Consider the following 115343-nt stretch of genomic DNA (forward strand, 5'->3'; position numbering starts at 1 on the left):
TTGATCCATGAAGACGGCAAAGATCCTTCCGAGATTTCACGAAAAGATGAAATTTTTGTATCGGATTCAGGGTTGATTTCGATTGCAGGCGGCAAATTGACCGGCTACCGCAAAATGGGCGAAAGCATCGTCAACTTGGTAGCAGAGCAATTGCAGAAAGAAGAAGGCGCGAAGTATCCGAAGAGCTCGACTAAACGTTTGCCGATTTCAGGCGGTGAAGTAGGCGGTTCAAAAGGGTTTGAAACCTTTATGGCGGATCGTGTCAATCAAGCTGCAGGCATGGGGCTGACTCCTGATGCGATGCGGATGCTGGTAAACCGCTATGGCGCAAATGTCGATAACGTTCTGCGCTTCTACACGGCTGGATTGGACGAGGCGGCACATGCTGGACTTGATCCGCTGGTATACGCAATGCTGCGCTATTCGATGGAATATGAAGCTGCCTACAAGCCGATCGATTTCTTTATTCGCCGTACCGGTGCTTTGTACTTTAACATCCACTGGGTGCATGCGCATAAAGAAGCGGTCATCGCCTATATGGGCAAGACGCTTGCTTGGTCTGACAAACAAGTACGAGATTACACTGCTGAATTGGAAGGATTGCTTTACGAAGCCGTCCATCCGGTGGAAGTATCTTCTCAAAGCTTAAGCTAATGTTTATAAAATCCCATCTGCTCTCATTAAATTGAGAACAGATGGGATTTTTTTCATATAGGCTTGGAAAATAAATCTTTAGGGTTTATAATTAATAAAAATATCTTATTTTACATAATATTCAGACTATAAAGAGATGGGGAATAGTCATGAAAAAAATTATCTGTCTTTTTACAATTTTGCTTTTGATGTTCACGGCGTCCATGAGTAATGGCACTAAAGTTTTTGCAGAAGCAGATCCGCAGCGGGTGATTGTAAAGTTTAAAGAAGGTGCGCAAACAGGAATTGCAGCGGCGGATGTGGCAGCTAGTGATGAAAATGGAAAAGCGGAGATGGCTACATTTGATGTGCCGGAAGGTGAATCCATGGAGAACTATATGGAAGAACTGGAAGAACGGGACGACATTGAATTTGTCGAACCGGATTACCAGATTGAACTTGCCTATAAACGGAAGGACCCCGAATTGGCTACCCGGCAATACCATCATACACAAATTCAGACAGCTGCTGCATGGAAGCAGACCAAAGGCTCAAAAAAAGTGGTCGTAGCGGTGATTGATGACGGCATGGATGTGACGCATCCGGAACTGAAAAAACAATTTGTCGCTCCTTACGATGCACTCAGCAAGAAAAAAGGCACCATCACTGCTGGCAAGCACGGAACGCACGTAGCGGGTCTGATTGCCGCTTCAGCAGGCAACGGAATTTGGGGAGCAGGAGTAGCGCCGGCGACGAAGATTATGCCGATTGATGTTATTGATCAAGGCGGTTATGGCTACACCTCTACGTTGATTCACGGCATTGAACATGCCATCAAGGCGGATGTCGACATCATCAATATGAGTCTGGGCTCGTATTATTACAGTGAAGCTTTGGATCAGGTGATACAAAAAGCGCATAAACGGGGCATTGTCATTGTGGCTGCTGCAGGAAATGAAGGAACGCGCAACGCCCATTACCCTTCTTCTTTGGACAATGTCATCTCAGTCAGTGCCGTAACCCGTACAGACGTGAGTGCTTTGTTTTCCAATAAAGGGCCGACCGTTGATTTAACAGCGCCAGGAGTGGATGTCTATTCCACATTGCCTTCCAATCAATTCGGTCCATTAAGTGGAACTTCCATGGCCACGCCGATCGTTTCGGGTGTAGCAGCATTGATCAAAGCCAATCAGCCATCCCTCAGCAATAAGGAAATCGAAAAGCGGTTGTTTTCTTCTTCGGATGATTTAGGAAAGGCAGGCAGAGACGATGTTTATGGGCATGGACGCGTCAATGCCAAAAAAGCGTTAAAGAAATAAATCGAAGCTGCATGAGTCTTTCTTGAGGAAAGTCAACTGCAGTTTTTTCGGTCGAACTTTAAAATGATGCTTTGGAAATGGGAAAGTCTGTTCCAAAAAGAGTATACTAATAGAATATTCAGAAATATAGTTGGCGGTGAAAATATGAAGTTCAGTGCGCAGAAAAACTACTGGCAATTCATTGCATTAAGCGGTGCAATTGCTGCGCTCGTTTATATCGCCCACGTGATTATGGGTGGGGTATTATGGGTTGGCTATAGCCATGTAAAACAGACTATCAGCGAACTGACCGGAAACGGTGCGCCCGATGCAGAAATGCTGAGAATCTTTACACTGGGCTATGGCATTCTTGCGGTGCTTTTTTCAACTTCGCTCTATGTGCTTTTCCGCAAATACAAGGTGGACACAATCGCCCGATTTGGTGCCGTTCTGCTGCTGATCATGCATACGGCTTCATTGGTCGGCTATGGTTTATTTCCGTTGGAGCAAGGAGGGGAAGTACTGACCTTCGGGAATTTTATGCATTTGGCCATTACAGCCATCGTTGTAATTGCGACGGTGGGTGCATTGTTTGCCATCGGCTACGGCCTCTGGCTCACTAAGAATTTCAAGGGGATCGGGGTATTTACACTTGTCTGTGCCGTCGTAATTGTTTTAGCGGGAATTGCGACTCCGATTGTGTTGAACTATGATCTGCCCTATGCCGGGCTGGTTGAACGTGTGACCGTGTTCACTCTTCAGTTATGGACTTTTGTGCTGTCGCTTTACCTCTACCGGCTGCCGAAGATCATCGATATGGAAGTGAAGAGAATGGGGCTCGTGGAAGTTTACAAAGAACCATGAAAATGCCGGATCAGGAAATATCCTGTCCGGCATTTTGAGGCTTATTGAACTTTTTCCGCTGCTGGAGCCGAACGGTCTTTAAAGATGAATTTCTTGCTGAAGATGTAATTCGCGACCAACACAATGACATTGGCCAGGATTTTTGATACGGTGCCATTGATGCTCAACAACCCGACTAAAACCATCATGGTGCCCAGATCCATAAAAAACGACAAGACACGGAACCCGAAAAACGAACCCATTTCAGCAAAGCGGTCGCGCCAAGTGTTAGTGACGCTTTTGAAGACAAAACGCTTGTTGACGACGTAAGCGAAAACGACGGCGAACACCCAGGCGATCGTGGTTGAAATGCGGTAATCGAGGTAGAACATCTCTTCACAAATCCAATAGACGACGATATTGACGACAGTGGTCCAGCCACCCATGATGAGGTACATAAGGATGCTGCGCCAATCTTTGGTTAAAATTTTTTTCATGGAAATCTCCGTTCTTTCTACTGATGTGGTGAAGGTTCAACAACTCACGGAAGTTTTTATTAACTGAATCTTAGTTTGCGGATATGCAGGAAAACGGCTCCGAGAAAACTGATGATGGAAATGAATAAACCAGCCGTGAATCCTTCCGGTTTATATCTTAACGCAATTGCGTGCTCACCGGAAGGGGCAAGTATGCCGGTATAGGCTGAATGGACAGGGAACGTATCGACCGGTTGCCCATCGATGGAAGCTTTCCAGCCTGGTGAATAGGGAATGGATAAAAATAAAACCGCATCCAGCTCTGCCGAATAACGGCCATTGACGTAATTATTGCCGTAATCGATGTCCTGCAAGCTGCTGTTCTGATAATCCCGTATGATTTCTTCATAAGTTCCATAATCTGCAGCAGTCACCTGGATATCCTTGATTAAAAATTCGCCAGGTTGGATGGTCAATGCAATGGCTTCCGTTTCCGAGTCCATTCCAAAACGGAACAGCACTTGATTTTTGGCTTCCATATACGTGTATTGGTCAACTTCGTAATGGTTGTTGCGCATATTCTTTTGGAGAACATAACTGGCGCCAAGATTGCTGGCAGCCTTGATTGTCAATCCTTCATTTTCTGTATAAGGAAGGACATCCGCATAAACAGTCAGTTCGGAAAGCGTATGGTCTTGGACAGGAATGGTTAATTGAATGGGAGTATCAGACTCCACCCAGACACCATCGGCCCGGGTCTCCACCCGCGTCTCATCGTCAAAAACAGCATCTGCCAAAGAGCCGATAGTTTGAGAAGCGGTAGATTCGTCTGAGTCCAGTCCCGAGGCATTGAAAACGTCATCCGGCAGTACGGCATTTCTCAGCAGCCGTTCATCGAGCAGGGGATCCCTTGTGTCATCCACTGCAGAAATCGGCATAGCTGTTTCGTATAAAAAACCGATAGGCAAGGAGAACTGGTTTTCCTCGATGACGATATTTTCATTTTCGAAAATGGTTTCGTAGCCGTAAAGATTATAAGGTTCAGCAAAAGAAATCGTGTATTTATTAGTTAGCAGGGTATTCAGAAACGTGTTGGTTGGAAAGCCGTTGACCACATTCAATCTTCGCGTTCCTGCAGTTGCCAAATAGTCCATTTCGAACTTCTGCAGGTTCCACTTGACGAGAGATTGATAGGTAAGGTATGACCGGTACCCATAGCTCATGGAGGCGTTATAGCCGGATACGCCGGGATAATTGATGTTGATTCGATAAAGATCTTTATCTTCTTTAAGTTGTACAAGCCCCTCTTTGATTTCATCGTTATCAAAATGAGTTTTGTAATCGTCTTTGCTCATGAGCGACAACACGCCCCAAACCCCTTTATGTGTTTCTTCAAGTTCCTCACCTTCGGATTTCATGATAAGATCGTTCACCAAACTGTAGGGCAGCAACAAACTATAGAGCAGGATCGCTAGCGCTGCAAATGAAAAAACGGGTGCTTTTAGCCGTCTATTCGAAACGAATTGCCCCCCTATAAATAAGATTGCGAAAGCTAAGGGCATGAATTTGATGACGTTACCGTAATGGGTAAACGGATTTTTATCAAGCCAAAGGTAGATTAATAGTGAAAAAAAAATGAGCACGATGCTGTTTTTAGCTTGTTTAAAGTTCATTTCATTTAAAGCGACGGCTGAAAGCATGATGAAAAAAAGGTTGAAGACAAACAATGCCCTGAATTCGTCCGGTGTACTGAAACCGCCCAGCAGCGAATTGAGTTGCTGGACCATCAACATGAAAATGAGCAGAACCCCTGCAAATCCCAAAATCAGAAAACGTTTTTTGAAGCCGTTGATGAAAAAAAGAGGGAGTGCCAGAAGAACGACAAAATTGATGCCGCCTTGCCACAGTAGTTTTTGGATCACTTCATTGAAAGTCAATAAAGCATCTTCGATTGGCTGTCCTGCCCGGTAGAAGGCGTTGGACTGAAATAAGCTGTATACAGATGGCAACAGAATGACCATAGCGGTTCCGAGTGCCAGTAAATAGAGCGTAGCTAATCGAAAGTGGAAAAAAAGAAATGCCTTTACGGTCTTTTCGGAATGGCTGGCAACAAAATAACGGACCCCGCTGTAGAAAAAAAGGCCAAGCGTAATCATGAAGAGAAAATAGAAATTGCTGATGCTCGCCAAGAACAAAGCAACAAAGAGCACTGCCGGTTTGTTGGCGGATAAAAATCGCTCGAATCCCAAAAGAATGAACGGAAAGTAAACCGTCGCATTCAAGAAAAAATAATGGGTATAGAAGTGATCGAAGTTGAACAATGCAAAACTATTCGCAATCCCTCCTATCAAAGCGATGTTTTTATTGACGCCCAATTTCTTCAGTAAAAGATAGGTTCCTAAACTGATGAGGAAAATTTTGAAGATAGCCATAGGAATAAAGGATAAGGGGAACCAGGCTTTAGGAAGCAACAGGAGGGGCCAGATGAAAATATCGCCCAGCATGTAATAGCCGAAGTCATTCCAAAAGCTGCCGCCCGGACCGTAATTCCAGGACCAAAAAGGCATTTCTCCGCTTCTGGCAAGGTCGTGGAACAAGTTGAAGAAGTGGATATATTGATTGAAAGGGTCGCCGCCTAATGAAATATAGAGAAAGCCATTGACAGGAATCCGAAAAAAAATAAGGGTGCCCATGAACAGGACCAGGAGTGTTAAAATAATCACTTGATAGTCAATTTTTTTTGCCATTCTTAGAACACCTCGATTAAAAATATAGCGGGTACAAAGTGCCATCAGGCATTTCTTCCAATATACAGGAGTCTGATTAATTTATCGATAAAGTTTATTGAAAATTCAATATATTTATCCGGAAAGAGTGAATTTATGGTATTGGACAGGCTTAAGAAATAAACTTGAAATTATATAGGCCTCTCTTTACATATTCTGCTGCGATAATGGGTAAAGAAGTATATTGAACGGCAACTGTGTGGTTGCCAAGCTGAAACTGGAGGATGAGCAGATGAGAAAAATGAACCGGGGAATGATAACCTCATTAGGAGCAATCGGAGTGGCGCAGGCTTTAAAGATCGTCACGCATAAATCGGTGACAGGACAATGGGACTGGAAGCAGGCCTTTACAACAGGCGGCATGCCAAGTTCCCACTCAGCCGGTGTATCGGCACTGGCTTCGTACGTAGCTGCCAATAAAGGAGCGCGTCATACAGAAACGGCATTGGCCATCGTATTCGGCGTTATCGTCATGTACGATGCACAAGGCATCCGCCGCCATACCGGCGAGATTGCGCGTTTGGTCAATGACTTGGAAGACAGCTTCGTGAAATTTTCCGGAGAGTTCCCAAGCTTTGAGTTTGTGGAACGTGAAAAGGAATTGAAGGAATTGCTTGGCCATCAGCCAGTTGAAGTATTAGCAGGCGCTGCTTTTGGGACCGTCCTGGGACTGGTTTCCGCAGCGATTGAAAACCGTGAACGTGAAATCGAAGAACAAGAAGAACGTTCCAAAAAACGTCTGCCCCACAACGGACGCAGCCGCCGATTGACACGATCCCATTAAAAAATGCAGCCATTCCTTTGGGAAATGGCTGCATTTTTGTTTATTCGAGCAGAAAAATCGACAAGCGCACCTCAACTGGCTGGGAGCGCACCTCGCGGCGGGACAAGCGCACCTCAAACGGCCAAGAGCGCACCTCACAACCCGACAAGCGCACCTCAAAGCCCCGAGAGCGCACCTCAAACGCCCAACACCTTTCCTCGTCAACGAACGCCACAATTGTTAAGCACAGATTAAGAGTTTCTAAAGACTCTGGATAAAGGATTGCGATGCGTGGCATATGGTATAAGCTAAGTGTAGCGCCTAATCATTTTGAAGGAGGAAGATCATTTGAAAACTTCGTTTTTGAAAATGTCTGTTCCTGTATTCGCCCTTGGATTTGTTTTGACGACGCAAGTGGACACGCAAGCATACGTGGCAACAAACGCGCCAGCATCTGAAAAACAAAAACTGGCCTACGAACCGGGTGCAGGAGTTTTGGAAAGGTTAGGCCCCTACGAACAACAGCTAGCAGAATTGGAAGCAGACCTTCAGTCATTGATTGAAGAACTGGATGGCGAAGAAACCATCAGCTTCGAACAATATCAAGACTACCAGTCCACATTGGACGGGCTGATCCATCAATTAAACACGGTGTCTCATGAAATTGAGGAAATGTCTCCGGCTGTAAACGCTAACTTCAAAGAACTATTGCTGATTCAAGAGCAGATTCACGGAATTGATGTGCAGTAGCAGATGACTCAATAAACTAGAAAAAGCGCAATTGTCATGACGGCAATTGCGCTTTCTTTTCGATTCTAATTTCCTGAAAATAGTATTTTGCTAATTCAATTATACTGTTTGGAAAAACTTAAGTGTACTCTCTATTTAAGAATATTTTACATTTCGATGGTTTTAGTGGGTGTAAATCTGCTATCTATGATAATATTACCTTCTGAATAGATAGATTTATTACAAATACGAAGACTTTATTACATCTTGCAACCCTGAGTAGTTGTTTGACGTTATAAGGTTTATAATGGAAGAAATTAAGGGGATTTTTGCTAGTCCATCAGGAGGTACAATTCATGCAAAGAAGAAACAGAAAACAAAAAAAACGCAGCTTCATTTATGCAACCGTATTGATATTGACATTACTTGGCGTCGGAATCGGTTCAGCACAGTTCTTGGGGGATGAGCCAGAACAAGCAGAGCCGCCGAAACAAGAGCAACCTGAAAAAGAGACACAACAAGCGGCACCTGAGGTAAAAGAAGAACCTAAGGAAGAACCGAAAGAAGAAGCCAAAGAAGAACCGAAAATCGAACCCGGTACAGTGGAAAAGGTAGAAGAACCTGAAGAAACCGTGCCAGCAGAAGAACCGGTTGAAGGCAAAGTCACCAAGGTGGAAAATGTTGTTCCGCCTTCTGAGCAACCTGAAAAAGTAGAACCGAAGAAAAAAGAAAAGACAGCGATCATTAAAGAATCTCAGCAAAAAGTCTATACGGTTTTGACTGAAGGCGGACAAGGATCCGGATTCTTGTTTTCAAACACAGGTATGGTTGTCACGAATGCCCATGCTGTTGCAGGATTCACTGATGTAGTGGTCCGCAATATCAATGGACAGGATCACCCGGGTACGGTTGTCGGCATTTCTGGTGAATCCGATATCGCATTGATCCACGTGGAAGCATTCGAAGGCATTGCGCCATTGGAAGTGGAAATGGGAGCAACTGATGTGGGCACTGAAGTCATAGCACTTGGAAGCCCGGCAGGTTTAGAAAATACGGCTTCCATCGGTTATTTGACTGGAGTGGACCGTGATTTCTATCAGGAATTCACTTACGAAGATATCTATCAAATCGATGCTAAAATTGCGCCTGGCAGCAGCGGCGGCCCATTGGTCGATGCGACAACAGGAAAAGTGATCGGCATCAACTCGTTGGTGATTGAAGAAGGCGACTCGATCGGTTTCTCTATTCCGATGTATTCAATGTACGACCAATTATCGCAATGGGTAGCGTCGCCAATGGCTGTAGAAGATGTTGCGGCAATGTTTAAGGCGTATGACGACTTCAGCGGCTACGAAGACGAAGATTATGAATACGATGTTGACTTGGAAATGAAATTCGATGAAACCAACTTAAGCGAGTTCATCGGCGATTTCCGTTATTATTACGAAACGGCATTGAAAGAAGAAGATTTCTTCTACGTGCAGAACCTTCTTGTCTACCAAAGTGATATCTACAACGGCATTGCCGAATACATCACCGATATCTCTGGACAGGGAAGAGAGTTCAACTTTACGAAGCTGGACATCTCAGGCATTGAAATCTTTGAGGATCATGCCCTCGTGCATACAGAAGAAGCATTCGACTTTAAAGATACAGCTGGTGTCTGGTCTGTACAGGAACGCAGCAAAACCTACACCATCGTAATGGATGAGTATGGATTCTATTATGTATCGGATATTGTTAACAAAGAGTAAGAGGAATAGTAAAGCTAAAGTTGTTCGTTTGAATCCTGGGATTCGAATGAGCAACTTTTTTTATTTGAAATAAAGCAAAAAGTCTCATGTTTAGGTGGCGAATAGAAGTTTTTGAAGTATAATAGTAATGGAATCAATTAACTAAAAATTCTAATTTATAAAAAACTTTTAAAAGAGGGATGTATATGACGGTACTTGTCACAGGGGGAGCAGGATTTATCGGGAGCCATGCCACGGTAGAACTGCTTGAGAATGGCTATAAAGTGGTAGTGGTGGATAATCTGTCAAACAGCCAGAAAGCATCCATTGACCGCATAAAAGAAATGACCGGTAAAGATTTTGCATTCCATCAAGTGGATTTATTGGATTCACAGGCCTTGGACGATATTTTTTCCACGTATGACATTTCAGCAGTTATGCATTTTGCCGGATATAAAGCTGTCGGACAATCGGTTGAAATGCCTCTCAGCTATTACCACAATAATATTAGCGGTACATTAACGTTATGCGAAATGATGCTGAAGCATAACGTCCAGAAGTTGGTCTTCAGTTCGTCCGCCACTGTTTACGGTCTTCCGGAGCGTGTTCCGATTGAAGAGTCGTTTTCATTATCGGCAACCAACCCTTATGGACGGACGAAACTGATGATTGAAGAAATACTGCGCGATCTTGCTCTATCCAATCCTTCAATCCGTATTGCGATTCTTCGCTACTTCAATCCAATCGGAGCTCATCCAAGCGGAAAGTTGGGAGAAGATCCACGAGGGATTCCCAATAACCTGATTCCTTACATTACGCAGGTGGCAATCGGCAAGCAGCCGGAACTGAAGATATTCGGCGGAGATTATGAGACAAACGACGGGACCGGTGTCCGTGATTATATCCATGTCATGGATTTGGTGAAGGGGCACATTAAGGCGCTGGAGTATCTGGAAAAGTACGAAGGAGTAGAAACGTTCAACCTTGGTACTGGAACAGGCTACAGCGTATTGGAGATCGTCAATAGTTTTAATGATGTGACAGGAAAACAGATTCCTTACCAAATAACCGATAGAAGACCCGGAGACATTGGGGTCTGTTACGCCAATCCGGAAAAAGCCAAAAAGCTGTTGGGGTGGCAGGCAGAAAAAAGTTTGAAGGAGATGTGCAGGGATTCCTGGAACTGGCAGGTCCAAAATCCTGACGGCTTCACGCAATAGGCGATTATTTATACGCAAGCTGCAGAGGAGAAGAATTATGTTCGATATTTATAAAGAAATGTGGAGAAAAAGAGGAATGATCCAGTCTCTTTCCATTCAGGAAATCAAAAGAGAATACGCAGGCACACTATTGGGCTTCGTCTGGGGGCTTGTCAATCCGCTGATGCGCATTGCAGTTTTCTGGTTTGTTTTCAGTATTGGAGCGAGAGCCGGTGGTCCAGTGAATGGCGCTCCTTTTTTTGCTTGGCTGGCGATTGGAATGGTGGCTTGGTTTCTGCTGAACGATGGATTTCGGCTGACGCAGAAATCGTTTCGCAGCAAGAGATCAATCATCAAAAATACGCCTTTTCCCATCGCTATTCTTCCGGCCGTACAGATTCTATTTTCGTATTACATCCATTTGATCCTATTGGCAGTGATATTCGTGTTGATGGCTTTATCGCTTCAGACAGTTTCGCTCTATAACTTCCAGTTGATTTATTACGACTTTGCGGCTGTCATGCTGCTTTTGGGAATCGGTTCGGTGACTGCTCCATTGGTAGCTGTAAGCAAGGATTTCGGGCGTTTTCTCGACACCATCCTGGTTTTCCTTTTTTGGATGACGCCTATTTTTTGGTCAGCGGACAATTTGGGCATGTATGAGTGGATCATCAAAATCAACCCGTTCCACTACATTGTCCAAGGCTACAGAGATTCCTTTTTCTATGACATCGGGTTTTGGGAGCAGCCGTTGTATACATTATACTTTTGGATCCTGGTTCTCATCTTCTTCCTGCTCGGGAATTACTTGCATAAACGGATGAAGCCGATTTTCCTGGATACCTTGTAATTTTTATTCCCGAAAGGCGGATCGTGATGGATGTAGCAGTCAGCGTCAAAGAACTCACAAAAAAATACAGTCTCTATAAGGATCCGTGGGGTCCTATCAAAGAAGTGGTGACACGCAAAAAGCTGCACAAGGATTTTTATGCGCTTCTTGGCGTATCGCTCGATTTCCCCAAGGGAGAGTCGATTGGGATACTCGGCAAGAACGGCTCCGGCAAATCGACTTTGCTGAAAATCATTACGGGCATCACCGAACCGACTTCAGGCCAAGTGAATGTACATGGCTCCATCGTATTTTTGGATGTCAGTTCAGGAATCGATTCGGAATTGAGCGGCTACGATAACATTTTCATGAAAGGCACATTGCTGGGCTATACGAGGCAGGAAATGCTGGCGAAAATCGATGACATCATCGAGTTCTCAGAGCTTGGTGAATTTATCGGCCAGCCTGTCAAAAATTATTCTTCAGGAATGAAGGCCAAACTTGGCTTTGCCATTTCAGTAAATGTTGATCCGGATATTCTGATTGTCGATGAAGCATTGGCCGTGGGGGATTCAGCATTTCAAAGAAAATGCATGAATAAAATGAATGATTTCAAGCTTCAGGGGAAAACCATCATCTTTGTCAGCCATGATAATCGCGCGGTCGAATCATTTTGTTCAAAAGCAGCGTGGATTCACCAAGGAGAACTTATTACATACGGCGACTCCAAGTTTGTCGGTTCCATGTACGCAGAGTTCATGGGGGGCCTGAAGGCAATTGAAGCCATTCAAGCGGAAATACAGTATGAACATGCCATTGAACAATGTACCTACGGAACAACAAAAGATGGCTTCAGCATCCAATTGAAAGGCTACGTACGTAATCGGCAAGGAGTTGATGCCCAAGAGCATTTCCAGTTAATTGTTCGGGATGACCGGACAGGAGAAACGGCTGCAAAAAAACTGCAGCCTGCAGGCAAAGAATTCATGGTCAGCTTTACGGATCAAGAATTTCCATTGTTTTTTAAGCCGGGCAAATACAGTTTTTGGCTCCGTGAAGAACGGCCAGATGAAAAAGTGGTGGAGTTCTCCATTTGGGGAGGAAAGGCTGTTCTTAATGAACAGCCGACAACCGGTACTGGCCGATTCTCCTATGAGTTCGCTGTCCAACAAAATAGCCTGGAATTGGCCATCGAAAACCTTATGAAAGTTGAGCAGCAGGTCAACCGAATGTGGGTGGAAGGCGAAGTGCTCCATATTGAAGGTGTGGCTTTCGTAAGGGGCTATGAAACCAGGTCCGCAGATGCTGTCTCGATGGATTTTTATTTGACGGAACTGTCCAGCTTTGAGCGGTCTGCATTTTCCGTCAGCATCAGTGAAACGGAAGAAATTACAGAAAATCCATCTTACAATCCACAAGGGAAAGTCTATAATTATTCCCAATTCGAAATCGCCATCGACCTTGCAGACTTGAAGGCGGGCAAATATGAAAGCCACTTAAGCTATAGAATGGCGAATCATCCGCATCACGATCTGTTGAATCTGGTCTGGGCATCCAAAAGGCAGGAATATCCGGTTGGGCCAACTGCAGTTGAGTCCTATACAGTAGAAGTCCAAACCGCGAGCAAATACTTGCGGCTTGAAAAGAAACCGGCAAACGGTGTATCTGCCGAACGTTAATCTATTCACAAGGAGTAATCATATGGAACGTAGAAATATCGTTTTTTTAATCAATGAATTCAATGATCACGGCGGCGCTCAACGCGTGGCTTCTATTTTGACGAAGGAATTTATGGAAGATGGACATCATGTCTCCATCCTGAGTGTCAACCAACAGAAAAATGCGCCAAGCTATTTTTCGGATGAAGTTCCTGTCACCATAATCCATAAAGACAACTACCGGCCGCCGGCGGCAATCGAGCTTTCCTCGAACCTGAAGCAGCGGCGGTTCGTTAAACTATCGAAAGAATTGAAGCGGCGTTACCGGCTTCAAAAGCAAAGGAATGAAGTGAAGACGTTTTTTGAGGCTTTTGGTGAAGAAGAGGTATTCGTCATCGCCATTCAAGTATATGGTATGCAGTGGCTGCAGCCGGTGCTCTACAAACAAAACATCAAAGTAATTGGCCAAAGCCATGAAAGTGTGGCGGCAGCAAAAAGCTCACAACGCTACAAACGGATTTTGACGTATTACCGCCAAGTATCTAAATTCCTATTATTGACACAAAAAGATGCCGATCATTTTGAAGAAGCAGGTTTCACGAATACTGGAGTGATGTACAACCCCTCTCCGTTCCGCCAGTTCACCTCCCCTGAAATTTTGTATCAGCATAAAAAGATCGTTTCTTCAGGAAGGCTTGTCGCTGGCAAAGGATTTGATGTATTGATCGAATCGTTTGCCGGCGTAGCGGATGCAATTCCTGATTGGACGTTGCATATATACGGGGAAGGACCTGCCGAAGAATCCTTGAAAAACCTCATCCGTATATTTGAGCTGGAAGATCGGGTCTTTTTGGAAGGCCAGACCGAAGACATCGAAACTTCTTTAAGAGAAGCCAGTTTCTTCGTATTGTCGTCAAAAGCGGAAGGGCTGCCCATGTCGTTGATTGAAGCACAGTCCTGTGCTTTGCCATGCATCTCTACAGATTGCGCGCCTGGCATCCGTGAAATTTTAAACGAGTATGAAGACAGCTTGATTGCGCCAGTAGGAGATGTCCATGTACTGGGTCGTCATATCAAGCGCCTTGCCGACAATCCGGAACTGTTTTATGCCTACAGCCGGAGTGCTTATGAAAACAGCCGGAAGTTTGACAAGCAAGTCATCAAGCAGCAATGGTATGAACTTTTTGACGAGTTGGGAGGCCGGGGAAATGGTCAATGATCACCAAATGACAACACAGCCGAAGCTTTCTGTCGTCGTGATTGCTTTCAATAATGAACTGTATATCGAAGAAGCCTTGCAGTCCTTGCAGGAACAGAGCTATAAGGACTTTGAAGTGGTGGTGGTCAACGATTTTTCAAGCGACCGGACAGGGGAACTGATCGATCGTTTCGTAGAAGGCAAACCCAACTTTAAAGCCATCCACCTGCCCGAAAACAGCGGAGGCTGCAGCACACCAAGAAATACAGGCATTGCCAACTCAACAGGTGAGTACTTGATGTTTTTGGATGGGGACGACTGGTACACCGTAACAGCCTGTGAAAAAATGGTCGAAGCAATCGAACGGACCGATTCAGATTTCGTGGCTGGACAAGTAATCCGCACGAATAATTATGAAATCTGGTACCACAAGCAATTGTATTCAACGGAACGCATCAATTTGAATATCCGTGAATTCATGGGGATGTTGTTCGACAGCCTGTCTGTCAATAAAATCTATAAGCGTTCGTTTCTGGATGCCCATCACTTGAGGTTTCCGGAAGGCATCCACTATGAGGACATTGTCTTTACCGGCAAAGCCTATTTTCTTGCAGAGTCTTTCAGCATCATTCCCGAACCGGTCTATTATTGGCGAGTGGTGGAAAACAGCGACGTCAAATCCATCACCAACCGGCGCTTTGAATTTGAAAACTTCGAGAACCGTATAGTTGCGCATCGGTACTTCGATCAATTTCTAAGAGAAAGCGGTGCGATGCTTTACCAGAAAGAGAAAAACAATAAGTTTCTCCGCCACGATCTGAAGCTCTATACGAACGACTACCTTCTTTTCGATGAGGAGTATAAAGACAAATTCCATGCGCTGATTTATGATTACCTGCATGAAACGATGGATGAATATGCTTTTCTGAATTTAGCGGAAAAAGACCGGATTCTCTATTACCTATTGTATATCGGAGACCGTGCGGGATTTGATGATTACATTGCTTATATCAATGGCGTCGCAACAGCTGCCAACCGGATTTATGCAATCGGCAGCCAGTATTATTTTAAGGCGTCGAAAGGTGTGCGGAATCACGAAAAATTCCTGAAGCTGCAGCAACCGGAAATTGCCTATCGCATTTCTGATATTCAATTGGATGAAGAACGATTTTCATTTCACGCGATGGTAAATGTCAATTCGATCGACAGTGATGAAATCATATCCTTCTGGGTGCTTCGGAACCGGCAGACAGGCGCCACTTTAGTATCGGAAAAATCCGATGAGGGCACCATCACTTTCCATGTGAAAAATATGGCAGAAGGCAATTACTACCTTTCTTTAGTTGTTAACCACATGGGCAACCTTCATAGGGTGTTGGTGAAAAAATCGGAAATTGCTGATTTGCCGAACATCGAAGTCAGAAAAGGGGACCTGTCAAAAAGCATCTACATTAACCAAAAGAACTCCTTTTCAATCCGGGTTCAGCCGGTGAAAGGAGTGGACCAGGTCAAGTGGAAGCTTAAGCAGAGAAGAACAGCCCAATCCGCCAAGAAGTCGGGGAATACCGAATCGGCTTTCCAGAAATGGGCCAAGCGCTGGATTCCCCGCTTGCCGGTCCGTTCAAATTGGGTCTTATTTGAAAGCCATATGGGCAAGCAATACAGCGACAGCCCTAAATATCTTTATGAAGAGTTGCTGGAGTCGGGAAGAAAGTATAAATATATTTGGTCGTTTCAGGACCCGGAAGCAGTGGAGCTGCCGGGGCCAGCAGTAAAAGTGAAGAGAAACAGCCTGAAGCACCTTTATTACCTGAACCGTGCCAAATTCTGGGTGGATAATCAAGGGCTGGCGCATCTGGCAGATAAGAAAGAAGAGCAGGTCTATATCCAGACCTGGCACGGCACGCCGCTGAAACGGATGGGCTATGACCAAAAGAAATTGCCGTCCAATGAAGAATTGGCCCGATTGAAAAAACAGACCGATGCATGGGATTATCTGGTGTCACCTAACCGGTATACCAGTAAAGTGCTGAAAAGAGGCTTCAGGTATGGTGGAGAAATTTTGGAGACGGGCTATCCAAGGAACGATTTGCTGATCAGCCGGCCTCCAGAAATCAAAGAAAAAGCGCGCATGCAACTCGGCATTCCTTCTGGCAAAAAAGTTATTCTTTTTGCCCCTACGTTCAGGGATTGGGATCCGAATTCGTTCCAACGGGTGTTGGATGATGTCCAATACTTAAGCAAAGAAGTCGGCGACAATACAGTGCTGGTCCTAAGGTTACATTATCTGCTGTCGGATAAGATTTCCCAATTCGAATTGCCGCCGAATATTGTGGATGCATCCAATTACCAGGACATTCAAGAGTTGTACCTGCTTTCGGATATGCTGATTACCGATTACTCATCGGTCATGTTCGACTATGCGCTGCTCAAACGGCCAATTTTGTTGTACTGCTACGATCTGGATGAATACGTTACTCGGCGCGGCATGTATTTTGAGTTTGCCGAAAAAGCGCCTGGTCCGGTCTGTGAAACCATAGAAGAGCTGATTGAATATATCAATCAACCTGAGAAGCTTGCGGGGTATGAAGACAGTTTGGAGCGGTTTGTCGAAGAGTTTGGAAGCTTGGAAGACGGCAAAGCTTCCGCTAAAGTGATCGAAACAGTTTTCGGCCGAAAATAAAGGGGGAAAGTGTATGGCAATTCTTGTTTCTGTCGTTATTCCTGTCTATAACGCAATTCCGTATTTGGAAGCTTGTCTCGAATCAGTTGCCATGCAAACCTATAAGAATATAGAAGTTGTGGCCATCAACGATGGTTCAACGGATGCGAGTGAAGAGACGCTTCAGCGATATGCCCGAACCGATCAGCGCTTCAAGGTTTATTCGCAAGACAACCATGGATTGGGGTATACCCGCAACCGGGGTGTTTCCTTATGCCAGGGCAGCTACGTCTTCTTCCTGGATTCAGATGACATCCTTCCACCGAAAGCGCTCAGCTCTTTGGTGGAAGCGGCAGAAAAAAGCGATGCGGATTATGTGGTGGGCAAGGTGATCCGTTTTGACAAAGAGCGTCAGTATGCACCTCCCCGCCATGTGGAGTTTGGCTTATATAAGGAAAAGACTGTGACGACACTGCAGGAAAGTCCAGAGCTTTTGCAGGACAGCATTGCCTGCAATAAACTATGGAAAAAAGAATTGTTCACGGAGCATCAGTTGGCTTTCACTGAAGGCAAATACTATGAAGATTTATCGTTGACATTGAAATCGGCCGTACTAGCAAAAAAAATTCAGGTTCTGGATGAAGTGGTCTATCAATGGCGCGTCCGGGAAGAAGAATTTATGCCCTCGATCACTCAGCAGCAGATGAAGCTGGAGAATACAGCACACCGGCTGGAGGCCCTCGAAGAAAATCGGAAGTGGCTGATCCAGACAAACAGGCCGCAGCAAATCATCGATGAGCACGATCTGAAAAGCTTGCTGGATGTCATCCGGCTCCATGTTTTGAAGTATGCATTGATTGCAGAAGAGGAAAAGGTACGGTGGAAGGAGTTGGTGTACTCCTACTTGAAAGGCATCCCAGCCGGTATTTCCGACAAACTTCCGGATAAGGAAAAGCTGTTGTATCAATTGATGATGGCAGAAAAAGAAGAGGATTTGATGGGACTGTCGCAACTGCTGACGGATACAGAGAAGTCACCGGTTGTCAGGCAGGAACACAGCCGCTTTGTCTTTGAGGGAGCCGAAGAGGAATATGAAGTCACGAAATTCAATAAACCAAAGGTGATTGTGGAACACGTTGAAATGCGGAATGGTGATTGGCAGCTTTCCGGCAAGGTATGGATACCCAAGGCATCCCGTCCGCTTACAGGAAGCTTATATGCCAGAGACCGAAAAGGAGACAGCGATTTGACTGTAGCCAAATTCAAACTGGATCAGCCGAATGAAAGCAGCATGTATCCTTTTGAAGAACAAGCATTTACTGTAGATCTGGACGCCTCTCCACTGATTGAGGCTGGAAAAGACACCACCTATGATTTCTATTTCAAGTTAGACGATTTTCCTCGGTCCCCGAAGACCCGGGTCAGGCTCTATTCAGCAGCCGATCCAGGCGAAGCCCGAAAGGCAGGGCGGCAAAGAATATTCCTGTACCGGACCAATTACGGCAATTTAAGTTCCACCATATCAAAACCACAGCGCTTAAAGTCTTTGGTCAAAAAGATTCTGCCTTTGGGCAAAGGGTAAAAAGCACTTCCTGTTGAACTGTTCTCCGTTGTTGGTTAATGCCAACATTCGAAGAGACGTTCAGTTTAGGAAGTGCTTTTATTTGAGTGAACCGATTTTTTCTAGGGCTCTTATCGATCGTAATTTACATTGTAAGCTTCTCTAGTAACAGGTGGAGTTTTGCTGTTTACGGGAGTTGGTTCTAAATATTTTATTTTCCCGGTAAAATACCGGGTAAGACGGCTCTGGTAAAGCATAAAGGCAACGCCGATGCATGCCGAAATTGTAAGAAATGCCATCACGCTTACATAAGTGAAAAAGTTTTCGCCAAAGGTTAACGACAGTTTCACAAAATAGGGAAGAAAAATCATATGTGTTAAATAGATGAAGAACGAAAAATTGCTGATCATTACCAATGTTTGGTTATTAAAGTTGAATTTTCGGATCAACGCCACTAAAAGAAAGAAGACGCTGACTGAATACAAAAGCATATCGTACCGCTCACTCGAAATTCGTGTATAATCCATTTCGGTGTAATTGTACATGATTATTCCAAAACTGCTGATCGTCAGCAAGACAGGTACCCATAATTTTTGAGTTAAAAATGTGATAAGTTGTTCATAGTATTGGCCGATATAAAATGCGACAATAAAATAGAACAGCCACATAAAGATATGGGTTTTGTACCAAAGTGGATAATCAGTCAAGATGAAATTTTGATATGCATCAATGTGCACATAACAATATACGTGTGCAAAAGAGATGGCAAATGAAATGAGGATCGGTCCAATTGGATTGATGCGGGCCAAATATTTTCCGATCAGCCAATGAAGGATATAAAATTGGAAAATTACTATAACGAAGAACCCGTACCATTGGCCCAAAACAATTTTTTGGAATGCAACTTCCATGAATGAAAGCAAGTCTTTATCAGAGCTTCTGTAACTGACAATTAGTCCGACAAATATGTATGGCAACAAGATGTACTTTACCCGCTTCAAAAAGAATCCTTTTTTTAATCCATTCGGATAATTTTTGGATATCAAAGTTTCGGATAATAGAATGAATATGGGTGTTGAACAAAGCAACGCGAAACGTATCCAAAGAATATACTGGTCGTAGGCAGCTTGGTCGACTTCAATATTCCTTAAGTAGTTTGAAATGGAATGTGTTACAACAATGGCAAGACACATGATGGCTCTAATAATATTGATTTCATTTAAATTTTTCACTGTATTTCTCCAATAAAAAAACCTATGCTAAAAGCAATAAGTTAATTTCGTTTTTATAACAAGTATTTAATCTACTTGAATACATTATTATAGTATAGATAAGTTCTTTGTGACTGTCCACCCTATCCTAATTGACAGAAATTAGAAGGGTGATAATATTAGGTATTGCAATAATTAAATTGGCCGGGAGATAAATCATTATGATATTAAAAAAGTTTTCAACTAAGTTAAAGAAAATGTTGGTAAAAAGAGTCGAAATTGAAAAGTACTATTTTGAAAATAAGAACCTTCTTTTTAAATTCAAATTATCGAATTTTTTTGCATTAAAGAAGCAGGTTAAGGCAGAATTTCTGATAAATGAGGATGTTCATCCATTAGCTTATGAGTTGCAGCCTAATAACTACTTGATCGTTGCTATACCAGAGCACTTGCTTTCTTTGGTCACATCCAGTTCGCGTGTCCAATTGACGATCAATAATAAAAAGATCTGGATCACAGAGCACGAAATGTACAAAGCGGGCGACTTTCAAGAGTCTTTATTGATTGGTAATAGGTTTCTATCAACTAAAGTAAAAAGAAATGTTATTATCACTAACCGGTTTGCTGATTTTTATTTTATGGAAAATGCGGTGAGTGCTGAAGTCGAATCTGTACACTATGATCTTCTGACGATGTCTATGAACTTGCCAAATCTCTTAGAAGATGATTCGCGAACGGTTGAACTCTATGCTTTTAACAACTCTCAATTCCGGATGTTGACAGGCATGAGAAGTGATGAAAAGAATATCGTCGTCTTCAGTGGGTTTTCAGAAATGGCTGCCGGTTTATGGCGTATGTTTGTGCAGATTGACAACAAGCTGTACCCGATAAACTTATTGAAATCGTTCGATAAGAAATTCAGTTCGTACCATCATGAACTTCAGATTCTCAATCGGAAATCTGCATTTTATTTAGAAATGATTCCGCATTCTGTCGAGATTGAGTCTCTTTCAATTGTGGAAAAGCAAAATTACGATTACCTGATCTCATTTTCTCTTCCTGGTGTACCCACTAACTTAGATTACTCTTTGCAAGTGGATGATCCGAAGAGTGGCTTGGTTAGATCTTATCCCCTGAATAGTCGAGAGGGAAGTCTTGAAACCAGACTTCCGATGAAAGAGTTATTAGAGACTCTTTTTGCAAAACGATTCTTTCTTGTAGAACATAGTGAAGAACCGAAAGTTTATAGATTTATACTGGACAAAGAACTTCTGCAAAATACCACTACACATTTTAAAGTCATATCAAATTCACAGTTTGTAAAATTAATGTTCTATCGCCGTAAAGATTTATCCTTGGGATTGGCAATGAAACAAGCTAAATTGAAGAAGGCGATTCGAGAGGTAAAGGATTTTCAATTAGAAGGAGTTATCGGCTCAATTGAAGAGTTTATCGGCTCTAAAGCTTATTTGATGTTTGAAGACCGTTTGTCCCAAGACTCGCTTCAAGTTCCTATTACCGGCGAATTCACAGTTGATTTGAATGATTTGGATTTAATAGGAATCAAGAGTAAAGACAAAACAGTTCTTGACCTCTTCGTCGTTATTGAAAACAGTACGGGCGAAATCATTCGAAAAGAAAAAATCCGCTATAGCAAAGCAAATTATAAAAAAGACAATTATTACAGCCACAAAATTCAGTATGACGAGGAAAACAATGAACATCATTTTATGATTACAACTACTCCTTTTAATAATGTAAAGGTGGAGTCGTTTGCCATCAGACATCACATTAAAGTTCCCGAAGATGTTGCAACGAAAGATGATAACGTCTGGTTGATGGGTGAGCGGACGAACACGGCACAGGATAATGGAATCGTCTTTTTTAAATGGCTGCAGAAAAACACAGCAATCGAAGCCTATTATGTGATCGAAGAAGACAGTTCAGACTATGAACCTATCAAACATATGCCGAACGTTTTGATTTTTGGATCGGAAAAGCATTTTGAAGTCGCATTTAAAGCTAAAGTTTTATTGGGTACCCATGACTTGGAAAATATACTTCCTTATAAGCCAGCCAAAGGGTTTTTTGGATACGAAGAAACGATTAAAATTTTCCTTCAACATGGGGTATTAGGCCGCAAGAATGTAGAGTACCATAAAAAGAATTACGATATGCCATTTGATTTGTTTATTGTCAGTTCAGATCCTGAAAAGAAAGTCATCGTAATGGATGAAATGGGTTACGACGATCATGAAGTCGCTGCCACAGGACTGGCCCGATTTGACAATTTGGTTCAAGTGAATCCGCCAAAGGATATCTTATTAATGCCAACTTGGCGTGATTGGATCAATACAGACGAACAATTCTTGAAAAGTGAATATTTCCTTGCCTATTCCAATTTGATACAAAATGAAAAGTTACTTCAATTGCTTGAAGAATATAATGTCAACATCAACTTTTATCCGCATTATCGAGCTCAGGATTATTTCCAAAGTGAAATTGAAAATATGCATGAACGCATTAAATTTATACCGCTCGGATCGCAGACAGTGCAGCAGTTACTGATTGATCATGCACTTCTGATTACCGATTACAGTAGTGTGAGCTTTGATTTTACGCTGCTCAATAAACCGGTTGTTTATTACCATTTCGATGTAGAACGCTTTTTCCGTAAAGGTATTTTACGTCCTGTCGAAGAAACCTTTATCGGTGGAATCGGTACCTATGAGGAAGAGCTGGTGACAATTATTGAGGATAGAATCAAGAGCCATTTTGCTAATTTCGAATACGAAATAACTGGCATTATTAAACACCAGGATCAGCACAACAGCAAACGTATTTATGAGGAAGTTCAACAGCTGATAGAAAACAAAAAGGCCGCGAAAGTATAATGGATGGAGTGAACACCATTCAATCTATAGTGTCAAAACCATACAAAAAGAGCAGTGAAGTAAATCTCACTGCTCTTTTTAATATCATCTATTCACTGGAAACCAAATCAGCAACCAGGATATAGCGTTCCGGTGCATATCCCACATAATCGAATGGGTAACAGGTCGAAACCGTCAAAACGGCTTTAGGCTTCGGAACAATGACGGTCCGGTCGTCTTCGTCTACAATCCGGACTTGGCGTACTTTGTAAGTAAAAGTTCCTGAGAAGGTTTTGACAATCAGCAAATCCCCTTTGCCAACTTCACCAAGTTCACGGAAGACCGTGTCCCGATGTCCGGATAGGACGGAATTGTCATTTTCCCCAGGCATGACGCTTTCAGCAAAATGGCCAACGCCTTTTTCCAATTCGTCTTCATTTGTGCCGTGGATAATCGGCAAGGAAGCTTCCAATTTCGGAATGATCAGTTCACCCATAAGGTCGCCGATTTCAGGAGTTTCCGGATAAATGGAGTCCCTTACTGGTTCTTCAACAGGTTCTTCAGTTTCATCTTCTTTTTCAATCGGAGCTTCTGCCATTTCGAGTGGCTGCGGTTTGTTGCTGAAGTTTTTTGCTTCAACGTTCCCCGTTTTATAAAGCATATAGCCTTTGGCGAAAGTAGCGGCATTTGTGGTGCTGAACCACAAACCGAGAACAATCAGAATGATGGATAGAGAAAGAAGAAGTGGTTTCTTGCTTCTTCTTTTTTCAGTTCTGCCTTTCATCATTAAATTCCTTCAGTTCTAAAGCGGCGGAATAAAACAATCCCTGCGGAAATCAAAGCCAGGCCAATCAATGCATTGACTGCAAAATCAGTGGATGTAGCAGGCAGTTTGCCGCCTTTTACCGTTTGAGTAGTTGTGGGCGCAACAACAGCAGGTTTTTGAACCGCCGGCGGTGTTGAAATGATTGTTTCCACTATCCCCAGTTCTGTTCCTGTCTCCACAATTATTTCAGAACCGAACATTTCAGCTGTCAATAAAATATCGGCTAAAAATACATCTTTCAAATTATAGATTTCGATTAACAGGTCAGCGCCTTCAGTTGATTCAAGCGTCATAAGCGTTGATAAAGAAACAGAAGTTTTCTGTCCATCTTTCACAAAAAAGTAAGCTGTTTTCAATTCGAAAAGCTCGATCATGTCATTATAAATGTCCATAAGCTCAGCGATTTGTTCTGCAGTTAATTCATCCGCAGTTTCAAATTCCCCGATTGCCATCATGCGATCACTCAGTTGGGTCAACTTTTCTTCGAAAGCTGGATTTTGATAATCCAATGTTTCCATGTGAGCGATTAATCTTTCCAGTTCTTCTTCCGTCAATCCAAGCTCAGTGAAAAGCCCATCAAGTTCCAAATCGTATTCATCCAGTTCTTGATAATAAATAAGCGACTCCTCTAGATCTTCGATAAATTCATAGTTTTTAATGGAATCGGAGTATCCATCCAAGTACTCTTCCAATGCTTTTTCTGATGTGAATCCGTATTCTGTCATCAGTTCCTGAAGGTTTGTAGGAGTGATGGGTGTTCCCAATTCATCCTTCAAATAAAATTCAACATAGTACTCAAGATCTTCGATGAAAATCAAAAGAGTTCCGTCAAGCACATCTTCTCCGTATTCAATGTCGCCAAATTCATAAAGCACTTCATTCAATTCGGTACGTGTCATTTCGAGTTTAGGCAATAACGTCTGGATGCCTTCTTCAGTCAACGGTGTTCCCAGTTCATCTACTGTATCAAATTCATCCAATGACCACCCTTTGCCCTCAAGGTAATCAACATAGGCTTTCTTTTCCCAATTGATTTCAACTAAAAATTGATCAAACTTGGTATCATCCGCCTTGATTGCAAAGGCTGATAAAGGCATGCTGATAAAAAGAAACCCTAAACCTACTAAAAACACTGCTAAACGCTTCATTTTCTTCCCCCTGTGTATAATAAATGGAATATCTAGAATATTATAGTCACAGATCAGAATGATTAATATAGGTATATTGAATTATAAATATGGAATTTAAAAAAGAAAAGATATTGTTAAAGAACATTTAATTTTTATAGCAGTCTAAAGAGAATATTGAATGTATACTATTGAGTTCTGAAAATTCCGATTAATGTTATGATAGAAAGAAATAGAACCCATGGGGAACAGGAGGTCTTTCCGATGTCCATCAGAAAAGCCATCATTCCAGCCGCCGGTCTTGGAACACGTTTCTTACCCGCTACAAAAGCCATGCCGAAAGAAATGCTGCCCATTGTCGACAAACCGACCATTCAATATATTGTAGAAGAAGCCGTAGCTTCAGGAATCGACAGCATCATCATCGTTACTGGGAAAGGGAAACGAGCGATTGAAGACCATTTTGATCACGCCTTTGAACTGGAAGCTAATTTACTGGAGAAAGGCAAATTGGACATGTTGGATGCGATTCTTCAAACATCGAAATTGGAAATCCATTACATCCGCCAAAAACAACCACTTGGATTGGGGCATGCCATTTGGTCAGCCCGTAATTTTATTGGGGATGAAGCATTCGCCGTATTATTAGGGGATGATATTGTAGAAAACGAAGAGCCGTGCTTGGCTCAACTGATGAAACAGTTTGGAAAGACCGGAAACTCGATCATTGGTGTACAACAGGTTCCGCTGGAAGAGACTTATCGTTATGGAATAATCGATCCGATTTCAATGGATGGCCAATTGATGAAAGTCAGAAGCTTTGTGGAAAAACCGGTACTTGGAACAGCACCATCCAATTACGCAATTATGGGCCGCTATATTCTGACTCCTGAAATCTTCGGGTTTTTGGGCGAGCATCAATTAGGAGCAGGAGGCGAGATACAGCTCACGGACTCCATCCAAAAGTTAAATAAAATCCAAAAGGTCTATGCCTATGAGTTTGAAGGGCGAAGATATGACGTCGGCGAGAAGTTTGGTTTTATTGAGACCACGATTGATTTTGCGTTAAAAAGGGAAGAGTTGAAAGAACCATTGCTGAAGTTGTTCAAGAAGATCTTAAGTGAGGAAAAAGAACGCCAAAACCCTTGAAGAGGGCAAGGGGGGGGAGAATCGGTTTGATTGAGATTCCTTTGGTTTATCCATTCGGTATCGGAGAGCCTCAAGCTCCTGTATACTGAAAAGAAAATGAAGACGATGGAGGTCACGGCCATGGAAACCATTCTTGCAATATGCATCGGTTTGGCATTAAGTGCAACTGTGGGGTTTAGAATCTTTACTCCTTTGTTGATCACAGGTATATTCGTGCATGTAGATTGGCTGACACTTTCAGAAGGGTTCAGCTGGATCGGCAGCACTCCCGCAATTATCGCTTTTGGGGTAGCGACCCTTTTTGAAGTGGCAGTCAATTATATTCCGGCTGTGGGCTCGTTTATGAAAATGATTTCCACACCGATCGCTGCATTGGCGGGCATTCTGCTGACGGCGTCGTTTATTGGAGACATGAGCCCCTTTTTGGAATGGAGCATCGCAATCATCGGCGGTGGGGGCGTAGCCACTGCCTCCCATGCAACCATTACAGCCGTTAAAGGAGTCAGTGAAGCGGCTTTGATGAGTCCGGCTGTTTCCTTGGCAGAAGATGCTACTGCTACAGTGGCGCCGATTCTGATATTCATAGCGCCGATTCTGGCAGTCTTCTTTCTGATTGCTATGGCGTTCATGATCTATAAGTTATATCGTCGTTTTCTGTATAAGCCGAAAGCTATATGAAAAGGAGTTGGAATCTATCTTCCAGCTCCTTTTTCTATTATCTCGGAATCACCAGCACTTGTCCTACACGAAGTGAATTGACATTGGTTATTTTATTGGCTGCTGCAATTTTGGCAACGGTCGTTTTATAGGTGCGTGCAATGCTGTAAAGGGTATCACCTGCTTTCACAGTGTATTTCACAGAAGTAGCAGGCGGTGCAGTGGTTTTCCCAGGAATCGTCAAGACTTGGCCGACACGGATTAAACTATAATTGGTGATATTATTGGCTTTGGCTAGTGCCGCAACGGTGACATTGTATTTTTTCGCAATGCTGTAAAGGGTATCACCGGCCTTAACCGTGTATTTTACTGAAGTGGCAGGGGGCGCAGTGGTTTTTCCAGGAATCGTTAATACCTGGCCCACGCGGATTAAATTATAATTGGTGATGTTATTGGCTTTGGCCAGTGCAGCAACAGTGACATTGTATTTTTTCGCAATGCTATAGAGAGTATCACCGGCTTTGACTGTGTATTTGGTTCCATTTACTGGAGCAGAAGGCAATTTCAATAATTCAGAGACCGTCACAAATTTATAGCCTTGGGCTTTCAATTTGCTGATCATGCCTGGCAAAGCACCGGGAGTCCCAGAGGCACCTGCGCCGGTATGCATCAAAATGATTGATCCCGGTACAATATTGTTCAGGACCTTATTGGTGATCTGAGTGGATGAAACGCCTTTCCAGTCGACCGTGTCGATATTCCACTGAATCGTATGGGTATATCCAGCTTCACCTACAGTTTTAAGGACAGTTGAATTGGATGCACCAAAAGGGGCTCTGAAAATCGGTTTGGTCGATTTTCCTGTTATCCCTTTAATGGTCGTTTCGGTGGTAGCCAATTCACTTTTTATCTTAGCAGCTGAGATTTTTGTGAAATCGGGATGTGAATAAGAATGGTTGCCGAGCTGATGGCCTTTGGCTGAGATGTTGTTGATCCAGGTCGGATGGTTTTTTGCTCCGGAACCTGTCAAAAAGAATGTGGCTTTGACGTTATGGGCAGATAAGACATCCAGGATTTTATTGATGTTTGTGCCATCTGAACCGTCATCGAAAGTAAGAGCGACAACTTTGCTGGTGGTGCTGCCTTTTGTGACATAGGTGGAGCTTGCTGCTTGTGGCTGGCTGGAGAAGGAGAACACAGTAAACAGGATCAGTAACATAGCTGCTGCAACTTTAATCCATTTAGAAAGCACCTTTCTCACCCCTTTATTTAGTGCGCTGAGCCGAGCCAGCGTATGTATAGGAGAGATTAGGCCGGTAACTATGGCGGAAGATTGAGGAGGGATTTTTGCAGATTCTCTAATCATATTATACCACATGGATGAGCAATAAGGGCTAATTTAAACTGAATATTTCGAGAATTAATTAATGTATCCAAAAAGAAAAAATCCAGTTGTCCATAGATTGGGCAGCTGGATTTTTCTTTATAAATCTTTTGTATCGTAAATGGCGGTGATGAGCTGACAAGTGCTGTGGCCAGTCGAATATGTATTCCAATGGCTGCGGAACAAATCAATTTTTTCATGGTCCACAGAAGAATCTTGAATATGCGCAAGCACTTCTGTTGTAGTCTTAGCGATCGGGCCAGGGAAATAAAGATTGCTTTCCGCCCATATTCCTTGGGTCTTGCCGTAATCTTCCAAGTCATACGTATAGAAAATCATCTTTTTCCCGAGCAGCGAGAACTCCACTGGGATAGACGAATAATCGGTGATCAAGATGTCGCTGACGATCAGCAGATCGCTGAGGTGGGGATAGTCAGTGGCCAACAGGACCCGTGGATGATCCACTATGTTGGTTACTTCTTGGACAGATGGATGCAGCCGGATCATGAGCACATAATCCCCATCCATTTTTTCGAGAAACTCTGATACCTCTAATTGAACTTTCATACTGTGCAACGAATTTTTCCGGAAAGTAGGGGCATACAATACCACTTTTTTTCCTGCAATGATTGGATATCTCTCGATTAATTTGGCGTAAGCATTTTCTTTTGCAGCTTTATCGAAATAGAAATCAGTCTGAGGAACCCCAGTGTAGATAAAATGGCTTTGATCCACATGGAAGGATTCAGAAAAGATATCCGCCATTTGCTGGGAGCCGACAGGAATGTATTGAAACCGGTCGTATACTTGCTGAAAGCGCTGCTTGGCCCGCTCGCTTCTGGCGGATGTTTCAGGATCGCTCCAACCAAATTTCTTGATGGCTCCAGCCGCATGCCACAATTGAATGCATTTTACTTCTTGGCGGAAGCGGATGACAGAAAGGACGCCTGCATAATTGTCGACAAAAACGTATTTTGCGGTAGCCAAATGGTAAATCGATAAAAACGTATCCAAAATATTGGACGTTTCAAAGCTGTATATCTTTTTATTGGTTGTAGGGACAGCAGTGAAGTCGATTTTGCATCTGGATTGGTTGATGAAAATAATTTGATGCTTTTCCGACTTCGCTAATTCTTTCGCAATGAAAAACGCATTGTCACCAAATGAAGAAAGAAAGACCGTTTTATTTTTCATGGGGAAAAGATTGAACAGGGAAAAGAAAACTTTGAATAAAAACAGATAAATAGATATTCCAAATTCCTTTATCATTGTTTGTTGTAAAGGTCGGTTTTGATTTTTGTAGTTGAGATGCCTTCGGTTCTCGGCAAATAAAGCACTTCACAATAATCCATCAGCTCATCAAATTTGCCTTCCCAGTCAGATCCCATTACAAACAAATCTACATTATTCTTCTGAATATCATCTACTTTTTGGCCCCAATTGTGTTCGGGAATCACTTCATCCACGTATTTGATCGCTTCAAGGATTAATTTGCGTTCTTCGTAAGAGTGATAGGCTGCTTTTCCTTTGATAGCATTAAATTCGTCCGATGACAAGCCGACAATCAAATAATCGCCATACTCTTTCGCCCGCTTTAATATATTGATATGGCCATGGTGAATTAAGTCAAAGGTCCCGTAAGTAATTACTTTCTTCATAATTTGTTCACTCCAAAAATGCTTATTTTCGATTTATTTAACAATATGCTATGATACCATCTTATATGTTATCATGTGTAATAGCTATTGAAAATGTAGAGTACGTACAAGGCATTAGACGTTTTTTTTCAAAAAAAGATGCATTTGAAAGAAGCTAAAGATCCTCACAGGTTCAGTATAAAATAAAGGTTGATAAGATTCTGTTTTCTGTAATGGAATCTTGCTCATTTGACTTTTCAAGAAAGAAGTAAGGTGACTAATTTGAGTTTTATCCAAAAAATTAAAGGGTTAAAAAATAGCAGCGTTACAAGAAGGCTCTTCCGCGCTGTCTTCGTCATACTTGGAAAACTTCCGAAAAAGAAGAAATTAATGGTGTTTGAAAGCTTTCATGCGAAACAATTTAGTGACAGTCCGCGTTCTATCTATGAATACATGAAAGAAAATCATCCGGACTACCGGCTTCTTTGGAGTGTTGACAAAAGTGCCATCCACTTATTTGAGAGTTTTAATGTGCCTTATATTCAGCGTTTTACTTTCGAGTGGTTTTGGACATTCCCACGAGCTGAATATTGGGTAAACAACGTCCGGCTGCCTCGATGGATGCCAAAACCTTCCGGTACGGTTTATCTCCAAACCTGGCATGGAACCCCTTTGAAAAAACTTGGACTGGATATCGAGGAGATTCATATGCCCAATACGAAAACCGACTCCTATAAAAAGAATTTTGCCCTGGAATCTGAGAAATGGGACTACTTAGTTTCACCTAATCCTTATTCAACCGAGATTTTTAAGCGTGCTTTCCATTATAATGGGGAAGTTATCGAGTCGGGATATCCACGCAATGATTTGTTGACCAATCATTCGGATACACTGATCAGCAGCCTGAAGAAGGATTTAGGGATTGCTGAAGACAAGAAAGTCATGTTATATGCTCCTACGTGGAGAGATAATGAGTTTTACCAAAAAGGGAAATACAAGTTCGAGTTCCAATTTGATTTGGAAAACTGGATAAAGGAATTCGGGGACGAATGGGTGCTGCTGTCCCGCATGCACTATTTAGTTGCTGAAAACTTTGATTTCTCGGCCTATGAAGGCGTAGTCTATGATGTGTCATTATATCCGGACATCCGCGATCTTTATCTCGTTTCTGATTTGCTGATCACGGATTACTCATCCGTCTTTTTCGATTATGCTATCTTAAATCGTCCGATTATTTTCTTTATGTATGACTTGGAAAACTATCGCGACCAGCTCCGCGGTTTCTACATCGATATCGAAAAAGATGCACCTGGACCGATCGTTCAGACCGAAAAGGAATTGTTTCAGGCGATCCGGGCGATGTCTGATAGCAATGTCCAATTGAGCTCAACATTCAGTGAGTTTAAAAATCGTTTTTCTTCCTTGGAGGATGGGAAGGCAACAGAGCGGGTAGTGAATACTTTTTTGAAGTGAAGAACGTGAGTGAGAGTTAATACAGCAAAACACATTGCTGATTGTTTAATGAGATAAAAAGTGATTAAGTGAGGATACATTATGAAATCAGCTATAAAAGTTATTAAAGAGCAGTTTCAATTCTTTTATTTGGTTAAAAGGTTGTCTGTTTATGAATTACGCAGTTTAACAAGAGGCAACTATCTTGGGGCAGCATGGGAAATCATCAATCCGGCAATCCAGATACTGATTTACTGGTTCGTATTCGGTTTTGGAATCCGGCAAAGGGAAGCGGTCGGCGATATCCCTTATTTCCAGTGGATGTTTGCCGGGATACTGGTATGGTTCTTCATCAATAACAGTGTCATGAAATCATCCAAATCGATTTACAGCAAAATCAGGATGCTGTCCAAGATGAATTTTCCGATGAGCGTCATTCCGAACTATACAATCTTTGCGCAATTTTACCCGCATCTGGTATTATTAGCTCTCGGAATGGTGGTCCTGCAATTTATCGGATTCCCGATTTCCATCTATTATGTGCAGTTGCCGATTTACATCATTGGCCTGCTCGTATTTTTGTTCAGTCTCGCCCTGATTACGTCGACTTTGTCGACAATCATCCGGGATGTTCAAATGTTGCTGCAGTCGGTCATGCGGATGCTATTGTATTTGTCTCCGATTTTGTGGCCGCCAACTTTGCTGCCTGAATCGTGGCAGCCTTACATGATGCTTAATCCTTTCTACTATGTGATTGAAGGCTATCGTTACTCGTTGCTTGGGGAAGGCTGGTATTTTCTTGAGAATCCTGTCTACACCCTTTATTTCATTGGAGTAGTCGCAATTACATTCATGGTCGGTGCATATCTTCACGTGAAATTTAGAAGTCAGTTTATCGACTTTTTATAAAATTGGAAGTGAAACTGTTGGTTAATTCAGTAGAAGTTAAAAATGTCTCGAAACGCTATAAACTATATAAGAAGCAATCTGAACGGATTCTGGATCTGCTGGTTCCCTATAAAGACTATGGGGAAGATTTCTTCGCTTTGCAGAATGTCTCGTTTGATGTCGAGAAAGGCTCAATCGTTGGGCTTGTCGGCATTAACGGTTCCGGCAAATCAACTTTGGCGAATATCATCGCAGGCGTTATTCCAGCGACGAACGGCCAAGTGACGAGCGACGGCAATGTCGCATTGATCGCGGTAAATGCCGGACTGGATGGCAAGTTATCCGGCCGTGAGAATATTGAACTTAAGCTATTGATGCTTGGTTTTTCCAAAAAGGAAATTGCAGCAATGGAAGATGAAATCATTGAATTTGCGGAGTTGGAGAAATTCATCGACCAACCTGTGAAAACATACTCCAGCGGCATGAAGTCGCGTCTGGGCTTTTCCATTTCTGTACGCGTCAACCCCGATATTCTGATTGTGGACGAAGCTCTATCAGTCGGAGATAAGGCCTTTTCAGAAAAAAGCCTTGCCAAGATGATGGAGTTCAAGGAAAAAGGCAAGACCATGTTTTTTGTCAGCCACTCGATTTCGCAGATGAAAAAATTCTGCGACCAGATTTTATGGTTGGAGTTCGGAGTGGTCAAAGAATACGGTCCCACCAAAGAAGTGATTGCCAAGTATGAAACCTTCTTGGCCGAATATAAAGCACTATCAAAAGCGGATAAAAAGAAATACCGCACAACCGCGCTTAATCGGCAATCAAAGAAAAATACAGAATCTGCAGAAGTCCTTTGAGGATTGCTGCAGATTTTTTTGTGCTCAGAATTGTTAAGAGAGGAAATTTTTTCTTAATTATTCTACAGTAGAGAAAAGGGGTGAACAACATGATAAACAAAGAACAGTTGGTGGCGACATTTTCAATTGTCGCGGCAGATCCGGAAACCGGAGAAGTGGGCGTCGCTGTCCAATCGAAGTTTTTGGCAGTCGGATCGGTGGTTCCATGGGCAAAAGCCAATGTAGGTGCTGTTGCAACACAGTCCTGGGCGAATACCGCTTTTGGACCTGAGGGATTGGCATTGTTGGAAAAAGGCTTGTCGCCTGAAGAAGTCATCGACAAGCTGGTTTCCGACGATCCGGGCAGAAGTTTGCGCCAGGTGGCGGTCATCAATGCAGAAGGAGAGGCTAGTGCCTTCACTGGACATGAATGCTATGACTGGGCCGGACACATGATAGGGAAGCATCATTCCTGCCAAGGCAATATTCTGGTCAGTGAAGAAACAGTCAGTGAAATGAGCCGGACATTTGAAGCGTCGGAAGGCCCATTGGCTGAACGCATGCTGAAGGCCGTCGCAGCTGCTCAACACGCAGGAGGCGACAGCAGAGGGAAACAGTCGGCTGCTGTTTATGTTGTGCAGGAAGGCGCTGGGTACGGCGGCTATAACGATGTCAAAGTGGATCTGCGGGTGGATGACCATCCGGAGCCAATCGAAGAATTGCAGCGGCTGTATGAGCTGCATAAAATGTATGCCGCCCCGTCAGAAGACAAACTGGCCATCGAAGGGGATGTGCTGAAAACGGTTGTAGAACAATTGGTGAAGCTTAGTTTATTGGGGATGGGCGACTACAACAGCTATAACGCGGAAGTGAAAGAGGCATTGAAGGCATTTGTGCTGCGGGAGAACTTCGACGATCATTGGTCAGAAGAAGCGCTTATCGATGAATCGGTATTGGCATATTTGAAAAAACAATGAGTTTAGAGCCTGTTCAGGATAGCTGAGCAGGCTTTTTTTGGTGAGGTGCGCTTGTGAGGCTGCGAGGTGCGGTGTTGTCAGTTTGAGGTGCGCTTGTAAAGCTGCGAGGTGCGGTGTTGGCCAGTTGAGGTGCGCTTACAGCCAAATGAGGTGCGCTCACCAAAAATAAGCATGAAAAAAGGCAGCTCATGAGTGAGCTGCCTTTATTTGAAAGCTTAATCTATTTGTTTCTTACGGAACTTCGACACGACCTCATAGACGATCGGCACAATAACCAATGTCAGTAAAGTCGAGCTGATTAATCCGCCGATAACCGTGATGCCGAGGCCTTGGGAAATTAATCCGCCGCCTCCGCCTTCCACGCCAATAGCAAGCGGAATTAAAGCACCGATAGTGGCTAAAGCAGTCATCAGGATAGGGCGCAGACGTGTCACGCCGCCTTCAAGAAGGGCTTCGCGTGTTGTCAATCCGGCTTTTTCCATGTGGATGACGCGGTCAATCAAAACGATGGCATTTGTGACAACGATGCCGATCAGCATCAAAACACCAATCAATGCGTTGACACTCAATGCTTCTCCAGTAATCCATAACGCCACAAGTACACCGATAACCGTGAATGGCAACGAGAACAGGATAGAGAATGGAGCGAGTGCGCCTCCGAATGTGACAACCAATACAAAGTAAACGATCGCGATGGCTGCAAGCATTGCCAAGCCAAGCTGAGTGAACGATTCGTTGATCTGTTCAGTTACGCCGCCGTGATCAGTAGTGACACCGGAAGGAAGGTCAAGCTCTGCTACCTGCTCATCGATTTCCGCAGTGATTTCCGCAGCATTGTTGCCAAGAACGTCTGCAGTCAGAGATGCATACATTTGGCCATCTCTGCGGTTGATGGTATCCGGCGATTTGCCTTCTTCCACTTCCATGACTTCGCCGACTGTTACAGTCGAACCAAGGGCAGTTGGAATTTCGATGGCTGTTACGTCATCAATTCCCGCGTATTCGGTTTCTTCTGTTTCGATATATACGTTCAGTTCTTTATCTTCGTTCGTAACGGTAGTCAATACAGGAGCTTCGCTAACGCTGCTTAACGCCATACCGATTTGGGCAGCAGTTAAGCCGTTTTCGCTCAAGCTTTCCTGATTAGCTACCAAAGTAAACTGATCATAAGCTTCAGTCAAGCTGGACTCTGTGTTTTCTAAGCCATCGTTGTCTTCCATGAACGGCTGGATTTCATTGATGGCTGTTTGAATGTCTTCCACGCTGTCACCGTAAACGAACATTTCCAGACCGCTTGCTCCCATTGCAGCAAAGTCAAGGCTTGCCCATTCACCGGATTCAGTAGATCCATTCAATTCTTCGATCAATTTCTTGCTTTCATCACCGAACTCGGCAAAGTTATCATCATATTCAATATAAAACAATGCGGAATTATCTCCGCCTCCGCCCATAGCTGACAACGGATTTCCGCCGCCAAGCGAGTATTGGTATGAAGTGACGCCTTCACGTCCATCAATGGAAGCTTCTGCATCAAGTGCAACGGCTTCCACGTCTTCACGTGTCTGGCCAGGTTCCGGGCTGTAAGTAGCCATGACCATTTTTTGTTCTTCTTCAGGAAGGAAACTGACGCCGATTACCGGAATCAGGAATAGACTTGCGACAAGGACTACGGTAGCTCCTCCGAATGTGATGATTTTGTGGTTCAATGACCATTCCAAAATGCGTTTGTAGCTGGCTGCCATTTTTCCTGGCTTGTGTTCTTTTTTATTGGATTTAGGAGTATCCAGATTCTGCAATTGCTTGCGGTACATCAAATGCGCCATCATCGGAACGATGGTTACAGCAACTAGTAAAGAAGCTGATAAGGCAAAGACCACTGCGAGGGCAAATGGCAAGAACAATTCGCCGATCTGTCCGCTGACAAGGGCAAGCGGGAGGAATACCGCGATAGTGACAACGGTTGATGAGAAAATCGGCAGGAACATTTCGCTTGTTGCTTCACGAATCAATTCTTTGCCGCGCAATTTCTCACCAGGCAAGGCCATACGGCGGTAGATGTTTTCGATAACGACGATCGAGTCATCGATGACGCGGCCGATAGCTACAGTCAATGCGCCGAGTGTCATGATGTTCAAGGTAATATCCAATTGATTCAATAAGAAAATGGCCATCAATAAGGACAACGGGATCGAGATGATTGAAATCAATGTTGTCTTGAAGCTGCGAAGGAACAGCAAAATGATGACGACGGCAAATAAAATACCGAATAACGCTTTGCTGAGCATCGTTTCGACCGATTTCTCGATTGGTTCGCCTTGGTCGAATGTTGAAGAGATCGTTAAGCCATATTCTTCTTCAGCATCTGCAACGATGTCTTTGACAGCATTAACCACTTCAACCGTGTTGGCATCTGGTGATTTGATGATTGAAATACCAATCGATTCTTCACCGTTCGTACGGGAAATCGATTCCGCTTCACTCACCACTTCAATATCAGCCAATTCGCTTAAAGCGACTGTCGGAATTGTAGTTGGAGCAGCTGGAGCTTGAGCGGCAGGATCCTGTGCGCCAGCAGCGGCACCAGGAGCAGCCGGGGCTTGTGCGCCAGCAGCGGCATCAGGGCCAGTTGGTGTTTGTGCGCCGGCAGCAGCATCAGGAGCTGTCGGAGCAGCAGCTGCCGCTTGAGGGATAGCTGGGATCTGCAGGTTTTTCAAGTCGTCGACAGTTGTAATATCGCCATCGATGACCAAGTTTTTAAGTTCTCCGTCAAAGTCCGTCAATCCTAATGGGAAAGTCAGTTTTGAACCTTGGATCAATTGCTGGATCGTTTCTTCAGTCAAGCCGTATTGTGCCAGAGCTTCCTGGTCAAAAGCCATCGTGACTTTCTGGACACGCTGACCCGATACTTGTGCATCGGATAAACCGTCTACGCCTTCAAGGGCAGGCAGGACATTGTCTTCAACGTTTGCTGTCAGTTCTTCCAGTGAGCTTCCAGAGTTGCTGATGCTCAATGTCAGAATCGGGAAGGCATCCAAGCTAAGACGGGAAACCTCTGGTTCATTGGCTGCTTCGGGAATTGAAACTTGCGACAAGGCATCTTCCAATTCGCGGGTGGCCTCGTCCATATCGACATCAAAGTCGTACTGGACTTGGATAGTGGAAGCGTTGGCTAATGATGTGGATGTCATCAGTTCGACGCCATTCATATTTTGAATCCGCTGTTCCATTGGAATCGTAACTTCTTCCATAATTTCGTCAGGCGCAGCACCCGGGTATGTAGTGACTACAGTAACTGCGGGCAGTGTAATACTCGGAATGGATTCTTGCTTCATCGTCAAGCCTGCATAAAGGCCGGCAACGACAACCATAATGGTCAAAATCCATATCGCAAATTTGTTGTTTAAGGAAAAATCAATGATTTTTTTCAAGTTTTTAGCTCCTATTCGTTAAATGAAATATTCCAGATAGATGACTTCATTCTTAATGGAAGGATGCTGTTTCAAATAAAGCAGCAGGGCTTCAATCAAAAAATCCTGTGGTTCTGTTTGGCCGATTTGTTCTTTCAGCAAACCCAGTGAAGCCAGCAACTTATCGGGATTCGTTTCAGATGCCTTAATCTTCTCAGAGATTTGCATCAGGAGTTGCTCGATTGTTTCTGCAGGGGAATGTGCTTCAGCCAATACAGGTTCCATCGACGCTAAATTTTTTACAACGGCATCGATGGCGGCTGTGATGAAATTGGCGAGTTTGGAGATTTGCACTTGTTTCTTGTCCATCAACAAGGTGATGATGTATTGCTGCATCAGACCTTCAAGCACCGTGACCAAATCGGGAAGGAACGGCTCGATCTCCATGCCGTATGCATCCAACAAAATGGTTTTATGCAATGTGATGGTCGACTGCCGCAATTCCCCGAATAAGGCACTCAGCTTGTCGCTGTCGCTGAGCGGCATGTCCTTGAACACCATCATGAAAAATTCCTGATTGGAGAGAGTGCGTTCAATTTCAATGGCCAGTTTCTTCTTGAAGACATCCTTGGAATCTGAACCAGGTACTTGCTCGTAATTGGCGATTTCCGTCGAGATTTCTTCGTGGTGCTGTTTTAGGATTTCGATGAACATGTTTTCCTTCGAATCGAAATGTTTATAAAAAGCTCCTTTGGAAATTCCAGCGGCTTGTGCCACTTCCTGTACAGAAGTTTGATGAAAGCCTTTTGAAGAAAACAGGTGTACAGCCTGTTTCATGATTTCAATTCTTTTGTCCATTCAAGCCCTCCTAAACCAATCGGTCACATATAGTGACCGGTCAGTCACCTGTTTCAGATTATAGTTTCCACCTATTAATGTCAATTTGAAGAGCTTTGAATGATGTGACAATTTCTTGTCTGTCAGCTGCGTGAATAGCGATTTTATTACTATATAAGTTAAACCAATGATTTGTAGTAGCCGATATTCTGCAAAACAGCTAAGCTTTCGGGCCCACAGGACGTCGCGGTGCCGCCTGCCAGCGGGCTAGGCGAAGCAAGAAGACAGGTGTTCTTTGCCTGGTTCTTGCGGGAGCCAATGAGGGACCAGGCATTCCTGGGACCTCATTTGCGACGAGCTTTCGCAGGAGCAATCGTCTTCGCTCTAACCAGAGCGTCCGAAGCGTTAGGGAAGAGTCAGTTTCTTTAGTTCAACTTATAGACTGAAGGTTTAACGCTTTCTGAGCGCTGATATCTTGAAATTTCTGTATTGATTTAGAGGACTGTCAGGACGAATAGAGAATAATACAGGTATTGGCTCGATTCGTTCAAAGAGGAGAGGGTTGGATGAGGCAGAAGTATATCAGTGAACCATTTGTGGAAGAACGTGCAGAGCAGCCATATGTCGGAATTCCTATTGTGGCGGGGCTATCGGAATGGGACGAAGTCAACGGCCTGGTTGGTGAACTATTCGACTGGCTGAAGAAGAGAGGCATCAAACCGGCAGGAGCTCCCTTTTTTCGATATTGGTGTATGGGAGATTCTGAGGGCAAGTACAAGATGGAAGTTGGAGTGCCGGTCAAGCGCATGGTGTCGGTAGATGAACGTGTAGTGGCAAGTTATATTCCGGGCGGTTCCTATTTAAGGGCTTTGCATAAAGGGCATCCCGATGAGTTGGAAAAATCACTTGATGCCCTGGAACAATGGGCAATACATGAAGGGTTGGACATCGATAAACGTTGGGAAGGCGAAGATGAAATATGGAACGGCCGTTTCGAATTTTACGTAACCGATCCCGAAACGGAACCCGACTTGAACAAATGGGCAATTGAAATCGCATTTCTGCTCATGCGCGACGACGCTGCATAGGCGAAATGAAAAGTACTTCTCTTTAGATTGGCATTTTTAGCCGGAATAATGAGAAGTGCTTTTTTCGATAGAGTAAAATTAGCTCATTGCAAATATGCAGTAAAAGCATTTTTCCAATGTATGTAAAACAGCCTTTTTTTGGAGTAAGATAGAAAAAGAAGGTTCATTTAAAAAAGGAGAGATAAGATGTTTGTATCCTTTGGAATTATTGCAGCAATCGTTGGAATTGTAGCTGTCGCAAGTTATTCGGAAACACGAAAAAAGGTTAACGCGAAAAATAGAAATCGGGAATTGTTTTTGCTGACGAAGGATGAATTTGTCAAAAAACAACAGACCTTAGAATTGGATTTTGTAAAAGAGACGGATTCTGCTGCTCGAAATCATGCGCAACAGTTGGAAGATGCCTATCCACTGGATTATCAAGTGAATATCTACAATCGAATGGTTAAGGAGACAAAGTATAGCCAGGAAACTATCCTGGAATTGATGTTTGAGCAGAAACGTTTTCTTCTTATGGCGTCTATTCTGAAAAAAGTGCCGATGTTCTCAAAAGCCGTAGACGAAGTGTGGCATCAGCAATTGATGTTCACCAATCAATATAAGCATTTCACAGAAAATTTTGCTGGACAATTTATTCATCATGCCCCAAATGTGGATGGTGTAGATGGAGCCGATGATAAGTTCTTGTTCGATATGATGTACAAAAAACTATTCCTTGAGAAACCTTCTTCGGTCAAATCATGGGGCACTCCATTTTATGCAAATATGCCAAGCGAAGAGTTTATGGCTGAATGGAGAGACACAGACATCGATCAACTCGAAGGCCGGTACTTTTTTGCCAGGCCTGAAACTCGGCGACTGGTTCAAGGAATGGTTCGGAGCATAAAGGAGGATATCCAGGCTGCAGGCAACAAAGGGAAATTCGAGCAGTTTCTCCAAAAGCAGACTCGCATCTCTGCAAACTCCTATCCCACACCGGGAACTGCAAATGAGCTGACGCTTCCTTACGTATTTTGGGCGGCGAACAGTGATGGCACAACGTATGCTGAATCTCTGGGAATAGCAAAAACACAAAGAAAAATCAAGCTGGATTCCGATGCGGAAAATCCAGGTTTTCTCAGCAATCTTTTGGACAGCCCTAAAAACTCAAGAGATCCTTGGTGTGCTGCTGAATCAACTGATTCTGGCGGCTCCGACAGCGGCCATTCCTGCGGAAGCAGCTGCGGCGGCGGATCTGATTGAAAGTGATAATGTTTTCTAGAAACAAGACACCTCTCTCTGCATTGGCATATCCCAATGCAGAGAGAGGTGTCTTGTTTCTTTCAGCGCTTGTTTCTTTCACGGACGTTTGAATAATAGTAGATCATCTCGTACAAACGGCTGCGCTGTTTTTGCAGGATGCCGATGGAGACATTGACTTCTGTTGAAACATTGAATTCATCGAAAATGATGCGGGTTCTGGTTGGGGCTATGATTTCAAGGCGGTAATGGTGGTTGAAAATCCAAACGCAGTCAGGGTGATCCGGAGACTTTGTGGGATAGGCGGCCAAACCATCTTCTGAGATGAGAAGTGTTGTTTTTTTATGCTGTTTAAGATTATGCCGCGTGGCTTTTACGCGGCCTTCGTATGTAGAAGCAAACATCATACAGGCCTGATCAATCAAGGTCAAAACAGAATCGCGGGAATAAAAAACGCCGTCTTTAGTGACGATTTTTGACTTTCTTTCTGTTTCGAAATAACTTTCCACAAACAACACTGATCGATCAATTAAATTCTCATCATACTTCTTCACTGGCACAAGCTCCCCTTTCTCAACACATGAAAATTCTACCATTCGCTACTTTATCAGGCAATCTATTTTTTGAAAATAAAAACTCTTTTGATAATGGTTGTGAACAAACTATTTGTTTCCTCAAGACAAACAGTATTTTTGAACGCAAAAAGATAGGAAACAGCGATTGGCTGCTTCTTACAATCTGAACTATTCTGGATTCACCCGGGAATCAACGAACGTTCAGAAGGAAAAGACGATGAAAGATTTTGAAGAAGTAGCGGTACAATATGCTCCAATGATTTCTGCTTTGATCCGAAAGCTCCATATTTACCGCGATTACGACACTTTTCGCCAAATCGGCAATATCGCCTTATGGCAAGCATGGCAGCGTTTCGAAGATTCAAAAGGAAACTTCACTCCTTTTGCTTATCGCAGCATTCAAGGAGCGATGCTGGATGAACTGAAACGGGAGACCAAAAGAAACGAACGCGGAAGCTGTACAGACAACGGAGTTAGAGAAAAAGCAGAAGAAACAGTGATAGAGGAATTACCGGAATGGCTGGAAGTAAACCAATTGACTGCACATGAAAAGTGGCTCCTCGATGCTCTTTTCGTAAAAGGGTTCAGTCTTCCGGAATTGGCCGAACTTGAAAAGATTTCGTTGGCCGGAATGAAAAAGAGGCGCGAGCGGCTATTGAAAAAACTGAAGGTTACAACGCAACATCCGTTCAAACAATAGAAGACATCTGCTGGCTTCCGGATTCATGCAGAAAGGGGTGGTAGGGAGGAACAGCGAATTGTATAATGAAGGACGCAGCAAAAAAGAAAAGGAGATGACATACATGGAAGAAATGATGACGGGCATGATCAATAACATCTTTTTCATCATCTTTCCGATTGTCGTCTATCAGATGTTCGCTACAGCAGGCCAGCGAAACTTTTTCGTCAGCCACCGCGTGACCATGACCATTCTTTTCTCGATTTCCATTATATTATGCATGATGTTCCCTTATCAGTTTCTGACAGACCAATACATTTTTGATCTAAGGCAAGTACCTATGATTGTAGGGGCCTTGTATGGAGGGCCTGTAGTTTCAGGCATCTTGTTTCTGGTTTCTTCAATTGGCCGGATAATCATTGGTGGAGATGGGATGTACATTGCCATCCTGAATCAATTCGTTATTGCGGCTGGAGTGCCGTTTCTGCGTCCTCTGTATATGCGGATAAATCGCCTCGGCAAAATTGCATTAGTGTTCTGCATTTCAATTGCTTCGCTTTTGTTCAATATGTTTGCGGGCGCGTTCTTTTTTGGGGACCCACTGCATGACATTATTGGGATTTGGATGATGCTGATGCTGAATCAAGGCACCATCATTGTCTTGACGGCTTTATTGATTGAGCATATGCAACGTCAGGAATACATGTACAATGCTATGCTGAAGCATGAAAAAATGGAGACAGTCAGCCATTTTGCCGCGGCCGTTTCCCATGAATTGCGAAACCCTTTGCAGAGCATCAAAGGCTTTATCCAGTTGATGCATGAATATGAATACAGCCGTGAAAAACAACTGGAGTTTCATCAGACCATATTAGAAGAAATCATTACGGCAGAAGATCTGATCGATGATTATTTGGTCTATGCGAAACCGACCTACGGACAACTAGAGCCGATTACGGTTTCTCCAGAAGTCCATCATGTACTGAAAATCATGGCGCCTTATGCTAATGGAAAAGATGTCGTCATGCAGATGATAGAGATGGACGAACATGCAAGGATTCTGGTCGATCGGCAGAAATTCCAGCAGGCCTTGGTCAATATCATCCGAAACGGCATTGAGGCGATGCCTGAAGGAGGAACGTTGGCCGTATCCGTCAAATCGTCTCCTGCCAAAGTGTGGATCGAAGTGGCCGACGAGGGCGTCGGTATGACAAAAGAAGAAGTGAAACGCTTAGGAGAACCTTATTTTTCGAATAAAATCAAAGGAACAGGACTTGGAATGATGGTTACCTACAGCATAATCAGCCAAATGAATGGAGAAGTTCTGGTGGATTCCGAAAAAGGAAAAGGCACTGAATTCACGCTGGAATTTCCGAATATAGCATCGGTGAGCAAATAAAAAGGAGCTGTCTAGAAAGTAAGTTTTAGGTAGTAACCCTTAAAGTTAGAGTTTTATTTATGCAGCTAATCGGGTGGCATATGCCCGGTATTGCACCGGGCTCATGCCACCCAATTTTTGTTTAATACGTTCGTTGTTGTAATAGGTTATGTATTGTTCGATCCGCTGTTTTAATTCTTCGTATGATGCCAATGCTTCTCCATAATACATCTCCTGCTTCAGGAGGCCAAAGAGGTTTTCCATGGCTGCGTTATCGGCACAGGTCTCTTTTCGGGACATGCTTTGGAAGACAGTGAATCGAATGAAACACATGGAATCGTTCAAAAAAAGCTGTCCTTTTGTCATGAAAAATGACTTTTGGGACAGCCTTTTTTATTTATTTATTCATTAGCTGCCGGACAAAAGGCAGGACGGATTGTTCTTTCAGTTTGGCTTCGAACATGATGTCCGCATCGGTTCCGCGGAGCAAGGCCAGTAATTCATTAAAGTCCGTTTCGGAAACGAGATCATGATGGCGGAGATCCGTGAATCCTTCTTTTCCTGTGCTGATATGGATTTTAGGCGTACCGTAACCTTTCCAGGTCTCAAGGATTTCAGCATAGTCGACGGGATTCCCGTCATTATTGCAGTTATGGTGATGAATATCAAAGCAAATCGGTACTCCGCATATCTTATTGACATCCAGGACATCTCTCACTGTAAAAGTTTTATCGTCGTTTTCTAGACGCAAACGCTGGCGGATGCTTGGAGACAACGCCAAATAGGCTTCCGCGAATCGTTGTTTTGCCGCTTCTTTGTCTCCATAAGCTCCTCCGGTATGGAGAATGATGTCGGAGCCCCCAAGCAATTGAATCAGTTTATCGTGGTATTCGAGATCCTCAATTGATTTCCGGACCACTTCGGGCTTCGGCGAATTGAGAACCGTGTATTGTCCGGGATGAACCGATACCCTCATGGTATTTTCTTCTACAATTGTACGGATTTCATCTGTGATCGCCAGAACATCCGAATCTTCCCACCAAATCCAATCGTTTATCGGATGGGTAGAGAGTGGAACGATTGAACTGGAAGCCCGGTAAAAGAAAATATTGTGCTCCAGATTCCACCGGAGGATTTCTAAGGTAGTCTCCAGATTTTTCATGGTCAATTCTTTTATTTTTCCTGTCCCTTCCGCTTGCGCAGTTGCGACACGCAAAGTTCTGAAGATGGTTTTCAATTCAGTGTTCATACAGGCATAACCTAATCTCATCTAAATTCAACTCCTTGCTTTTCTATACCCTTCCAGCACCGATTGCATTCCTTCCTTTCGGGTATATTAATAGAAATGATTCAATAGGAGGAATTGAAATGACTGCAGAAATCACCCGCACTGAAAAAGGTTACCTTGCCACATTTGACCGGAAGCTGTCGCATGACATCGAAAAAGTTTGGCAGATGCTGACGGATAATGACAAGATTCATCAATGGTTCGCCGGATTGCAGATAGAAGAGCCAGGAAAAGGGGGACACCTCTCGTTTGATATGGGAAACGGTCATTTTGAAAAAATGTCGATTACGGATTTTGAGACGGAAAGCCAATTGGGTTTTGAGTGGGGCGAAGACCATGTCCGGTTTGAGCTTACTCCCGAAGATGGAGAAACCCACCTGCGTATGCTGGAGAGCATTCCAGCTTTAACAGACCATACACCAAGGGATTTGGCTGGCTGGCATGTTTGTTTGGATGTTCTTGAGGCACTGCTTAATAAAGAAAGTATTGAACGGACGTTGGAGTGGGAGCATTGGTATCCCGAATACAAGCGATTGGTTGACAGCATGAGTGTTTAACGAAGATTGATCGCAGCTTCTAAAGATAATACACGATGCATGAGGCAGATAGCTTTCTAAAAGCCAGCTATCTGTCTTTTATCTTTGCAATTATTGATAACCTACCAGTTTAACAAAAATATTCTTGTTAAAATAGATAAATTCCTACTGATTTATTCCTGTACTCTACCAGTTATCCTTGTTGTGTTTACTCATTGCCGCTTGTATATTTTGTTGAAGCAGTTTCATATTCCGGTGGCGGTCAATTAAAAATCCGAAAACAATGAGTTCAGTAAAATGAGGAGGTATTCAGCACATGAAAAAAAGAGGATGGGCAATTATGGCATTACTTGTGGTTTTCCTGGTAGCAGCCGGTTTTGCAGGCACAAAAGCAGCCAACGACAAGAAGTCTGCAGCAAAAGGGGAACGGCATGACATTTCTGAGATTATTCCATCTAAAGCCAAATGGGAAAAGGTGGTTACAGGAGATGGCGGGTTTATGGAAGGCATCAACTTTGACCGTGAAGGCAAGATTTGGATGGTCAGCCCCATGTCAGGAGAACTTTTGGCAGTGGAAGATGGAGAAGTCGAATTCGTTAAGGAATATCCAGGTCCGGTAGGAGCGAAGTTCCATAAAGACGGCCGCCTGTTCATTACCGATATCAGTGGAGTGATCTACGCATACGATCCGGAAACAGGGGACAGTAAAGTGGTCATCAGCACATATCAAGGAGAACCGTTAAACGGCTTGAATGACTTGGTATTTGATCAAGATGGCGGCTTGTATTTTACGGAACCCATGGGCTCAAGTGCCACCCATCCAGTCGGACGCGTCTTTTATGTTCCTGCAGACAGTACAGAACCTGAATTATTCGCTGAAAAAATCGCCTATCCGAATGGTGTCGCAATTTCAGCGGATGGATTGCGTGTCTACATATCAGAATTCGCTAAAAATAGAGTACTTGCTATTCCAGCCAAAAATGCACCACCATCACCTGAAACTCCGTTTGTTTTCGGACAGTACGAAGGAGGAATCGGTCCCGATGGTTTAGCGGTTGATGACAAAGGAAATTTGTATATCGCACATTTCCAGGCTGGTGAAATTGTCGTTCAAGATGCAAGCGGATTTAGTTATGGCACAATTCGTCTTCCGGAAAGTGCAGGAACCTTCACAACGAACCTGACATTCCAGGACGGTTATCTGTATGTCACTGAATCCTCCAAAAATGAAGTATGGCGAATTCAAGTGAAAGAAAACGGATTGCCATTGTACGGAGCGCAATAAAGAATTTCAACCAATGGGAGTTGCTAATTCTTATCAAAACCGATCAGTAGATGATTCAGAAATGCGTATAACGTAAAGCCGAATAGAAACTGCTGAACAAATTCACGAACCAGAAAAGTAAAAAAAGAAACCCGGCATCCTTTCAAAAATAAGGTTGCCGGGTTTCTGCGTATTTCAACCGAAATCTGTTACTGGGTTTTCTGCTCAATCTTGAATTCAAAAAAACTGTCTTCCTTAAATTTGCCTTTTTCGTAATTTCGTTCTGCAAAGGTAAGCGTGCCGTCATGCGAAAACAGGACTACGGTTGCAGCGCGTGTTCCGTAATCAGGTGTCTGAATGAACATAGGAGACAGCATACGTTCCAAATCCAAACCAACGCCAGTGTCTGGAAGATGCGTATCGGGTGCATGTTCCGTGTCAGATAGAATGGCGAAAAGCTCTTCCAAATCCGCTTCTTTGGATTGTGCCATATAGGAAGACAGCTTTTCCTTTCCTTTTGTCACTTTTGGCCAAGGCGTATTAAGAAAATGGTTGCTGAGTCCATGAGTTCCAGGAGGAATTTCGTAGGACTCATGCTGAATATTGTTGTAATAAAGCAAGCGGTCAGAATCGCCCAAAATAATATTGAACCCAGCGTATTGTTTTGGATCGATGGACGTTACATAATCTTTAGGAGAATCTGTACTGGCTAAAAAGTTTTTGACTACTGCGCCTCTCGATATGGCGCCTGCTTCGAGATTGGTTGGATCCCGAAAGTTTGTCAAAGCTGCAAAACGTCCATGTTTGGTAACGCCCAGCCATGTGCCCATTCCAGTCAAGTCGCGGCCAGCTAAAATATGGGGCTCGTCATCCCAGAAACGGGCAGATGCAGCGGGACGGCCGTAAAACTCGTCTCGATTTGCAGCAACAATCAGTTTGTATTTAGGGTGGTTCCGAAACTGTAGGTTGATCAGACACATAACTTATCCCCTTTGTTATTTTTATCCGCCAGTAAAGCTTCCGCTGCCCGGAAAGTGCACCAGCCTTAAAAGTCCGATTGGAACAACTTTACTCAATGGCCAGTGACTGTTGTGTAAAGTTTCTCTCATTATATACAATGAATGGGCACGTTAACAGAAAGAGGTACCGGTATTTAAAATTATTCTATCAAGAAGATGGAATGGGTAGAAACTGAAATGGACATTCATCATCTACAAAATTTATAACGCAGAATGACCTATTTTTTAAGAAAGAAATTAGTTCTAAAGTTTTAAATGGAAGTATTTTCTGCTACACTGTTAAAAGAGTTTTTACTATAGTTGGAGAGCTTAAAGAGGATCAGGAGGATGGACATAATGAGCGAAACAGCTTCATTGTCTTTTGCACAGGTATTGATGGAAGGCATTAAAGAAATGGTGTTTGTCATAAAAGTTGTTGAGGAGGATTCTTTCATTTACGAATTTTTTAATACGGCAGTGATGGAAAAAACCTCTTTGACTTCTCTTTCGATTGGCAGGACGTTTCATGAAGTTCATTCTTCAAAGCTGGCGAGTTTTTTACAGGAAAAGTATAGGGAAGCAGTCCAAAGCAGACAATGTGTCGTCTATGAAGATTCTTTCTATTCTGCTGGGAAGCAACTATTTTATTCAAAAACCCACCTGACTCCGCTTTTCGATGAGACAGGAAAATGTATTCAAGTTGTAAGTTTAGTAAAAGATGTAACAGATGAAAAAGCAACTGAATTGAAAAACAATGGAATACGTGAACGCTTGGAAGAAAATAGTGCCCGGTACAGGGCTTTATACGAAAGCAATGCAGGTGCAATTTTTACAGTGGATTTAAAAGGCGATATTACCGGTGGTAATCCGACAGCCCGACAGTTAAGCGGCTACTTGATGAAGGAGATAGTTGGAAGAAACTTTGTTGATTTTGTTTTTTCAGAAGACCGACTACTTGCACAACAGCATTTTCTGGCTGCTGTCGAGGGTGAATTTAAAGACATGCGCCTGAACTTCACTTCGAAATCTGCGGAAATTATGGGTTGTTTGATTAAATTTATTCCAATTAGTCCGAAAGGTAAAATTACTGGCTTTTATATGGTTGTCAAAGATATGACAGAATTGGATAAAGTGGCAAGCCTTTATGAAGCTGGCGAAAAGAACTTTCAGATCATTGCGGAAAACGTTCATGATGTCATTGTATTGATGGATCATCAAAAAGCTTATCTATATTTGTCTCCTTCTATTGAAAGCATATATGGCTATAAGGCAAGCCACATTATCGGCCAAAAGCCATTTTTTAATGTCCATCCCGAAGATGTGCCGGCCATAACACTGGCCTTTGATGAAGCCGCAAAGAGCGGTACCACTTATCTGTTGCAGCTTCGCCTTTTGCATAAAGACAGAGGATGGGTGTGGTCGGAACTAAACGGTACTCCTGTATATGATGAGAAAAAGCGGTTCAAGCACATGGTGATGGTTGCGCGGGATATCTCCCTGCAAAAAGAATATGAGAATCAGCTAATGCATTTTGCTTATTTCGATTCTTTGACTGAACTGCCCAATCGCCGTTATTTTCAGGAATATGCAGCAGAGCAAATGGAGATCCATGATAAAACGCAAAAAAGTTTAGCAGTGATGATCCTGGACATTGATGATTTTAAAGAAATCAACGATCAATGGGGCCATGAAATTGGTGATGCGGTTATCCAGGAATTTGGTTATCGGTTGAGCACCTGCATCCATGGAGCGAACATGGCTGCCCGTCTGGGTGGGGATGAGTTTGTGATTTTAGTAGCAAATGCAGAAGGACAGGAACAAGTGGCTAATGTGGCTGCCAGCATTTATCAAACAATGGAAAAACCTTTTAATGTGAAGGATTTATCCTTACAGGTTTCCATCAGTATGGGAATCGCCTTTTCATTGGATGAAAAAATAACAATTTCAGCCATGATGAAACGGGCGGATATGGCCATGTATAAAGCTAAAAATCAGGAAAAAAATTCATTTCAAGTAAGCCCGACATGAGCAGCCTTTGCTCATGTTTTTTTATGATGAAATAATAAAGGGTTAAATTAAGTAAAATTATTGGTAAAATTAGTAGGTGATAGACAATGTTTGAATTTTCGGAATTAAAATGAGTTTTCTTTTTCTAAGGAAAATGTTATGATTCTGTTAAATCATACATCCTACTAAAAATCCATAAATTGGTTTCTGTACTAATTAAATTTACCTTAAGAGATGATACAAACGTGCATAATTAACTATAGATTTGCTAGAGTCGGCAATGGTCAAGAAATTTATTGATTTATCTCTCTTCTATGTCCACTGGCCGTAAAAGCCCGATTGGATCAACTAACACTCAGTGGTGGAAAACTCCCACTGAGCGAAGTTTCTCTTTACCCCGCATTAACGGTCAGTAAGACTTCCGCTTTGCGAAAGGTCCACTGGCCGTAAAAGCCCGATTGGATCAACTAGCACTCAGTGGGGGAAAACTCCCACTGAGTGAAGTTTCTCTTTACCCCGCATTAACGGTCAGTAAGACTTCCGCTTTGCGAAAGGTCCACTGGCCGTAAAAGCCCGATTGGATCAACTAACACTCAGTGGTGGAAAACTCCCACTGAGTGAAGTTTCTCTTTACTGAATAACTGAGGTGAAAAAGATGAAAGAGTCCTTAATGAAAATTTTTATGGTCATCAGCCTGATCTGCATATTGGGAATCTCTTTCTTTTTTTACAGCAGTCAATATACAATCGCAGTTGACGGTGAAACAGAAACAATCCATTTGAATTCTGATGTGGATGAACTTTTATTGACGGATGAACTTCGGATTTTAAAAGACTTGGAAGGCGATTTGCGGATTGATGATCTAGTGGTGCCCCCTTACAGTTGGAAGTTTATTTCAAATGAAGAAGAAGTGCCGAATGGCGGGTTGGCAAAGGATGTGTATTGGTTGAGCTTTACGGTGAAAAGCCAGTCAGAGGATCGGGACTGGTTGCTGGAATTGGCAAATCCATCTATTGATGAAGCCATTCTTTACTCGCCGGTTCCGACGGGTGAATACACTAGTGAAAAAATTGAGAAAGGCATTTCAAGATCGACGGAAACACATCCTCATCATCATTTAATTTTTGACTTGAATTTGTCGGAGGCGGAAGCAAGTACATACTTTTTGCGTGTGGAGTCAAAAGGTGCTAAGTACATGCCATTGACGATTTGGGAACACGGTGCATTTGAAGAGCATTCCCGACAAATCACTGCATGGATCGGGCTATTCAGCGGAGTAAGCCTCATCTTTTTTTGGTGCTGTATCCAGTGGTTTCTCAAATATAGACAAAAAAACTTTCTGTATCTCCTGTTGTTGTCTATTTCATTTATTTTAGCGTCCTCAACCTGGTCCAATTTCAGTTTTGCCTACATATGGTCAAACTTGGAATGGTGGAACAGACAAACTGTCGCCGTATTGATTGGAGCAGCCAGTATTCTGTTATTGGTTGTTACGCTTGAACTGTTTGCAGAAAGACTCAAAGCCTCTCGCTATTTCACTATTATTAAAGCAATGATAGTTTTACCCTTGTCTTCAATAGTGCTTTCTTTCTTTTTCTATCCCATCGCTGCATTGCTGCTGTATGTAGTGGCTCTTCTGTCTGCCGGTGTTTCTTTTTCAATCGCTTTTTATGCTTGGAACGAAGGGGAACGATATGCCGGCCTGTATGCGATTGCTCAATCTTTTTTGGCAGTGGCTGTTTCAACGGCCTTTTTAACTGCCGCTGCGATTATTCCTTATTTGAATATCCTCCATTATGCAATTTATTTCTTTAGTGGAATGGGTCTCTTATATGCAGCAAAGGCATTGCTCGAGAAAGAACATATTGGTTTTAAAAAATTAGGGGAACTGGAGCGCCAGAAAAATGATCGGCAACAGTCAGAAGCGGAAATGCTGAAACATGCTAATAAGCAAAAAGATGAGCTGCTGGCATATACATCGGCAGGCCTGAAAATACCTCTTGAGGACAGGGATGGAATTGCGCGATCCCTTCAAGAAAAAACGGAAGGGACAAAGTCTTTTGAAACGGCGAGTCAATTGAATGAATGGGTGGCAAGTGGAGAAAATATGGCACATTTGGTCAATAGTGTTGAGGATCTTTCCAAAAAGGAGCGAGATTCTGAAACGGGGCAAGTTGAAGCAGGTATTAGGGAGCTTTCTGTTTCCAAATTGGCGGCTTCCATGTTGAAACAGCAAGAAACAAAACAGACGTTAAACATTCTTGTTATTGATTCAAAAGAGACCAATCGGTTGGCACTTTTGCAGCAATTGGGTTCAGGTGGTTACCGAGGAATTGGCGCAGAAGATGGCCAAGCTGCTTTGCGCATATTGGCAGAAAGTGCAGTCGATCTGATTGTAATGGATGGCAATTTGGATGATGTAACAAGTGACGAGTTATGCCGACAGATCCGCAGCGACTTTACATTGACGGAGTTGCCGATTTTGATGTTATCGGATGAAGTTGGACTAGGTGAGAAAAAGGATGCTTTCAAAGCGGGTGCCAACGATTTTCTGGTGAAGCCTTGTGACAAAGAAGAGTTTATGCTGCGTGTTGAGACATTGGCGAATATGCGCAGGCTGACACAGGAAATGGCCAACTTAAATCATTTTCTGGAACGCAATGTCCAGGAAAGGACAATGGCATTGGAAGTCACCAATAAAAATTTGCTGACAGTCAATGATGAAATCCAGGAAATTGAGAAATCCAGAAACGAAATGCTGTCTGCAATTTCACATGAACTGGGTACACCCATTACACTGATCCATAGCTATATCCAAGCGGTTAAGGAAAGTTTGATTGAAGAAAACAATCCGCGCTATTTGGATATGATCCATAAAAAACTATTGCTTTTGGAACGCCTGACAGAAGATCTTGTAGAACTGACGAAATACAAGTCTGGCAATATGACCTTGCGATTCGAGCAACATGAACTGCAGCCATGGACAGAGCGGCTCGTCGATTCGTTGGCATCTGATGTCATTCAAAGCGGGCGGGAATTCAAATTCCACGGCACAGAAAATCCGGATGGAATCAATCAAGCTTATCTTGCGATCGACTTGGACCGGATTGATCAGGTCATTTCCAATATTCTCTGGAATGCCGTTAAGCATACGTCTTCAGAAGAAGGGCGGATTGAGCTGTCTCTGGAGCTGCTTGCCCAAAACAATGATCATGCTTTATTGGCTGAAGAGGATTTTGATGGAGAACTGGTCATTCGGATTTCTGATAACGGGCGGGGCATCAAGAAAGAGGCATTGCCGCATATATTTGACCGGTTTTACAAAATTGATAGTTCTACGAGCTACAAGGGGAGCGGGCTTGGGCTCGCAATTGCTAAAGAAATCATTTTGGCCCATAAAGGGCAGATATGGGCGGACAGCAAAGAAGGCAAAGGGAGTGTTCTGATTATTGTATTGCCGCTGGTTCTGCATTAACGAACAGGAGGGAAACAGATGACTGCTGCTACAGTGTTGATTGTCGAGGATGATGAAGGAATACGCGAATTGATGCGATTGTTCTTGCTGAAGAAAGGGTATGGCGTCATTCAGGCTGAAAATGGTCTACAGGCTTTGGATATGCTGGAAAGCGAGAGGCCGGACCTGATTTTGCTGGACGTGGAAATGCCGGGCATGAATGGTTTGGAAGTATGTGAGAAAATCCGCTTGAAAACGACTTTGCCGATTTTGTTCGTCAGCTATCGTAAAGAGCTGGTCTATAAAATTCAGGGGTTGGAAGCGGGCGGCGACGATTACATCACCAAGCCGTTTGATTTCAACGAACTGGAAGCCCGTATACGTGCCATTCTGCGAAGAAACGGCTGGAAGAACGATGAGGAAGACGGGCTGACAATCCTGAAATATAAAGATCTGCATATTCATGTAGATGCGCGCGAATTGTATATAGAAGGGGCTCAGGTAAAGCTCTACCATAAAGAATTTCAATTGCTGCTGTTACTGGCCCAAACGCCAAACCGTGTATGGACGGCAGAGCAGTTATATGACCAGGTATGGGGCTATTATTCAGAAGGTGATGTGCAGACAGTCAAAGTCCATATCAGCAACTTGAGGAGAAAGATTGAGAAAGATCCTGCTAACCCGGTTTATATCCAGACGGTTAGAGGGTTCGGCTACAAATTCATATGGGAATGAAAAGCATTCGGCTGTTACTGGCTGAATGCTTTTTATTTTGCCGTTTAAGTGGCAGGGGCAAAGAGCGTTAATTGGTTGGCTGCAACAGTACAATGGCTTTTAAGTTATTTTATAGTCTTTTAAGCCTTATTTAAAATAGTGCCCTGTGATTAATAACCTGGTTTATTCCCTTATTTATTATTTTACTGGTTATTTATTATCTGAATTGGTTCTTAATGCCTTTATTTTTTAAAGTTTTCTCTTTTATTAGAATTTTTAGATTACTTAACTTGTTTTTAACCTTCGAGTTTTACGATGAAAATAACAAAGGATAAACCTTAGGAGGATTTGATTATGGAAAGCACATTCAATTTGAATAAATTCCTGAAAGCAATGGCAAAAAGAAAAATGTTGATCATCCTAGTGACACTGGCTTTTATTGTTATTAGTGCGGTTGCCAGTTATACCGTGATGAAACCGGTCTATCAGGCGACAACGCAGATTTTAATCAACCAAAACACAGCAAGCAGCCAGGATTTCGATAGTCTGGATATCGACACCAATCTTCAATTGATCGGAACCTATAATGTCATTATCAAAAGCCCGGCGATTCTAGCCAATGTCATCGAGGAGTTACAGTTGAAAGATACGATTTCCTCCTTAACGGAACGCATTACGGTCAATAACATCGAAAGCTCACAAGTCGTTACCTTATCAGTGGAAGATTCTTCGATGGAACAGGCTGTGTTGATTGCGAATACAACAGCACAGGTCTTCCAAAAGGAAATCCAAACGATGATGAATGTGGACAACGTCAGTGTTCTTGCTGCAGCAGAAACTGCTGCAAACCCAAAACCGATTCGCCCGGACCCTGTTTTTAACATGGCAATCGGAGCGGTGGCCGGACTGGTTTTCGGTATGGCCATCACGCTGATCCTGGATCAATTGAATACAACGGTCCGAACAGAAGAAGATATTGAAGAAATCCAGGGGCTTCAAGTTTTGGGGATTGTCAGTCCTGTAGACAGCAATTTGAAAATGGAAAAACCATTAAATCTAACAGAGAGATTGGAGAAGGATATACATGCGGGCAATGAACAAGACAAAAAGGTTAATGCCGCGAAAATTGGTGGCTCGTACTAATCCACAATCGATTACTGCTGAACAATACCGAACGATTCGGACCAATATCAATTTCTCGACACCTGGTTTGGATTCGAAAGTCATCTTGTTCACATCTGCTTCAAAAGAAGAAGGGAAATCGACAACAGCGGCAAATATGGCAATCGTATTTGCCGAAACCGGCAAAAGAGTCTTGTTGATCGATGCCGATATGCGGCGGCCGACTTTGTACCGGACGTTCCAATTAGGGAACAACACCGGCCTGTCTAATCTCTTGCTGAGAAAAGGGCAGTTGAAACATTCGGTAAAAGCGAGTGGGGTTCCAAACTTGGATTTGCTGATGAGCGGACAAATTCCGCCAAACCCGGCGGAATTGCTGGAGTCCGATGCTTTGGAGGAATTGCTGGAAGAAATGCGCGGTCAGTACGATTATATCCTTTTTGATTCACCGCCGATCCTATCAGTAACCGACTCCAAGATTTTAGCGAATAAATGCGATGGCACAGTTTTGGTAGTGAATACAGGGAAATCAGAGAAAGTCAGCGTTGAAAAAGCACGTGACTCTTTGGCTACAGCGAAAGCATTCATTCTCGGAGTTGTCCTGAACAATTATCCGCTTAACAAGGAAAACTATTATTACCATAATTACAACGACTAAGCTGTTGATCCGAAAAGAAAGGGCGAGCGTAAATGGAGATGTCCAAACACCGTGCACTTGAAATTCTTCATCGTTCACTGATCCCTTTCCTTGTTGTTTTTCGCCAATTTCGTATCTTTGTTTCGAATGGATTTGAAAGTATTGAAGAAAAGCTGGAACTGGTAGCTTTGCCGACAGCTTCACATCTGACTGGAAAAAGCGTTTTGGTTACTGGAGCAGGGGGATTTGTCGGCTCCCAAATTGCCCGTCAGCTGATTCAATATCAGCCTTCATGCATTCTGCTGCTTGGACATGGACCGCAATCCATTTATTCAGTTGAATATGAGCTAAGAAAGTTGATGGTAGGGAATATTGAAATCATACCGATTGTTCTGGATGTTCAAGATAAAAAAAAGATCTATTCCATTATTGGGCGCTACAAGCCAGACATCATCTACCATACAGATGGGCACCGGCAACTAGATATAACAGAAGACGATCCATCTATCACTCTACATGGGGCTGTCTTTGCTGCCAATAACATTGCGGAAGCTGCTAACCGTTACCAAATTAAGCGTTTTGTGATGATTTCTACTGAGTTGGCTGAAAAGCCGCGAAATCTCATGGAAGCTGAAAAACGCTTGTCTGAAATGGTTGTTGAGAGTATTTCATTGACCAGTTTGACTCGGTACATCATTGTGCGTTTGCCGGAAGATGGAATGTCTGCTAAGTCGAAGAAGCTTTATAGTCCGAGTGACACAAAAATAGCAGATGCTCAGCTGGTGCAGCGTATTCTGCAAACGGACAGCCAAGCGCCAGCATCTGATTTATACGGCTTGAAGAAGACCGATTCAAGCCCATCTAGAGGGCTTAGCCAAATTGAAATGGCCAGATTCCTGAAACAATTGAAAACAGCCACGGAGAATGAAGCGCGTCAGTTGGTCATATCTTTTCTGAAGCGTTAAACACGAAAGGGTGAAATTAATGGAGCCAGAAAAACATCACAATGAATTTCGTTTTGAAGAAGAGTTGCGTGAATTAGGTAGGGATCTGACGTTTCAAAATGACGATATGATCAAGCAGCATCCTTTTTTAAATAAGATTTATCCGTATGCACTGAATACCATCCACTTGGTCACGTATTGTGAAAACAATACAATTTCATTGTTGTCGGCTAGTCTGGAAATCGGCACGGTTGAAAGCGTCAGTGGATTTGCCGATGAAATTGGCGGCATTTCCTGCGGAGTGGACCATCAAGGGAATTTAAAGCCATATGCTTATGATCTGAATACATTGGAGAAAATTAATAAGCATCCACAAACACGTTTTGTGTTTGCGGGCAGCCAAATCCCTCATTTTGACAGGCTAAAGTCTTTTGCCATCAATTTGCATATCGACAATAAAGCCGATGACGTAATTTCTTGGAAGCTGGCCTTAAATGCTAAAGGTCAGCCAATTTTAATCACTTCTCTAAAAGAAAAAGAAAACTTGCTCTAACTGTCTAATAAACAGAACTGATGTCAGTCAGGAATAAGAAGCGAGGGAAGGGGGATAGTCGTCAGCATGTTACATAATCTGAAAATAGCTGTAGTCGGATTGGGGTATGTCGGGTTGCCTGTAGCAGCCGCCTTTAACCGGAAATATCCTGTCACTGGTTATGACATCGATGAAAAAAGAATTCAAGCACTGACCATCGGATTGGATAAAACGAATGAAATAAGCCGTGAGGAATTTTTGGACTCCACTCTTATTTTTACAGCCGATCCAGCGGATTTGAAAGATGCCGGGTTTATTATCATCGCTGTGCCCACTTCTTTCGACAGGGACAAGCTGCCCGATTTAACGGCTTTGCAGGAAGCCAGCAAATGTGTCGGGCAGCATATGAAAAAAGGAGCGGTTGTGGTTTATGAATCGACTGTGCCGCCGGGAGTGACAGAGGAAGTCTGCATTCCGATACTGGAGAAATACTCGGGCTACGAAAGCGGTAAAGAATTTTTTGTCGGTTATTCTCCGGCACGGGTTCTGGCAGGGAATAAAAAGTATAGTTTTACAAAAATGAAAAAAGTAGTGGCGGGGCAAAACGAGGAAGTAACGGAATTTTTGGCGCAAGTTTATGGCAGTGTGGTTACAGGCGGTATTTACCAGGCACCCTCAATCCGTGTGGCTGAAACTGCCAAGTTAATTGAGAATATACAGCTTGATGTCAATGTGGCATTGATGAACGAACTTGCTTTGATTTGCGGTCGCTTAAATATTGATACGCAAGAAGTGCTTGAAACTGCGGGCAGCAGAATTGGTTTTGTGAAAGCTGCTCCGGATTTGGTCGGAGGACAGGGAATCGAGTTGGCTTCCTTATACTTGGCGAACAAAGCAGAATCTGTCGGCCACAGTTCCGAAGTCATTTTATCCGGCCGCAATATCAACGAAGGCATGGGACGGTACATTGCCCAAACATTGATCAAAAAAATGATTCAGGACAATATCAGCATAGCTGATGGCCGCGTGACAATACTGGGGCTTTCATCTAAAGAAGATGTGCCCGATCTCCGCAATTCCAAAGTTGCTGATATCGTAGAGGAACTCAGGGAATACGGCATTGAAATACAAGTGGCTGACCCCTACGCTTCCACTGAAGATACAGCAAGCCATTATCAACTGGAACTCCTCACCCACCGGCAGTTGAAGCCCGCCCACGCAGTTATTTTGGCAGTTCCGCATAAACGCTATAAAGAAGCTGGTTGGAAACAGTTTGAAGGATTATTGATTGGTCAGCAAGGCATTGTCTTCGATGTCAAAAGTATACTTGATCCTAAAAAGAAACCGGAAAAAGTCCAGCTATGGCGTTTATGAAGCATTAAGTAATGGAAAAAAGCTTATGGCGTATCTAACTTCACATCAAAAACCACCTGTTGATGCAGGTGGTTTTTTGATGTGAAAAAAAGATTTTGAATCTGTCGTGGACGTTCTTTTTACAATGGGAATTTTCTGTTAAGTTCTCATTGATTTCTAATATTGGTCTCATAAGGCTCTCAGAATCAGCCTCTACAATAGAGTTTATAAAGTTAGTAATTAAACATAAGAAAAGGAGGCGGAAGGCTTGGCTATTGAGATATTCTGCAGAAAAGAACAGAAATACCTAATCAGCAGACAACAGTATGAGCGGTTGGTTGAAGAATTAGGTGAGTACATGCGGAATGACAGAAATGGAAAGGATGGAAAGTACTCAGTCAACAGCCTGTATTTTGAAAATGAAGAAAAACAGATTTACTTTGAAACGAAGAATAAACTGCAGTATCGCCAAAAGCTTCGTCTGCGGGTGTACGGAAAGACAGACCTTACTGGAACGGCTTTTTTTGAAGTAAAACAAAAGCATAATAATGTTGTCAACAAGCGCAGGCTGATTGTGCCTCTTGCAGAAGCTTATCGTTATTTGGAAAAAAGCGGCGAACAAGAATTGGATCAATTCAACGTATCCAATCCACAAGTGCTGAAAGAAATCGACTACTTCCGAAACTATTATCAATTGCGGCCAGAAATGATTGTCAGCTACGATCGCCACGCCCTGCACGGGATAGAGAACGCTGATTTGCGCCTTACCTTTGATTTTAATCTCAGATGCCGTAAAGAAAATCTGCGGCTGGAGAACGGGGGATATGGTGATTACTTTATCGATCCGAACCTGGTGGTGCTTGAAGTAAAGGTGGACCACAGTGTGCCATTATGGCTGGCTCGAATTCTGCAGCGGCTTGATTGTGAGCAGCGCAGCGCTTCAAAGTTTTGCACAAGTACAGAACTATTAGGCGATGAGAAGTTTTCATTTGAAACTGAATTCGAAAATGTAAAATAGGAGGAGTTTGATATGGCAACTATTACAGAACTATTTCATGTTAACCCGGAAACCGGTGAATCGACTATTTGGATGAGTTTAGCAGCAATGGCCATTGCATTGATTCTGAGCTTGATTATCACAACAATTTATCAGCACACTTTTAATGGAGAAAGTTATTCACAGGATTTTGTACACACAATTATTATGATGAGTGTGGTCGTTTCAGTAGTCATGAACGTAGTGAGCGGCAATGCAGGCGTTGCATTCGGATTATTTGCAGTCTTCTCCCTTATCCGTTTCCGCAGTGCTGTGACGAATGCGAAAGACATCGCATACATTTTCTTCGGCCTCTGTGTAGGAATGACGTGTGGACTGTTTCAATTCCAACTGGCTATTCTCTTGACGTTATTTGCTTCAGCAGTGTTTTATTTCTTATTTAAAACAAACTACGCAAAAGGGAGCGATACACAAATTTTGAAAGTCACAGTTCCTGAAAACTTGAATCATGAACAGCTGTTAGATGATATTCTGAAAGATAAGACGCTCGATCATCAATTGCGGCAAGTGGAAACCACCAACTTGGGGACAATGATTCTGTATACGTTTTCCATCCGCAGCAAGCCTGATACGAAAGATCATGAATTGTTGGATCAGATTCGGGAGCGCAATGCCAACTTGAAAGTCTCCTTGTCTTATCTGCAGCTAAAGGAAATGTAGGATCCAGTCCGGAGATACTGCTCCGAACTGTTTTTCTGGAGCGGGGGAAGGGTATGGAACAGTATAGAACCGAAGGAGGGCGTAGCTATGGAAATTGTGGCGAAAAGAGACTTGCTGAAAGATCGTTATGGGAATTACTATATGGTGTCTTATGCTTCCAAAAAGTCGTTGACGATTGTCAACGCCGCTATGTACCATGCATTCAATCAAATACTGAACGAAGAGCTGGTTGCCAAGGTGAAAGCGAAGTATCCAAATGATGTAGCTTGTGGGAAATATTTTGCTGACCTTGTCCATGAGCAAGTAGAAGAAATGAACAGTCCTGAGCACCCTGGAAACATTTATGACATTGAAGATGTAAAAAAAGAATATGATCTGCATATGAAACCGCTATATGACGATTCATTTCATTTATCGTAAAGCTAAATTTTGTCGACTGCCTGCCCTGAGAAAGGGCAGGTTTTTTTGCGCGAAAACAGGTGGTTTAAGGTTGAGAAGAGAAAAGGCTTTGCGAATAATAGATTTATGGCATGAATAAGGCAGGAGTGGAGAAAATCATCAAAATGGCTAAGTGCTTTTCTAATATAGGGTATTGGAAATCCACATAGTTGCTGCTATTGGAGTGTTGGCGCTTACAATGAGATGAGAAAACTATTGAGATAGGAAAAGTGGCTTTATTGCTTTATCCGCCTAAAGTCTGAAAAATAAATGAATTGTCCGAAAACTCTTTCAATTATTCAAATACTCTTTATAATAAACAATTATGAACAAAGGGAGATGAGGCACATGTCTAAACTGAAAAACGACTCGTTGCAATTGCATCGGACGCATCAAGGGAAATTGGAGATTCGGTCAAAAGTGGCAGTGGAAAACGAAAGGGACCTGAGCCTCGCCTATTCTCCAGGAGTTGCTGAACCTTGTCGGGAGATCGCGGCAGATCCAGCAAAAGTTCATGACTATACCATGAAAAGCAATATGGTCGCAGTGGTTACAGACGGCACAGCTGTTCTGGGACTTGGCAATATAGGGCCGCTTGCAGCATTGCCTGTCATGGAAGGGAAAGCTATATTGTTCAAAGAGTTTGCCGGTGTGGACGCATTTCCGATCTGTCTGGATACAACAGATGCAGAAACCATCATCCAGACAGTGAAGTTGCTTGAACCAGGTTTCGGCGGCGTCAATCTTGAAGATATTTCAGCCCCTACTTGTTTTGTAGTGGAAGAGCGCTTGAAAAAGGAAATGGGCATTCCTGTGTTTCATGATGATCAGCACGGTACCGCGATCGTCACCTTGGCTGGCTTGATCAATGCATTGAAATTGGTCGGCAAAGACGTTCCGGAAACCCGGATTGTGGTGAACGGTGCAGGAGCGGCTGGAATTGCGATCGTGAAATTGCTGAGCAAATTCGGTTTCGGGCATGTAATCATGTGCGACACAAAAGGTGCCATTTTTAAAGGGCGCAAAAACGGCATGAATCCATTTAAAGAAGAAGTGGCTGAAATGAGCAATTATGAACGCAAGGAAGGTTTATTGGCAGATGTGATTCAAGGAGCGGACGTTTTTATCGGTGTTTCTGCAGAAGGCGCATTGACTCAAGAAATGGTGGAAACCATGAACAATGATGCCATCATCTTTGCAATGGCCAACCCTAATCCTGAAATCCTTCCGCATTTGGCTAAACAGGCTGGAGCAAGAGTTGTTGGAACAGGACGCTCCGACTTCCCAAACCAGGTCAATAATGTCTTAGCCTTCCCTGGGCTCTTTAGAGGGGCGTTGGATGTTTTGGCTACGGATATCAATGATGCAATGAAAATCGCTGCTGTAGAAGCGATAGCCGGCTTATTGGAGACACACGAGCTGCATGAAGAGTATGTCATACCGAAACCATTTGATTTGCGTGTGGCTTCAGCGGTTGCAGCCGCGGTTGCTAAAGCGGCAATCGAAACAGGCGTTGCCCGGAAAACAATTGAAACGGATGATCTGCAGCAAAAGACAGCAAGCTTATCGGCAGCCGGAGAATAATACACTATATAATAGAAGAAACTCATTCGCTTTTATTCCAGCGAATGAGTTTTTTTGTATGGAATTTGGCTGAACGACTACAAATTCATTTGAACGTTCACAACCCGTAACGCGCCTATTAGAAGACAGAAAACAGCCCTTTGCCGCGCGGCAAAGGGCTGCTCCATAAGGATCTTATCCGAAAATCTCTTCAGATACTTCCACGATGTATTTCAATTTGTCCCATTGCTGTTGTTCTGTCAATTCGTTGCCGTGGTGTGTAGAAGCGAAACCGCATTGCGGGCTGATGCACAATTGCTCAAGCGGCACAAACTCGGCAGCCTCTGCAACGCGGGCTTTGATGGATTCTTTGTCTTCCAGTTCGCCGTTCTTTGAGGTAAAGACGCCCAGAACGACTTTTGCGCCACCGGCAGGAATGTGTTCAAGCGGCTTAAAGGAGCCGGAACGGTCATCGTCGTATTCGAGAAAGAATCCGTCCACGTTTTCATTTGCGAAAATTGTCGGAGCAATCAAAGCATAGCTGCCTTCAAAAGCCCACTTCGATTTGTAATTTCCGCGGCATAGGTGAGTCGTCACTGTCAGATCTTCAGGTTTTCCTTCCAACGCTCCATTGGTTACGCGCAATGCCAGGTCAATCAAGTAATCGCGGGAGTGGTCACCTTCACTGAAAGGGATTTCCGGTGAAGAAAGGCCGGCAATATAAACGTCGTCAATTTGCAGGTAACGGACACCTGCTTTGTAGAAGGCCTGAAACGCATCTCGGTAAACTTGAATGATGGCTTGTGCGTATTCTTCAATGTCCGGATAAATTGCAGCATTGCGAATTCCCGCATTAAAGAATTGGTTGGGGCTCGGAATCGTTAATTTTGGAACAGCTCTGCCGTCAACAATGTCTTTCAATTCAAGGAAATCCTGGATGAACGGGTGATCAGGATCAAATGAAATCTCCCCGATATTCCGGACATCATAGCGCTCTGTTTCTTCACCGGCAAACTGGTAACCCGATTCCGGCACATAGCCTTCAAAGCCATTGATATGTTCCATGAAATCCAGATGCCACCAAGTACGTCTAAACTCGCCGTCTGTAACGGCTTTTAATCCGACTTCGATTTGTTTCTCGACAATATGTTGGATTTCTTTTGTTTCGATTTCTCGAAGCTCTTGTGCCGAAATCGTTCCGGCTTTGAAATCTTCTCTTGCTGTATGTAAGGAAGCCGGACGCAGCAGGCTTCCTACGTGATCGGCCTTGAATGGGGCAGTAATCGTTTGAGTCGTTGTCATGTCTGTATTCCTTCTTTCTCTAATAGAATTTTTTCAGTTAGCAATGCTTAACCCGTTGCGGCGTGCTACTTGAGCCAATGCTTGGCTAAGATCCTGTACCAAATCATCCGGATGTTCCAAGCCGACGGAATAGCGCAGCAAGCCATCAGTGATTCCGCGTTTTTCACGTTCCTCTGCAGGCATAGAGCCGTGTGACATCGTTGCAGGGTACGATAAAATCGACTCGACAGCGCCAAGGCTGACGGCAAACACCGGAATCCGCAGATGTTCCACAAAAACGCGTGCGGATTTTTTATCAGCTAGGCGGAAAGAGAGCACAGCTCCCGCGCTTTTTGCCTGGCGTTCGTGAATCGGATTGCCCGGATGGAATGAAAACCCTGGGTAGTATACTTCTTCGATCAATGGATGGTTGTGCAGGTATTCGGCAATTGTCCGTGCTGATTCCGATGACTGGCCAAGGCGTGCTCCTAAAGTTTTGATTCCTTGGATCAACAGGTAAGAATCCTGTGCCCCCAAGACCGAACCGAAGGTATTTTGAATAAAACCTAGGCGATTGCCGAGTTCTTCATCTTTTGTAACCGCAAGGCCTGCAACCACATCGCTGTGCCCGGAAAGGAATTTTGTTGCGCTGTGAAGAACGATGTCTGCGCCAAGTTCCAACGGATTTTGATAGAGCGGCGTCATGAAGGTATTGTCGACGAATGTCAGACAGCCATTGGCTTTCGCCAGTTTTGCTGCGATTTCGATATCCGTAATATTCATAGTCGGATTGGATGGTGTTTCCAAGTAGACGACTTTTGTATTCGGCTGAATGGCATTAGCCATTTCATTCAAATCGGTCATGTTGACGAATGTGTATTCGATATTGAATTTATCCAGCACTTCTGTGATGAAGCGGTAAGTTCCGCCGTAGACATCTTCTGATACCAGGACATGGTCGCCAGAAGACAAGAGCATAAATGCGGAAGAGATAGCAGCCATCCCGGAAGAAAAGGCAAAGCCGCGCTTGCCGCCTTCCAATTTTGCGATGGTTTCCTCTAATGCCAGACGTGTCGGATTCCCGGAACGGCTGTAATCAAATGGGCCAAATGAATCCAGGCTTTTCTGATGGAATGTGGAAGATAAATAAATCGGTACGTTGACAGCTCCGGTTAATGGGTCAACTCCGGTAGAATGAATAAACTTGGTTTCGATGCGATCAGTCATATTCAACAACCTCCTTCTTCAATTTCGAAAATGCCTGTGTCAAATCGGCAATTAAATCTTCAGCGAGTTCGACGCCAACTGAGAAGCGCAATAGCCGGTTGCAAACGCCGCGCCGGGTACGTTCTTCAAATGGAATATCTGCATGGGTTTGGGTAGCCGGATAAGTGATGAAGCTTTCGACGCCGCCTAAACTCTCGGCAAATGTAATGAGTTTAATGTTTTCAAGAAAAGGGCCAACCCATTCTTCGTCCTGCAGGCGGAAGGATAACATGCCACCTTTTCCGGGGTAGAGCACATCAGAAACAACTGATTGCTGCAACAGGAATTCCGCAATGGTTTTGGCATTGGCTTCATGTTGGCGCATGCGTAATGGCAAAGTCTTCAATCCGCGTATCAACAACCAGGAATCGAAAGGCGACAGTACGGCGCCGACCGAGTTATGGAATGTTGAAAGCCTTTCACAAATGCTTTCGCCTTTTGCGACAACCAAACCAGCGAGTACATCGTTGTGGCCGCCGATGTACTTCGTGGCGCTGTGGATGACTATATCCGCTCCGAGTGCAATCGGCTGCTGGAGATAGGGGGTCAAGAACGTGTTGTCGACAATCAGCAGCAGGTCATGCTTTTTCGCTAAAGCTGCATAGGCAACAAGATCAATTTCCTGCATGAGTGGATTGGTCGGCGTTTCAATGAACAATGCCCGTGTATTCGATGTTATTTTTTCTTCTGTATCTTCAACGTTCTTAAATTCGGCATAGGTGGGATGAATGTTATAGGCGGAAGTAAAGTGGTCAAGCAGGCGGTATGTTCCACCATATATATCTTCCGGAACCAACAATTCGTCGCCAGGACGGAAGAGGGACAAGACCAATTGGATAGCCGCCATTCCCGAGCTGCAGGCAAATCCGGCATCGGCGCCTTCGAGTTCCGCAAAGCCTTCTTCAAGGACAGCGCGTGTCGGGTTTTTGGTTCGTGTGTAATCATAGCCCGTCGATTTGCCAAGTCCTTCATGTTCATAAGCCGTCGATAAATATATGGGCGGATTCACAGCTCCTGTAGTTGAATCGCTGCGATTGCCTAATTGAACCAATAAAGTTTCCAAGCTGTTTTTTGTCATTCCACTCATCCTCCCAACAATAAAACAGGGGCTTTTCTTCAATGAAAGAAGAAAGCCCCTGTCTAGAAACGCATTCTTCTCATCTTTTAGGCGCAGCCTATTGGAATTAGCACCGTGTCTTCGTCAGACTGGTTGCTGAGACTTCACAGGGCCAAATCCCTCCGTCTCTCTAGATAAGAAATATCTTATTAAGTTTATGTTGTATCTATTACGATGTTTCTAATCTTAAATCATTTAACCATGGAAAGCAAGGGTGAATTTTAAATAGTTAAAATAGAAAGAAAACAGTAAGCGGAAATAGTAGATAGAGCCTTGTACATCCATGTCAGATCGGATGTCGCATCAGTAAGTAGAATAATTTGCTTCCAGTTAAAGAATCAGGGCTCATCACTACAGAACCGCGGTATTCTTTTAATTCGCATATCGAAGTGTTATAATTTATGGAGGAAATTTTGTGTATAAAGGAGAAAGCAAATGTATATTGTCACTTCGACGGTGGTTGTTCCGCCTGAAAAAACCGAGGAAGTTATCGGGATTTACCAAAAGCGTTCACGCCGCGTCGATCGGGCGGAAGGCTTTCATTTATTTAGATTGATCCAAAACACCAAAAAGAAAAATGAATTGACGGTCCATATGGAATGGCATACGAAAGCATCTTATATGGCGTGGGTGAGAAGCCAGGAATTCAAGGAGATCCATGATCTCGAGAAAAATTACCCGGACCAGGAATTAGCGGGAATTATCCCTGTTGTTCGGCAGTACGAAGTGGTGGCAGAATGAAGAACGACGTAAAAAATAAAATTGCTTCTGAAACGGCAAAAAGCATATATGCTGCATACCCGACACTTTGGGAGCGTTTTGGAGAGCGCGGTTTTGAGCATACAGAAAAAGATAACCATCACCACTTGGATCATTTGGAGACTGCGTTTTCCCTCAAGGATGAACAGGTATTTATTGAGTACGCCATTTGGTTGGAAACTGTTTTGACAAGCCGGAATGTTGAAAGAGCCTTAATCATCGATAATTTTGAGCGCTTACTGCAGATCCTTCCGGGGAATACAGAACAAGAGGAAGAAGTCTTTATGTCAGGTTGTTTGCAAAGTGCCATTGCGGTGTTGAAACATTCATAGAGTAAAGGAGGCTGACATGAATAATCAATCTAAAAAGTTGGCCGAGTTATTTTTGGCCGGCAATGAAAAGCAGGCTTTGTATACAGTTCAAGCCTATTTGCAAAACCATACAAAAAATGAGCTTTACCAGCATATATTGACGCCTGCCATGTATTGGATAGGGGAATTATGGGAAAAGAATATCATTACAGTGGCAGATGAGCATTTAGCAACAGCTATTTGCGATTATGTAGTGTCAGTGACAGAAATGCGTAAAGGGGAACAAACTCCTGAGCAAAAGAAAGTGATGGTCCTCGGACCTGAAGGGGAAGACCATTATATCGGCTTGAAAATGGTGGCTTCGTTATTCAAAGAAAACGGTTGGGAAGTTCGATACCTCGGACCGAATTTGCCGCTCGGTGCCGCCATCGAAACAGCTAACCGCTGGAAACCGGATGCCATCGCATTGTCAGCGGCTTTGGTATACCGTCTGCCTGTATTGAAGAAATACACAGAAGCTTTCAGAGCGCTTGATTTCAAACCATCAGTCATCCTTGGAGGACGGGCGGTGGCCATGGCGAATTGGCCAGCTTCAGAATCTGAAGGCGTCTTGATTGTAAAAGAGTTGGATCAGCTGAAAAATTGGATCCAAACCGGAAAGGAACCTGACAATGAATTCGATATCTCATTTGGATGAATGGCCGCTGCCTGCTTTTAAATTGAATAATAAACTGGCAATCGTGGAGTCATCTGAAGAGGCAGAGAAATTAGTCGGCAGCTGTTCCGATTTTCTAGATTTTGTCGATGAAGGAAGCCGGCAAAAAGCATTAAGTTTTTTGCTGAGCAGTGAATCGGCGAAACCACTTGAGTTGAATTTCATTTCAAAAACCGGCGAACTGTTCCTTGGAGATGTCTACAGCAAATGGATCAGTGATTTTAGTTTGAACATCGTCCTTGTGCCGAAAGATAACCGGCTCATGGAGATCACCAACCAGTTGTTGAGCCTTCGCCGGCGCCTGCAGGAAACCGACTATGACCTGCTTCTTGAAAAGGAACGGACGGAGGAGCTGCTTCAACAGGTTCGGGAGTTGTCTGCCCCTTGTATCGACCTCGGCAAAAAGCACGTGCTGATTCCGCTATTCGGCGATTTGGACCCCCACAAGATTGAAGTGATCCGTTTTCATATCCTGAATCAAGTTTATGAAAATGGCGCCGAAACCGTCATCATGGATTTGACTGCTATGGAGAAGTTGGAACAGGATGGCGCCGATTATTTGAAGTCGTTAATGCAGACCTTTAAAGTGATGGGCATTGAGGGCATCATCACCGGAATCAACCCACAGCATGCCCAACAGCTCCATCATCTCCAAACGGGGCTGGACCTGCATTTTGTTTCTTCTTTGCAGATGGTCTTGGCTTCACGAAATTTACTTATATAGAATATGTTGTGAAAAGCGAAGCGGATAGCTTCGTTTTTTTGTTCCTAAAAATTAACGTTTCAGCTTTTTTTGCGCCCAGCTCTTTGGGTCATAAGCCAACCCGATGTCCAGTTGCAGCGCCTAGCTCTTCGGGATGTAAGCCACTCTGGCTGTGCGGCTGAAAACACGCCGCTTCGCCAATGCGCCTTATGCCTGTCGGAGGCCCGCAGGAAGCGGGTCAGCTAACCGTTGCGACAGGAAGTCGCGCACTTAGGTTAGCTTCATCTTTTGGGCACTTCCTTTTTCCTCTCCTGAGCAGGAAAAAGGAAGTTTTTATGAAACATCGATACAATGGAAGAGATAGGAGTGAAGATAGAAATGGATATTAAGAAATTCGAAAATATACCGTTGGCTGTGCTTGATTTGGCACCAATCAACGAAGGTGCTGAAACGGCACAGGCGTTCAAGAACAGTGTGGAATTGGCGCAGCATGTGGAGAAGTTGGGATTCAACCGCTACTGGTTGGCGGAGCACCATAATATGCCGGGCATCGGTAGTTCTGCGACGTCGGTTCTTATTGGTCATATTGCCGGGGCAACGGAATCCATTCGAGTGGGCTCAGGCGGCATCATGCTGCCAAACCATGCGCCACTTGTTATTGCAGAACAGTTTGGTACATTGGAAACTATTTATCCCGGGCGCATTGACTTGGGTCTGGGCCGTGCACCGGGGAGTGACCAGGCGACTGCTTATGCGCTGCGACGTACTTTGCAGAGCAGCGGGGATGATTTTCCCCAACAGGTTGCGGAGTTGGAAAATTACTTCTCGGAAAACCCGGTTGGCCGTGTTCGGGCTTATCCGGGCACCAATTTGAAAATACCGCTTTGGCTATTGGGATCGAGCGGATTCAGTGCACAACTTGCAGCACTTAAAGGCTTGCCGTTTTCTTTCGCCAGCCATTTTGCACCGGATTACATGATGCAGGCTTTGCAGTTGTATCATCAAAATTTCAAGCCTTCTCCTGCTTTGGCATCGCCTTATGCGATGCTGGGCGTCAACGTTATTGCTGCAGAGACACAGGAGCGTGCTGAATGGCTCGCAACTTCTTCCCAGCAGCAAATGTTCTCGCTGATGAGAGGGGAACCGACGACGTTCCAGGCACCGATTGATGATTTGGAAGAAGTTTGGACAGATCGGGAAATTGCTATTTTCCGTGAGAAATTGGATTCTGAATCGATGATTGTCGGTACACCGGATGTCGTCAAACAAAAACTGAAAAATTTCATCCAAAAAACAAGAGCCAACGAAGTGATCGTCAACTCACCGATTTTCCATCAGGAAGATCGCCTGCGTTCTTACGATTACTTGGCAGAAATGATGAACTAAAGAAAATCCCGTTCTGATGAACGGGATTTTTTGCATGAAAAAAGCACCTCTCCGGAATCGAAGAGATGCTGAGCCGGCGTCAGTGAAGTTCTTTCGCCTTGTCTTCTTCACGCTGCCGTTCTTTTGGAAACTCCTCTTCATCATAGGCTGCATAATCAGGTGCACCTTCGCCAATCATATTCAGAACCGCATTGAAATCCTCATCTAACCGAAGTTCAACTTCTCGTGGATCAAGTACTTTGCGTTCCATTATGATCAACCTCCTTCTTTGCTATTCAGCAGCCTTATCGCCATGAAGGCGGATTCCTATCTCACTTCTATTATACAGACTATTCTGTTTAATTGGAAGGGAACTGTTTGCAAGCATTGGCAAAAAGGATCCGGAAAATAAAAAACCGTTAAAGCAAGGGCTTTAACGGTTTTTGGCTATTATTGTTGATTGATTTCTGCGTTTAAGATCATTGATTCAAAGAACACGGAAGGTGCAGTTTCATTCCACTCAAGAGAAGTCAAATCGGCTGTGCGTTTAGGCAGATAGCCATATGCGAGTTCTGTTCGCAGATCATCCGTCAATTCGAGTTTGACGTAAGGGCCTTCCGGCGTCAGCCAATTCAACTGGGACAGGCGGTTCTCCAGAGAAAACTCGATCCATTCGTCTTCTGCTTCATCCGTTTCGAATAACGGTTCCTGAGCAGCCATCAGCCATGTTTGGCTTGAATGCTGAGGCGGCAGCCAGAGATTTTTTGACAGTTTGCCTTCTTCAACTGTGAACTCTGCAATTTCGTGGCGCAGTTCCTGTACCCAGTCACCGTTGCCCAATTGCAGTCTGCGGGAAACATAGACATTGCCGATCAGAATTTCGCTGTTTCCGTTTGTGAAGACGCCATAAGGATTGGTCGTTGGATCTGGACCATATATTGTTTCGTCAAGCCGTGTAGTGGATTTGGGATTCCAAGATTTAAAATCGGCATCCTCCAAATTATTGACATTCATCGATACGGTATAAGGGAGCCACCCGGTATTTTTGATTTCTTCGAAAATGATGGAAGAGCCATTATTAAGCGACCGGTCGACCAATGTATACGTGCCGACGTTCAGGCCGAGCAAGGTCATCTGGTAGACCTGTGTAAGGTCACTGCCGCTTTCAGTTACTTTGGGTTCGCTCAGCGTAATAAAAGTCGGTTTTTCAATAGTGACCGATACATTGTTTTCAGAATGAATTTCGACTTCATTTTTTAAGAACATGACGGCTGTAAAGACGATCAGCGACATGAAAAATACAACACCTATTAAAATAATGATCTTTCTAAACACAATCTTCACCTCGGTTTTCTGCAAGTTTGCCAGTTTTGATTATAACATGTGGCAACAGCAAGAAAACCGGTGATATTTGAGCATCGCATGAACAAACAAGGATACTCCGATGTATGGGAATCAAAAAAAGACGCCCCAGGGGACGCCTCTTACAATACCTTATCGAGGAAATCTTTGGCACGTTCCGTTTTTGGATGGCTGAAGAACTCATTAGGCTGGCCTTCTTCAACCAGCACGCCATGATCTAAAAACAGGACGCGGTCTGCTACTTCACGTGCAAAACCCATTTCATGTGTCACGACGACCATCGTCATGCCGGATTTCGCTAAATCTTTCATAACATCCAAAACTTCTTTGACCATTTCCGGATCAAGTGCTGAAGTCGGTTCATCAAACAGCATCAGTTCAGGTTCCATTGCCAAAGCCCGCGCAATCGCAACACGCTGTTTCTGCCCCCCTGATAAGCTGTTCGGATAGGCTGTCTCTTTTTCCGATAGTCCAACACGTTCCAATAGAAGACGGGCTTTCATTTCAGCTTCTGCTTTTTTAATGCCTTTGGCTTTCATCGGTGCGTACGTCAGGTTTTCAAGAACCGTCAAATGAGGGAATAAATGAAAATGCTGAAACACCATGCCGATTTGCTGGCGGATTTTATGGATATTCTTTTTGGAAGATGTCAGGTTCTTGCCATTGATGTCGATGGACCCGGAAGTGGAAACTTCCAGCAGGTTCAGGCAGCGCAGGAACGTCGACTTTCCTGAACCGGAAGGGCCGATGATCGATACGACTTCGCCTTTGCTGATAGTAGTGGAAATATCGCTTAGTACCTCATTGGTGCCGAATTTCTTATACAGATTCTGGACGTTAATCACTTTGTTTCAGCCTCCGTTCGAAAACTCTGCCGATCATCGTCAAGCCCATGACCATACACCAGTAAATGAGGCCGACAAATAACAGCGGTTCAAAGTTGCGGAACAAATCCGATCCAACAACTTGTGCGCGTCTCATGAGATCGAGATAACCGATGGTCGAGACGATGGCGGATTCTTTTGTTAAGGTGATGAATTCATTCATCAGAGCCGGCAGAATATTTTTGAGTGCCTGCGGCAAAATGATGTCTTTCATCATGGCACGGTAGGGAACGCCTAACGCTTGTGCTGCTTCCATCTGGCCTTTGTCGACCGCCTGGATTCCAGCACGAATGATTTCGGAAATGTAAGCAGATGAATTTAGTCCGAACGCCAGTATGGCGGACAGGAATGCAGAAATATCATAGCCCGTCAACTGGGGAGTGGAATAATAGATGATCATCAATTGCAGAATCAGCGGTGTCCCGCGAAATATAGAAGTATAAGCATCAGCAAACCATCTTAAGGGGATGATGCTGCCGATTTTGAACAATGCCAATATGGTTCCGAGGATCGACCCCAGAATGATGGCGAAAAATACGAATTTTAAGGTAGCCCATATCCCTTCCAGCATGAAAGGGATATAAGGAACGATTTGTGAGAAATCCAGGTTCATCTATTACAACTCATTTCTAAAGGAAAGTTTACTCTTCGTCAGTCAGCCATTCTTTCTTCAATTCATCCAATTCGCCGCTTTCTTCCATTTCGGCAAGAACGCCATTCACTTCTTCAACCAGGTCACTGCCTTTCGGGAAAGCGACAGCCATACCCGGTGAAGCTGTTGTCGGGTCGTCGAAAGCCCCTAAATCCTGTGCTTCGATATAGCCGAGTGCAACTTGTTTGTCCATGTATGCAGCGTCAATTCGGCCAGATAGAATTTCTTGGATCAATGCGCCAGAATCATCAAGTGCTTTCAATTCAAAGTTGATGTCTTCGTCTGCAATGATGCTTTTCGCACCTTCTTCTTGGATCGTTCCAAGCTGGACGCCTACATTTTTACCTTCCAAGGATTCAAGTGTGGTCAATTCTGAACCTTTGAGCGTGACGAACATTTCGCCTGAATGATTATATTCTGTAGAGAAATCAACATTTTCTCTGCGTGATTCTGTTGCGGACATGCCGGCAATCACCATATCGACGCGATCGTTCTGCAAAGCACCGATGAGGCCATCAAATTTCATGTCCGTAATTTTAAGTTCATAGCCAAGTTCATCAGCAATGTGGTTAGCCAGGTCGATATCGAATCCGACAATTTCACCTTCAGGATTGCGCGATTCAAAAGGTGCAAATTCAGCGGATGTCCCCATTTCTAATACCTTTTTTTCTTCTGATGCGCCTTCGCTCGAACTATCGCTGCCACATGCTCCTAGCAATAATGCGGATGTTGCAAATAAAGCAATCAATGGTTTTTTCTTAATCATGTATGTTTCCCCCTAAATGATGTATGTTTATTCATTAAAATGAATTTTAACACATCATTCTGTTTTTGAGAAGTTTTTTTATGAGAGTGGGAAAAGTTTATTTTTTCAGATATTTAAAAGGACGAAGGCCGGCTCACTAGAATTCCTCAGTGGGCACTCGTGGGAAAAGGGAAATGGGTTGCGTATAATAACAGGGAGGAGGCGATAAAATGAGAAAATTGCTTTTGACCGGGTTTGAACCATTTCTGGATTTTACGGTCAATCCAACGATGAAAATAGTAGAAGAGCTGGACGGTGATTTAATTGGGGACTATGAAATTATCGGGAAGATCATGCCGGTGGACTTCAGTGCGTCTGGAGAAATGCTGCTTGATTTCATTGCGGAGGAAAATCCGGATGCGGTAATTTCCCTTGGTCTTGCAGCGGGGCGCTATAAGATTACGCCGGAACGGATTGCGATCAACGTCAAAGACGGGGCTGCTGATAACGAAGGCAATAAACCTATAGATGAACCGATTTGTGAAGAAGGGGAGCCGGCATATCTGTCCGCTTTGCCTATCCGGAAAATGGTCGACAGCCTGCTTGCCAATGGGTTGCCTGCAGAAATATCCAATACGGCGGGTGCATATCTATGCAATAACGTCATGTATGAAGGGTTGCATTATGCGAAAACCAATAAACCGGAATTGAAAACAGGGTTTATCCATATTCCAGCGTCGCATGAATTGGCTATCCAGCATGGACGCCTGCCAAGCTGGTCCCAGGAAGATTTAGTGAAAGGCGTTCGGATTTGCATCGAGGCATTGGAAGAAGCATAAAAAGGCGCTGTCCCGAAAGACCCGGCAGATGTCCATTACGGCGGACGCGTTCCGCGGGCACAGCTTCTGCCGCTTCCCTCGCTGCGCTCAGTCCAGTGGCTCCAGCTCGCGCTGTTCCCGCTGGAGTCGCCGCCTCCATTCCCATCAGCCAGCTGTTCTCAGAAAACGTATTCCCCCATCAAAAAACAGCCGGAGAAAAAGGCTTTCTTTCTCTCCGGCTGTTTTATTTTAGAGACTTATGGAACAGCCCCTTCTTCTGATTAGATGATTTCCCAATTGCGCTTGGCAGCAACTGTCCGCAGTCTTTCTTCGGGTTGGACGGCTACCGGATGGCCGACCAGTTCAAGCACCGACAGGTCTGAATGGCTGTCGCCGTAGGCATAGCTGTTGGCCCAATCGATGTCCTGGCCTTCGAGTGCTTCTTTGATTTTGACTGTCTTTAGAGGGCCCTGGATATGTGAAATGGGTGTACGGTGATCCAGGACGTTGTCTTTATAAAGGATTTCTGTTCCAATGATGGTCTTGATCGGCAATTGTTTTGTGACTGCGAGCAGAAGTGGTGTAAAAGCTCCAGACACCAGCATAACGTAATCGTTGTTGGCTACATGGTTTTTCAAACGCTCAACGACGTTCGGATTCATATCGCCGTGCATTCGGTCTGCAATTTCGCCGAAATACTGTTCCAGCTCAACTTTCGTGAAAGTTTCGAGCGCAGACAGATAGGCTTGGACAGAACGTTCGCGCATTTTCCGTTCAGGATAGATTTTCAGTTTATGGCCGATATAGGGAGGCATGATGGCCCGGTAAAATTGGCGGTAGCGTTTGCTGTGCTCGGGATGATTTTTCAAATGGTCCATCATCAGCTGGAAAGTTTCCTTCGAATACAAAGTTCCGTCAAAATCAAATATGGCTACACGCAAAGCGATCAACTCCGGTTTCTCAATTTTTTCTATTGCTACTATCATAGCGGAAAAACAGAGTGTCTTCCAGCGGATGGCTGCTGCAGGTTTATGCATTTTCTTCTTAAGGGTATGGAAGGTTAAACGAATAATTACGCCACAGGAGGTTTTACGATGGAAAAGCAGCGCATCACAGTCGGTTACGTCGAATTGACTCAGGAAGAGTCGGACCGGCTTTTCCAAGAAGTGAAAAAAGATAAAGATATCGAAAACTATAGCGAACTTCAAGGATTGATGGAAGATTTTGATTCTGTCATCATCGAACCCGATGCACGGCCGCTCGCTGATATTCTGGATGGGGATGAAGCGCCCACAGAAACAGAACAGGGCGGCACCCGCTATATTGAAGTCTTTAATAAACTCGAAGAAGATACCCGTTATCGTTTCGAATCGTCAGATCAAAACTAAAATCAGCCGCCCAATTTCTGTGTTGGGCGGTTTTGTTATGGCAGATTCATTGGCAGAAGTCTTTCGTAAGCGGAAAAAGCAATTTTAGAGGAATTCACGGGGGTCTTGGCCTGATTATTCCTGATTGTCCTCACTTTTAAAAAAGGATGACCCAAAAATGGGTCATCCTTTTTTAAAAGTTTCTTCTATTCTTCTATTTTTCCGATGCAGCGTTCACATTCGTAGATGATCGATTCACGTTGTTCCTTGATTTCGCATCCACATTCCCGGCATTCCTTTTTCGAGCGAGTTTCATAAGTCTGTGTGTTTTTCATCATGATCTCCTCCAGTGGTTTAGTTTAGTATGTCGTACCCAGGCAGTGTCAGGAATTCAGCAAAATCACTTTGCAGCGTGAGGCTTGTGAACAACTCGCGGGCTTCCGCGTAGTTTCCAGTTGAATATTTCGCTTCGCCGACCGCTTGTTTGATTTTGGCGGCTTCTTCTTCGGTAACTTCATGGAATAACGAAACATCGATAGTACGGCCGTCTTCCAAAATCCCTTTCGGGTGGCGAATCCATTGCCATACTTGAGAGCGTGAAATTTCAGCTGTTGCGGCATCTTCCATCAAGTTATTGATAGGTGCTGCGCCGTTTCCTGACAACCAGGAAGCGATGTATTGGATACCGACTGAAATATTGGAGCGAAGGCCATCTTCTGTAATCGTGCCCTCGGGAACTTCAACTAGTTGCGCAGCCGTCACTTGGACATCTTCCCGTTTCTTATCGATCTGGTTAGGAGTGGGCATGTGTTCGTTGAATTGTTCCATCGCGATTGCGACCATCCCAGGATGGGCAACCCATGTGCCGTCGTGGCCATCCACCGCTTCACGGCGTTTGTCTTCTGCTACTTTTTGGAATGCAGCTGCGTTGGCTTCATCATTTCCTTTAACAGGAATCTGAGCGGCCATCCCGCCGAGTGCCGGTGCATTGCGTTTATGGCAAGTCTTGATGCAAAGCTGTGTATAGGCTCGCATGAACGGGACGGTCATCGTCACTTGTGAACGATCCGGGAAAATGTATTCCGGAAGGTTGCGCATCCGTTTGATGACGCTGAAGATGTAATCCCAGCGCCCGCAGTTTAAGCCAGCAGAGTGATCGCGTAATTCGTAGAGGATTTCATCCATTTCAAATGCAGCCAAAATGGTTTCAATCAATACCGTTGCTCGAATGGTGCCTTGCGGAATCCCCAGTTCATCTTGTGCGAAAACGAAAACGTCGTTCCACAGGCGGGCTTCTAAATGGCTTTCCATTTTTGGAAGATAGAAATAAGGACCGCTTCCACGTTCAATTAATTCTTTAGCGTTGTGGAAAAAGTATAATCCGAAATCGACCAGGCTGCCGGAAATCGGCTGTCCGTTGATATGGATATTTTTCTCCATTAAATGCCAGCCGCGAGGACGAACCATCAACACTGCTGTTTGTTCATTCAAAGCATACTTCTTTCCGGTTTCAGGAGCTTCAAAATCAATTTGGCGTCGAACCGCATCACGTAAATTTATTTGTCCATCAATGACGTTGAACCAATTTGGTGCAGTAGCGTCTTCCAAATCCGCCATGAACATCTTAGCGCCGGAGTTCAATGCGTTGATCAGCATTTTCCGGTTGGTCGGACCCGTGATTTCGACACGGCGGTCCTTCATGTCTTCTGGGAGTGGGGCAATGGTCCAATTATTATTTCGGATATGCTTGGTTTCAGGAAGAAAGTCGAGTTTCTTGCCGGCATCAATTTCTTTTTGGCGAACTTGTCGTTTTTCGAGAAGTTTAACTCGCTGTTTATCAAAATTTGTATGAAGCTTTTCAATAAATTCTAAAGCTTCAGGTGTTAAAATTGTCTCCATTCCCGGAACTTTTTCACCTTTTATAGTCACAGTCGATTTAGTCAACAAACAAATCATCCCTTTCTGAGAAAAAATTTCGAACACCTGTATTAATACAGTTTGTTTTGATGTATATTAATATATAACAGAAAATTCTAACTGTCTTGCAAACAGGACGAAAAGGAGTATTCAGCGATAAAAGCAGTTATAAGGGGATAAACACATTTGGAAGGGGAGTCGGGGGATGGAAAACAGTATGTTGGAACAAATGGGGTTTATTATGGGAGACTGGATTCCGAAAGAAGCATCGATTGCGATTGCGGTAGAGGATAGCTACATCTACTATAAAGCAGGTATTCATGACTTGAAGATCCAGGAAGGCGAGCCCGTACTGCCAGGCAGTATTGCTGCACGTGCAAAAAGCGATGGGAAGCGGATCGAGATGTACGTAGAGGAATCGATTTTGGGAACAGCTTATTATGGCATCGGTTACCCAATCAAGTTTGGCGACATTGAAGGTGTGTTGGTGATCATCCTGCCGCCTGATTACTTAGTCCGTAAAAAACAGCCGATCCGATTTTTAACTGGGAAAATCGATGAAACGTGGAAGCCGGTTCCAATCGATCAAGTTTCCCATATTGAAAGCAGCCAAAAGAAAACCTGGTTTTATACGGAGCAGGAAACCTATTGTTCTATCCATACCCTGAAAAACTTGAAGCATCAATTGCCGGATACCTTCTTGCCGATCCACCGCTCTTATATTGTGAATATCAATTATATAGAAGAAATCTCCCGGGATATTGCATCAAATTATCAATTGACCCTTAGAGACGGCTCAGTTTTGCCGGTAAGCCAAAATTACACTGCAAGTGTCAGGGAACGGCTGGGGTTTTAATCGAATACAGAGAAACTTCACTCGGCAGGGTTCTTCATGGCAACTGCCCCTTAAGGCAGGGCAAACGAAAAGCCAGCTGAGGGTTTTTACTCCTCAGCTGGCTTTTATGCAAATATTTTTCCAGGGTTCAGTAAATTATCAGGATCCAGCATGCGCTTCATATTCTTCATGACAGCAATAGCTGCTCCGTGTTCGGCATCCTGATATTTCATTTTGCCAAGCCCGACACCATGTTCACCTGTGCACGTGCCTTCCAATTCAATGGCACGGAAGGCGAGCTTTTCGTTGATTTTTTCAGCTTCCAGTTTTTGGACAGGATCTTTGGCATCGTATGAAATCGTCGTATGGAAATTCCCGTCGCCGATATGTCCCAAGGCTCCGCCTTCCAATCCGCTTTCTGCAATGAGTTCCAGAGCGTAATCGATGAGTTCCGGAAGTTTGGAAATCGGTACGCAGACATCACCGCCCGTGACAGTCATTCCGGACTGATGCCTGAAGGCGTAAGCCATTTCATGGCGGGCTTTCCAAATCATCGCCCGTTCTTCTGAATCTGCCGCAACACGCCAATTTTCAGCGTTCATGTCATGCATCAGTTCTTGTGCCAAAGCCGCTTCTTCTTCAACAGCATTTTTCATGCCGGCAAACTCAAAAAAGAGGGAATGCTTTTCAGGCAGTCCATAGTTTCCGTAAGCATTCACTTTTCCAATGCTATAGGCGTCGACGAATTCCATGCGCTGGACAGGAATTCCGCTCAGCAAAATCATATGCGCGGCTTCTGCACATTGGTGGGGAGTTTCGAAAGTACAACTGGCAGCAATGGTGTGCTCAGGAATTCCGTGTAGCTTTAATGTGATTTCCGTAATGATGCCAAGCGTGCCTTCTGAACCGGTGAACAGCCCGGTCAAATGGTAGCCGGAAGATGATTTTTTGGCTTTTGTGCCAGTATGGAGCAATGTGCCGTCTGCCAATACCACTTCCAAATCGACAATTTGATCACGCATGACGCCATAGCGCACTGCTGTGGTTCCGCTGGCGTTGTTGGCCGCCATGCCGCCGATGGATGCATCTGCACCAGGGTCCACCGGAAACTGCAGGCCATGCCGATTGATGATGTTGTTCAATTGCAGGCGCGTGATGCCGGGCTGAACGGTGACCAATAAGTCTTCGGGTGAAAATTTCACGATTTGGTTCATGCGTTCGAAATTAAGCGAAATCCCGCCATTCAAAGGAATGGCTTGTCCTTCCAAGCCTGAACCGATGCCGAATGGAGTAATAGGAATGGAAGCATCACGGGCAATTTTCATGATGGCGATCACATCCTCTGTGGATTCCGGGAAGCAGACAAGTTCAGGTTCGACAGGTGGATGCTCGGATTCATCATGGCTATGCCTGTATAATTCGCTGATGCTTTTTGAATATTGATCTGTTTTTAAGATGCTTTGTATTTGCGTGATCCAATGATTTGTCATGCGGGTGACTCTCCTTTTATTTTATTAATAATTGATGAATGACAAAGGTTTAGTACAAATTCAAATCAGGGTAAAGAGTCTAAAAATCACTGAGGAGGAGCTATGAAAAAACTCATCGGATTTGCACTGATTTTACTGGTGTTGCTTGCTGCTTGCGGACGGCCTGCTGATCAATCCACTTCAACAGAACAAGAAGGAGAACAAGAAACCTATACAATCCGAATAGCTTATCTGGTGCCCGAAGAACATTCTGCCCATATCCAATCTTTGAAATTCAAAGAAAAACTGGAAGAAGAGTCTGATGGGCGGCTTATTGTAGAATTGTATCCGAATGGCCAATTATATGGATCGGACCGTGAAGCGATTGAAGCGGTACAACTGGGCAATCTGGAAATGACCATTCCGGCGGTAGCCCCATTAGCTTCATTCAATGAGAAGTTTCTGGTTTTCGATTTGCCGTTTCTTTTTAATGATTACGATGCCGCCTATACAGCATTGGACGGAGAGCTGGGCCAGGAACTGCTGGACAGTCTGGAGCAAAACGATTTAAAGGGACTGGTATTCGGTGAAAATGGCTTCCGGCATGTTTCCAATAACGACAAGCCGATCCAATCCCCTGAAGACATGGAAGGGCTAAAACTGCGGACCCTGGAGAATCCATTGCATACAGATACTTTTAAGGCGTTCGGAGCCAATGCCTCTCCATTTGCATTTGGAGAACTTTATACAGCCTTGCAGCAAGGAACGTATGATGCGATGGAGTGCCCGATTTCCCTGTACTACACGAATAAATTCTATGAAGTCCAGGATTATTTGACTTTGACGGGACATGTCTATGCAGCTGCCATTCTTCTGGCCAACAACGATTTCTACAATAGCTTGCCTAAAGATCTGCAGCAACTGGTCATGGAAGCGTCTGAGGAATTCAAGAATGAACAGCGTGCACTCGCCCAGCAGCAGGATGTGGAATTCCTGGAACAACTGAAAGCGGAAGGCATGCAAGTCAACGATTTGACAGCTGAACAACGCGATGAATTTCGTCAAGCGGCGCAGTCTGTCTATGAGAAATACGAAAGCCAAATCGGCAAAGATCTGATTGATCGGGCATTGGCGGCGAATGAATAGAAAAGAATGGCAACCAGGGAGCGTTCCCTGGTTTTTTTGATTTCAAGCAAACCGGTAAAGGGAGAAAGTTATTAGAAAATTGGAATTCTTACTATACAAACGAATCTGTCTATTCTATACTTTCTGTATACAGTATACACTGTACAAAATTTTTATGTAGAGGGGAGGAATTATGGAGAAAATCGTGAAACAAGCCACATTGGCGGATCAAGCATACGAGTATATCAAGAAAATGATCATTACTGGAAAGTTGAAACCGGGCCAGGAATTGCCGGAAGAAAAACTGGCATTGGAACTCGGCATCAGCCGGACGCCTTTAAGAGAAGCTCTAAAAAGACTGGCTGTTGATGCGCTTATCGAGTTAAGAAAAACACGGCCTGCCATAGTAGCAGCCTTTACATTCCAGGATGTCCAGGAAATCATGGAGCTGCGCAGGCTATTGGAAATCTATGGTCTTGAAAATCTTTCGAAGGCAGATCAACAGCCTGTCATGAATGAACTGAGAAAAAATGTGGAACGCCAATTTCAGGCTGTGCAAGCTGAAAGGGTGGTGGAATTTATGGATCTCGACCAGGAGTTCCACTCCTTCCTCTATCAGAATCATGCCAACAATCGCTTGAAGGAAATGATAAAAGGCATTAACAGTGGCGGCAGCCGGGCATTTTTGCTGCTATCAGACACTGCAGCCGACAGTTCCAAAAAGGCATACGGTGAACATTTATCCATCCTTAAAGCAATTGAAGAAGGCGATATCGGCAAAGCGAAACAGCAGTTGGCCATCCACTTGGATAATATCGAGAGCCGGCTGCTGAAATACATTTCACAGGAGGAACTATGAAAAAACTACTTGGACTATTTCTTATTGGACTATTTATCTTATCAGCCTGCGGAAGACCGGACAGTGGCACGACATCGACAGAAGACGGCGGTGCCGGAGAAGACACGTATACAATCCGATTGGCTCACTTAGTGCCGGAAGAACAATCTTCACATGTCGCAGCCGTAGCATTCAAAGAAAAACTGGAAGCGGAATCAGACGGCCGCCTGACAGTTGAGTTGTACCCGAATGGCCAGCTTTATGGTTCAGACCGCGAGGCGATTGAAGCGGTCCAGCTCGGCAATGTTGAAATGACGATCCCGGCTGTAGCTGCAATGGCTTCATTCAATGAAAAATTCCAAGTGTTTGACCTGCCATTTCTTTTCAATAACAACGAAGCAGCATACCGGGCATTAGATGGAGAACTGGGCCAAGAACTATTGGCTGATTTGGAAAACAATGGAATGAAAGGCCTGGTCTTTGGCGAGAATGGATTCCGTCATGTTTCCAACAACGAAGGACCGATTGAATCACCGGAAGATATGGAGGGCCTGAAAATGCGGACATTGGAAAGCCCGCTGCATACGGATACCTTCAATGCTTTTGGAGCAAACGCTTCTCCGTTCGCCTTTGGTGAGTTGTATACAGCTCTTCAGCAAGGCACCTATGATGCGATGGATTGCCCGATTTCCCTTTATTACACCAATAAATTTTACGAAGTTCAGGATTACCTGACTTTGACTGGGCATGTTTATGCAGCAACAGCATTATTGGTGAACAACGATTTCTACAATACCCTTCCGGCGGATCTGCAAGATCTGATCACGGAAGCTTCTGAAGAATTCCGTACAGAGCAACGCGAATTGGCCCAGCAGCAGGACGGCGAATTCCTGGCTCAGTTGGAAGCGGAAGGTATGCAGATCAATGATTTGACGGATGAACAGCGCAATCAGTTCCGTGAAGCAGCAGAATCTGTTTACACGAAATACGAAGGTCAAATCGGCAAAGACGTTATCGATCAAGCGTTGGCAGCAAATGAAGAATAAATGAAAAGGACAGTTGAAGAATCAAGGAAGAAATTCCTTGATTTTTCATTTTTTCTGCACTAATGGACGCTGTTCTGCCGGTTGAAGGTTTTTAAGAAAGGAAGTGTAAAAATGATTAAAAAATTTGAGAAGGCAGAAGAGGCCTTTCTGGTTTTTACATTAGTCGTTATGGTGGCTTTAATCTTTGGGCAAGTCGTTGGACGCTACGTTTTTTCCAATGCACCTAGTTGGACAGAAGAGATGGCTCGCTATATACATATTTTTCAAGTATGGATAGGAGCGAGTTATGCAGTGAAATTGCGTGAACATATACGGGTGGAAGCCTTCATTACACGCTTTAAAGGCCTGCCAAGAAAGATTCTGGAAACGATCTCATTGGTCATTTGGTTCGCGATGGCTTTATTCCTGGCTTATTTTGGAACCGATCTTGTGTTGAGCAGCATCGCCAATGGACAGGTCACGCCAGCGATGCAATTGCCGATGTGGATTCCATTTTTGGCTATCCCACTGGGCGGCATCGGAATGTGTATCCGATTGATCCAGCAATTGATCAAAATTTGGCAGGGCGATTACGAGATGCATAAAGGAGGGGACCTTCCGGTATGACAATAGCTCTGTTATTCGGCACCTTATTCATTTGTTTGCTGATCGGCGTACCGATTGCGATTGCGTTGGGCGTTTCAGCGTTGACAGCGATTTATTTCGGCACAACTTTACCGCTCAGCATCATCACTCAAAAAGCATTCACTTCACTCGACTCGTTTCCTTTGCTGGCGATTCCGTTCTTTATGCTGGCAGGAATTCTTATGGGAAAAGGCGGCGTTTCCAAGAGGCTATTGGCGTTTGCGTCAGCTTTAGTCGGCTGGATGACAGGCGGATTGAGCATGGTGACCATCGTGGCCTGTATGTTTTTTGCGGCTATTTCGGGATCAGGTCCAGCAACAGTTGCCGCAATCGGGGGCTTTATGATCCCGGCAATGATTGCGCGTAAATACGACGGGGGCTTTGCGTCAGCTGTTGCAGCTTCTGCAGGATCTATCGGTGTCATCATTCCGCCGAGTATTCCATTTGTCTTGTATGGGGTTATCGGGGGAGTTTCAGTCGGCAGCATGTTCCTGGCAGGCATTATTCCAGGATTGATCATCGGTGCTGGCCTGTTGTTGACTGCATATCTTATTTCCAAGAAGCGTGGCTATAAGCCGGAACCTGGCGAAGCATCGTCCTTTGAATTTAAGGACGTGCTGAAAACCTTCTGGGACGCCAAATGGGCTTTGTTGATTCCTGTCATTATCCTGGGCGGCATATACGGCGGTATCTTTTCTCCAACTGAAGCGGCCGTAGTTGCTGTAGTATATGCTATAATTATCGGCAAATTCGTTTATAAAGAATTATCCTGGCACGGACTTTATGAAAGCTTCAGAGAAGCCATTGTCATCAATGCCACCACGATGATCATCATTGGTTTATCGGTATCGTTTGCTTACTTTATGACCATCGAACAAATTCCAGGAGAAATCTCTGACTACTTAACAGCATTGTCGACGAATCCATTGGTCATTCTTTTAGCCGTCAATTTATTGTTGCTGGTGGTTGGGATGTTCATTGATACCATTTCGGCATTGGTCGTCCTGACTCCGATTCTGTTGCCGATTGTTGTTTCTGTCGGAGTGGATCCGATCCATTTCGGTGTCATTCTTGTAGCCAACTTGGCAATCGGTTTTGTCACACCACCGCTTGGAGTCAACTTATTTGTGGCTTCAAGTGTCGGAGGGGTTCGCTTCGAACGCATTGCTTTGGCCGTTGTGCCATTCTTGTTATCGATGATTGTATGTCTGTTGATCATCACATTCATCCCTGCTCTATCTCTGTGGCTGCCAGGACTTTATGAATAACGAAGATTTTTAATGAGAGAAAGGTTGTCACGTATGAGCATTTCTATTAATAGCCGGATCAAGTCGATTGAAATTTCAGGCATCCGGCAGTTTTCCAATCAACTGATCGATTTTCCGGAAGCCATTAACTTAACGATTGGACAACCCGATTTCCCGACACCTGAAGCTGTAAAACTGGCCGCGATCGAGGCGATCCGCAACGATCAGACCAGTTATACGCATAACGCAGGCTTGCTTGAGCTGCGTGCGGAAATTGCGTCTTTTTTCCAGGACAAATACGGGTTGAACTATGACCATAATACAGAAGTCATCGTTACCAACGGCGCCAGTGAAGGATTGGATTCCCTTTTTCGAACGATTCTTGAAGAAGGCGATGAAGTCATTTTGCCTGCACCTGCTTATCCGGGATACCAGCCGATCATCGAACTATGTGGCGGGAAAGTGATTTATTTGGACACTTCAGATACTGGTTTCCAACCCGATCCGCAGCGCCTGGAAGGTTTGATTACTGACCGGACCAAAGCCGTGCTAATGAATTTTCCATCCAATCCGACAGGAATCACCATGGAGTCGGAACAGCTTGAAAAAGTAGCTGCGGTACTGGAAAAATATGAGCTCTTTATCGTTACCGACGAAATATACAGCGAAAATTCATATGGTGAAAAACATTCTACATTTGCCCGTTTTGAAAGTTTACGAAACCGGACATTTTTGGTGCACGGTCTTTCAAAATCACATTCCATGACTGGCTGGAGAATCGGTTTTGTGCTTGGGCCGGAAATGTATATGAAGCATGTACTGAAAGTTCATCAGTATAATGCCATTTGTGCAGCTGTACCGAGCCAATTTGCAGCGCTTGAAGCGATGAAAAACCAACGCCACGTACCTGCAGAAATGAATAAGGAGTATCTTCAGAGAAGAGATTTCGTCTATGGCCGTTTAACTGGAATGGGTATTGATGTCATCCTGCCGAATGGAGCGTTTTATATTTTTCCTTCGATTGAGAAATTCGGAATGTCATCTTTTGAGTTCGCTACGCGATTGCTGAAAGAAGGCGGAGTAGCAGCAGTACCAGGCTCGGCCTTCACAATATATGGCGAAGGTTTTGTGCGGATTTCCTATGCCTATAGCATGGCAGTGCTCGAAGAAGGCATGGACCGATTGGAGAAATTCATCGATACATTAAACTGATTCGAGGATTCTGCGATTACTATGCTTCTATCGGGGTAAAGTTCCATAAAGAAAGGAGCTGATAGGCATGGAAACTGTTAGGTTTTATCGATTTGAAGACGATGGGGTTATTCCTAACAACCCATCGCTTGAAGTGATAGTGTATCCGGCTGCCTTCAAGGAGAATACGCAAGAAATCGAAGAAGTGTTCAACCGCCATGAGTGGACGAACAGCTGGACAGGCGGTGTATTTGAATATCACCATTACCACAGCAATACACACGAAGTATTGGGGGTACTCAGTGGAACTGCCACGCTGCAGCTGGGCGGTGAGCAAGGTGAAATTTTGGATATTGCAGCAGGGGATGTGGTCTTGCTTCCAGCAGGAACCGGCCATAAAAAATTGGATGCCAGCAGCGATTTTGAAATTGTCGGAGCTTATCCGGGAGGTGTCTCTTATAACCTCAAGACCGGTGAACCCGGAGAGCGCCCTTATGTGCTGGAAGATATCCAAAACACGCCGTTGCCGAAAATGGATCCCGTTTTCGGCGACAGCGGACCGGTTAATGAAAACTGGTCATGAAACTCACAAAAGCCCCTTGCCGGATTTTTCAGGCAAGGGGCTTTTGCATGTTAAAGGCGTTTAAGGTGCAACTCTGTTACTCATAGTAGCCTTCCGTCGATTTACGGAACGTTTTGAACTGGTTCGCATCATGGCCAAACCAGACATCGGAATTGGTTTCTTTTGCGATTCTGCGTATTTTTTCAACTGCAGTCGTATAGCCCACTGAATCATATAAGATGCCGGGCGGCTTGATTGGCGGACCGTAACTCTCTGCCGTATAGATGGCATCCGAGGCCAAGATGATGCCGCCTGTTTCCGGCATTTGTATCTGAAGGCCGAGCATGCCCCACGCATGCCCGCTTCCGAAGTTCAGGATTTTGATGCCTTCAGCCAGTTGCAGCCCGTCCTCTGTCCGTTTGACGGTCTGCCATTGCAGGTTGTTCTTGATCCAGGCGTCGATGTCGCCCCAGATATAGGCACCTTCCTTCATGTTGCGGGCATAGGTCTGCAAAGCGCCATTCAGTTCATCTTCATGAACGATGATGGTCGCATTGGTGAACAGCTCAAGGCAGCCGGCGTGATCCAAATGCAGATGGGAAGCTACTACATATTTGATGTCTTCAGGCCGGACATTCAATTCCTCCAAGCGGTGATGGAGGTAGCACTCTTCCGGCATATCAATCGGAAACAGTGATTGCGTCACTTTCCCCCAACGTCCTTCGGCACCCATTGAATTCGGATTGCAGGCGGTATCGAACAGGATTTTGCCTTCAGGATGATCGATCAATACGGTGTAGACTGGAAATGTCACCATTTCACTCGGTGGATTTGGATTTTCTGCACTTGCGGGATTATGCATGGAAATCAGGTAGTTCTTATCCATGCTCAATGTACCATTGTCCATTACGTACAGTTTCGGGTTTGCCTTGATAATACCAGTCATCTAATGTCCCCCTCTCAGAATAATTACATAATATCATAATATTCAGTTTATTGTGAAGGGATATAAAAAACTCCTGAACCAATAAGTTCAGGAGTTAAAAGGGAGTTAGCTTAATGAACCAATGCAGGCTCAAAGAATTCTTTGTATAATTCGTTCAATATCTTTTGTTCATCTTCTTTTAGAATGCCGAAGACCAAACTTACTTCAGAAGACCCCTGGTTGATCATTTCGATGTTGACGCCGGTTCTGGCAAAAGCGTTTGCTGCACGTGCAGTAAGTCCTTTTGTATTGTTCATGCCTTCACCAACCAAAACAATCATGGAAAAATCATTGCGGATATGGACGTCATCAGCCTGCAGTTCAGATTTGACCCGATCGACAATCCGCTGTTCTTTATCGGCAGTCAATTGATGGCTGCGCAAAATGACGGATAAGTTATCGATGCCGGATGGAATATGTTCATAGGAAATGCACTCATCTTCCAAAATCTGCAGCAGTTTGCGGCCAAACCCGATTTCACGGTTCATCAAGTATTTGCTGACATAAAGCGTCGAGAAACCGCTATCTGCCGAAATTCCTGTAACCGGGCGCAGGGAAGTGTCGCGTTCTGCAACAATCATCGTACCAGGGGCAGATGGATTATTGGTATTGCGGATGCATAAAGGAACCGCTGCTTTAAAAACAGGCATTAAAGCTTCATCGTGCAAGACGGCAAATCCCGCATACGAAAGCTCGCGCATTTCACGGTAAGTCATCTGTTCGATTTCGACCGGATTAGCGACGACGCGTGGATTGGCGACAAACACACAATCGACGTCAGTAAAGTTTTCGTACAGCTCAGCTTTGACGGAAGCTGCAAGAATGGATCCGGTGATATCCGAGCCGCCACGCTCGAATGTCCGAAGAACGCCTTCTTTTGTATAACCAAAAAAACCGGGGAAAACAGTGATGGTTTCTTTATTGCGCAGTTCTGCTAATCGGTCATAGGCTTCTGGAAGTGCCTGTGCCCGTTCAGGCAAGCCGTTTACAAATAGACCGGCATCAAACGGGTTGACATATTCGGCATTTAAGCCGATTAAAGTCAGGTAAGCAGCGATTAATTTTGCAGAATTGTCTTCACCGCTTGCTTTGATCGAGTCAGCAAAAAGTGGGGGAGAGCTTTTATCTGCCTGAAGGCGGTTCAGAAGGTCTGTTTTGATGACTTGCTTAATGGCATTGCCCAGTTCCAACTCGTCAGCAATTTCCGCATAGCGTTCAACAACCTTTTCCAAGGCAGTATCCGTCGGTTCCTCGCGTAACGCAGCTGCCGATAAATTAATTAACAAATCTGTCACTTTTACATCTCCATCAAATCGCTTGCCTGGAGCAGATACCACAATGATCTTACGAGAAGGCTCTGCTTTAACGATTGCTGCCACTTTTTTGATCTGTTGTGCACTAGCTACTGAAGTACCGCCAAATTTGCTTACTTTCATCCAATCAAGTCCCATCTTTTTTAATAGTCTGTAAAAGGGTTGTTTTAACTAAGATATAATACTATAATGTCCCTATGACAAAAACAGCTGTTTTTTCACAGTGTACACACCATGGGAGGAATCGTCAATGAAAAATGAAATTTCAATCGGATTATTAGGCCTTGGAACGGTGGGCAGCGGAGTTGCTAAAATCATTCAGCAGCATCAGCAGGATTTGCATCATAAATTAGGTGCCCAAGTTTCAGTAAAGAAAGTACTGGTCAGAGACACCAATAAAGACCGGCTTTCCAGTTTAGATCCGAGTGTATTCACGACGGATATAGAAGATATATTGAATGATTCTTCTCTCGATATTATTGTTGAAGTGATGGGCGGCATCGATGGTGCGAAGTCAGCTATTGAACAAGCGCTTAAAAATGGGAAACAGGTCGTAACGGCCAATAAAGATGTGATGGCTGAATATGGCCACGATCTATTAAAACTGGCAGACGCTGAAAAGTGTGACCTGTTCTATGAGGCCAGTGTTGCAGGCGGTGTGCCGATCATCCGCACATTGGAAGATGGACTCGCTTCAGACCGGATTTCGAGCCTGATGGGAATCGTCAATGGCACGACCAACTTCATCATGACGAAAATGAAAAAAGAAAACATGACTTATGACGACGCATTAGCTGAAGCTACTGCATTAGGTTATGCCGAAGCCGATCCTTCTGCTGACGTCGATGGCATCGATGCGGCAAGGAAAATGGTGATCTTGTCTTCTCTGGCCTTCTCAACCGAAGTCCATTTGGATGATGTCCTGGTAAGAGGCATGAAAGAAATCCGTGACGGTGACCTGGAACTCGCGAATAAGTTTGGTTATACCATGAAAATGGTCGGTTCTTCAACTAAAGACGAAGATGGGATCGAAGTTTCAGTAGAGCCGATCTTCCTGGCGAACTCGCATCCGCTTGCTTCGGTCAACAATGAATTCAACGCAGTTTACATATACGGCGATGCAGTAGGTGAAACGATGCTTTATGGACCAGGTGCCGGTTCATTGCCGACGGCTACATCTGTGGTCTCTGATATCATTGCAGCTTGCCGCAACCTGCAGTTGGGTGTCAACGGAAAACGCGCACACGCAGCTCAGCACGAACGCGTTATAAAACCAGATTCCAAATGCTTTTCGAAGTATTGCCACCGTCTGCTTGTAAATGATGAAGTGGGCGTGTTGTCGAAAATGACTGCAGTCTACAGCAGGCATGGGGCGAGCATCCAGTCGGTTATACAGTCTCCGGCAAACGAAGACGGCAAAGCCGAACTGGTGCTGCTGACGCATCAAATTTCACGCCAGCAGCATTTGGATGTATTGAAGGAATTACAAGGAACGGCGAGCGTCATTAGCCATTACCGCATAGAAGGAGAGGAAACAGCATGAGATGGCAAGGACTGATTGAAGAACATAAAGAGTGGCTTCCCGTTACAGAACATACACCTTCACTGACATTACAGGAAGGGAATACACCATTGGTGCATTTGGAAAAACTATCAGAAGAATGGGGAATTGACCTCTATGTAAAACTGGAAGGAGCCAATCCAACTGGTTCCTTTAAGGACCGCGGCATGGTGATGGCTGTCGCCAAAGCTAAAGAAGAAGGCAAAACAGTATTGATTTGTGCTTCAACCGGCAATACATCCGCTTCTGCAGCCGCTTATGGAGCCAGAGCGGGTATGCGTACAATTGTCGTCATTCCTGAAGGGCGCATTGCGCTTGGGAAACTGGCGCAAGCGAAAATGTACGGTGCAGAAATTCTTGAGATCAAAGGCAATTTTGATGAAGCATTGCAGATGGTTCGTGAGGTTGGCCAGGAGGCAGGCATTGCCCTCGTCAATTCCGTCAATCCTTACCGTTTGGAAGGACAAAAAACCATTGCGTTTGAAGTTATTGACCAATTAGGCCAAGTACCCGATATTTTCGCGTTGCCTGTCGGCAATGCCGGCAATATCTCCGCTTCTTGGAAAGGGTTCACGGAGTACGCAGGACGTACTGGCGAAAAACGCCCGACACTCTTAGGGGTGCAAGCAGCTGGAGCGGCACCGATCGTCAATAATAAAGTTGTGGAAAATCCCGAAACAGTGGCAACAGCCATTCGAATCGGAAATCCCGCGAGCTGGCAGCTGGCACTTGATGCCTTGGACCAGTCAAACGGAACGATTCTCGCGGCTACCGATGAAGAGATTCTGGAAGCCTATCAGTTGTTGGCTTCAACCGAAGGGATATTTGCAGAACCGGCATCGTGTGCTTCCATCGCGGGCATCAAAAAGCAAGTGGAGAGCGGCCAATTGCCGAAAGGTTCAAAAGTTGTAGCTGTTCTGACAGGCAATGGATTGAAAGATCCGGAAACAGCGATTTCGGTCAATCAGCATAAAGCGCTTTTGGTTCCAGAAGACATGGAACGCTTTTGGGAGGATTTGAAAAAAGGAGTGAAAATATGAGCTGGAAAGAATTCTCAGTAACTGTTCCGGCTTCAACAGCCAATCTAGGTCCAGGATTTGATTCAATCGGGTTGGCATTGGATCTTCATATGTTTGTTCACGCCTCACCAGCAGCAGAGTGGCTGGTTGAATATAAAGATTCAGGCTATCAAGGGATTGCGAGCGGTGCCGACAACCTGATTGTCGCTACTGCTCAAGCTGTTGCGGATAAATATGGGCAGCCATTGCCAAACGCGAAATTAGTGGTCGAGACGGAAATCCCGTTGAGCAGAGGTTTGGGCAGCAGCGCATCCGCAATTGCGGCTGGCATTGAAATTGCTGACAGGTTAGCCGGATTAAAACTGCCGATGAAAGAGAAATTGAGAATAGGAACGGAAATGGAAGGGCATCCTGATAATATTTCCGCTTCACTTCTTGGGGGACTGACGATCTCCTATTTCGATGAAGACGATCTGGAAATCGTCCATATTCCGGAAGTGGAAATCGGTGTGGTTATCCTGGTTCCACCGACTGAATTCCTGACTTCAGAATCCCGCAACTTATTGCCGGAAACCTTATCCCATAAAACAGCGACGCGGGGCAGTGCTTCTGGCAACGTCATGGCGGCTGCTTTAGCGAGAGGGGATTGGAAAACCGCAGGCCGGATGATGCAGAAAGATGTTTTTCATGAACCTTACCGCAAAGAGAGATTCCCGGATTTCGATGCCATCCAGCAAGGGTGCCTAGAACTTGGTGTCTACGGGTCGGCAATCAGCGGAGCTGGTCCATCTTTGTTCATCGCCGTGGAAAAAGGCTATGAAAAAGAGGTGGCAACCCAATTGGAAGAAAAATTCCCGCATTACGAATGCCTGGTCACCAGACCATCTGCACACGGAATCAAAATATGTGAAACAGTGATTTAAACGAAAAGAAGCAGCCCAGAATTCCGGGCTGCTTCTTTTTTCGAGCGGTATTTTCTGTTCTCTATTTATATTTTAATGGACACATACTTGGTTTCCAAAAAGGCTTCTAATCCTTCTTGTCCACCTTCGCGCCCAACGCCGCTTTCTTTCATTCCGCCGAATGGAGCTTGAGCAGTAGAAGGGGCACCGTCGTTCCAGCCGACAATTCCGTAATCCAGGTTTTCGGATAGATACGTGCCGCGCGCCATGCTTTCGGTAAAGAAATAAGCCGCCAAGCCAAAGCGTGTATCATTCGCCAACTTAACTGCTTCTTCATCTGTTTCAAAAGACATGATCGGCGCTACAGGACCGAACGTTTCTTCGTTCATGACCAGCATATCCGAAGTTGCATCGACCAGTACAGTCGGATTAAAGAAATAGGCATTATTTTCTGAACGGCCATCTCCGCCGACCAAAACTTTTGCGCCTTTTTCGACAGCATCATTGACGTGCTTTTCAACTTTTTCATAGCCGTCTTTGTCTACTAATGGACCGATTTGTACGCCTTCGTCCAATCCGTTGCCAACTTTCAGGTTGCCTGCTGCTTGTTGGAGTTTCTGTGAAAACTCCTCAACGATACTTTTCTGAACGTAGATCCGATTGCCGCAGACGCAAGTCTGTCCGGCATTACGGAATTTCGAAGCCATGACGCCTTCAACAGCGAGGTCCATGTCCGCATCTTCCAAAACGATGATAGGTGCATGCCCTCCAAGCTCAAGTGAAAGGTTCAACATAGTTTCTGAAGCCTGTTTCATCAATTCCTTGCCAATTTCTGTAGACCCTGTGAACGTCAGTTTGCGGACATCCGGATGGCTGGTGAACACTTTGCCGATCTTGCCGGCGCTGCCCGTCACTAGATTAATGACACCTTTAGGGAAGCCTGCCTCAATAGCCAGCTCGTACATTTTAACAGCAGTTAATGGTGTCATTTTCGCTGGCTTCGCTACAAAGGTGCATCCAGCAGCTAAAGCAGGTGCCATTTTTCTGGCCATCATCGCTGCAGGGAAATTCCATGGGGTAATGGATACAACAACACCGACCGGCTGCTTGTTGATTTGAATCCGTTTGCCTTCTTTGCTTGCCGGAATAGTGCGTCCATACATGCGCTTGCCTTCTTCAGCAAACCAGGAAACGAAAGAAGCCGAGTACTCAATTTCACCGATAGCTTCAGCTAGAGGTTTGCCCATTTCCTTCGTTAAAATTTCACCGATTTCTTCCTTATGCTCGAGCAGCAAATCATGCCATTTCATCAGCAGTTCAGCACGATGGTAGGCTGTTGTCTTCGACCATTCGGGAAAAGCCGAAGCGGCAGCTTCGATTGCAGCAGTGGCTTCCTCTTCGCCCCCGTTGGGTACTGTGCCAACAACTTCGCCGGTTGCTGGATTGGTGACCTCTATTTTTCCATCTCCTGTTTCAGTCCATTCACCATTGATATAATGTCTGCCATTCATTTGTTCGAATCCTCCTTTTGAATTTTGCCTATCCTAATAAATACCTCGAAACGCGAGGAGGTAAACGTTTAGAGTGCAGCAGCAAGAATGCCGTTCGCAAAATATACACATTTATAAAAAGGGAAAGGGATATGCAATATATAGCTATTGGAATCGGTTACATTAAAAATGAATGATTATTCAATTTAATGTTATTTCAAAATAGTCGTTTTATTCTATTTATTCCCTGCTATTTGTGTGCTACTATTGCATCATTATACAAGTTATCTTTAGAAAGCTTTGAGTTCAATAGCTTATTAAGAGAAAGAGGAGGAAATGGAAATGGCCCAGATGCTCGCATTACCGATTTTGATTTTTGTATTATTTATTGGCGAAGTAATCTCAACTCGAACGAAAGCTTGGATTCCTTCAATATTTGTCAGTGGGGTATTGTTTCTGCTGGGATATTGGACGTTCTTTCCTCCTGAAATTGTAGCGATTGCGGGAATTCCGCCTGCAGTAGCTGTTATGCTGATTTATCTGTTGATCACCAATATGGGGACTTTGTTATCTCTGGAAGAATTGAAAAACCAGTGGAAAACAATTCTGATTGCCATAGCGGGAATTTTAGGGATTATTGCTGCATTGTTCAGCATCGGAATTTTGCTGTTTGATTTTGAAACAGTGGTGGTTGCGATTCCGCCATTGGTTGGCGGATTGGTTTCTGCGTTGATCATGTCAGAAGGGGCAGCAGCTGCTGGACTTCCGACGCTAGCTGTCTTCGCCATCGTCATTTATGTTGTTCAAGGGTTTGCAGGCTATCCGTTGACTTCAATCATGTTGAAAAAAGAAGGCCAGAACTTATTGAACAAATACAGAAATAATGAATTGACTGCAAAGCAGCTGCCTGGTGAACAAACAGGGGCATCGGGCAAAGCGGTCAAGGAACCGCGTATGTTTGCCAATATGCCGGATAAATACAATACGGATTTCTTTAAATTTTTCAGGTTGGCATTGGTTGGTTACTTGGCGTATCTGACTTCAACTCTTGCAGCTCCAATCGTGGAAATAAGCCCGTTCGTCCTGTGTCTGCTGTTCGGAGTTATCGGACGCAGCATCGGTTTCCTCGAGCGCCATCCACTGCAAAAAGCAAATGGCTTCGGATTCGCCATCATGGGCTTATTGCTTTATATTTTCGACGGATTGAAAAATGCTACACCGAGCATGATGCTTGAAATCCTGTATCCGCTTATCGGTTGTATCGTTATCGGTGTAATCGGGATGTACATCTTTTCATTCATCATCGGGAAACTTCTTAAAGTCAGCAAGGAAATGGCATTTGCGGTTTCATTGACAGCCCTTTATGGATTCCCGGCAGATTATATCATCACGGTGGAAGTCATCAATTCACTGACGAAAGACGAAGAAGAACGGAAAGTACTGACCAGCCATATGCTGCCGCCGATGCTTGTGGCAGGATTCATCACTGTTACAATCGTTTCTGTAATATTGGCCGGTATATTTGTCGGCTTCCTATAAGAACTGGAGGAAATTCATCATGATCAATCAAACCATCAAAAATGCCATAAAAGAAAACAGCAACGAAATGATTCAAATACGGCGCAAGCTTCACAGCGAACCTGAACTGTCATGGGAAGAATACCAAACTTCCCAATTTGTCTTTGACTATCTAACAGAGCTCGGGATTGAAGCGCGAAAAACAGAGCCAACCGGTGTTGTTGGGGAGCTGAAAGGCGGAAAAGCAGGCAAAACTGTTGCCTTGCGTGCCGATATGGACGCTTTGTCTGTAGAAGAATTGAATACGGATTTGTCTTATAAATCAAAAGAACTCGGGAAGATGCATGCGTGCGGCCATGATGCCCATACTTCGATGCTGCTAGCTGCTGCAAAAGCATTGGCCAGTGTGAAAGATGATATTCCAGGGAATGTGCGGTTTATTTTCCAACCGGCAGAAGAAGTGGCGACCGGCGCAAAAGCAATGGTTGAGCAAGGTGCAGTAGCGGGTGTCGATGATGTGTTCGGCATTCATATTTGGTCCCAAAGCCCAACAAAGACTGTCGCTTGCAATCCTGGAGCCTCATTTGCATCGGCTGATATTTTTAAAGTTCATTTGAAAGGGCAAGGAGGACACGGAGCAATCCCGCAAGCCTGTATTGATGCGGCTGTCATCGCTTCTTCTTTTGTCATGAATTTGCAGTCCATAGTATCGAGGACCGTTGATCCTCAACAGGCAGCAGTCGTAACTGTCGGGAAGATGGTTGTTGGAACGCGTTTCAACATCATTGCTGAAAATGCAGAAATCGAAGGAACAGTGAGGTGCTTCGATCCTGCGACACGGGACCACATCGAACAACAGCTTCAAGTCTACGCTGAAAACACAGCGGCTATCTACGGAGGAACTGCTGAAGTCGAGTATATCAGAGGAACACAAGCCGTCATCAATGGCAAAGAAAGTGCCGATTTGGTCCAGCAAGTGGCACGGGAAGCATTCGGTGAAGAGTCCATCTACGATGAAAAACCGACGATGGGCGGAGAAGATTTTTCGTTCTATTTGGATGAAGTACCAGGCAGCTTCGCATTAGTAGGAAGCGGTAATCCAGAAAAAGATACCGAATGGGCTCACCATCACGGCAAGTTCAATATCGATGAAGAGGCAATGGCAACAGGCGCTGAGCTCTATGCACAATATGCCTGGGCGTTCTTAACTAAATGATCCAACGGATTTCACCAATCAAAAACAAGGAGGAAGTTATGCCAGCAAATAATGATAATCCTTTATATGAAGAGCTGCTGAATGACTACGATGATCGCCTTGACCACTCAGGCATCCGTGGCGAACGGATTGCGAGACGGTTGTTTGAATTATCTCAGATTGGATTTGTGCAAGTGGGTGGCGTAAAGCGGCCCGGTTACTCGAATGAAGAAAAAGAAGCAAAAGAACTCGTCAAAAAGTGGCTGTCCGAAGCAGGACTAGCGATTCGAGAAGACGGTGCCGGCAATCTCATGGCACGGCTGGAAGGGAAAACGGAAGGAGCGGCAATTGCTTCAGGTTCCCATCTGGACAGCGTACCTAGCGGTGGGAATTTTGATGGGCCACTTGGCGTCCTGTCTGCATTGGAAGTGGCGGAGTCCTGGAAAGAAAGTGGCTATGTCCCCGACAAGCCATATGAAGTGATTATTTTTTCCGATGAAGAAGGATCTCGTTTCAACAGTGGATTAACAGGAAGCCGGGCAATGACGGGAGCCATCTCAAGACAGGAAATGGAACAGCTTCGGGATTACAATGGAGAAACTCTTGAACAAGTGCTGCAAAAGTATGGCAGTACACTTGATGCTTATGAAGAAGCTAAAAGAGATCTATCAGACCTGGAATTGTTTGTAGAAGTGCATATAGAGCAAGGCAAGAAGCTTGAAAAAGCCGAACAGCCGGTGGGTATCGTCAATGGCATAGCTGGTCCTGCCTGGCTCGAAATGGAGTTTATCGGAGAAGCGGGCCATGCTGGAAACACTCCGATGATTGGCAGGAGAGATTCCCTCGTAACGGCGGCTGAATTTCTGCAATCCATTCCGGATTTTCCGAAAACAGTCAGTGATACAGCAGTGGCCACAGTCGGGAAATTAGAGGTCTTTCCAAATGGGGCGAATGTTATTCCGGAAAAAGTGAAGTTGCTTGTCGACATTCGGGATATAATCGAAGAAACTAGAGACCGACTGATTGATTTGCTGATTGAACAGGCAGAAAAGGTTGCTGCAAAGAACGATATTCTGCTGAATATTAAGCTGAATACAAAAATCCAACCGGTACCGATTGTTGAAGACTTGCAGAAACAGCTGGCAGCCTCTTTAGAAAAATACGGAATTACGCCACAGTATATCCCCAGTGGAGCAGGACACGATGCCATGAATCTTGGACGTTACTTGCCAGTGGCAATGTTGTTTGTCAGAAGCAAAGATGGCATCAGCCATAATCCAAAAGAATGGTCATCCTTAAATGACTGCGTAATGGGAATTCATGTATTGAAAGACTTTATTGAAAACAAAATGAAACAATAATAGAGAAAAACCGTTCTAAGGGACGGTTTCAGACTGTAGACAAAGTCTATTCAAAATGCATAACAGTGTATACCTCCAACCAGGCTGGCCACTTCGCTTTCCGTGGGCTCAGCTTCAGCCTCCTCGTCACTGGCGTTCCTGCGGGGTCTTCAGCTTTCGCTGTTCCCACAGGAGTCTTCGTGGCCAACCCGGTTGGAAGCGTGCTGCTTCAAAAAAGAGAGCAAGCTAGCCAGTCACATAAAAAACAGCTTAGATGAAACGAATCATCACGTGACTGAAAGATCCGAAGCGCAAGGTGGCGACTCCTGCGGGATAGCGAAGTGTCGAAATCCACTCGGACCCAAGTCCGAGTTAGTTCGGCGCGAGCCCGCGGAAAGCGTCCGCCTGGAGCGAAGGATCTGGTGTAAACAAGTTAAAATGAACAATTATTCTTTAAAAGATGTCACTATTCTTTTGTATACAAGCTGAAACCGTTCTAAGGAACGGTTTTTTTTAGATGTATTTATCCATATAATGGAAAAATGAAAAGTTTTTTGGAATTATCAGTATTTATTAAAAAAGTGTGTATAATTTTAACAAGATAGGGTATAGAAATAATAAGAACATGCCAAGTGGCTGATACTTTTTGGAGGTGGTTAGATGAAAGTAATGGAAAATCAGTATTCCAGTAGAACCAAGCTTTTTTCAGAAGACAAGCTTCTCAACGAATGCCGGTCGTATTTTTCATCAGAAACTGAAAAAACGGCAGAAATTGGAGAGAAATTTATTCACTACTTTCTGAAAAACGCTTCACCTGAAGGAGTTCTCTTTAAAACGATCAAAGATATTACAACAGACATTAATATTTCCCACCAAACATTGACTAAAGTTCTAAAGACACTTGAGTCAAAAGAAATTATATACCGAAGAAACGGCATCATCGGTCTATGGAAAGAATAATGAAGGCATCTCTCTATTGAAGGAGAGGTGCTTTTTTTTTTGCTGAATTCAGTTAGTTATAGTGGAACAGTTTTAACAGGGAAAAATAAAGTGAAGCCAGGCTCCAAACTTACAGCTTTTTTTTGCTTTGATTGATAATAAGCATATGAAAAACTTGTAGTGGTTAAATATACCTAATATATAGGAATTAAATTTAAAATAAAATATTATGAAAGACTAAATACTTATATTATCCTTGAGAATTTTAAAAAATATCCTTTTAGGTATAGATTGAGTCAATAAAATATGATATAAATGAACTATAATAATCTGAATTTTTAGAAATAAATTCAAATTAATTGTCTTCTTATATCAAAGAAAGGGGACTGCAAGGAGTTGTTTTAAGAGGGTGATCCATTTCATAGAGAAATTGAAAAATCATACCCAGATCCTATCCGTTTTTGTTGCTCTCTTTCTGTTGGCGGTTTGGCTCTTTCCATCTTTTATTATGGATCCGAAGTACCAAGCATCAAGTCAATTGCTTATAGAAGAAAAAGGGAGAGCTTTACAAGAGGTGGCATCGCATAGCAATCGCTTGGATCCTCAAGCCATCGAAGCATTTGCTGCTTTTGTTAAAAGCCCGAAAGTATTGGAGGAACTAAGAGCGGATCTGAAATTTGAAATATCCCTTTCTGACCTTCAAAAGCAGATTACAGTAAATCATTCGAGTGATTCTCCGGTCCTTACAATCACCGCCTTTTCTGATAGCGGCCAGCAATCTGTAGAAATTGCAAATAGCTTATCTTCTATATTCCAACATAACGTGAGCAAAAATTTGGACACGGCTTCTATTCGGATTATTTTACAGGCAGTGGAAGCTCGAAAAGCAAATATCGTAACCGAGAATTGGGTTCTGGGCTTAGTAGCAGCGACAATACTGGGTTTTATCTTTAAGTTGCTTGCCGGATACATAAGCACATCAGCGAAAGCGTCGGCTGAAATAAGAAAAGATGCAAGAAAAAAAGAGAATCAATTGCAGACAGTGTTCAAGTGATTTTCTAGGTGAAGCAGGGGTGGAATTTATGTTTGAGCTAATATCGATACAACAGCACAGTCGCTGGCAAAAGATTCTCGACAGTCTGCAAATAACGGATATTTATTATACCAGCCAATATTTTTTTAGTGCATTGAAATTGGATCCAGGAGAAGCTTTGCTTTTTTATTATAAAGATGAAGAAGGAGAAGTAGCTTATCCCTACATTAAAAGGCATATAAACAATAGCCGCGGCAATATGTATTTTGACATCACGACCCCTTTTGGATATGGAGGGCCAGTGGTTAAAGCCGAAAATGACTATGCAAAGTTGATTGCGAATTTCAGGGGAACTTTTACGGAGTACTGCCATAAGGAAAAGATCATTGCCGAGTACATCCGTTTTCATCCTTTGAAAGGAAATGCTCTTTTTTTCAAAGAACACTTGAAGTTATCTGCGCTGTACGAAACCTTTACAATCAGGCTGAGAGATTACTTCACTTCCGGTGCAGCTACTCAGCTTTCCAATGGCAGTTTTGGGAAGAATTCTGACTTGGTAATCAAAAAGTTGGGAACTGTACGCCATATGTTCGAGTTTTTGGTATTGTATTATTCGGCTGCCAGAAGAAGAGAAGAGTCAGACAGCTATTATTTTTTCACCAATGATTACTTTGAAACGCTTATCAGTTCTATGGGGCCGAACCTTCATTTATTCGGTGCCTATCACGAAAATAAACTGGTTTCTGCCTGTTATGTCCTATCTATGGGGGATGCAATCTACTTCCACTTGGAAGGCAGTTTGTCGAATGCAGATAACGAAATAACGATGCAGCAGCTGCTGCTGAAAGTTGCTGAATGGGGAGAAGAGAATTATTACGCTTATTTCCATTTGGGCGGAGACTTCCAAGGAGACGTATACAGTGGAAAGCCGATGAAAAAAGAAATGGCAAATTGCGAACCAGAGGTTTTCTACATTGGCCAGAAAGTATACGATCAGGAAGTTTATAACCAATTGGTGGCAATGGAAGATCATGATATCGTTCGACGATACAGAAACGTCTAAACGACAGACGGAATAAAACGCATAAAGATCAACATTATACCAGGGAGGCATAATAATGAGATACATGCAATATAAGGGAGTCGTAGAAAGAGAATATAAGAAGTCGTTAAGAAAGATTATGTATGAAATATGTGTGGTGGAGGGGTTAAATGCTTCTCTTGGCGCGAAAAAATTAGGTGTTGCAAAAGAGATTTTCATCTTTTGGAGACATTTTTATCGTCTGGATAAGAATCAGCAAGTGTTTGATCAGGCAGTCAGTGACTTGGACCAGATGAAATTCCTGTATCTGAATGAAGCGAAAGAAATAGATTCGTCAAGGCCACTGCAGCATGAGGCGGAAGAGTCACTTCAGGGGCTTGAAGAATTGATTGATCGGATGGTAGAGTATTATAAATGTCTACATGCTGAGAGCGGGGGGCTGGCGACGGAAACAGGAAAACTTCCGTTGTACGAGTTTGCTAAGGAACTTCTGACAGATTATCGAAATGGAGATTTGCTGAAGGAAGTAAAGGCTCAATCAGACAAGGCATCTTCATAAAACAAATTGGAATGGATGGACGAAATGCATACTTTCACAGAAAAAGCTGTAGCTGTCATCAAAGAGATTCCTCCTGGAAAAATTATGACCTATGGACAAGTTGCTGCTGTTGCTGGAAGCCCGCGTGCTGCTCGGCAAGTAACGCGTATTCTCCATAGCATGAGTGCCAAGCATAACTTGCCTTGGCATAGAATTGTTAATGCACAGGGACGAATCATGTTGCGCGATGAAGAGTCGCGGTTTTTTCAACGGAAATCGCTGCAGGAAGAAGGGGTGGAAGTGGACCAGGATGATTGCATCGATTTAAGCCGTTACCGCTTTACTCCTTTCGCGGATGATAAAGAGTAGTATCTGATCAGGCCCTGAAAAGGGTTTTTTTATTGAGTTGGATTAGGGTTTATACAAAGTATGCATAAGACCGAATATTCTTGGGTATAAAAATAGCGAGTTCTTGCTAGAAAGCTAAATGTTTATCATTTTAATGAATAAGGGTATATAAAATAATGGACAATTTGAATAAGTGGAAAAGAGGAAGTTAAATGCCAAATGAAAACAAACCGGTTATCGGGATAACAGCACGAGTTGAAGAAGATCAAACCTACTCATTGGATCCAGTCTATGGAAGAGCGATTTTGCAGGCCGGGGGTTTGCCGCTGATAGTACCTATTGTGGATAAAGAAGACATCCCTTTGTTATGCGAGCGCTTGGACGGCTTGATTGTCACTGGAGGTGGGGATATCAATCCTACTTTGTACGGGGAAGAGCCACATTTACGCTTGGGCGCCGTATACCCTGGCAGTGATGAGTATGAAAAAGAACTGATTTTGAAGTTTCTTGAACTCGATAAACCGTTTATCGGAATGTGCCGTGGGTTGCAGATGTTCAATATTTCATTAGGCGGCACAAATTATCAGGATTTAGAGGCTCAATTTGAAGGCGATTTGCATCAGCACAAACAAATGGCTATGCGGACACATCGTACCCATTCGGTAACTTTGGAAGACGAAAGCCTACTGTATGAGATTATGAAAGAGAAGAAATTCAATGTGAACTCTTTCCACCATCAAGGCGTCAAAGACGTTTCGGATCAATTGACGGTAGCCGCTTATGCTGCTGATGGTCTGGTGGAAGCATTGGAAAGCAAGCACCATCAATTCGCTATGGGCATCCAATGGCATCCAGAAGAATTCGCTCTTCAAGGCGATGATGCTTCCATGAACATATTTAAGCGTTTTGTTGACGAATGCCTGGTAGACAAAAAGCAAAATCAATAAATACAGAAAAAAGATTCAGGGATCTCTTATCTCTGAATCTTTTTTATTGCCTTGAGGAGTATATAGAGCGGTTGCTTTTCCGTTGTCCTGAAATAGAGTGTCTGCCGGCGAGGTTAATGCGATATAAGCCTGTATATAATCTCCGGCAGAACCTGCAAAGTTTACGATCATTAAAATATAAACACTTAGAAACAATGGGTTCGGAACGAGGGCCAATAGGGAAATCAATGCCGCTCCCCATATCGTTACAGGTGCCAAAGCGATGACGATAAAACTTCTTCGATTAAAATAAGCTTCACTGCCAACTGAAAGGAACGGAAACCGAATTCGATAGGCAGGGCGGCTGCGGGAAAAGATCTTTATGAAGACTGCGTGCATGGTTTCATGAAGAGCCATATAAACTAAAACCAAAACAACGGTAATAAAAAAAGACAAGAAAGGATTCAAAGTGCTAGATAAAGGCAAGCCTGCCCATAAAGCTAAGCCAATCAAAATGCCAGTGATCAAGACAAAGCAGGACTGGATCAAAACATTAAGATGCTTATCCTGAGCTAAATCAATTGTGCGCTCTATATTATAATGAGGGGGCAAACTAAGAGTATTTTCATTCATTTTCTTCCCCATGCATATTCCTCCTTGTAGATAGAAGTAGGAACGAACTTTAAAAGTAAAAAGACTGTCGCCTAGTGAATAAGCGACAGTCTGGGTAGGAGTAGAGGAAGTCAATCAAATCTGTTGTTTATCATTAGCCCAAGGCTCGGGGACACGAGGTTTAGCAGCAAGTTCATTGCTGGCAGCCCAAGGCTCGGGGACACGAGGTTTAGCAGCAAGTTCATTGCTGGCAGCCCAAGGCTCAGGAACGCGAGGTTTAGCAGCAAGTTCATTGTTGGCAGCCCAAGGCTCGGGGACACGAGGTTTAGCAGCAAGTTCGTTGCTGGCAGCCCAAGGCTCGGGGACACGAGGTTTAGCAGCAAGTTCATTGCTGGCAGCCCAAGGCTCAGGGACACGAGGTTTAGCAGCAAGTTCGTTGCTGGCAGCCCAAGGCTCGGGGACACGAGGTTTAGCAGCAAGTTCATTGCTGGCAGCCCAAGGCTCAGGGACACGAGGTTTAGCAGAAATTTCATTATCGCCATGTTCTGAGATGTGAGCATAACTTCTAATTTCTGTACTTGTGCTATTACCGAATGAGAAACTACTTAGTACAAAAACCGAAAGAAATAGTATTGTAATCCCTTTTTTCATTACTTCCACTCCCTAAAATAAGATAGTTGTGCTTTTATATGCTTTTCTTGCTTTGTTCAAAATTTCCGCTGACTCTTTATATCTTTCTTGTTCATAAAAAATTTTTCCTAAATGTCCGAAAAAATATCCTATTTCAAAAAAATTGGAAGTATTTTCTAGGCTTGGAGAGAGTTGATTTAATACATAATCTTCAAATCCTTCATGATCTTTATTAACTAAACGATCAAGGCAAATGAATTCAATATAAGCTTCTTTAAACGCTTGATTTGTTGGTGAATGGATACTTATTTTTTTATTTTCTACTATAGAAAATCCTTTTTCTAACCATTTTTTTGCAATGTCGAGATTTCCGAGTTCATAATTGCTTTTTATTAAAACACAATAGCCCATTAAAATATCAGCAGAGTACTCAGGATGAATATAATCTAGTGAGCTCTCAGTGTGGGCAATTGCAAGTTCATAATTTTGAAATAGAAAATAAGCGTATCCTATGTTGTACTCAGTGGTAAAGCGTAGAATATCAATTTCTAATTTATTACCTATAGTCAACGCATTTTTATAATGTTCCATAGACATTCTAAAGTTGCCAAATTGTTGATGAGAGATGGCTATATTCAAATGGCATTCTACGATACGCTTAGGAACAAATTCTTGCTGATAAATTTTCAGAGCCATTTCAGAGTATTTATAAGCCATTTCGGTTTCTCTGCATTTGGTACTGGAAATCCCGATTGAATAATACAAATCACCGATCTCAGAAGCAGAAATCGTGTTGGGAGCAATTTTTTCAGCGACGAGATAAGTCTTCAAGGCCTTTTCAAAATCATTCAAGATGTAATTATAGTTTCCGTTGTACTTATGGAATAAATAAAACTGTTCTTGATTCATAAATTCCCTGAATCGGTCAATTTCCTTGATTTTTTCTTCGGCGCTATCCAAATCCCCTGTAATGATGAAGTATCTAATTTGTTGAATGCTGTATTCCAGTTCCACATCTTCATCAGCATGCAATAAAGGATGATCTTGAATATCAGCATACTGTTCCATGATCTTTGCCTTGTTCTGCGGATGCAATAATGAGTTTTTAAAATTTTTTACAAGTACTTTTCCAATGGGATTGTCTTTAGGTGCCAAAGGGATGGCTAATTTTTTGCATAAAGCTTCAAGTTCCTTCAATGCTGGATCTTTGAGGCCGGTTTCAATTTTTTTCAGTTCTCTGGGAGTCAGTATGCCAGAGGCTAATTCTTCTAAACTAATTTTCTTTTTTAAACGATGGTATTTTAAACGCATTCCCGTGTCCATTACTGCTCTCCTTTCCTTTTGCAAGGGCAGTACTTCTGTCATCCATGTAGGAGAGTTGTTTTCCGCCTTTTTCGGATCGTCCGAGAAGTAAGAAGAAAATAGATCGCCAAGTACGATAATTGCCGCCTCCACATCCCATAGTTACTTTGTTTTTACATCTTTTATACATGATATCATCAATTTTCGAAATAAACTGCTTTTTTATTTTAGATTTCGATAAAAAGAGAAAAAAGGGAATAAAAGCCTACTCCGGTAATTGTTGAGTAACTGAATGCTCATAAAAGTTATTTTTATGGGTATATTTATCCAATATTTATTAAAGCGCTAATAAATCTTATTTGAACTTTTCATTTTTGAAAAAACAGTTACATACGCAAAGTACGCTGATTTCCTGTGTTTTATACCCGATCATAGTATATTCATGAGGGATTTTTTTATTCTGCCACTAAAGAATGTTATGGATGTTTCCATCGAGGGTAAAGAAAGAATAGGAAATTTTATAATGTTATGGAGGTTTATATATGGATACGGATAAAAAAGTATTGGCAGTAGTATTTTCGGAAAGTGATCTGCAAAGAAAAGTGGAAGATTTAAAGAATGCGGGGTATGAGGAACGCGATCTTCATATCATCGCCAAAGACGTAAAGCATTTTGATAACTACGCTTTCGATAAAAAAGAAGTTGATTCATTTGCTGATAAGTTTAAAGGATTTATTTCAGGTGAGAGTGGTGTCCGTGAAGGAGTGAAATCATTGGGCCTTTCGGATTCGGAAACAGAACGCTATACGGCTGATCTCGCAAAAGGTGGAATCTTAATATACAAAGATGAAGAAGATAAAACCATTATAGACGTGATTTCAAATAAAAATGTAGCTGCGGGACAGGAAAATCCGAATGATCTGCAAAGACAGCAGTATATCAAGTCGGTTGACAATAACTTTGATGAACAGGAAGATCGTTTTGCCCGTGGAGAAACATTCATGCAGGATCCGATCTTAGTGAAAGATGAAAAACATAATTCATTCACTACCCAAGAAAATCCGGACGTCGAGAAAGCTAGAGGCGGCTCCAGTGAAGCTGAAAAGCATAGCCAAAGCGATCGGAAGTACAAATAAGGGGACTGTCCGATAAAATAAAACAGCTGGAGAGAAAGAAAGCCTTTTTCTCCCGCTGTTTTTTGATGGGGGAATACGTTTTCTGAGAACAGCTGGCTGATGGGAATGGAGGCGGCGACTCCAGCGGGAACAGCGCGGGCAGAAGCCGTGCCCGCGGAACGCGTCCGCCGCAATGGACATCTGCCGGGTCTTTTGGGAACGACAAAAGGGCTGTCACCAAAAGTCATTTTTCATGACCTTTTGGGACACCCCCTTTTTACAGGCATCAATATTGCCTGAACTCCCGGTTCCAGGTTTTAGGTATCCATCTGAATGGGTAAACAAAAGTAACACAGTACACAGGAGGTTTTATAATGAGATCGGGAAATCGTGAGTTTGAAATCGTCTACAGCAAAGCAGAAATGGAAACAGCCATACAGGCATTAAAAGCGAAAGGCTATCATGAAGGAGATATTCATTTGTTGGCGAATGATAGAGGAGTTGTTGAATCGGCCGAAAAAGAAGGCGTTCAGGCAGACCAAGCGAACTCCATCTCTAATCGCTTTAAATCTTTTCTTAGTGGAAAAGATATCGTCAGAAAAGAGCTTGACCGGTTTAACTTGAACAAGGACCGGGCAGACGACTACGAACGTGAAATCGAAAAAGGCGCCGTCCTTCTTTATACAGATGGGCAAGCGATATCCGGTGAAGATGAACATTTCTCATCATTAGATGATTCCAACGATCCGATGGATATGGAAGGCAGCAGCGGACAAAGATCTGGCGACAAAGTTATTCCTCGCTACGATGACAAACCCCATAACCCTGATGAAATCTATGCGCGCGAAGTTTCCAGAGAAGACCAGCATGCCCGCGCAGGGAAGAGTGATCGATTGCAGGACTCTCGCCTAAAAGGGGATGAAATCCATCCAACTGCTGGATTGAACAAAGATGAAGGGTCTGCTCGTGAGAAGGAATTGGACCATGAGCCCGGTTTACAGACTAAAGAAGGAGAAGACAATCTATTGCGTGAAGACGGTGTCAACCGCCGTCAAGATGAACCTTCTCCTGGAGTGGATCCGAATTTAGGGCCTGCACCTTTTGGGCGTGATTCGGAAGAAGAGCATCTGCTGAATGACGAGCGCAGAGATGATTTGGATAAACCAAGAAACAAGCGCGAACACTACAATGAACACGAAGAAAAAAGCAAAAACAATGATACTCCGCCATCGCCAAGATTATTTTAAAGAAAAAAGGAGCCTCCCGATGCATCGGGAAGGCTCCTTTAATTCGTACGATGGGATAAGCGCGCAATGATGACGCCGACCAAAACTCCGACAATAGCTGGGATTATCCAGCCGATGCCTTGTTCGAAAAACAACAGGTGGCTTAACAAAGCATCTATTGGTTCAAACATAATTCCAGTGGAACGAAGGGCATCGAAAATACTGACAATTGCGGTCGCTCCAAGTGCCAATATATACACATAAGGCTTCCGATAGAACATGCGATCAAAGAACGACAAAATGACTAAGACAATCGCTATCGGATAAATCGCTAATAACACCGGAAGCGAGATAGCGATTAATTGCGTTAAGCCCACATTGGCGATAATGGCGGAGAACCCTGCAAAAAATAATACATAAACGATATAAGAAATCTTCGGAAATATCTTATAAAAAAATTGTGCTGTTGCAGAAACCAGGCCGATTGAAGTCGTCAAACAGGCGAAGGTGATCGCGGCAGACAAAATGATTCCACCGATATCTCCGTACAAAACACGTGAAGCCATGGCGATAACGATGCCGCCATTGTCCTGTAGGCCAATGGAATCAACACTCGTCGCGCCAATATAACTTAACGATATGTAAACGGCAGACATGCCGATGGCTGCTATAAAACCGGCATACGCAGTCGATTTCAATATTGTCCGGGTATCCGTGACTCCCTTATGTTGTATAGATTGAATGATGACAATTCCAAAAACAAGCGCAGCAATTGCATCCATTGTCAGATAGCCTTGCAGAAAGCTTTCGAAAAACGCTTCCGTATCATAATTTCCAATCGGAGAATTGATGGAGCCCATTGGAGTCAAAAAGCTTTTTACAGCCAACAGTCCAATGACCAAGATCAGCAAAGGAGTTAAAATTTTGCCGATTCTGTCCACCAACTTTGTTGGATTCATTGCAAACAGCACCGTAATGATAAAGAAGACAAGAGTGAAGATAAATAAAGACCAGAATGATTCTGCAAAATCAGCTGGAAGAAAAGGTGCGATCCCGATTTCAAAAGCTACTGTAGCTGTACGAGGGATTCCAAAGAAAGGCCCGATTGCCAGGTAAACAATCAAGGTGAAGACGATACCGAAAACTGGATTGACACGTCCCGCTATAGATTGAAGGTCTCCTCCGGCTTTGGCAATCGCTAAAATTCCAAGTAGAGGCAGACCTACCCCTGTCAACAAGAAACCAGTTACAGCGATCGCCAACTCATCCCCGGCAAGCTGTCCTAGATAAGGAGGGAATATAATATTTCCTGCTCCGAGGAACAAGGCGAAAAGCATAAGTCCCAATGTAAAAATCTCTGTATTTGTAAGCGCCTTCTTTTCCATAAAAAACTCCTTAATAAATAACATGGATGCACGAATTTTCATTATAACCGAATTCTTGCACTTTTGAAAACATTAATCTTGCCATAAGAAAAACCCGGTTAGAAAACCGGGTTTCGGATTACTTATTATCTTTTTTGAAATCGCCGATCTTATCTTGGACGTTTCCTTTGGCTTTATCGATTTTACCTTCAGCCTGTTTGTTGGGATCGTTTGTAGCATTTCCGATTTGATCCTTCACTTCGCCTTTGCCTTTGTTTACTGCACCTTTTAATTTATCAGAGAATCCGTTGTTGTCGCTCATCAATAACTCCTCCTTCAAATTTATAACTACTTATATAATATCCTTCTGAAGAAGAATCTAAACATTATCGGGTAGATTCGGATTTGGCAGAAAGATTCCATAAAGTTTTTGAGGCGGTTTCTTTGACCGTAATGCATAAATCTTCCTCGCTAAGCCTCGTTAATGTTTGAAGAGGCGTATGGCCGTTTTGTGCGACGCCGAACCTTACTTCAGCATGCTGGTCCATCGATAGGTCTACAAGCAATCCTTCACAATTAATGATGCTAGCCAGCTCTGCGCGGGACTGGTAGTCCATTTTCAAAACAGCGGCTTCATCCCAGGGCGTCCACACTGTCTTCAGTGAATAAAATTGTATTGCATCATCCATCTAGTTTGCACCCCTAAAAAATATTTGAAAATTCGTGATATTTTATTCAATATATCATATTATGATTGATATAGTAAGCAAAATTACTTATAAAGGAGCATTCATATGAAAATATTAGTTATTGGAGGCACATCTTTTGTAGGGCGTCATATAGTAGAGGCACTGTTGGAAAAAGAACATGAGGTAGTTTTGTTCAATCGGGGCAAAAGCAATCCGCACCTTTTTCCGCAACTGCAGAAAATACTGGGGGACCGAAGGAAAGATGCAGAAAAACTGGCAGCAGAAAAATGGGATGCCGTTATTGATTCGTCAGCTTACACGCCAGCTGATTTAAAACCAGTTCTTAAGAATCTTAAAACAAACCATTATATCTTTATCTCGACCATTTCCGTATACGATGATTTTAAAAATGGGCCTGTCCGAGAAAGTGGATCCCTCTTTAACACGGAGGTGACAGAAGATGAGGTTACTGGAAGTACATATGGGCCGTTAAAAGTGATGTGTGAAAATTATATAGAAAGGACTTTATCAGATAAGGCGTTGATTCTTCGACCGGGTATTGTGGTAGGTCCGTATGACCCAACAGACCGTTTTACATATTGGGTGATGAAATTAAACGGCAAAGGCCCTGTCCTCGTTCCCGGCAGTAAAGAAAGAAAAATTCAGTGGGTTGACGCGAGAGACTTGGCTGAGTTCACAGTACTTCAAATGGAAAATAAAACAACGGGTGTCTATAATGTGGCGGCTGATGCTGTGTCTATGGAAGAACTTGTCCAAACTTTAAATGGTGGCGAAGCGGATTGTGTTTGGGTGGATGATCATTTTTTGTTGGAACAAGGGGTGAAAGCATTCGAATTGCCGTTTTGGATTCCATTTTCTACAGAATTTCCGGAAGGCTTCCTGCTGGTGGACAATGAAAAAGCGAAAAGTGCAGGGCTGGGCATGCGTTCTGTGAAGCAGTCTGCCCAAGATACTTTGGAGTGGGCTCAGAAAGAGGGATTGTCACGATTAAAAACAGGGATTAGTGAAAATAGGGAACGTGAATTATTGAATAAAATAATGAAGTGATTTGAAAAAGAATCTCTTCTTCCAACACGGTTGTACACATCGTTTAACCAAATTATGTACAGCTGAAACTTTGTGAAAGAGGGAGCGTCCTATACTATGCAGAGGGAATGAAGAGACAGGTTTTTCTTTATTTCTGTTCCAGTCGTGCTATAATGACAATGGATATGTATGTATAGAAGATGTTTTAAGGAGGAAAGATATGCTATACCTTACCATGGTCTTGGCATTTATCGCTTCGATTTTGCTGACTCCGATTGTTAAACGCATTGCTTTTCGCGTAGGAGCAGTTGACCGACCAAATTACCGAAAAGTTCATGCGAGAATTATGCCGCGTTTAGGCGGGTTGGCCATTTTTGGTTCATTTTTGATAGCATATTTTATATTAAAACCTCAAGATCCGATTTCCAATGCAATTGAAGCATCGTTTATTCCGATTGAAACAGCTATAATCATAGGCGCTTTATTGATTATCATCACCGGTGTACTGGATGATATGTATGAAATCAGCGCAAAAGCGAAACTACTGGGTCAATTGGTAGCTGCAGGAATTGTCGTAGTCGGCGGGGGACTTGAAATTTCTTTTATCAACCTGCCATTCGGTGGTGTTTTGGATTTTGGTTATTTGAGTATTCCATTGACGATTCTGTGGATAGTCGGAATCACCAACGCCATCAATTTAATTGATGGACTTGATGGATTGGCAGCTGGCGTTTCGACAGTCGCTCTATTGACACTGGCAGCAATGGCTTTCATTATGGGCGATGTTTATGTTATGTCGATGGCTGCACTTTTGGCAGCGAGCACATCAGGATTTCTGGTCTATAATTTCCACCCTGCAAAAATTTTCATGGGTGATACCGGAGCATTGTTCCTAGGTTTCATGATTTCAGTCTTGGCCTTGATGGGATTCAAGAATGTCACAGTTGTGGCATTGATCATTCCGATCATCATGCTCGGCGTACCGATTTCAGATACGTTTTTTGCCATCGTTCGGAGAGTGCGTGAAAAGAAATCGATCTCAGAAGCAGACAAGTCCCATTTGCATCATTGTTTACTGAACATCGGCTTTTCACATAGCCAAACCGTGCTGATCATTTATGGAATTGCCGCTTTGTTTGGGCTTGCAGCGCTATTGTTTTCTCAGGCGACCTTATGGGGAGGAATCCTGTTGATCAGCGTCATGCTGGTGGCAATTGAATTGTTCGTTGAGGTTGTTGGGTTGGCAGGGAAGAATTACCGGCCATTATTGAATCTTGTTAAATTTATAGGCAAATAAAAAAAGATTGAACTTGAAGCGCATTGCTTTGATTTCAATCTTTTTTCTTTTGGGTAAAAGATATGGGGAGTGCTTTAGAAAGCTCTAGAGACAATTGAACGAAAAAAAACACCACAGTTTTCACTGTGATGTGTCGTCTTCTACTAGGTCTCTTGCTACGTTTTGTTCTATCTCATTGGTGGTTAAGTTGGACGTATCCGGTTTTAAACCGAGGTGGCTTTGCAGAACATCTTGTATTTCCATCAGGGATTCTTCTTTCAATTTCCAATAGTAAATCCCGGTGGACATATCATCATAACCGTCAAGCGTAATGGTTTCCACGTCTGGTTTACCGTTTTTAGCGTATTCGAACAATGCACGCATATCCTCGAATCTCATGTTCGTTTTCATGTTGTCTCCAACTGCTTCGAAAACATCACCGTATTTAGTGATTGAACCGACTGATAAGGCGCGGTTCATAATGGATTCAAGAATCATTTGCTGGCGTTTGCCCCGTTCAATGTCATTATCGTAATGGCGTGTTCTCGCAAGTGCCAGCGCTTCGCTGCCGTTCAGGAACTGGATGCCTTCTTTTAGTTCAATGGCATCCTGCGAATCATTTTCATCTTGTTCCGTGATGTCATAAGGCACTTCTACTTTAATGCCGCCGAGGGCATCGATCACATCGATGAAGGCGTCAAAGTTCATCCGCAGGTAATAATTTACCGGTACTTCCAAAAGTCCTTCTACACTTTCGATGGTTGAACTCGGCCCATTCAAAGCATAAGCATGAGTGATTTTATCTTCTTTTCCGCTATCCGGAATATAGGTATACGTATCACGAGGGATACTGACCAGTTTAATGGACTTGTCTTGGTTGTTCAATGTTGCCAGGACGAGTGCATCTGAACGGATGTTGTCGTCACTTTGGTTGCGTTCTTGGCTGTCATCCACGCCAATGAACAGGATGGAGATGTTGTCCGTAAGCGGTTCAACCGGTTCATCTACGTTTCCTGTAGACTCATAAGCGCTGTTGACGGCCAATTCCGCTTGTTTGACCAGGTAAATCCCGTAAGCTGAAACGCAGATCAACAACGAAACAACTAAAGTGAGAATCACTTTTATAATTGTTCGTTTCCTGTCCGACTTGGTTTTCCGATAATGTTTTCGGTTCATATTTATTTGCTCCTCTATAGGTAATGGGCCAACCGAGTTATCTGTTCGGATAAATCCATTTTCTTAATTAGCGACAGGCTTTTTGCTCTTGAAAAAAATTTTTGTATGTGCCGACAATCTGTTTTTTCTGTGCTGTTGACATTATACAGTGATTTTTAACAGCCGTAAATGAAAAGAATCATGACTTTGAAAATTCGAGGAATTCACTGCTCGTGATGCTGACGTCTGCTTGTCCATTCGTCATTTCATTTATCCAATCGATGAATTCCTGCTCTTTTTCAACAGGAACGTAAATATAGATGTCTACACCTTCCGTATATTCTAAGCGATCAAGCGGATAAGGGGACTGACGAATTTCATTTTCAAGTTTACCGAGCCATGTATAGTCTATAGAAGCTTTCATCAAATGATGAAGTTTTCTTTCTACAACGCCTGCAGCAGCAATAGCTGCGGAAGCCGATTTGCCATATGCCCGAATCAAACCGCCACTGCCCAGTTTTATGCCGCCATAATATCGGGTGACCACCAGTACAGTATCTTTCAAGCCTTGTTTTTTTAAGACTTCAAGCATGGGGAACCCGGCAGTGCCACTTGGTTCTCCATCGTCATTTGCCTTTTGGATAGAATCGTGTTCTCCGATAAGGTAAGCTGAGCAATTGTGGGTGGCTGTCCGGTGCAAGAGTTTGATCGAATCAATGAAGTCAAGCGCCTGCTGTTCTGTTTCAGCGCGTGCTGCATGTCCAATGAACCTGGATTTTTGGATAAGTATTTCTGCATTGGCAGAATCGCCTACAGTTGTGTAATTTTCTCGCAATTTAGCGCCTCCTGTTGTAGAATGAAATCAGATAATTTGTAACGTATATTTAATATGGTCTTGCTTATAAAGTGATATACTTAATACAGCCGACAAGGTATAAAGAATTAAGGTTTTTACCTGATACAGTCAGTATAGCTAAGGCGGTTTTAGAATGGCAAAGAAAATCGGTGCAAAAACACCTGATTCTATTTTTAATGAAATGCTTGCTGGAATAGAACAGGCCAAACAAGATATTTTCGTCATTAGTGAAGAAAGTCGCCAAAGTTATGAAAAGATGAAAGACGAATTGGAAGATGTCCGCATCAATATTGCTCGAGTGATTGAAGATGGAGATCTTTTGGAAGAAAAGACACGTGCAGCTCGACGGCGGTTGGCTGAGGTTTCGCAATTTTTCAACTCTTTCACAGAGAGTCAGGTTCGCCAAGTATACGAGCAGGCAAATAATCTTCAAGTACAATTATCACTCAACCGGAACGAAGAAAAAAAGTATCGGCAAAAGCGTGATAAATTGCAGCGCAGACTTCAAGTTTTACTGCAGACAATAGAGCGGGCGGAAAGCTTGGTCAATCAAATCAATGTCGCCGGCAGCTATTTGACTTCAGATTTCGAGAATGCTGATGAAGCCGTCGGCAAGAATAAGTCAAGTCAAGATTATAGCCTCCGCATCATTGAAGCGCAAGAGGAAGAAAGAAAACGTCTCTCAAGGGAAATCCATGATGGACCTGCCCAAATGATGGCTAACGTGTTGCTTCGTTCCGATTTAATTGAGAAGACATATCGTGAAAAAGGCCCTGAACCCGCTTTTCAAGAGATTACGTCATTAAAGGATATGGTCAGGCAGGCGCTTACGGAGGTCAGGAGAATCATATACGATTTACGGCCTATGGCATTGGATGATTTAGGACTTGTGCCTACGCTGAAGAAATACATGGATACCATCGAAGAGTACAACAAAGGCATCAGGATGGATTTTCAATCGATTGGAAAAGAAGTGCGGTTGCCGAACAAATACGAAACCGCTATTTTCCGTCTGGTGCAAGAAGGTATTTCAAATGCGATACGCCATGGGAAATCTTCTGAAATTACAGTTGAAATGGACTGGTTGAAAGACCAGGTGAAAATTACAGTAACAGATAACGGAACTGGTTTTGACCAAGGAATTGTCAAACACCAATCATTCGGATTAGCAGGTATGAGAGAAAGAATTGAATTGGTCGAAGGAGAGTTTTTCATTAATTCTTCGCCAGGGAACGGTACAGTCTTAATGTTTCATATACCTTTTGAAAAGGGTATATAAGATAGGGTATTCGAGGAGGACGACATAATGACAAAAATAATTATTATTGACGATCACCAACTTTTCCGTGAAGGTGTAAAGAGAATTTTAGATTTTGAAAGTTCATTTGAAGTCGTTGCTGAAGGCGGAGACGGCAACGAAGTCATCAAATTATATGAAGAAAATCAACCAGATGTGGTATTGATGGATATCAATATGCCACAAAAAAATGGTGTAGAAGCTACTGGGGAATTGATTGAAAAGTTCCCGGATGCAAAAGTCATTATGCTGTCCATTCACGATGATGAATCTTATGTGACCCATGCTTTGAAAACTGGTGCTTTAGGTTATATGCTTAAAGAAATGGATGCAGATGCGATTATTCAAGCAATTAAAGTTGTAGCGAAAGGCGGTTCTTATTTACATCCAAAAGTTACACGCAACTTAGTGATGGAATTCCGCCGTCTAAGCGAACGTGAAAATAAAGGTTCTTTCCATCAAACGGAAATCCGTCGTCCTTATCATTTATTGACGAAACGCGAAAGTGAAGTTCTTCAATTATTGACGGATGGCCAAAGCAATCGCGTCATCGGGGAAACTCTGTTCATCTCTGAGAAAACAGTCAAAAACCACGTGTCGAGCATTTTACAGAAAATGCAGGTCAATGATCGGACGCAAGCAGTTGTAACGGCTATTAAAAACGGTTGGGTGGAAGTAAGATAACTGCCAAATAGTGAAGACGGTGTATCTGCCAAAAGGCAGGTACACCGTCTTTTTTATTAGCAAACTTAACTGTGCATTGAACATCATTATTTGCAGATGCCAGCTTCTTTCTTTAAAGCCGGTCGTAGCAATATTGGTAGATGGCCGCTGTTGCCAGGCAGTCGCCTAATGCATCGTGGGCGTCATGCTCGAGCTTTAGAAAAGCGGTCAAGGTGGTTAGTTTGTGGTTGGGTGTCTGAGTGATCGCTTTTCTCGCCAATTTGACTGTATCAATAACCGTGTATTCAGGAATGGGCGTGATTTCTTCCAAAGCGTAAAGGAAGCCCATATCAAAAGGTGCATTATGTGCAATAAGTGGCAAACCGCCGATAAAAGCGATCAGTTCATGTGCAATTTCTTCGATGGTGGGGGCGTTTTCTACGTCTTTATTGGTGATGCCGGTAATTCGGGTGATGGTGCTCGAAATGAAGCATTTGGGATTGACCATGAGATACATCGTTTCCATGCGCTCGTGGTTGATGTATTTTACAGCACCGATTTGGATGATTTTATCGCTTCCTGCACGCAAGCCGGTGGTTTCGAAATCG

The 115343-nt window shown here is 43.7% G+C and carries 108 protein-coding genes, 1 pseudogene and 1 riboswitch (2 of these 110 only partly in view); of the genes and pseudogenes, 71 read left to right on the forward strand and 38 right to left on the reverse strand.

The features are described from left to right. The 3 genes from IRE19_RS02375 to IRE19_RS02385 all read left to right on the forward strand — a co-directional run. Positions 1-654 carry the end of a glycerol-3-phosphate dehydrogenase/oxidase gene (locus IRE19_RS02375; protein WP_203339203.1) on the forward strand. 1023 nt of this gene lie to the left of the window's left edge, so 654 of the gene's 1677 nt are visible here — the last part of the coding sequence; its start codon lies beyond the left edge, outside the window; it ends in the stop codon at positions 652-654. A gap of 149 nt (positions 655-803) precedes the next feature. Beyond that, positions 804-1952 (forward strand): S8 family peptidase, encoded by a 1149-nt coding sequence (locus IRE19_RS02380; protein WP_203339204.1) that lies wholly within the window; start codon positions 804-806, stop codon positions 1950-1952. A gap of 144 nt (positions 1953-2096) precedes the next feature. Then, a complete protein-coding gene (locus IRE19_RS02385) occupies positions 2097-2795 on the forward strand; it encodes a DUF998 domain-containing protein (protein WP_203339205.1) in 699 nt (232 codons plus the stop codon). A 41-nt stretch (positions 2796-2836) separates the two neighbouring features. Here IRE19_RS02385 and IRE19_RS02390 read toward each other — a convergent pair whose 3' ends face one another. Next, positions 2837-3271: a GtrA family protein gene (locus IRE19_RS02390; RefSeq protein WP_203339206.1), complete on the reverse strand. Its 435-nt coding sequence runs from the start codon at positions 3269-3271 to the stop codon at positions 2837-2839. Between the two features lie 59 nt (positions 3272-3330). After that, a complete protein-coding gene (locus tag IRE19_RS02395; protein ID WP_203339207.1) occupies positions 3331-5997 on the reverse strand; it encodes a YfhO family protein in 2667 nt (888 codons plus the stop codon). 271 nt (positions 5998-6268) lie between these two features. On the opposite strand from IRE19_RS02395, the gene IRE19_RS02400 reads away from it, so the two are divergent. The 9 genes from IRE19_RS02400 to IRE19_RS02440 all read left to right on the forward strand — a co-directional run bounded on the left by IRE19_RS02400 (position 6269) and on the right by IRE19_RS02440 (position 18389). Further along, positions 6269-6820: a divergent PAP2 family protein gene (locus IRE19_RS02400; RefSeq protein ID WP_191713740.1), complete on the forward strand. Its 552-nt coding sequence runs from the start codon at positions 6269-6271 to the stop codon at positions 6818-6820. Between the two features lie 327 nt (positions 6821-7147). Beyond that, positions 7148-7549: a hypothetical protein gene (locus IRE19_RS02405; protein ID WP_191713741.1), complete on the forward strand. Its 402-nt coding sequence runs from the start codon at positions 7148-7150 to the stop codon at positions 7547-7549. Between the two features lie 335 nt (positions 7550-7884). Next, the gene (locus tag IRE19_RS02410; RefSeq protein ID WP_203339208.1) at positions 7885-9282 is read left to right on the forward strand and encodes a S1C family serine protease; all 1398 of its coding nucleotides are present in this window, start codon (positions 7885-7887) and stop codon (positions 9280-9282) included. A 185-nt stretch (positions 9283-9467) separates the two neighbouring features. Further along, positions 9468-10481: a UDP-glucose 4-epimerase GalE gene (galE, locus tag IRE19_RS02415; protein ID WP_203339209.1), complete on the forward strand. Its 1014-nt coding sequence runs from the start codon at positions 9468-9470 to the stop codon at positions 10479-10481. Positions 10482-10518: 37 nt separating this feature from the next. Continuing rightward, positions 10519-11310 (forward strand): ABC transporter permease, encoded by a 792-nt coding sequence (locus tag IRE19_RS02420; protein ID WP_203339210.1) that lies wholly within the window; start codon positions 10519-10521, stop codon positions 11308-11310. A gap of 26 nt (positions 11311-11336) precedes the next feature. Then, positions 11337-12968, forward strand: a complete 1632-nt coding sequence (locus IRE19_RS02425) for an ABC transporter ATP-binding protein (protein WP_203339211.1) — start codon at positions 11337-11339, stop codon at positions 12966-12968. 22 nt (positions 12969-12990) lie between these two features. After that, positions 12991-14166 carry a glycosyltransferase gene (locus IRE19_RS02430; RefSeq protein WP_203339212.1) on the forward strand — a complete coding sequence of 392 codons (1176 nt, stop codon included), beginning with the start codon at positions 12991-12993 and terminating at the stop codon, positions 14164-14166. Further along, positions 14156-16828, forward strand: coding sequence for a bifunctional glycosyltransferase/CDP-glycerol:glycerophosphate glycerophosphotransferase (locus IRE19_RS02435; protein ID WP_203339213.1), 2673 nt, complete (start codon positions 14156-14158; stop codon positions 16826-16828). Before IRE19_RS02430 ends, IRE19_RS02435 begins: the two co-directional genes overlap by 11 nt. A 13-nt stretch (positions 16829-16841) precedes the next feature. Then, positions 16842-18389: a glycosyltransferase family 2 protein gene (locus tag IRE19_RS02440; protein WP_203339214.1), complete on the forward strand. Its 1548-nt coding sequence runs from the start codon at positions 16842-16844 to the stop codon at positions 18387-18389. A gap of 110 nt (positions 18390-18499) precedes the next feature. On the opposite strand, the gene IRE19_RS02445 is transcribed toward IRE19_RS02440, so the two are convergent. After that, complete coding sequence (locus IRE19_RS02445) at positions 18500-19600, reverse strand: acyltransferase family protein (protein ID WP_203339215.1); 1101 nt, start codon at positions 19598-19600, stop codon at positions 18500-18502. A 200-nt stretch (positions 19601-19800) separates the two neighbouring features. On the opposite strand from IRE19_RS02445, the gene IRE19_RS02450 reads away from it, so the two are divergent. Next, positions 19801-22473 carry a CDP-glycerol glycerophosphotransferase family protein gene (locus tag IRE19_RS02450; protein ID WP_203339216.1) on the forward strand — a complete coding sequence of 891 codons (2673 nt, stop codon included), beginning with the start codon at positions 19801-19803 and terminating at the stop codon, positions 22471-22473. An 88-nt stretch (positions 22474-22561) separates the two neighbouring features. Here the strand turns inward: IRE19_RS02450 and IRE19_RS02455 are convergent, their stop codons facing one another. Both IRE19_RS02455 and IRE19_RS02460 read right to left on the reverse strand, forming a co-directional pair. Continuing rightward, positions 22562-23239: a class D sortase gene (locus tag IRE19_RS02455; protein ID WP_301611059.1), complete on the reverse strand. Its 678-nt coding sequence runs from the start codon at positions 23237-23239 to the stop codon at positions 22562-22564. After that, the gene (locus IRE19_RS02460; RefSeq protein WP_203339217.1) at positions 23239-24426 is read right to left on the reverse strand and encodes a processed acidic surface protein; all 1188 of its coding nucleotides are present in this window, start codon (positions 24424-24426) and stop codon (positions 23239-23241) included. Before IRE19_RS02460 ends, IRE19_RS02455 begins: the two co-directional genes overlap by 1 nt. A 243-nt stretch (positions 24427-24669) precedes the next feature. On the opposite strand from IRE19_RS02460, the gene galU reads away from it, so the two are divergent. Together galU and IRE19_RS02470 are read left to right on the forward strand one after the other, a co-directional pair. Next, on the forward strand, positions 24670-25554 hold the full coding sequence (galU, locus tag IRE19_RS02465; RefSeq protein WP_203339218.1) for a UTP--glucose-1-phosphate uridylyltransferase GalU: 885 nt from the start codon (positions 24670-24672) through the stop codon (positions 25552-25554). Positions 25555-25674: 120 nt separating this feature from the next. Then, the gene (locus IRE19_RS02470; protein ID WP_203339219.1) at positions 25675-26232 is read left to right on the forward strand and encodes a DUF4126 domain-containing protein; all 558 of its coding nucleotides are present in this window, start codon (positions 25675-25677) and stop codon (positions 26230-26232) included. Positions 26233-26269: 37 nt separating this feature from the next. On the opposite strand, the gene IRE19_RS02475 is transcribed toward IRE19_RS02470, so the two are convergent. The 3 genes from IRE19_RS02475 to tagD form a co-directional block, all read right to left on the reverse strand. Beyond that, positions 26270-27463, reverse strand: coding sequence for a LysM peptidoglycan-binding domain-containing protein (locus tag IRE19_RS02475; RefSeq protein ID WP_349291245.1), 1194 nt, complete (start codon positions 27461-27463; stop codon positions 26270-26272). A 231-nt stretch (positions 27464-27694) separates the two neighbouring features. Then, positions 27695-28864, reverse strand: a complete 1170-nt coding sequence (locus tag IRE19_RS02480; protein WP_203339220.1) for a CDP-glycerol glycerophosphotransferase family protein — start codon at positions 28862-28864, stop codon at positions 27695-27697. Further along, positions 28861-29253, reverse strand: a complete 393-nt coding sequence (gene tagD / locus IRE19_RS02485; protein WP_203339221.1) for a glycerol-3-phosphate cytidylyltransferase — start codon at positions 29251-29253, stop codon at positions 28861-28863. The genes IRE19_RS02480 and tagD overlap by 4 nt, the downstream gene beginning before the upstream one ends. Before the next feature lie 252 nt (positions 29254-29505). Between tagD and IRE19_RS02490 the strand changes: the two genes are divergently transcribed. The 4 genes from IRE19_RS02490 to IRE19_RS02505 all read left to right on the forward strand — a co-directional run bounded on the left by IRE19_RS02490 (position 29506) and on the right by IRE19_RS02505 (position 33385). Beyond that, positions 29506-30705, forward strand: a complete 1200-nt coding sequence (locus tag IRE19_RS02490; RefSeq protein ID WP_349291246.1) for a CDP-glycerol glycerophosphotransferase family protein — start codon at positions 29506-29508, stop codon at positions 30703-30705. Between the two features lie 81 nt (positions 30706-30786). Continuing rightward, positions 30787-31593, forward strand: a complete 807-nt coding sequence (locus IRE19_RS02495; protein WP_203339222.1) for an ABC transporter permease — start codon at positions 30787-30789, stop codon at positions 31591-31593. A 17-nt stretch (positions 31594-31610) separates the two neighbouring features. Beyond that, the gene (gene tagH, locus IRE19_RS02500; protein WP_203339223.1) at positions 31611-32429 is read left to right on the forward strand and encodes a teichoic acids export ABC transporter ATP-binding subunit TagH; all 819 of its coding nucleotides are present in this window, start codon (positions 31611-31613) and stop codon (positions 32427-32429) included. 89 nt (positions 32430-32518) lie between these two features. Then, positions 32519-33385 carry a DUF1028 domain-containing protein gene (locus IRE19_RS02505; RefSeq protein WP_203339224.1) on the forward strand — a complete coding sequence of 289 codons (867 nt, stop codon included), beginning with the start codon at positions 32519-32521 and terminating at the stop codon, positions 33383-33385. Positions 33386-33600: 215 nt separating this feature from the next. On the opposite strand, the gene IRE19_RS02510 is transcribed toward IRE19_RS02505, so the two are convergent. Both IRE19_RS02510 and IRE19_RS02515 read right to left on the reverse strand, forming a co-directional pair. Further along, complete coding sequence (locus IRE19_RS02510) at positions 33601-36813, reverse strand: efflux RND transporter permease subunit (protein ID WP_203339225.1); 3213 nt, start codon at positions 36811-36813, stop codon at positions 33601-33603. Positions 36814-36831: 18 nt separating this feature from the next. Next, entirely contained in the window at positions 36832-37650 is an 819-nt protein-coding gene (locus tag IRE19_RS02515) for a TetR/AcrR family transcriptional regulator (RefSeq protein WP_203339226.1), read from the reverse strand. 545 nt (positions 37651-38195) lie between these two features. Here IRE19_RS02515 and IRE19_RS02520 point away from each other — a divergent pair. Beyond that, complete coding sequence (locus IRE19_RS02520) at positions 38196-38717, forward strand: GyrI-like domain-containing protein (RefSeq protein WP_203339227.1); 522 nt, start codon at positions 38196-38198, stop codon at positions 38715-38717. Between the two features lie 186 nt (positions 38718-38903). Next, on the forward strand, positions 38904-39959 hold the full coding sequence (locus tag IRE19_RS02525; RefSeq protein ID WP_203339228.1) for a glycine-rich domain-containing protein: 1056 nt from the start codon (positions 38904-38906) through the stop codon (positions 39957-39959). Positions 39960-40039: 80 nt separating this feature from the next. Here the strand turns inward: IRE19_RS02525 and IRE19_RS02530 are convergent, their stop codons facing one another. After that, positions 40040-40510 carry a competence protein ComK gene (locus IRE19_RS02530; protein ID WP_203339229.1) on the reverse strand — a complete coding sequence of 157 codons (471 nt, stop codon included), beginning with the start codon at positions 40508-40510 and terminating at the stop codon, positions 40040-40042. A gap of 238 nt (positions 40511-40748) precedes the next feature. Here IRE19_RS02530 and IRE19_RS02535 point away from each other — a divergent pair, with 238 nt between their 5' ends. Both IRE19_RS02535 and IRE19_RS02540 read left to right on the forward strand, forming a co-directional pair. After that, positions 40749-41231, forward strand: a complete 483-nt coding sequence (locus IRE19_RS02535; RefSeq protein ID WP_203339230.1) for a sigma-70 family RNA polymerase sigma factor — start codon at positions 40749-40751, stop codon at positions 41229-41231. Positions 41232-41289: 58 nt separating this feature from the next. Continuing rightward, complete coding sequence (locus tag IRE19_RS02540; protein WP_238943036.1) at positions 41290-42609, forward strand: sensor histidine kinase; 1320 nt, start codon at positions 41290-41292, stop codon at positions 42607-42609. Positions 42610-42666: 57 nt separating this feature from the next. On the opposite strand, the pseudogene IRE19_RS02545 reads toward IRE19_RS02540, so the two are convergent. Together IRE19_RS02545 and uvsE are read right to left on the reverse strand one after the other, a co-directional pair. Beyond that, positions 42667-42900: pseudogene (locus IRE19_RS02545) on the reverse strand (IS3 family transposase); the annotation flags it as partial. Between the two features lie 85 nt (positions 42901-42985). After that, positions 42986-43858 (reverse strand): UV DNA damage repair endonuclease UvsE, encoded by an 873-nt coding sequence (uvsE, locus tag IRE19_RS02550; RefSeq protein ID WP_203339232.1) that lies wholly within the window; start codon positions 43856-43858, stop codon positions 42986-42988. 98 nt (positions 43859-43956) lie between these two features. Between uvsE and IRE19_RS02555 the strand changes: the two genes are divergently transcribed. Next, entirely contained in the window at positions 43957-44433 is a 477-nt protein-coding gene (locus tag IRE19_RS02555; RefSeq protein ID WP_203339233.1) for an SRPBCC family protein, read from the forward strand. A gap of 295 nt (positions 44434-44728) precedes the next feature. Beyond that, complete coding sequence (locus IRE19_RS02560; protein ID WP_203339234.1) at positions 44729-45697, forward strand: SMP-30/gluconolactonase/LRE family protein; 969 nt, start codon at positions 44729-44731, stop codon at positions 45695-45697. Between the two features lie 188 nt (positions 45698-45885). Here the strand turns inward: IRE19_RS02560 and IRE19_RS02565 are convergent, their stop codons facing one another. Beyond that, a complete protein-coding gene (locus IRE19_RS02565; protein WP_203339235.1) occupies positions 45886-46656 on the reverse strand; it encodes an NRDE family protein in 771 nt (256 codons plus the stop codon). A gap of 414 nt (positions 46657-47070) precedes the next feature. Between IRE19_RS02565 and IRE19_RS02570 the strand changes: the two genes are divergently transcribed. The 12 genes from IRE19_RS02570 to IRE19_RS02625 all read left to right on the forward strand — a co-directional run bounded on the left by IRE19_RS02570 (position 47071) and on the right by IRE19_RS02625 (position 61176). Continuing rightward, positions 47071-48702 carry a sensor domain-containing protein gene (locus IRE19_RS02570; protein WP_238943037.1) on the forward strand — a complete coding sequence of 544 codons (1632 nt, stop codon included), beginning with the start codon at positions 47071-47073 and terminating at the stop codon, positions 48700-48702. A gap of 649 nt (positions 48703-49351) precedes the next feature. Then, positions 49352-52156: an ATP-binding protein gene (locus IRE19_RS02575; protein WP_238943038.1), complete on the forward strand. Its 2805-nt coding sequence runs from the start codon at positions 49352-49354 to the stop codon at positions 52154-52156. 18 nt (positions 52157-52174) lie between these two features. Continuing rightward, positions 52175-52870, forward strand: a complete 696-nt coding sequence (locus IRE19_RS02580) for a response regulator transcription factor (protein WP_191713768.1) — start codon at positions 52175-52177, stop codon at positions 52868-52870. Between the two features lie 333 nt (positions 52871-53203). Further along, the gene (locus IRE19_RS02585; RefSeq protein WP_203339237.1) at positions 53204-53992 is read left to right on the forward strand and encodes a YveK family protein; all 789 of its coding nucleotides are present in this window, start codon (positions 53204-53206) and stop codon (positions 53990-53992) included. After that, positions 53934-54629, forward strand: coding sequence for a CpsD/CapB family tyrosine-protein kinase (locus IRE19_RS02590; RefSeq protein ID WP_191713770.1), 696 nt, complete (start codon positions 53934-53936; stop codon positions 54627-54629). The genes IRE19_RS02585 and IRE19_RS02590 overlap by 59 nt, the downstream gene beginning before the upstream one ends. 32 nt (positions 54630-54661) lie before the next feature. Continuing rightward, positions 54662-55573 carry a polysaccharide biosynthesis protein gene (locus IRE19_RS02595; protein ID WP_203339238.1) on the forward strand — a complete coding sequence of 304 codons (912 nt, stop codon included), beginning with the start codon at positions 54662-54664 and terminating at the stop codon, positions 55571-55573. A 19-nt stretch (positions 55574-55592) separates the two neighbouring features. After that, positions 55593-56105, forward strand: a complete 513-nt coding sequence (locus IRE19_RS02600; protein ID WP_203339239.1) for a sugar-transfer associated ATP-grasp domain-containing protein — start codon at positions 55593-55595, stop codon at positions 56103-56105. Positions 56106-56171: 66 nt separating this feature from the next. After that, complete coding sequence (locus IRE19_RS02605) at positions 56172-57458, forward strand: nucleotide sugar dehydrogenase (RefSeq protein ID WP_203339240.1); 1287 nt, start codon at positions 56172-56174, stop codon at positions 57456-57458. A 247-nt stretch (positions 57459-57705) separates the two neighbouring features. Then, entirely contained in the window at positions 57706-58455 is a 750-nt protein-coding gene (locus tag IRE19_RS02610; RefSeq protein ID WP_203339241.1) for a polyphosphate polymerase domain-containing protein, read from the forward strand. A gap of 12 nt (positions 58456-58467) precedes the next feature. Beyond that, a complete protein-coding gene (locus IRE19_RS02615; RefSeq protein ID WP_203339242.1) occupies positions 58468-59154 on the forward strand; it encodes a DUF4956 domain-containing protein in 687 nt (228 codons plus the stop codon). An 87-nt stretch (positions 59155-59241) separates the two neighbouring features. Then, positions 59242-59574 (forward strand): hypothetical protein, encoded by a 333-nt coding sequence (locus tag IRE19_RS02620; protein ID WP_203339243.1) that lies wholly within the window; start codon positions 59242-59244, stop codon positions 59572-59574. A gap of 366 nt (positions 59575-59940) precedes the next feature. Further along, entirely contained in the window at positions 59941-61176 is a 1236-nt protein-coding gene (locus tag IRE19_RS02625) for an NAD(P)-dependent malic enzyme (protein ID WP_203339244.1), read from the forward strand. A 174-nt stretch (positions 61177-61350) separates the two neighbouring features. Here the strand turns inward: IRE19_RS02625 and IRE19_RS02630 are convergent, their stop codons facing one another. The 3 genes from IRE19_RS02630 to IRE19_RS02640 are packed head-to-tail and all read right to left on the reverse strand — an operon-like array spanning position 61351 to position 64780. After that, on the reverse strand, positions 61351-62457 hold the full coding sequence (locus IRE19_RS02630; protein ID WP_203339245.1) for a 5-methyltetrahydropteroyltriglutamate--homocysteine S-methyltransferase: 1107 nt from the start codon (positions 62455-62457) through the stop codon (positions 61351-61353). Positions 62458-62490: 33 nt separating this feature from the next. Continuing rightward, on the reverse strand, positions 62491-63663 hold the full coding sequence (metC, locus tag IRE19_RS02635) for a cystathionine beta-lyase (protein ID WP_191713779.1): 1173 nt from the start codon (positions 63661-63663) through the stop codon (positions 62491-62493). Further along, positions 63656-64780 (reverse strand): methionine biosynthesis PLP-dependent protein, encoded by a 1125-nt coding sequence (locus tag IRE19_RS02640; protein ID WP_203339246.1) that lies wholly within the window; start codon positions 64778-64780, stop codon positions 63656-63658. Before IRE19_RS02640 ends, metC begins: the two co-directional genes overlap by 8 nt. A gap of 76 nt (positions 64781-64856) precedes the next feature. Then, positions 64857-64960: riboswitch (SAM riboswitch) on the reverse strand. Positions 64961-65254: 294 nt separating this feature from the next. Here IRE19_RS02640 and IRE19_RS02645 point away from each other — a divergent pair. The 5 genes from IRE19_RS02645 to IRE19_RS02665 all read left to right on the forward strand — a co-directional run bounded on the left by IRE19_RS02645 (position 65255) and on the right by IRE19_RS02665 (position 68693). Then, positions 65255-65560, forward strand: a complete 306-nt coding sequence (locus tag IRE19_RS02645; protein WP_191713781.1) for an antibiotic biosynthesis monooxygenase family protein — start codon at positions 65255-65257, stop codon at positions 65558-65560. Next, entirely contained in the window at positions 65557-65910 is a 354-nt protein-coding gene (locus IRE19_RS02650) for a hypothetical protein (RefSeq protein ID WP_203339247.1), read from the forward strand. The genes IRE19_RS02645 and IRE19_RS02650 overlap by 4 nt, the downstream gene beginning before the upstream one ends. A 16-nt stretch (positions 65911-65926) precedes the next feature. Then, complete coding sequence (locus tag IRE19_RS02655) at positions 65927-66586, forward strand: cobalamin B12-binding domain-containing protein (protein WP_203339248.1); 660 nt, start codon at positions 65927-65929, stop codon at positions 66584-66586. After that, positions 66561-67328, forward strand: a complete 768-nt coding sequence (locus tag IRE19_RS02660; protein ID WP_203339249.1) for an STAS domain-containing protein — start codon at positions 66561-66563, stop codon at positions 67326-67328. Before IRE19_RS02655 ends, IRE19_RS02660 begins: the two co-directional genes overlap by 26 nt. Before the next feature lie 357 nt (positions 67329-67685). Next, the gene (locus IRE19_RS02665; protein ID WP_203339250.1) at positions 67686-68693 is read left to right on the forward strand and encodes an LLM class flavin-dependent oxidoreductase; all 1008 of its coding nucleotides are present in this window, start codon (positions 67686-67688) and stop codon (positions 68691-68693) included. A 79-nt stretch (positions 68694-68772) separates the two neighbouring features. On the opposite strand, the gene IRE19_RS02670 is transcribed toward IRE19_RS02665, so the two are convergent. The 5 genes from IRE19_RS02670 to IRE19_RS02690 form a co-directional block, all read right to left on the reverse strand. Beyond that, on the reverse strand, positions 68773-68943 hold the full coding sequence (locus IRE19_RS02670; protein WP_191713786.1) for a hypothetical protein: 171 nt from the start codon (positions 68941-68943) through the stop codon (positions 68773-68775). A 179-nt stretch (positions 68944-69122) separates the two neighbouring features. Beyond that, positions 69123-70007: a hypothetical protein gene (locus IRE19_RS02675; RefSeq protein ID WP_349291247.1), complete on the reverse strand. Its 885-nt coding sequence runs from the start codon at positions 70005-70007 to the stop codon at positions 69123-69125. 149 nt (positions 70008-70156) lie between these two features. After that, positions 70157-70879: an ATP-binding cassette domain-containing protein gene (locus IRE19_RS02680; RefSeq protein WP_203339251.1), complete on the reverse strand. Its 723-nt coding sequence runs from the start codon at positions 70877-70879 to the stop codon at positions 70157-70159. Next, positions 70872-71531, reverse strand: coding sequence for an amino acid ABC transporter permease (locus tag IRE19_RS02685; protein WP_191713788.1), 660 nt, complete (start codon positions 71529-71531; stop codon positions 70872-70874). Before IRE19_RS02685 ends, IRE19_RS02680 begins: the two co-directional genes overlap by 8 nt. 28 nt (positions 71532-71559) lie before the next feature. Beyond that, positions 71560-72336, reverse strand: a complete 777-nt coding sequence (locus IRE19_RS02690) for an ABC transporter substrate-binding protein (protein WP_203339252.1) — start codon at positions 72334-72336, stop codon at positions 71560-71562. Between the two features lie 209 nt (positions 72337-72545). On the opposite strand from IRE19_RS02690, the gene pcp reads away from it, so the two are divergent. Further along, positions 72546-73154 (forward strand): pyroglutamyl-peptidase I, encoded by a 609-nt coding sequence (gene pcp, locus IRE19_RS02695; protein ID WP_203339253.1) that lies wholly within the window; start codon positions 72546-72548, stop codon positions 73152-73154. A 260-nt stretch (positions 73155-73414) separates the two neighbouring features. Here the strand turns inward: pcp and IRE19_RS02700 are convergent, their stop codons facing one another. Beyond that, positions 73415-74074: an HAD family hydrolase gene (locus tag IRE19_RS02700; protein ID WP_203339696.1), complete on the reverse strand. Its 660-nt coding sequence runs from the start codon at positions 74072-74074 to the stop codon at positions 73415-73417. A 153-nt stretch (positions 74075-74227) separates the two neighbouring features. On the opposite strand from IRE19_RS02700, the gene IRE19_RS02705 reads away from it, so the two are divergent. Further along, positions 74228-74521 carry a hypothetical protein gene (locus IRE19_RS02705; protein WP_191713792.1) on the forward strand — a complete coding sequence of 98 codons (294 nt, stop codon included), beginning with the start codon at positions 74228-74230 and terminating at the stop codon, positions 74519-74521. A 185-nt stretch (positions 74522-74706) separates the two neighbouring features. On the opposite strand, the gene IRE19_RS02710 is transcribed toward IRE19_RS02705, so the two are convergent. Both IRE19_RS02710 and aceB read right to left on the reverse strand, forming a co-directional pair. After that, positions 74707-74838 carry a YhfH family protein gene (locus tag IRE19_RS02710; protein ID WP_225218317.1) on the reverse strand — a complete coding sequence of 44 codons (132 nt, stop codon included), beginning with the start codon at positions 74836-74838 and terminating at the stop codon, positions 74707-74709. Between the two features lie 16 nt (positions 74839-74854). Then, positions 74855-76456, reverse strand: a complete 1602-nt coding sequence (aceB, locus tag IRE19_RS02715; RefSeq protein WP_203339254.1) for a malate synthase A — start codon at positions 76454-76456, stop codon at positions 74855-74857. A gap of 166 nt (positions 76457-76622) precedes the next feature. On the opposite strand from aceB, the gene IRE19_RS02720 reads away from it, so the two are divergent. Beyond that, positions 76623-77273 (forward strand): LytR/AlgR family response regulator transcription factor, encoded by a 651-nt coding sequence (locus tag IRE19_RS02720; protein ID WP_203339255.1) that lies wholly within the window; start codon positions 76623-76625, stop codon positions 77271-77273. A gap of 104 nt (positions 77274-77377) precedes the next feature. Here the strand turns inward: IRE19_RS02720 and IRE19_RS02725 are convergent, their stop codons facing one another. Beyond that, entirely contained in the window at positions 77378-78742 is a 1365-nt protein-coding gene (locus IRE19_RS02725) for an FAD-binding oxidoreductase (RefSeq protein WP_203339256.1), read from the reverse strand. 102 nt (positions 78743-78844) lie between these two features. Here IRE19_RS02725 and IRE19_RS02730 point away from each other — a divergent pair, with 102 nt between their 5' ends. From IRE19_RS02730 to IRE19_RS02760, 7 genes are all read left to right on the forward strand, one after another. Continuing rightward, positions 78845-79867 carry a TRAP transporter substrate-binding protein gene (locus IRE19_RS02730; RefSeq protein WP_203339257.1) on the forward strand — a complete coding sequence of 341 codons (1023 nt, stop codon included), beginning with the start codon at positions 78845-78847 and terminating at the stop codon, positions 79865-79867. Between the two features lie 172 nt (positions 79868-80039). Further along, a complete protein-coding gene (locus IRE19_RS02735; protein WP_203339258.1) occupies positions 80040-80705 on the forward strand; it encodes a GntR family transcriptional regulator in 666 nt (221 codons plus the stop codon). Further along, the gene (locus IRE19_RS02740) at positions 80702-81730 is read left to right on the forward strand and encodes a TRAP transporter substrate-binding protein (RefSeq protein WP_203339259.1); all 1029 of its coding nucleotides are present in this window, start codon (positions 80702-80704) and stop codon (positions 81728-81730) included. The genes IRE19_RS02735 and IRE19_RS02740 overlap by 4 nt, the downstream gene beginning before the upstream one ends. Positions 81731-81841: 111 nt before the next feature. Next, positions 81842-82336, forward strand: coding sequence for a TRAP transporter small permease (locus IRE19_RS02745; protein ID WP_203339260.1), 495 nt, complete (start codon positions 81842-81844; stop codon positions 82334-82336). Then, complete coding sequence (locus tag IRE19_RS02750) at positions 82333-83622, forward strand: TRAP transporter large permease (RefSeq protein ID WP_203339261.1); 1290 nt, start codon at positions 82333-82335, stop codon at positions 83620-83622. Before IRE19_RS02745 ends, IRE19_RS02750 begins: the two co-directional genes overlap by 4 nt. A gap of 33 nt (positions 83623-83655) precedes the next feature. Then, complete coding sequence (locus tag IRE19_RS02755; protein ID WP_203339262.1) at positions 83656-84813, forward strand: aminotransferase class I/II-fold pyridoxal phosphate-dependent enzyme; 1158 nt, start codon at positions 83656-83658, stop codon at positions 84811-84813. 67 nt (positions 84814-84880) lie between these two features. Then, positions 84881-85375: a cupin domain-containing protein gene (locus IRE19_RS02760; RefSeq protein ID WP_203339263.1), complete on the forward strand. Its 495-nt coding sequence runs from the start codon at positions 84881-84883 to the stop codon at positions 85373-85375. A gap of 76 nt (positions 85376-85451) precedes the next feature. Here the strand turns inward: IRE19_RS02760 and ahlS are convergent, their stop codons facing one another. Beyond that, complete coding sequence (gene ahlS, locus IRE19_RS02765) at positions 85452-86300, reverse strand: AhlS family quorum-quenching N-acyl homoserine lactonase (protein WP_191713803.1); 849 nt, start codon at positions 86298-86300, stop codon at positions 85452-85454. Between the two features lie 110 nt (positions 86301-86410). Then, positions 86411-87775: an aspartate kinase gene (locus IRE19_RS02770; protein WP_203339264.1), complete on the reverse strand. Its 1365-nt coding sequence runs from the start codon at positions 87773-87775 to the stop codon at positions 86411-86413. 127 nt (positions 87776-87902) lie between these two features. Here IRE19_RS02770 and IRE19_RS02775 point away from each other — a divergent pair, with 127 nt between their 5' ends. From IRE19_RS02775 to thrB, 3 genes are read left to right on the forward strand one after another with little or no spacing between them, the layout of a single operon-like run. Further along, positions 87903-89195, forward strand: coding sequence for a homoserine dehydrogenase (locus IRE19_RS02775; RefSeq protein WP_203339265.1), 1293 nt, complete (start codon positions 87903-87905; stop codon positions 89193-89195). After that, on the forward strand, positions 89192-90253 hold the full coding sequence (thrC, locus tag IRE19_RS02780) for a threonine synthase (protein ID WP_203339266.1): 1062 nt from the start codon (positions 89192-89194) through the stop codon (positions 90251-90253). Before IRE19_RS02775 ends, thrC begins: the two co-directional genes overlap by 4 nt. Continuing rightward, positions 90250-91155, forward strand: coding sequence for a homoserine kinase (gene thrB / locus IRE19_RS02785; protein WP_203339267.1), 906 nt, complete (start codon positions 90250-90252; stop codon positions 91153-91155). Before thrC ends, thrB begins: the two co-directional genes overlap by 4 nt. A 65-nt stretch (positions 91156-91220) precedes the next feature. On the opposite strand, the gene IRE19_RS02790 is transcribed toward thrB, so the two are convergent. Then, positions 91221-92645, reverse strand: a complete 1425-nt coding sequence (locus IRE19_RS02790; protein ID WP_203339268.1) for an NAD-dependent succinate-semialdehyde dehydrogenase — start codon at positions 92643-92645, stop codon at positions 91221-91223. Between the two features lie 321 nt (positions 92646-92966). Between IRE19_RS02790 and IRE19_RS02795 the strand changes: the two genes are divergently transcribed. The 9 genes from IRE19_RS02795 (at position 92967) to IRE19_RS02835 (ending at position 101524) form a co-directional block, all read left to right on the forward strand. Further along, entirely contained in the window at positions 92967-94163 is a 1197-nt protein-coding gene (locus tag IRE19_RS02795; RefSeq protein WP_203339269.1) for a hypothetical protein, read from the forward strand. Positions 94164-94182: 19 nt separating this feature from the next. After that, entirely contained in the window at positions 94183-95358 is a 1176-nt protein-coding gene (locus IRE19_RS02800; protein WP_203339270.1) for an amidohydrolase, read from the forward strand. 38 nt (positions 95359-95396) lie between these two features. After that, positions 95397-96698: a M20 family metallo-hydrolase gene (locus IRE19_RS02805; RefSeq protein ID WP_203339271.1), complete on the forward strand. Its 1302-nt coding sequence runs from the start codon at positions 95397-95399 to the stop codon at positions 96696-96698. Positions 96699-97337: 639 nt separating this feature from the next. Next, the gene (locus IRE19_RS02810; RefSeq protein ID WP_191713812.1) at positions 97338-97637 is read left to right on the forward strand and encodes a replication/maintenance protein RepL; all 300 of its coding nucleotides are present in this window, start codon (positions 97338-97340) and stop codon (positions 97635-97637) included. Positions 97638-98046: 409 nt separating this feature from the next. After that, entirely contained in the window at positions 98047-98670 is a 624-nt protein-coding gene (locus tag IRE19_RS02815) for a YveK family protein (RefSeq protein ID WP_203339272.1), read from the forward strand. A gap of 28 nt (positions 98671-98698) precedes the next feature. Then, a complete protein-coding gene (locus tag IRE19_RS02820) occupies positions 98699-99712 on the forward strand; it encodes a GNAT family N-acetyltransferase (protein WP_203339273.1) in 1014 nt (337 codons plus the stop codon). Between the two features lie 55 nt (positions 99713-99767). Beyond that, positions 99768-100250: a hypothetical protein gene (locus IRE19_RS02825; protein WP_203339274.1), complete on the forward strand. Its 483-nt coding sequence runs from the start codon at positions 99768-99770 to the stop codon at positions 100248-100250. A 24-nt stretch (positions 100251-100274) separates the two neighbouring features. After that, positions 100275-100598: an MGMT family protein gene (locus tag IRE19_RS02830; protein ID WP_191713816.1), complete on the forward strand. Its 324-nt coding sequence runs from the start codon at positions 100275-100277 to the stop codon at positions 100596-100598. Positions 100599-100789: 191 nt separating this feature from the next. Continuing rightward, on the forward strand, positions 100790-101524 hold the full coding sequence (locus IRE19_RS02835; RefSeq protein ID WP_203339275.1) for a gamma-glutamyl-gamma-aminobutyrate hydrolase family protein: 735 nt from the start codon (positions 100790-100792) through the stop codon (positions 101522-101524). Between the two features lie 15 nt (positions 101525-101539). On the opposite strand, the gene IRE19_RS02840 is transcribed toward IRE19_RS02835, so the two are convergent. The 3 genes from IRE19_RS02840 to IRE19_RS02850 form a co-directional block, all read right to left on the reverse strand. Beyond that, complete coding sequence (locus tag IRE19_RS02840; RefSeq protein WP_203339276.1) at positions 101540-102148, reverse strand: DUF3267 domain-containing protein; 609 nt, start codon at positions 102146-102148, stop codon at positions 101540-101542. Positions 102149-102250: 102 nt separating this feature from the next. Next, entirely contained in the window at positions 102251-102766 is a 516-nt protein-coding gene (locus tag IRE19_RS02845; protein WP_203339277.1) for a hypothetical protein, read from the reverse strand. A gap of 12 nt (positions 102767-102778) precedes the next feature. After that, the gene (locus IRE19_RS02850) at positions 102779-104068 is read right to left on the reverse strand and encodes a helix-turn-helix domain-containing protein (protein ID WP_203339278.1); all 1290 of its coding nucleotides are present in this window, start codon (positions 104066-104068) and stop codon (positions 102779-102781) included. Positions 104069-104589: 521 nt separating this feature from the next. On the opposite strand from IRE19_RS02850, the gene IRE19_RS02855 reads away from it, so the two are divergent. The 3 genes from IRE19_RS02855 to IRE19_RS02865 all read left to right on the forward strand — a co-directional run bounded on the left by IRE19_RS02855 (position 104590) and on the right by IRE19_RS02865 (position 106409). Continuing rightward, on the forward strand, positions 104590-105183 hold the full coding sequence (locus IRE19_RS02855) for a YflT domain-containing protein (RefSeq protein ID WP_203339279.1): 594 nt from the start codon (positions 104590-104592) through the stop codon (positions 105181-105183). A gap of 105 nt (positions 105184-105288) precedes the next feature. Next, entirely contained in the window at positions 105289-105462 is a 174-nt protein-coding gene (locus tag IRE19_RS02860; RefSeq protein WP_203339280.1) for a hypothetical protein, read from the forward strand. 74 nt (positions 105463-105536) lie between these two features. Then, a complete protein-coding gene (locus IRE19_RS02865) occupies positions 105537-106409 on the forward strand; it encodes a general stress protein (protein ID WP_203339281.1) in 873 nt (290 codons plus the stop codon). Between the two features lie 38 nt (positions 106410-106447). Here IRE19_RS02865 and brnQ read toward each other — a convergent pair whose 3' ends face one another. From brnQ to IRE19_RS02880, 3 genes are all read right to left on the reverse strand, one after another. Beyond that, on the reverse strand, positions 106448-107773 hold the full coding sequence (gene brnQ / locus IRE19_RS02870; protein ID WP_203339282.1) for a branched-chain amino acid transport system II carrier protein: 1326 nt from the start codon (positions 107771-107773) through the stop codon (positions 106448-106450). A gap of 118 nt (positions 107774-107891) precedes the next feature. Further along, positions 107892-108074 (reverse strand): CsbD family protein, encoded by a 183-nt coding sequence (locus IRE19_RS02875; RefSeq protein ID WP_191713824.1) that lies wholly within the window; start codon positions 108072-108074, stop codon positions 107892-107894. A 64-nt stretch (positions 108075-108138) separates the two neighbouring features. Continuing rightward, positions 108139-108441, reverse strand: a complete 303-nt coding sequence (locus tag IRE19_RS02880) for a hypothetical protein (protein WP_203339283.1) — start codon at positions 108439-108441, stop codon at positions 108139-108141. A 105-nt stretch (positions 108442-108546) separates the two neighbouring features. Between IRE19_RS02880 and IRE19_RS02885 the strand changes: the two genes are divergently transcribed. Both IRE19_RS02885 and IRE19_RS02890 read left to right on the forward strand, forming a co-directional pair. Beyond that, the gene (locus IRE19_RS02885) at positions 108547-109509 is read left to right on the forward strand and encodes an NAD-dependent epimerase/dehydratase family protein (RefSeq protein ID WP_203339284.1); all 963 of its coding nucleotides are present in this window, start codon (positions 108547-108549) and stop codon (positions 109507-109509) included. A gap of 199 nt (positions 109510-109708) precedes the next feature. Further along, complete coding sequence (locus tag IRE19_RS02890; RefSeq protein WP_191713827.1) at positions 109709-110785, forward strand: glycosyltransferase family 4 protein; 1077 nt, start codon at positions 109709-109711, stop codon at positions 110783-110785. Positions 110786-110905: 120 nt separating this feature from the next. On the opposite strand, the gene IRE19_RS02895 is transcribed toward IRE19_RS02890, so the two are convergent. Together IRE19_RS02895 and IRE19_RS02900 are read right to left on the reverse strand one after the other, a co-directional pair. Next, positions 110906-111940 carry an LCP family protein gene (locus tag IRE19_RS02895; RefSeq protein ID WP_191713828.1) on the reverse strand — a complete coding sequence of 345 codons (1035 nt, stop codon included), beginning with the start codon at positions 111938-111940 and terminating at the stop codon, positions 110906-110908. Between the two features lie 178 nt (positions 111941-112118). Further along, entirely contained in the window at positions 112119-112754 is a 636-nt protein-coding gene (locus tag IRE19_RS02900; RefSeq protein WP_203339285.1) for a YigZ family protein, read from the reverse strand. Positions 112755-112908: 154 nt separating this feature from the next. Here IRE19_RS02900 and IRE19_RS02905 point away from each other — a divergent pair, with 154 nt between their 5' ends. Both IRE19_RS02905 and IRE19_RS02910 read left to right on the forward strand, forming a co-directional pair. Continuing rightward, entirely contained in the window at positions 112909-114054 is a 1146-nt protein-coding gene (locus IRE19_RS02905) for a sensor histidine kinase (RefSeq protein ID WP_203339286.1), read from the forward strand. A gap of 27 nt (positions 114055-114081) precedes the next feature. Further along, positions 114082-114756, forward strand: coding sequence for a response regulator (locus tag IRE19_RS02910; RefSeq protein ID WP_191713831.1), 675 nt, complete (start codon positions 114082-114084; stop codon positions 114754-114756). Between the two features lie 112 nt (positions 114757-114868). Here IRE19_RS02910 and IRE19_RS02915 read toward each other — a convergent pair whose 3' ends face one another. Next, positions 114869-115343, reverse strand: partial view of a 3'-5' exonuclease gene (locus IRE19_RS02915; RefSeq protein WP_203339287.1) — the 3' portion only. It continues 134 nt past the right edge of the window; only the last 475 of its 609 coding nucleotides appear in the window; its start codon lies off the right edge, out of view; it ends in the stop codon at positions 114869-114871.

The organism is Planococcus beijingensis (assembly GCF_016820615.1).
Lineage (GTDB): Bacteria > Bacillota > Bacilli > Bacillales_A > Planococcaceae > Planococcus > Planococcus notacanthi.

What these genes read in the sequence shown, in the direction of transcription:
- IRE19_RS02380 (WP_203339204.1), top strand. Translation starts at nt 804, where the DNA reads ATGAAAAAAATTATCTGTCTTTTTACAATTTTGCTTTTGATGTTCACG.
- IRE19_RS02385 (WP_203339205.1), top strand. Translation starts at nt 2,097, where the DNA reads ATGAAGTTCAGTGCGCAGAAAAACTACTGGCAATTCATTGCATTAAGC.
- IRE19_RS02390 (WP_203339206.1), bottom strand. Translation starts at nt 3,271, where the DNA reads ATGAAAAAAATTTTAACCAAAGATTGGCGCAGCATCCTTATGTACCTC.
- IRE19_RS02395 (WP_203339207.1), bottom strand. Translation starts at nt 5,997, where the DNA reads ATGGCAAAAAAAATTGACTATCAAGTGATTATTTTAACACTCCTGGTC.
- IRE19_RS02400 (WP_191713740.1), top strand. Translation starts at nt 6,269, where the DNA reads ATGAGAAAAATGAACCGGGGAATGATAACCTCATTAGGAGCAATCGGA.
- IRE19_RS02410 (WP_203339208.1), top strand. Translation starts at nt 7,885, where the DNA reads ATGCAAAGAAGAAACAGAAAACAAAAAAAACGCAGCTTCATTTATGCA.
- galE (WP_203339209.1), top strand. Translation starts at nt 9,468, where the DNA reads ATGACGGTACTTGTCACAGGGGGAGCAGGATTTATCGGGAGCCATGCC.
- IRE19_RS02420 (WP_203339210.1), top strand. Translation starts at nt 10,519, where the DNA reads ATGTTCGATATTTATAAAGAAATGTGGAGAAAAAGAGGAATGATCCAG.
- IRE19_RS02425 (WP_203339211.1), top strand. Translation starts at nt 11,337, where the DNA reads ATGGATGTAGCAGTCAGCGTCAAAGAACTCACAAAAAAATACAGTCTC.
- IRE19_RS02430 (WP_203339212.1), top strand. Translation starts at nt 12,991, where the DNA reads ATGGAACGTAGAAATATCGTTTTTTTAATCAATGAATTCAATGATCAC.
- IRE19_RS02435 (WP_203339213.1), top strand. Translation starts at nt 14,156, where the DNA reads ATGGTCAATGATCACCAAATGACAACACAGCCGAAGCTTTCTGTCGTC.
- IRE19_RS02440 (WP_203339214.1), top strand. Translation starts at nt 16,842, where the DNA reads ATGGCAATTCTTGTTTCTGTCGTTATTCCTGTCTATAACGCAATTCCG.
- IRE19_RS02450 (WP_203339216.1), top strand. Translation starts at nt 19,801, where the DNA reads ATGATATTAAAAAAGTTTTCAACTAAGTTAAAGAAAATGTTGGTAAAA.
- IRE19_RS02455 (WP_301611059.1), bottom strand. Translation starts at nt 23,239, where the DNA reads ATGATGAAAGGCAGAACTGAAAAAAGAAGAAGCAAGAAACCACTTCTT.
- IRE19_RS02460 (WP_203339217.1), bottom strand. Translation starts at nt 24,426, where the DNA reads ATGAAGCGTTTAGCAGTGTTTTTAGTAGGTTTAGGGTTTCTTTTTATC.
- galU (WP_203339218.1), top strand. Translation starts at nt 24,670, where the DNA reads ATGTCCATCAGAAAAGCCATCATTCCAGCCGCCGGTCTTGGAACACGT.
- IRE19_RS02470 (WP_203339219.1), top strand. Translation starts at nt 25,675, where the DNA reads ATGGAAACCATTCTTGCAATATGCATCGGTTTGGCATTAAGTGCAACT.
- IRE19_RS02480 (WP_203339220.1), bottom strand. Translation starts at nt 28,864, where the DNA reads ATGATAAAGGAATTTGGAATATCTATTTATCTGTTTTTATTCAAAGTT.
- tagD (WP_203339221.1), bottom strand. Translation starts at nt 29,253, where the DNA reads ATGAAGAAAGTAATTACTTACGGGACCTTTGACTTAATTCACCATGGC.
- IRE19_RS02495 (WP_203339222.1), top strand. Translation starts at nt 30,787, where the DNA reads ATGAAATCAGCTATAAAAGTTATTAAAGAGCAGTTTCAATTCTTTTAT.
- IRE19_RS02505 (WP_203339224.1), top strand. Translation starts at nt 32,519, where the DNA reads ATGATAAACAAAGAACAGTTGGTGGCGACATTTTCAATTGTCGCGGCA.
- IRE19_RS02515 (WP_203339226.1), bottom strand. Translation starts at nt 37,650, where the DNA reads ATGGACAAAAGAATTGAAATCATGAAACAGGCTGTACACCTGTTTTCT.
- IRE19_RS02520 (WP_203339227.1), top strand. Translation starts at nt 38,196, where the DNA reads ATGAGGCAGAAGTATATCAGTGAACCATTTGTGGAAGAACGTGCAGAG.
- IRE19_RS02525 (WP_203339228.1), top strand. Translation starts at nt 38,904, where the DNA reads ATGTTTGTATCCTTTGGAATTATTGCAGCAATCGTTGGAATTGTAGCT.
- IRE19_RS02535 (WP_203339230.1), top strand. Translation starts at nt 40,749, where the DNA reads ATGAAAGATTTTGAAGAAGTAGCGGTACAATATGCTCCAATGATTTCT.
- uvsE (WP_203339232.1), bottom strand. Translation starts at nt 43,858, where the DNA reads ATGAGATTAGGTTATGCCTGTATGAACACTGAATTGAAAACCATCTTC.
- IRE19_RS02555 (WP_203339233.1), top strand. Translation starts at nt 43,957, where the DNA reads ATGACTGCAGAAATCACCCGCACTGAAAAAGGTTACCTTGCCACATTT.
- IRE19_RS02560 (WP_203339234.1), top strand. Translation starts at nt 44,729, where the DNA reads ATGAAAAAAAGAGGATGGGCAATTATGGCATTACTTGTGGTTTTCCTG.
- IRE19_RS02565 (WP_203339235.1), bottom strand. Translation starts at nt 46,656, where the DNA reads ATGTGTCTGATCAACCTACAGTTTCGGAACCACCCTAAATACAAACTG.
- IRE19_RS02570 (WP_238943037.1), top strand. Translation starts at nt 47,071, where the DNA reads ATGGAAGGCATTAAAGAAATGGTGTTTGTCATAAAAGTTGTTGAGGAG.
- IRE19_RS02575 (WP_238943038.1), top strand. Translation starts at nt 49,352, where the DNA reads ATGAAAATTTTTATGGTCATCAGCCTGATCTGCATATTGGGAATCTCT.
- IRE19_RS02580 (WP_191713768.1), top strand. Translation starts at nt 52,175, where the DNA reads ATGACTGCTGCTACAGTGTTGATTGTCGAGGATGATGAAGGAATACGC.
- IRE19_RS02585 (WP_203339237.1), top strand. Translation starts at nt 53,204, where the DNA reads ATGGAAAGCACATTCAATTTGAATAAATTCCTGAAAGCAATGGCAAAA.
- IRE19_RS02590 (WP_191713770.1), top strand. Translation starts at nt 53,934, where the DNA reads ATGCGGGCAATGAACAAGACAAAAAGGTTAATGCCGCGAAAATTGGTG.
- IRE19_RS02595 (WP_203339238.1), top strand. Translation starts at nt 54,662, where the DNA reads ATGGAGATGTCCAAACACCGTGCACTTGAAATTCTTCATCGTTCACTG.
- IRE19_RS02600 (WP_203339239.1), top strand. Translation starts at nt 55,593, where the DNA reads ATGGAGCCAGAAAAACATCACAATGAATTTCGTTTTGAAGAAGAGTTG.
- IRE19_RS02605 (WP_203339240.1), top strand. Translation starts at nt 56,172, where the DNA reads ATGTTACATAATCTGAAAATAGCTGTAGTCGGATTGGGGTATGTCGGG.
- IRE19_RS02615 (WP_203339242.1), top strand. Translation starts at nt 58,468, where the DNA reads ATGGCAACTATTACAGAACTATTTCATGTTAACCCGGAAACCGGTGAA.
- IRE19_RS02620 (WP_203339243.1), top strand. Translation starts at nt 59,242, where the DNA reads ATGGAAATTGTGGCGAAAAGAGACTTGCTGAAAGATCGTTATGGGAAT.
- IRE19_RS02625 (WP_203339244.1), top strand. Translation starts at nt 59,941, where the DNA reads ATGTCTAAACTGAAAAACGACTCGTTGCAATTGCATCGGACGCATCAA.
- IRE19_RS02630 (WP_203339245.1), bottom strand. Translation starts at nt 62,457, where the DNA reads ATGACAACGACTCAAACGATTACTGCCCCATTCAAGGCCGATCACGTA.
- metC (WP_191713779.1), bottom strand. Translation starts at nt 63,663, where the DNA reads ATGACTGATCGCATCGAAACCAAGTTTATTCATTCTACCGGAGTTGAC.
- IRE19_RS02640 (WP_203339246.1), bottom strand. Translation starts at nt 64,780, where the DNA reads ATGACAAAAAACAGCTTGGAAACTTTATTGGTTCAATTAGGCAATCGC.
- IRE19_RS02645 (WP_191713781.1), top strand. Translation starts at nt 65,255, where the DNA reads ATGTATATTGTCACTTCGACGGTGGTTGTTCCGCCTGAAAAAACCGAG.
- IRE19_RS02650 (WP_203339247.1), top strand. Translation starts at nt 65,557, where the DNA reads ATGAAGAACGACGTAAAAAATAAAATTGCTTCTGAAACGGCAAAAAGC.
- IRE19_RS02655 (WP_203339248.1), top strand. Translation starts at nt 65,927, where the DNA reads ATGAATAATCAATCTAAAAAGTTGGCCGAGTTATTTTTGGCCGGCAAT.
- IRE19_RS02660 (WP_203339249.1), top strand. Translation starts at nt 66,561, where the DNA reads ATGAATTCGATATCTCATTTGGATGAATGGCCGCTGCCTGCTTTTAAA.
- IRE19_RS02665 (WP_203339250.1), top strand. Translation starts at nt 67,686, where the DNA reads ATGGATATTAAGAAATTCGAAAATATACCGTTGGCTGTGCTTGATTTG.
- IRE19_RS02670 (WP_191713786.1), bottom strand. Translation starts at nt 68,943, where the DNA reads ATGGAACGCAAAGTACTTGATCCACGAGAAGTTGAACTTCGGTTAGAT.
- IRE19_RS02685 (WP_191713788.1), bottom strand. Translation starts at nt 71,531, where the DNA reads ATGAACCTGGATTTCTCACAAATCGTTCCTTATATCCCTTTCATGCTG.
- IRE19_RS02690 (WP_203339252.1), bottom strand. Translation starts at nt 72,336, where the DNA reads ATGATTAAGAAAAAACCATTGATTGCTTTATTTGCAACATCCGCATTA.
- pcp (WP_203339253.1), top strand. Translation starts at nt 72,546, where the DNA reads ATGAGAAAATTGCTTTTGACCGGGTTTGAACCATTTCTGGATTTTACG.
- IRE19_RS02705 (WP_191713792.1), top strand. Translation starts at nt 74,228, where the DNA reads ATGGAAAAGCAGCGCATCACAGTCGGTTACGTCGAATTGACTCAGGAA.
- IRE19_RS02710 (WP_225218317.1), bottom strand. Translation starts at nt 74,838, where the DNA reads ATGATGAAAAACACACAGACTTATGAAACTCGCTCGAAAAAGGAATGC.
- aceB (WP_203339254.1), bottom strand. Translation starts at nt 76,456, where the DNA reads ATGATTTGTTTGTTGACTAAATCGACTGTGACTATAAAAGGTGAAAAA.
- IRE19_RS02720 (WP_203339255.1), top strand. Translation starts at nt 76,623, where the DNA reads ATGGAAAACAGTATGTTGGAACAAATGGGGTTTATTATGGGAGACTGG.
- IRE19_RS02725 (WP_203339256.1), bottom strand. Translation starts at nt 78,742, where the DNA reads ATGACAAATCATTGGATCACGCAAATACAAAGCATCTTAAAAACAGAT.
- IRE19_RS02730 (WP_203339257.1), top strand. Translation starts at nt 78,845, where the DNA reads ATGAAAAAACTCATCGGATTTGCACTGATTTTACTGGTGTTGCTTGCT.
- IRE19_RS02735 (WP_203339258.1), top strand. Translation starts at nt 80,040, where the DNA reads ATGGAGAAAATCGTGAAACAAGCCACATTGGCGGATCAAGCATACGAG.
- IRE19_RS02740 (WP_203339259.1), top strand. Translation starts at nt 80,702, where the DNA reads ATGAAAAAACTACTTGGACTATTTCTTATTGGACTATTTATCTTATCA.
- IRE19_RS02745 (WP_203339260.1), top strand. Translation starts at nt 81,842, where the DNA reads ATGATTAAAAAATTTGAGAAGGCAGAAGAGGCCTTTCTGGTTTTTACA.
- IRE19_RS02750 (WP_203339261.1), top strand. Translation starts at nt 82,333, where the DNA reads ATGACAATAGCTCTGTTATTCGGCACCTTATTCATTTGTTTGCTGATC.
- IRE19_RS02755 (WP_203339262.1), top strand. Translation starts at nt 83,656, where the DNA reads ATGAGCATTTCTATTAATAGCCGGATCAAGTCGATTGAAATTTCAGGC.
- IRE19_RS02760 (WP_203339263.1), top strand. Translation starts at nt 84,881, where the DNA reads ATGGAAACTGTTAGGTTTTATCGATTTGAAGACGATGGGGTTATTCCT.
- ahlS (WP_191713803.1), bottom strand. Translation starts at nt 86,300, where the DNA reads ATGACTGGTATTATCAAGGCAAACCCGAAACTGTACGTAATGGACAAT.
- IRE19_RS02770 (WP_203339264.1), bottom strand. Translation starts at nt 87,775, where the DNA reads ATGAAAGTAAGCAAATTTGGCGGTACTTCAGTAGCTAGTGCACAACAG.
- IRE19_RS02775 (WP_203339265.1), top strand. Translation starts at nt 87,903, where the DNA reads ATGAAAAATGAAATTTCAATCGGATTATTAGGCCTTGGAACGGTGGGC.
- thrC (WP_203339266.1), top strand. Translation starts at nt 89,192, where the DNA reads ATGAGATGGCAAGGACTGATTGAAGAACATAAAGAGTGGCTTCCCGTT.
- thrB (WP_203339267.1), top strand. Translation starts at nt 90,250, where the DNA reads ATGAGCTGGAAAGAATTCTCAGTAACTGTTCCGGCTTCAACAGCCAAT.
- IRE19_RS02790 (WP_203339268.1), bottom strand. Translation starts at nt 92,645, where the DNA reads ATGAATGGCAGACATTATATCAATGGTGAATGGACTGAAACAGGAGAT.
- IRE19_RS02795 (WP_203339269.1), top strand. Translation starts at nt 92,967, where the DNA reads ATGGCCCAGATGCTCGCATTACCGATTTTGATTTTTGTATTATTTATT.
- IRE19_RS02800 (WP_203339270.1), top strand. Translation starts at nt 94,183, where the DNA reads ATGATCAATCAAACCATCAAAAATGCCATAAAAGAAAACAGCAACGAA.
- IRE19_RS02805 (WP_203339271.1), top strand. Translation starts at nt 95,397, where the DNA reads ATGCCAGCAAATAATGATAATCCTTTATATGAAGAGCTGCTGAATGAC.
- IRE19_RS02810 (WP_191713812.1), top strand. Translation starts at nt 97,338, where the DNA reads ATGAAAGTAATGGAAAATCAGTATTCCAGTAGAACCAAGCTTTTTTCA.
- IRE19_RS02820 (WP_203339273.1), top strand. Translation starts at nt 98,699, where the DNA reads ATGTTTGAGCTAATATCGATACAACAGCACAGTCGCTGGCAAAAGATT.
- IRE19_RS02825 (WP_203339274.1), top strand. Translation starts at nt 99,768, where the DNA reads ATGAGATACATGCAATATAAGGGAGTCGTAGAAAGAGAATATAAGAAG.
- IRE19_RS02830 (WP_191713816.1), top strand. Translation starts at nt 100,275, where the DNA reads ATGCATACTTTCACAGAAAAAGCTGTAGCTGTCATCAAAGAGATTCCT.
- IRE19_RS02835 (WP_203339275.1), top strand. Translation starts at nt 100,790, where the DNA reads ATGCCAAATGAAAACAAACCGGTTATCGGGATAACAGCACGAGTTGAA.
- IRE19_RS02840 (WP_203339276.1), bottom strand. Translation starts at nt 102,148, where the DNA reads ATGGGGAAGAAAATGAATGAAAATACTCTTAGTTTGCCCCCTCATTAT.
- IRE19_RS02845 (WP_203339277.1), bottom strand. Translation starts at nt 102,766, where the DNA reads ATGAAAAAAGGGATTACAATACTATTTCTTTCGGTTTTTGTACTAAGT.
- IRE19_RS02850 (WP_203339278.1), bottom strand. Translation starts at nt 104,068, where the DNA reads ATGGACACGGGAATGCGTTTAAAATACCATCGTTTAAAAAAGAAAATT.
- IRE19_RS02855 (WP_203339279.1), top strand. Translation starts at nt 104,590, where the DNA reads ATGGATACGGATAAAAAAGTATTGGCAGTAGTATTTTCGGAAAGTGAT.
- IRE19_RS02860 (WP_203339280.1), top strand. Translation starts at nt 105,289, where the DNA reads ATGGAGGCGGCGACTCCAGCGGGAACAGCGCGGGCAGAAGCCGTGCCC.
- IRE19_RS02865 (WP_203339281.1), top strand. Translation starts at nt 105,537, where the DNA reads ATGAGATCGGGAAATCGTGAGTTTGAAATCGTCTACAGCAAAGCAGAA.
- brnQ (WP_203339282.1), bottom strand. Translation starts at nt 107,773, where the DNA reads ATGGAAAAGAAGGCGCTTACAAATACAGAGATTTTTACATTGGGACTT.
- IRE19_RS02875 (WP_191713824.1), bottom strand. Translation starts at nt 108,074, where the DNA reads ATGAGCGACAACAACGGATTCTCTGATAAATTAAAAGGTGCAGTAAAC.
- IRE19_RS02880 (WP_203339283.1), bottom strand. Translation starts at nt 108,441, where the DNA reads ATGGATGATGCAATACAATTTTATTCACTGAAGACAGTGTGGACGCCC.
- IRE19_RS02885 (WP_203339284.1), top strand. Translation starts at nt 108,547, where the DNA reads ATGAAAATATTAGTTATTGGAGGCACATCTTTTGTAGGGCGTCATATA.
- IRE19_RS02890 (WP_191713827.1), top strand. Translation starts at nt 109,709, where the DNA reads ATGCTATACCTTACCATGGTCTTGGCATTTATCGCTTCGATTTTGCTG.
- IRE19_RS02895 (WP_191713828.1), bottom strand. Translation starts at nt 111,940, where the DNA reads ATGAACCGAAAACATTATCGGAAAACCAAGTCGGACAGGAAACGAACA.
- IRE19_RS02905 (WP_203339286.1), top strand. Translation starts at nt 112,909, where the DNA reads ATGGCAAAGAAAATCGGTGCAAAAACACCTGATTCTATTTTTAATGAA.
- IRE19_RS02910 (WP_191713831.1), top strand. Translation starts at nt 114,082, where the DNA reads ATGACAAAAATAATTATTATTGACGATCACCAACTTTTCCGTGAAGGT.